This window comes from Mammaliicoccus sp. I-M35, from assembly GCF_022386455.1.
GTDB classification, from domain to species: Bacteria; Bacillota; Bacilli; order Staphylococcales; family Staphylococcaceae; genus Mammaliicoccus; species Mammaliicoccus sciuri_A.
Window position 1 is genome coordinate 1 of record NZ_JAJNIL010000006.1, and the last position, 115,343, is coordinate 115,343.

A 115,343-nucleotide genomic window follows, 5' to 3' on the forward strand; every position below is an offset into this window, starting at 1 on the left:
TTTCCAGGCCGATAAATAAAAATAGCGACCCGAAAACGAGATTATCAGGCCGATAAATAAAAATAGCGACCCGAAAACAGGATTTTCAGTCCGATAAATAAAAATAGCGACCTGAAAACGAGATTATCAGGCCGATAAAATAAAATAGCGACCCGAAAACAGGATCCTTATCTCCATAAACTATATTCCTCCTACTGAGCAATCATTACCTCCTACCAACCTATAAATTCCTTCTCATTCCTAAAGATACGACTTTTGTATGATGTCAATTTACTTTTCTATTTACACATTTATCGGTATAATTAATCTAAATTTAAGAAGGAAGTTGCGTTACATGTTAATACAAGATTTAATGAATTGGTTCAGTGAAGAGAATATTACTGAATTAATTGAAACGTTTAGATCGTTCGGGATATTCATAGCATTTTTATTACCTTTTATTGAGGCATTCTTACCGTTTTTGCCGATTATTCTCTTTGTTATTGCTAATGTAAATGCTTATGGATTATTGCTAGGTTTTATCATTACATGGGCTGGTACTGTTTCGGGAAGTTATATTGTCTTTTTAATCTTTAGATTAATTTCTAAAAAGCCTTTTATGAAAAGGATTATTGAACAGCCTAGAGTTGTAAGATTTATTCAGTGGATTGATGAACATGGGTTTGGACCACTGTTTATTTTGTTATGCTTTCCATTTACACCAGGTGCTTTAGTTAATATGGTTAGTGCGTTTTCAAATATTAGTAAACAAGTCTATTTAATTGCGTTAATTTTATCAAAAGCCATTATGATATTTACGTTAAGTTTCATCGGTGCCGATATAAATTCCTTTTTTGCAAGTCCTAAAAAGAGTATAATAGTAGTCGTGATTATATTTATACTCTGGCTAGTTGGAAAAGGCTTAGAAAAATATTTTGATAAACGCTTAAAAAATAGGAGTCAAAAATGAAAAAAATATTCGAATGGATAATTGCAATTATTATTGCGTTAGTATTATTATTTGCTGTAAGAACATTTTTATTCATCGGTTATGTTGTAGACGGAGACTCAATGAAACCAACTTTTCATGATAATGATAGAGTAATTGTTAATAAACTTGTTAAAAATTTTGGACAAATTAATAACGGTGATGTTATCGTATTTCATGCGAATAAAAATGCTGATTATATTAAAAGAGTTATCGGGTTACCAGGCGACACAGTTGAAATGAAAAACAACAAACTGTATATTAATGGTACTCATGTAAATGAGCGTTATTTAAATGATGATATAAAAACTGATGACTTCAGTACAAGAACAATTCAAGGATCTAAAAGTGATGTTATTCCTAACGGTGAATATCTAGTATTAGGTGATAATCGTAGCAATAGCAGAGACTCAAGAGAAATTGGATTTGTACATGAAGATGATATCGTTGGTACTGTGAATTTAAGATATTATCCATTTAATCAAATAGATGTGAATTTTGATAAATAATAATAATGAGGTGGCATTTTTGAAAAAAGAGATATTTGAATGGGTTGTGGCGATTGCAGTAGCAGTTGTATGTGTGTTATTGATACAAAAATTCTTATTTGTAACATATACAGTTTCTGGTGATTCCATGTACCCAACTTTAAAAAATAGTGAAAAAGTAATCGTCAATAAAATTGGTTATAAAGTAGGGGATATTGATAACGGAGATGTTATTGTATTCCACGCAAACGCAAATGATGATTATGTAAAACGTGTTATCGGTAAACCTGGTGACACAGTAAAATATGAAAACGACCAATTATATGTAAATGGTAAAAAAGTACCTGAAGAATACTTGAAAGCAAACAAAGCGAATAAGTCTCGTGATTTATTAACAGAGAACTTTGAAGTCAAAGATTTAGTGAATTCAAATGGAGTTAATAAAATTCCTAAAGATGAATATTTAGTCTTAGGAGATAACCGTGAAGTGAGTAAAGATGGCCGTTCATTTGGTTTGATTGATAAAGATGTCATTGTTGGTGAAGTTGCATTAAGATTCTGGCCAATTAATCAATTCCATTATAATTTTGACCCATCTACAAATTAATATAAAAGTTCTGTAACACCTTACTTTGAAATTAAGTGAGGTGTTCTTTTTATGTTAAAATAAATGAATAAGAGAACGTAAGGGAGGTAGAAATAAATGCAATTAAATGTATGGATTGGACGAAGTGGGACCGGGAAAACGAATCAAATGCTTAACCAAATGACAGAAGCTATGATTAAAGATCCATTAGGAGACCCAATTATATTTTTGACACCAACTCAAAATACCTTCCAATATGAACAAGCATTTGTTAAAAATCCTAATTTAAAAGGAAGTATACGTACTTCAGTATTCGGATTTGAAAGGTTAAGTTGGAGGGTTTTAAGTGATGAAGGCGGTCTTGTTGAACAACAAATTTCAGATGAAGCGTTAGAAATGCTTACATATCACTTATTACATACACATAAAAAACAATTAAATTTATATCAGTCTACCATTCAACATTATGGGTTTAGTCATAAAATGATGAATGAGATTAAAGACTTCAAGAAATATAATGTAAGTCCTGATGATTTATCACATTATATTGAACATAACGAAGCCATTCCTAAAAGAATGAAAGATAAACTTAGTGATATCGAAACAATATATAAAGCGTTAGAAGAACAATTAAATGGTCGCTATGTACAGGCAGAAGATGTCTTGTATAAATTAATTGAGAAAATACCAAACTCAGACTACATCAAACAAGCAGATATTTATATTGACGGTTTTCATAACTTTTCAACACTCGAATATCGCGTTATTGAAGCTTTAGTTAAATATAGTAAGTCGGTTACGATTGGTTTAACGACAGATGGAGACAAAGATCCATTTAGCTTATTTAGAAAAACATCGGAATCTCTCAATCACGTTGAAGACATTGCGGATGCATTACAAATTAAGATTAATTATACGCACTTTAAGACAACAGAAAGATTCAATAACCAAAAAGTATTAAAGCATTTGGAAAGTCAATTTGATGCATTATTACCGAATACTATTGATAGTGAAGATTTGAAAATTATAGAAACATCCAATATGAGAGATGAAGTTCAATACGTTGCGAGAGAGATATTAAGACGTTCGAGAGAAGAACATCTATCTTACAAAGACATCGCGATACTTTATCGTGATCCAGGTTATGAGCAGTTGATTGAAACGGTATTACCACATTTTAATATTGCATATAATCATGACGCGAAAAAGAAAATGGCATATCATCCGTTCATTGAATGTTTAAGGTCTATGTTAGAAGTCATTCAAACTGGATGGAAATTTGAGCCTGTCATGCGCATGTTGAAGACAGGCATCTTAACAAGCCATATCCCAAATGCGCCATATTTAATTGATATATTAGAAAACTATGCATTTGAAAGAGGGATATCTGGTAAGAGATGGACGAATCCAGAATTTTTCACAGTTGAATCATTTGAAAAACTCGGTAAAAAATCATTAAGAAAAGAAGAAGATACATTTATAGAAGAAGATCGAAAAACAGTGCAAAGTGTCATCGACTTGAAAGATTATGTTGTGAATCGAATTGAAAAGTTGAACGAAGCTTTAGCTGATAGTCAAACAGTAGAAGACTTTACGAGTCGATTATATGGCGTTATCGAACAATTTGATTTACCTACGCACTTAATGACGATGCGCGATGAATTAGAAATAAAGCATCAGTTTGAAGAAGCGGAAGAAATTGACCAAGTATGGGAAGGCACAATTCGCATATTTGATGACATCGTAGAAGTGTTAGGCGATGTAAAGCTTTCTTTAAATGAATACATCGAAATATTGGATAGAGGATTGGATGAATTAGAATTCTCAATGATTCCGCAAACACTTGATGAAGTTACAGTCGGTAATATGGATTTAGCCAAAGTGGACAATAAAGAAATTGTATTCTTGCTTGGTATGAATGACGGTGTATTACCAAAAGTATCTAATCAAATGTTGTTATTAACAGACGATGAGAAAAAGGAATTAGCAGCATCAAGTGGTTTAGAATTAAGCCCGACGAGTGATATTTTACAGATGGATGAAGCGTTTGTATGTTATATTGCAATGACACGCGCTAAGAAAGAAGTTGTATTCACATATAGTTTAATGTCCGATGGCGGAGAAATTAGAGAAAAGAGTCCATTTATCAATACGATTCAATCGCTATTTACAAATCTTGAAGTTCAGTCACTGAAGTCAAATATAGAGGACAATCCTATCCAGCTATTAGAACATGAACATCAAAGTCAAATGCATATATTTGAACATTTAAATGATTGGATGAATGATGAAATTGTTAATGATATATGGTTGGATGCGTATCATGCTTCATTAGATATTCATCATTTAGACCATACTGTTCAATTTTTAACATCGGCTTTAACGTATAAAAATGATACAGTCCAATTGAATACAGACGTATCTGAATCATTATATGGTCAGAAAATAAACGCCAGTGTATCAAGGTTTGAAACGTATAATCAATGTCCATTTAAACATTACGTTTCACACGGTTTGAAATTAAACGAACGTACGAAATATCAAATTCAAAGCGTCGATATCGGTAATATATTCCACCAAACATTGAAATATATTTCAGATGAAGTAAATGGAGACTTTAGTAAGTTATCAGCAAAAGCCATGACTAAACTCATAAACGAAGCTATCGATGAAAGCTTGCCTAAAATTCAATTCGATGTACTACATCGTACTGCACATTATAGATATTTAAAATTACGCATCCAAAACATTTTGAAATCTACATTAGAAGCAATGAAGTATCAAACAAGTCATTCAAAATTCAAAGCTTATCAATTTGAATTAAACTTTGGTGCAACATCTAAACATCAATTAAAAACGACACCTTTAGCAACGAAACGAAAAATTCCAATAAATATAAGAGGTCAAATTGATAGATTGGACGTATATAAAGGTAAAGATAAAGATTATGTGTCCATTATTGACTATAAGTCATCTATGACAAGTTTAGATTTAACTAAAGTAATGTATGGCATGCAAATGCAAATGTTTACGTATTTAGATGTCGTACTGCAAAATAAAGCTTTGTTAAATCTACAAGATAATGTATCACCTGGTGCATTATTGTATTTCCATGTGCATGAACCTGAAATTAAAGCAACAAGTTGGAGAGAAATTCCAGAAGTAGATGATATTTATCAACAAACCATTGAAAAATTCAAAATGGATGGCTATGTAAATAGAGATCCTGAAGTAGTCGATGCACTTGATGATAAATTGATAGATCAATTAAAATCTGACATGATCCCTGTTACGAAAAAGAAAAATGGTGAATTGAATAGTTATAGTAAAGCTTTAGATGAAGAACTATTTTTCAAATTAATGAATAAAAATAGAGAAAACTTTGTTGAAACAGCTACACAAATTATGGATGGGCATACAGAAGTTTCGCCTATGCGCTATCAAAAGCGGTTACCTTGCCAATTTTGTGAATTTAAATCAGTTTGTCACATCGACCCTATAACTGATACAGAGCAATATAGAGAAATCGAACATACATTAACGAAAGATGAAATCATCGATATGTTGAGAGAGGAGGCGGAAGAATGACATTGCCAGAAAAGCCGATAGATGCACAGTGGACGGATGATCAATGGAAAGCGATATATAGCGAAGGGAAAGATATCCTTGTTGCAGCTGCAGCGGGAAGCGGTAAGACAGCTGTACTAGTTGAACGTATAATTCAAAAAATTATGCGTAACAAACAAGACGTCAATAGGCTGCTTGTTGTAACCTTTACTAACGCAAGTGCGAGAGAAATGAAAGCAAGGGTCAATGCTGCGATTCAAAAAGAAAGCATTAAATATCCTGAAGATGAATATTTGAAATCACAAAGAATTAAAATTCATCAAGCTCAAATTTCTACACTTCATAGCTTTTGTTTAACATTAATTAAATCACATTATGACACAATTGATATTGACCCAAACTTTAGAACTGCAAATGAAGTTGAGAGTATCGTCTTATTAGAACAAGCGATAGATGATGTGTTAGAAAGCTATTATGAAAAGAATGAACAGACATTTTTAGAAATCGTTGAGCATTTATCAAATGACCGTTCTGACGATCCTTTAAGAGCATTATTGAACCGTTTGTATCGATTTAGTATTGCACATGCAGATCCTTTCGCGTGGTTAAATGAATTGGATCAACCATATGAACAAATTGATGAAAATCATGCTTATTTTAAAATGTTTGACCAACTTATTTATCGTAAATTAGATAGTGCTAAAAATGCTTTGTATCAGTCAATAGATTGCTACCAGCATTTGAATGAAGTGGATAAACATGTGAAATATTTAGAAGGTGAACGTATTTGGTTAGAGCGCGTATTTGAAGGTAGTAAACCACTTGATCAAATACATTTAGATATGGCAGCAAAAAAATTACCGACAAATAGTGCAAAGATTAAGTCTGAAAATGAAGGGTCAGAGCAATTACTGGTACTTGGTAAAGACTATCATACAGCTTATATTGACCACTTAAAAGAACTGACTGAAGGTTATCTCAGCAGAAGTAGAGAAGATTTAATTCAAGATATGAAAGATATGGGACCAAGAGTGAAAGTGATTGCGGATATCACTAAAGATGTCATTCAATATTTCCAATCACTTAAACAACAAAAAAGAATTATTGATTTCTCTGATTATGAACATTTAGCTTTAGAAATTTTGACAGATGATGATGGCAATCCTTCAGAAATTGCATTGCAATATCGAGATTACTTTGATGAAATTTTAGTAGATGAATATCAAGATACTAATAGAGTGCAAGAGGCTATCATCAGTTGTATTAAACGTGGAGAAGAGCATAATGGTAACTTATTTATGGTTGGTGATGTGAAACAATCCATCTATAAATTTAGACAAGCTGAGCCAGAATTATTTATAGAAAAATATAAACGATTTAATGATCCGGAAATAGCATCAGGTGAAGTGATCGATTTATCTAAGAACTTTAGATCTAGAAAAGAAGTACTCGATAATACGAATTTTATCTTTTCACATATGATGGATGAAGTTGTTGGTGAAATTGAATATAACGATGAAGCTAAATTGTATTACGGTGCAGATTATGATTCACAACATACACCACTAGAAATGGATATTATCGTCCAAGATTCATTTGAAGTAGAAGATAATAATCTTATTGAAGCAAAGGCTATTGTAGATAAAGTGCAATATATATTAGATAACAAACGCGTATTTGATCGAAAAACGCAAAGTTATCGACCAGCAACATTCAAAGATATTGTGATTCTTGAGAGAAGTTATAGTAATGCGATGCACATGCAACAACAATTTAAAGAAGCGAATATTCCGTTTTATGTAGAATCGAAAAAAGGCTACTTCGAACAAAATGAAATTAGATTGATGCTTTCATTTTTACGAGTAATAGATAACCCGCTGCAAGATAAATATTTAGTTGGTGTTATGCGTTCGATAGCTTTTCAATTTAAAGAAGATGAACTTGCTGAAATTAGAAATAAAGCGCCGCAAGAAATTTACTATATAGATTCTATTCATAAATATATGTCAAATCCAGAAGCGGATGCAGCGCTAGTAGAAAAGCTTAATCAATTTTTAACGCAATTGAAAGACTATCAAGCATATAGTAAGTCTGTTCCAGTATGGCAACTGTTGGATAAATTGTATAATGACTATTACTTAATTTCTTACTTTAGTGGCCTCACTGGTGGTGTTCAAAGAAGACAGAACTTATACGGCTTATTAAATAAAGCTATACAATTTGAAGCATCAAGTTTAAGAGGTATTTTCCAATTTATTAGATTTATCGATGAATTAATCGATCGTGGACAAGATTTCGGACAAGAAAGTGTTATAGGGCCAAATGATGATGTTGTACGTATGATGACGATTCATAGTAGTAAAGGTCTGGAATTTCCGTTTGTTATTTATTCAGGTATTACACGCGAATTTAACCGTACTGAATTGAGAGAGCATGTTATCTTAAATAATCGATATGGATTAGCTTTAACATATTTCAATATTGAAAAAGAAGTCTCATTCCCGACATTAGCATCTATTATATTTAAAAATATCAATGAAACAGAAATGATTTCTGAAGAAATGAGATTGATTTATGTCGCATTAACGAGAGCTAAAGAAGGATTATATCTTATTGGTCGTGTTAAAGGTGATAAAGCACTCGAAAAAATTGGTCTCGTAAGTGCAGATCAAGATGAAATAATTGAATCTGAATATAGAGTGAAAGCGAAATCACCATTTGATCTTATCTCTTCAGTTCTAGCTAAATCGAAAGATAATGGTTTATCACACTCAATGCCATTTAAGTCTGAACGAAGTGAATCTTTTAATATCAATATCATACGTGACGAAGAACAAGATGAAGAACAAGATATCTCATACGAGAAACCAACGTTAGATACACTTATGAAATATAAACCTTCTGAGAAGAAGGATGAAATCTATAATCAGATGGTGTACAAATATCCGGATGAACAACTGTTAAATATTGCAGCAAAACAATCTGTTTCTGAAATTAAACGTCAGCGAGAAACTGAAGAAGCGGGTACGGATTATCAAATTGTGAGACAATATCAGCTTGGTACTAAATCATATGACAGACCTAAGTTTATGACTAAACAAAAAAGACAAAGTGCGGAAATTGGTACTTTGATGCATGCAGTTATGCAACACCTTCCTTTAAAGCAAGGAGGTTTATCTGTTGAAGATTTACAAAATCTTGTACACGAGTTGATGGATAAAGAAATACTTCCTGATGACGCTATGCAAGATTTAGATTTATCATTAATAGAAGTATTTACACATTCTGATTTATATAAAAGGTTAGTCAATGCAGACAAAGTCATGAGAGAGGTACCTTTTGTAGTTGGTCAAGATGATATCGATCAAGGTTTATCTTTCGATGTTTCTGAAAAAGATAATAAACCCATTATTCAAGGGATGATAGATTGTATTTTTATTGAAGGAGATAAAGTATCATTTATAGATTATAAAACAGATGCATTTATCGTTCGTAGAGGCAAAACAAAAGAAGAAGTAGCAGAAACGATGAAACAAAAATATGACGTTCAAATGCGTTATTATCAAAATACTTTAGAAACAATATTGAAGAAACCAGTTGAAGGTTATTTATACTTCTTTCAATATGGAACGAAACACATCAAGGAGAATCATTAATGGCAAAACAAAGAATATTTAGTATTGATGCATTAAGAGGGTTTAGTTTACTAGGAATATTACTTATGAATATTTTAACCTTTGCATATCCATATCAAATCATCAATCCGTTTGAGTTTTTTCAACATCAAGATGGTGCATGGTTTAAAATCAGTTCATTATTTATAATCGCTTCATTTTATCCAATATTTGCATTTTTATTTGGTTATGGTTTATCTATCATGTATCAAAATAGTTTGGATAAGGGATTAAACTATTATCCAATGATTACAAGAAGATTATTATTTTTATTATTGCTAGGTATCATTCATGGCGTGTTCATTTTTTATGGTGATATTTTATCAACTTATGCATTGTTAGGTTTAATTGCAATCATATTTGTGCGCTTAAAACCACAATATACATTAGTTGCACTATCAATAGGAATCGGCATATTTGTACTGTTATATTTACTGCCAATGATTTTATTAAAAGATGTCACGCAAATAGAAAGCTTCGTAGGATTACAAGAATTAGAAAGAGTTAATAATATATTATCAAGTGCTGATTATGTATCGATTATTGGCTTTAATTTGAAATATTTTGGTATGAATATTGCGAACGCCATTCTAGTAGGACCATTTTCTATTTTACCGATTATGCTATTCGGTATTTATGCACATCAAATTAATTGGTTTAACAAAATTAAACAATATAAAAATCTATATATGGTGATAGGGGTTGTTGTATTAATTTTAGGTTTAGCAATTAAAATGATTCAAATTGTGTTAGAAGGTTCAGTGACATCACAATTAATGAGTCAGATGATTGGTGGCCCAATTGTTGCATTGAGCTATATTATGTTCTTTGTGATCTTATGTGAAGATCAAACAGCTCGAAAAATTTTAACGCCATTACAATCAATCGGAAAACTAAGCTTAACGACTTATATTATGCAAAGTGTAATATGTATTATCATATTCTATGGTGTTGGGTTTAATTTCTATGGTAAGTTACCTGTCTTAACCATTTATATCATAGGTATTGTTATTTATTGCGTGCAACTTATCTTGAGTTATCTGTATTTAATGAAATTTAAACAAGGACCATTGGAAAAATTATGGAGAAAAGTAACATATTTAAAATAATCGATTGAAAAGCATGCGATTTATCTAAAAATTCGGTATAATCGAAATTAAGAATAAGAAGGAGTTGACAGAGTGAATGAAATTTTTAACTTTTAAACATAAAGATATCACTTCATACGGTGTGAAAGTAAAACGCGAAGAAGCGGTTTGGGATTTACGCAAAGTATTTGCAGACTTTGGAGAAGAAGGTTTTAATCCTAAGACATTATTAGAAGGTTTACAATTAAATATAAATGTTGATTTCCAAGAAGCAGTTCGTAAAGCAGTCGTTAAAGTAGAAGAATCTGCTGAGAAAGACGATTACAAATATAGCTTTGAGGATATCGAGTTTTTACCACCTGTAACACCTACAAATAATGTAATTGCTTTCGGACGTAATTACAAAAAACACGCTGAAGAATTAAATAATAAAGTTAATAGATTATATGTATTCACTAAAGCAGCATCATCTTTAACTGGTGATAACGCAGAAATTCCGAATCATAAAGATGTAACAGACAAGTTAGATTATGAAGGTGAATTAGGCGTTGTAATCGGTAAGCATGGAGAGAAAATCCCACGTGGATTAGCTTTAGATTATGTATATGGTTATACAATCATCAATGACATTACAGATAGAAATGCTCAAAAGGAACATGATCAAGCATTCCTTTCTAAATCATTAACAGGTGGATGCCCAATGGGTCCATATATCGTAACTAAAGATGAGTTACCATTACCTGAAGACGTTAATATTGTCACTAAAGTGAACAATGAAATTCGTCAAGATGGTAATACAAATGAAATGATCTTAAAAATCGACGAATTAATTGCTGAAATTTCTAAATATGTAGCATTGCATCCAGGGGATATCATTGCTACTGGTACACCGGCTGGAGTTGGTGCAGGTATGAACCCACCACAATTTTTACAACCAGGTGATGAAATTAAAGTTACAATTGATGGTATCGGAACATTAACAACATTCATTAGTGAAAAATAATTAAAGTGATAAATAAGAGTACCTTCTAAACCGAGTGTTAGAAACTTGGAATAGGGGGTATTCTTTTTAGTAGGACGAACATTTGAATAAATTGTGAATTATGCGCTAACTTTAATATTTGCTTTTGCAAAAATGGGCTTATTCTAATTGTTCCTATGTTATAATGCTATTGGAAAAGAAATATGAATATTTGGGGGGAACTAAATATGATACATTTCCATATTTTTAGCTGGTTAGTTACGATTATCTTATTCTTCGTTGTCTACATGAAAGTTACAAATAAACCAGTGCATATGGTCTTAAGATTATTCATGGTATTTACTTTAATTTCTGGTTTTGTTATTTTCATGCAAGCTATGGGAATTAACGGTATGCTATATGGTATTAAATTTATTCTTGGACTTGCAGTTCTTGGTTTAATTGAAGTGACAATTGCTAAGAAGAAAAAGAATAAAAACAGCCAAGGATTATTCATTGCAACAATTGTTGTAATGGTATTAACGATTTTATTAGGTAGTTATTTACCAATGGGCGTATTACACTTTGGTTAATAGCTACTTTAAGATCCATTCATGATTTTGTAATTACAAGACATGAATGGATTTTTTTATTGAATTTATTTATGACAATTTCATGTAGTTCTATCAGTTAAGTAAACGTTTTAGTATAATAGAATTAATTGGGTAATAAAGAGGGTTGAATAAATGAATAAATGGACAAAGATAATCATATCGATTATATTAATCGCACCACTTTTTAGTAGCTATGTTTTTGCGAAAGAGAAAGAATACGAGGATGTTAAATACCCTAGAATTTATAGTTTAGTGGTTGATCGTTTTATGAATGGAAATAACGACAACAATAAGATGGTTAAAAATAATAATCAATCGAATGATTTACCACTTGGAGGGGATTTCCAAGGGATTGAATCAAAGCTAGATTATATTCATGATATGGGATTTAATACGATACATATTTCACCAGTCTTTTCACATGATCAGAAAGATTTTTTAGGATATAAAGTGAAAAACTATGATGATATCGACAAAGTGCTTGGTGGAGAGAAAGCATTCAAATCATTAATTGATAAAGTGCATCAAAAAGATATGAAAATCATCGTTGATATGCCAGTTACATATACAGATGAATTTAAGCAATCTACAGATGGTAATTTAAACCAAATTCAAAAATCATACTTTAAAAATAATCAATTCATAGATTTGAAGAATAGTGAGAATCAAGGTATTTACAAAGCGAAAGTTAAAAATTTTGTAGATAAATATCATATCGATGGTGTTTCGATGAATATCGTTCAAGATGGAATAGATGCTGAGGCGTTTCTACCAGAAGGATTGGATACATACGGTATCATTAATAAAGACGGCATAAACGCTAAGAACTTCAAACATTTATCTACAAATGGTACACGTACCGCTATTCAAAATGCATTTAAAACTGAAAATACCGAAATTCCTGATTATAACCAAAAAGGTGAAGTACTCATTGCAGACACTTGGTTTACAGAACGTTTCACAAAGCATGCTGCAGATGAGAACAAATTCCCTGGAACACGTATCAAACAATTAATGACATATTTGTGGGGATATAAAGGTCCAGTTATGATGAACTATGGTACAGAAATAGCTGTAAACGGTTCGAAAATCGAAACAATCAATCAGCTACAGAACTTTAGAACGGATAAAGAAGTAATAAAATATTTAGAAAAAATTGCTGATACCTTTAAACAATATCAAGAATTGTATGAAGGTAAAGTTAAAGTATTGCCGCATGATAAAGGCACAAACTTGTTTTATTTTGACACAAATACAATTGATTATATCTTGAATATTAACGATAGCAGTAAGTCTAAAAAAGTCACATTAGATGATAAGGTTATTGAAAAAAATAAAATGCTATCTGGCCTTATATTAGGAGATAATATTAAAGGTAAAGATAATCGATATGACTTAATTACAGATAGAGAAGAAAGTGAACTATACGCAATTATTAATGAAAGAGGACTGAATAATAGTTATTTAGTTGCAGCAGTACTTGTAATCCTATTATTTGGATTATTTATCTTCTTAGTATCAAGAAGAAGTAAACGACAAAAGAATAATCAATAATATGTAAAGCTGGGACATCCGTGTCCCGGCTTTTTTCATTGTTAGAGGTAGTAGGGGTGTGTTTCTGGACCGATAAATAAAATTATCGACCCGAAAAACATCGTTTTCGGGTCGCTCTATTAAAATTCACATGCTTTTATTTTGATTGTGCTTTATAACCAATCATATTAACAATATCTTTTGGACTAGAGAATGGTGGTGCGTAAGCGATCTCTATATCACGGAGTTCGTCTACAGTTAGGTCTCCTATTATTGCTGTAGCTAAGATATCAATTCGTTTATCAGCACCATCTTTACCGACTGCACATGCACGTAATATTTTGCGTGTTACTTTATCAAAATAAACGCGTAATGTAAGTGGTTCGGCACTTGGATAATAGCCAGCATGTTGTTTTTGAGTTTGTTCAACTACCTCATAATCATAATTTGAGAGTTCACTTTCTGAAACACCAACACTACCTAATGCATAATCAAACATTTTTACTATATTTGTACCAAGTAAACCTTTGAAAGTAGCTTTAGGACTTGATGAATTTGATGTAATATTTTCGGCGATTAATGCTGCTGCTCTATGGGCACCCCAAGCTAAAGTGACACTAGTTGGTTTCTTTGTATGTCTATAGAATGTTTCAATCACATCACCTAATGCATATACATCATCTAAATTCGTTTCGAAATATTCATTTACTGGAATATAGCCTTTTTCATTTAATTTAAGTGAAGATGATTTTAACCAATCACTATTCGGTTCAATTCCGACACCAGTAATGACTATGTCATATGACTCTGTTTTACCGGATTTAAAAGTTACTTCTCGTCCTGAAATATCTGCAATTTCTTCATTTAATCTATAAGGAATATGTCGTTTTTCTAACTCATCAAATATGACTTTATTTAAATCTTTATCCATACTCTTATTAATGTGGTCGCTACGATGTATCAAAGTTGTCTCGATATTTCTATTATATAAGTTCTCCAAAATTTCTAAACTCACATAACCAGCACCGACAATTAATGCAGATTGGACATTTTCTTTTTGAATAAAGTCTTCTATTTTGTCAGTATCTACTAAGTTTCTTAAAGTGAATACACGGTCAGATTGAAAATCTAAATGTCTTGCACGACATCCCGGACTTAAAATGAGTTTGTCATATGCATCTTCAAAAATTTCACCAGTTTCATGATTTTTAATCGTGATTGTTTTTTTAGCATCATTTAATTCGATCGCTTCATGATAAGTTTTAATTGTAATATGCTTTTTGTCTTTAAATTGTTCAGGTGTTGCTGATAACATCATATCTCTATCTTCTACGACTTCTCCTAAATAATAGGGAAGGCCACAGTTTGCAAAGCTCATATCTCTATCTTTTTCATAAACTGTAATGTCGCTATCCGGATCAAGTCGTCGAATTTGCGATGCAACTGTTGCGCCTCCAGCAACTGCACCGATTACGATAATTTTAGCCACTTACCATCACTCCTTATAATAGAATATGGCGACTGTGCCACTACCAGTGTGTGAACATATAACTGGACCAATATTTGAAATGACAACATCTTTAGGTGAAAGATTTGATTGTATCAGTGCTTTAATTTTTTCTGCTTCTTCAATATCATCAGCATGTGTCATATAAATAATGTCATCAGAGTAATCACTATTTTCTTTTTTCATCTTATCTATAATGGCATGCCATAATTTTTTAGAACCTCGATGCTTCTCAATCGGAACAAGTTTACCTTCTTCAACATGAAGGAGTGGCTTAATATTTAATAAATTACCTAAAAATGCTTGTCCTTTAGAAAGTCTGCCACCACTAGCTAAATAGTTTAAATCTTTAACTGTAAATAGATGTCTAATTTTATCAATTCGCTCTTTAATATAAGCATCAAGCTCTTCAAAAGTATAGGACTGTTCAATTTTATCTTGTACATCGAGAATTAATTTACCGCATCCCATTGATGCACTTAATGTGTCATATATTGTTAAATCAAGGTCTGGGTATGTTTCTTTCACTTGTTCTTTAACTAAACAAGCTGTTTGATATGTCCCACTTAAAGCACTACTAAAAGCTAAGTAAATAGCTTGTTCTTTCTTTTCTGCAACTTCAGTAAATACTTTTGTCATTTGTTCCATAGTAGCTTGATTCGTCTTTGGATGTTTATTGTTTTTAATTGCTGCTAATACTTCTTCGTTTGAGATTTCATATTGATCAACTTTATTTTGATCATCAATGACAATTCCGAAAGGTAAGAAGTAAAATCCTTTTTCTTCAATTTGTGATAACGTTAAATCTGAACCACTATCCACGATCATTTTCATGTAAAAATCCCCTTACATATTTAAGTCAAAATGTTTGTTTAAGTATTTTCCGATACCATCATTATTATTAGTGTCTGTAACTTCTGTTGCAATTTCTTTAAGTTCTGGAATAGCATTTCCCATTGCGATACCATAATTGGCAAATTGAATCATTTCAAAATCATTATCTTCATCACCAAAAGCAATAATATTATCAAAATCTATATCTAAATATTCAGCGACATATTTTACCGCTTTACCTTTGTTAATACCCTTTTTAACAATTTCAATAACAGGAAATGGAGCGCCCCAACGACGATGTTCTATAAATTCAGCATAGTGCTTATTTAAATGTCTTTTAATTCGTGGAATCTCACTTTCTTCTGCTTGAATTAATAGACTCGTAGGAGATTCAGGAAGTAATTGATCAAGTTCTCCATATTTTATTTCAGGATTGCCCATGCTGAAACCTTCAAATAATGATTGATCATAGTTGTTGATATACACTTGGTCTTTAACTTCAGCAATAATATTTTTAATATCAAGTTGACTAATATCTTTATAAATTTTGTATGCGATACGCGTATCAAATTGTTCATGTTTCGTTGGGAACCTATTATCTGTTGGATGATGAATATAAGCACCATTGAAATTAATGATAGGGGTATTCATATTCATTGCATTGTAATAATCCACACTTGCTCGATATGGTCTACCAGTTGAAATCATAATTTCATGACCGGATTTTTTTAAATACTGTAATACTTTTTTAGTAAAAGGTGAGATGCGCTTTTCATCGTTTAATAATGTGCCATCTAAATCTAAACAAATTAAATGTTTTTCCATATCGATAACTCCTTACCATTTTTCTTTATGATACATACAATAATATCATATCATTTTCTTTAACCCATGCTTTAAATTTGATATATTATATATAGTAACTTTTAGAATGAGGTGAAAATATGGAAGAAGCAATGAAAGATAGTATTATCGGTGCACTTGAGAATGTAATTGACCCTGAACTAGGAATTGACATAGTTAACTTAGGTCTTGTATATAACGTTGACTTAGACGACGAAGGATTATGCACAGTAGAAATGACTTTAACTTCTATGGGTTGTCCAATGGGGCCACAAATTATAGATCAGGTTAAAACTGCATTAGCAGAATTACCTGAAATTAAAGAAACAGAAGTTAACATTGTCTGGAATCCACCTTGGGGCAAAGACAAAATGTCACGTTACGCTAAAATTGCATTAGGTGTAAGCTAAAAGTAATCAAAAAGCAGTAGAGCATCATGTTTAGAACATGCAGCTCTACTGCTTTTGTTGTTTATAGTTGTCTTATTCTATCCTACATATGGATAAAGGACAATTTTCGCAATTGATGGCTCTCTTTAAATAATCTAAGTCGTGTATGGTGATTTTCTTATGATTGATGGAGACGATTTTCTCTTTCTTTAAATTACTCAACATACGGTTAACACTTTCTCTTGTTACATTACAAAAATTAGCTAATTCATGATTGGTTAAATCTACATTTATCAAAATGTTATTACCATCTTGTATGCCATAAGTATTTGCTAATTTAATCAATATTGAATAGAATGCACCCGTTTTTCCAAGTGTGTAGACATCTCTAATTTGATATTCATTTTTTTCGTTTTCATTTTGTACCCACAGTAACCATTCATATTTAAGTACTTCATCGTTTAAAATGGCTTCTTCGAATTGTACTTTAGGAATACTAAATACGACAGCTGCTTCTTTTACTCTTGCTGAAAGGCTATGTGTCTTTCTTCCACAAAATAATGTTGTCGAACCGAAAATACTATGTCTGCCTAATAGTTTAGTATTAAATTCTTTCCCGTCTTCCATTACGCGATGTGTAATGACTTTTCCCTCTACAATTACATAAATATGATTACATAAGTCTCCAGTATGGTATATATAATGGTGGGCATCAAAATGGTGTCGTTGACCATGTTGAATAATATACTCAATAATTGAAGTTGCTTCTGTATATGTAGTTTGCAAAAGATCACTTCCCCTTATGATTTCAATTATAGTTTACCATAAAATGTCATAAAAAAGGTTTGTAATTTTGGTGCTTTATATTTGTCAAAGAAGGTCAAAAGGTATATAATCAAATTAAGGTCAAAGATAGTCAAACTATTGACCGTTGAAAATTTAAAGAGGTGATACATTTGGATATTAATCAGATGACATATTCCGTACAAAGTGCAATTGAACAAGCACAACAATTATCACAATCATATCAACTACAAAATATTGAAATAGAAGCTGTATTACTTGCAGCATTAAATGAAGATGAAAGTATTTATAAAAGAACGCTAGAAAGAGCAAATATTGATACAGAAATTTTAAAAGATAAATATGAACAAAAGTTAAAACAATATTCTGTAGTTAAAGGTGATAACGTCCAATATGGACAATATATTTCGCCAAAGCTTAATGAATTATTTAATAAAGCAGATAAAATTAAAGAAGAAATGCAAGATGACTATATGTCTATGGAGCATATCTTAAAAGCAGCTATCGAAGTTGACCAAACAACAATCGATATTGTAGGTAACAAAAAAGAAGTCGTTAATGAAATTATTAATAAAATAAGAGGAGGGAATCGTGTGACATCACAAAATCCTGAAGTACAATATGAAGCATTATCTAAATACGGTAGAGATTTAGTCGAAGAAGTTCGAAAAGGGAAAATGGATCCTGTAATCGGTAGAGATGAGGAAATTCGTAATACGATTCGTATATTAAGTAGAAAAACTAAAAATAACCCAGTATTAATAGGTGAGCCTGGTGTTGGTAAAACAGCCATTGTAGAAGGACTTGCTCAACGAATTGTTAAAAGAGATGTTCCTGAATCACTATTAGATAAAACAATTTTTGAATTAGATTTATCAGCATTGGTTGCTGGTGCCAAATTCCGCGGTGAATTTGAAGAAAGATTAAAAGCAGTCTTAAAAGAAGTTAAAGAATCTGAAGGAAGAATTTTATTATTCATTGATGAAATTCATATGCTAGTTGGTGCAGGTAAAACAGACGGTGCAATGGATGCAGGTAACATGCTTAAACCAATGTTAGCACGAGGTGAGTTACACTGTATCGGTGCAACAACTTTAAATGAATATCGTCAATACATTGAAAAAGACTCAGCATTAGAAAGACGTTTCCAAAAAGTAAATGTTAAAGAACCTGACTTAGAAGATACTATATCAATTTTAAGAGGTTTGAAAGAAAGATATGAAGTACACCATGGTGTTCGTATTCAAGATAGAGCGTTAGTAGCAGCAACTGAATTATCAGATAGATATATTACAGATAGATTCTTACCAGATAAAGCGATAGATTTAGTAGACCAAGCTTGTGCAACAATACGTACAGAAATGGGTTCTAATCCAACTGAATTAGATGCTGTAAATAGACGTGTCATGCAGTTAGAAATTGAAGAAAATGCACTTAAATCAGAATCTGACCAAAGCAGTCAAATTCGTCTAGAAGAATTACAAAAAGAATTAGCCGATGAAAAAGAAAAACAACAACAATTACAAAGTAAAGTTGAACAAGAGAAAGAACAAATCAAATCATTACAAGATAAAAGAGCAGAATTAGATGAAAGTAAACAAGCGCTTGAAAATGCAGAAAATCAATATGATTTAGCTAAAGCAGCAGAACTTAAACACGGCAAGATTCCACAAATAGAAGCAGAATTAAAAGAATTAGAAGAAGCATTTGCTGAAGAAACAGGCTCTGATCATGACCGACTTATAAGAGAAGTTGTAACAGATGAAGAAATTGGTTATATCGTCAGTCAATGGACAGGTATTCCAGTATCAAGACTTGTTGAAACTGAAAGAGAAAAATTACTTAAACTTTCAGACATTCTACATGAAAGAGTTGTCGGTCAAGATGAAGCAGTAGATCTAGTGTCAGATGCTGTTGTAAGAGCAAGAGCAGGTATTAAAGACCCAAATAGACCAATTGGTAGTTTCTTATTCTTAGGTCCTACTGGTGTCGGTAAAACTGAATTAGCTAAGACATTAGCAGCAACATTATTTGATTCTGAAAAACATATGATCAGAATTGATATGAGTGAATATATGGAAAAACACTCTGTTGCACGTTTAATTGGTGCGCCTCCAGGTTATGTAGGTTATGAAGAAGGTGGCCAATTAACAGAAGCGGTTAGAAGACAACCATATTCAGTTATTTTATTAGATGAAATTGAAAAAGCACACAATGATGTGTTTAACGTATTACTTCAATTATTAGATGAAGGTAGATTAACAGATGCAAAAGGTCGCAGTGTTGATTTTAAAAATACAATTATCATTATGACAAGTAATATTGGTTCACAATATTTATTAGATGGTGTTACTGAAAATGGTGAAATTGAAGAATCAGCTAAAAAACAAGTAGACGACAGCTTACATGCTTACTTTAAACCAGAAATATTAAACAGAATGGACGATATCGTACTATTCAAACCATTATCTATTAAAGATATGAGTCATATCGTAGATCATATTATTACAAACTTAAACATTCGATTAGTAGATCAACACATCAAAGTGAGTGTAGACCAAGATGTGAAAGAGTGGATAGCTGAAGAAGCATATGAACCACAATTTGGTGCAAGACCATTAAAACGATTTGTACAAAGACAAATTGAAACACCATTAGCAAGATTAATGATCGGTCAAGAATTAAAAGAAGGTACAATAGTAAACGTACACTTAGTAGATGGTGAAGTTAAATTTGAAGTAAATGCATAATAATGAATCCCGTCATGTAATTGGCGGGATTTTTTTGGTTATGTGTAAAAGGTAGTAATTAGCAAGTTAGGTGAGAAGTGCAAATACTGAGGTTGTTATTAGCAGTTTCGGTTAGAAGTGCAAATACTGGGTACGTTATTAGCAGTTTTGGTAAGAAGTGCAAATACTGGTATCGTTATTAGCAGTTTTGATTAGAAGTGCAAATAGTGGGTGCGTTATTAGCAGTTTCGGTTAGAAGTGCAAATACTGGGTGCGTTATTAGCAGTTTCGGTTAGAAGTGCAAATACTGAGGTCGTTATTAGCAGTTTCGGTTAGAAGTGCAAATACTGAGGTCGTTATTAGCAGTTTTGATTAGAAGTGCAAATAACGAGTGTCTTAGTAACACTTCGGCCGAGATTTGTAACTATGGGTATCCTTAGTAACACTTCGGCCGAGTTTTGTAATTATAGCCGCTCTTAGTTACAGTTTAACCGAGTTTTGTAACTAACGCCCCCGTTATGAACAAGTTTGGTAAGAAGTGTTCACAACGCCCTCGTTATAAACAAGTTTGGTAAGAAGTGTTCGCAACGCCCTCGTTATGAACAAGTTTGTCGAGAAGTGTTCGCAACGCCCACATTCACACCATGAATATAACCTAAAAATCATATGGTCTAATATAAACAAAAAATCCCGCCTCATAATTGACGGGATTTTTTTATGAATGTTGTGTACTTTGTTTGTCAGAAGAAGATTTACCAACTAATGCATCTAAAAGAATAATAACAACTGTAAAAATGATTGCATAAATAGTTGGACTAACAAAATTTAGCGCTTCATCTGAACCGCCTAAACTATGTAAAACAAAGTTTATCATTTGTGATAATAAGAATGCCCATATAAAAGTTAAGATGTATTGCATTTTTTATCCTCCGTAACTGTTAATGTCATATCATTCATTATAATTAACTTTTTATAAATTGTATACCTTATATGATGAAAACGATTTAAATATTTTTAAAAGTGAGTCTGTGCTTGTGTATAATGGTATAAGTATGTTAAATTAGTACCTGATAATAACAACAGATTATAAGAAGGTGTCAATATAATGGATATTGGTATAAAAGGTTTTGGTGCATATGCGCCTAAACGCGTGGTAAAAAATGAACATTTTGAAAGTTATTTAGATACATCAGATGAATGGATTACAAAAATGACAGGTATAAAAGAAAGACGTTTTGCTGATGATACTGAAGATACAAGTGATTTGGCATACGAAGCTGCGGTAAGAGCGATTGAAGATTCAGGTCTAGATAAAGAAGAAATCGAAATGATTATCGTAGCAACGTCAACAGGGGATAAACCATTTCCAACTGTAGCTACAACGTTACAGAAAAGATTAGGTTTAAATAAAGTACCTTCTATGGATCAACTTGCTGCATGTACTGGTTTTATTTATGGTATAGTAACTGCACAACAATTTGTACAATCTGGTCTTTATAAAAATGTATTAGTAGTTGGTGCTGATAAACTAACGAAAATTACAGATATGAATGACAGAAGTACAGCTATATTATTTGGAGATGGTGCTGGCGCAGCTATCATTGGCGAAGTATCAGAAGGTAAAGGTATACTAAGTGTTGAGCTTGGTTCAGATGGTAATGGTGGACCACACCTATATCAAGATATGGATGCTAATACAATCCAAATGAATGGACGAGAAGTCTTTAAGTTTGCAGTTAGAATTATGGGTGAAGCTTCTACTAAAGCAGTAGAAAAAGCAGGTCTACAATCAGATGACATCGATATGTTTGTACCACATCAAGCGAATATTAGAATTATGGAATCTGCTCGTGAAAGATTAGGTATTTCTAAAGAGAAGATGAGTGTAACTGTAGATAGATACGGGAATACATCTGCAGCTTCAATACCCTTAAGTATTGCATATGAATTAGAACAAGGTAAAATAAAAGATAACGATACAATAGTCCTAGTTGGATTTGGTGGCGGACTGACTTGGGGTGCCATAACGTTACGCTGGGGTAAATAGGAGGAAATTGGATAATGACAGAGAAAAAACGTGTTGTAATGACTGGTTTAGGTACATTAAATCCTTTAGGAAATGACGTGCCTACAACTTGGGAAAATGCAATTAACGGTAAAAACGGCATAGACGAAGTAACAAGGATTGATGTTTCTGAATTTCCAGCTAAATTAGCGGGTGAATTGAAAGACTTCAATATTGATGATCATATTCCGAAAAAAGATGCTCGTAAAATGGACAGATTCACGCAATATGCAATTGTTGCTGCGCGTGAAGCTTTAAAAGATTCTAAATATGAAATTACAGATGAAAATAGTCATCGTGTAGGTGTTTGGATTGGTTCAGGTATTGGTGGTATGGAAACATTCGAATACTCACACAATATGCTTTTAAAACGTGGTCCAAAACGTGTAAGTCCTTTCTTCGTACCAATGATGATTCCAGATATGGCAACTGGTCAAGTATCTATAGATATAGGCGCTAAAGGACCAAATGGTTGTACAGTTACGGCTTGTGCAACAGGTACAAACTCTATAGGAGATGCATTTAAAATCATCCAACGTGGTGATGCTGATGTTATGTTAGCTGGTGGTACAGAGGCACCTATAACAGAAATGGCTATTGCAGGTTTCAGTGCGAATAAAGCATTATCTACAAATCCTGACAAAAATACAGCTTGTCGTCCTTTCCAAGAAGGAAGAGATGGCTTTATCATGGGTGAAGGTGCTGGTGTAGTTGTATTAGAATCATTAGAATCAGCTGAAGCACGTGGTGCACATATTTATGCTGAGGTTGTAGGATATGGATCAACTGGGGATGCATTCCATATAACAGCTCCATCTCCAAATGGAGAAGGCGGTGCTCGTGCAATGCAAGCAGCCATTAAAGATGCTGGTATTAATCCAGAAGATATCCAATATTTAAATGCACACGGTACAAGTACACCAATTGGTGATTTATATGAAGTATTAGCTATTAAATCTACTTTCGGTGATGCAGCTAAGAACTTAAAAATAAGTTCAACTAAATCAATGATGGGTCATTTACTTGGTGCAACTGGTGCAGTTGAATCAATCTTAACGGCTTTATCAATTGAAAATAGTATTGTCGCTCCGACAATTAATGCAAACACACCAGATCCAGAAATCGATTTAGACTATACGCCTAATGAAGCGGCTAAATTAGATATTGAGTACGCTATGAGTAACAGCTTAGGCTTTGGTGGACATAATGCAGTATTAGTCTTCAAAAAATATCAAAAATAGATCATAAAAATAAAGCAGAAATACCAATGGAAAGTTGGTGTTTCTGCTTTTTATTTTAAAAAATATTAAACGATAAACCCTAGAAAGATTGAGATAATAAAAAATAATGTACTTAATACGACAAAAGGTAATACCCAGTTATGTATTGTTCTTTCTTTTAAATGTAGTTCTTTCATATTTGGATTCATGATTTCATCGTCTTTCAAATAATCTTGTGACGCTTTAGACTTCATATGAAAATTAAACTTCCGAACTGCTTGTCTAGAAACTTCTCCAACGCCATCTTGTTTCATCGCAACAATCCAACTAGCTGCAAAAGCAATTGTCATGATGTAAAAGTATATATTAGCTGCTTGATCTAGGTCTTTTAAAAAGATAAGACAAAGGACAGCGAATAGGCCAATATAACCTATAGTAAAAATACCCCAAAATTTCATTATTACCTACCTCTTATCATTAGATTTAAGTGTATTATAACAGATTAGAAAAAAATATTTATGTTTTGTGGAACTTAATAAAAAAATAAGTGTAATTTTACTTATGTATAATTATTGTATGTGACTACATAGTAAATGACTGAAAATTAGAAAAAATAGGTAATTAGTAAACATTTGTTGTATATTTATGCTAATAAAGTGTATATCGATATCGCGTTGTCGCTTTATCGTAATAAAATAATCTACTATTTTGAACACTTTCATATTCAAAATTCTGAATATTCGTGTTGATTTACATTGTATAAATTCTGTATAATGTATATAAATATTTCTGAATATTAAAAGAAATATGAATTCGATAAGGGGATTGGAGGCAAAACAATGGTTAGATATACTTTGAAACGTATTATTTATATGTTCATATCATTGTTTTTAATTATGACGATAACATTTTTCTTAATGAAATTGTTACCGGGTTCACCGTACAACGATGAGAAATTATCAGAAGAGCAGAAGGTTATTATAAATGAAAAGTATGGTCTGAATGATCCTGTACCAGTACAATACGCGAACTATTTAAAAAATGTCGCGAAAGGTGATTTTGGTATTTCATTCCAATACGATAACAGAGAGGTTTGGAGTTTAATTAAACCTAGACTTGGACCATCTGTAGAAATGGGTACATATGCGATGATTTTAGGAACTATTACTGGTTTATTATTAGGTATAGTTGCTGCAATCAGGCAAAACACAATAGTAGACTATGGGGCTACCTTCCTATCGGTGATATTTATTTCAGTTCCATCATTCGTTCTAGCTGTACTACTACAATATGTATTTGCTGTTGAATGGCAAATCTTCCCTGTAGCAGGTTGGAGTGGATTTATGACTGCTGTATTACCATCAATTGCGTTAGCAGCAGGTGTAACAGCAACAATTGCTCGTTATATTCGTTCTGAAATGATTGAGGTCCTAAGTTCTGATTACATAGAATTAGCAAGAGCTAAGGGGATGTCAAGTGCACGTGTTATCTTTGGACATGCAGTACGTAATGGATTAATTCCAATCATTACGATTATAGTTCCAATGTTAGCAGGTATCTTAACAGGTACTTTGACAATTGAAAATATATTCGGCGTTCCTGGTCTAGGTGACCAATTCGTTCGATCAATTCAAACAAATGACTATCCAGTCATTATGGCTTTAACATTACTATTCAGTTTCTTATTTATTATTTCAATCTTTTTAGTTGATGTACTTTACGGATTAGTAGATCCAAGAATCCGTGTTGAAGGAGGTAAAAAATAATGGCTAATAATGATGATAACAAGTTAAATAATAGCGGTTATGATAACGCCTCTGTTACACACTCAACACAAGGTATGCCAGCAGAAAGCTTCGTATTACATGGTAGAGATAAAGTAGTAGAAGAAAAATTCGAAAGAAAAAGTCGTACATTCTGGCAAGATGCTTGGAAACAACTTGTAGGGAATAGACTAGCGATTGTTGGTTTAATATTCCTTATCTTACTGACAGTTATTTCTTTAGTAGGACCATTAATGAATGATCATAAATTTAGTGATCAAAACGTTTCACATGCGAACTTACCACCGAAAATTCCAGTATTAGATAAAGTTCCGTTCTTACCATTTGATGGTACAGATAGAGATGGTTTTGACTTATATGAAAGTCAAAACGTTCAAGAAAATTACTGGTTCGGTACAGATGAACTTGGACGTGACTTATGGACACGTACTTGGAGAGGTACACAAGTATCCTTATTCATCGGTCTTGTAGCAGCAGCTCTAGATATCTTTATCGGTGTCATTTACGGTGCTGTATCAGGTTACTTCGGAGGAAGAATAGATGATATTTTACAACGTATCGTAGAAATACTTTCTTCTATTCCAAACTTAATCGTCGTAATTTTATTCGTATTACTATTTGATCCATCTATATGGACAATTATTTTAGCCATGTCTGTAACAGGTTGGCTCGGTATGAGTCGTATTGTACGTGGACAATTCTTGAAAATTAAAGAACAAGAATTCGTAATGGCATCTAGAACATTAGGGGTTTCTAACTTTAAATTAATCTTTAAACATATTTTACCGAATACACTTGGCCCAATTATTGTAACGTCTATGTTTACAGTTCCAAGTGCAATTTTCTTCGAAGCATTCTTAAGCTTCATTGGATTAGGTATTCCAGCACCACAAGCATCACTAGGTTCATTAGTTGATACAGGTAGAAAAATGTTGCTGATTTACCCACATGAATTATTCGTACCAGCAACAGTATTAAGTTTATTAATCTTATTCTTCTACTTATTCAGTGATGGTTTAAGAGATGCGTTTGACCCTAAAATGCGTAAATAAGGAGGAAATTAATTATGGCTAAGAGAATATTAGAAGTAAATAACTTACATGTTTCCTTCGACATTGACGCGGGGGAAGTACAAGCAGTAAGAGGTGTAGACTTTTATTTAGATAAAGGGGAAACACTTGCAATAGTTGGTGAATCAGGTTCAGGTAAATCTGTTACGACTAAAGCATTAACACGTTTATTGCCTAGAAAAGTAGGTAGAATTAAAGACGGTTCTATCTTATTTGACGGGAAAGATATTGCAAAATTAAGCGAAAAAGAAATGCAGAAAATTCGTGGTAAAGAGATCGGTATGATATTCCAAGATCCTATGACTTCACTCAATCCAACAATGAAAATTGGTAAGCAAGTCATGGAACCACTTATTAAGCATCAAAAATTATCTAAACAAGATGCGAAAAAGCGCGCATTAGATATTTTAAATTTAGTAGGTTTACCGAAAGCAAAAGAAAGGTTTAATAACTATCCTCACCAATTCTCAGGTGGTCAAAGACAAAGGATTGTTATTGCGACAGCATTAGCTTGTGACCCTAAAATCTTAATTGCGGATGAACCTACAACAGCATTAGACGTAACGATTCAAGCACAAATCTTAGAATTAATGAAAGAATTACAACATAAAATAGATACTTCTATTATCTTTATTACACATGACTTAGGTGTGGTAGCAAACGTGGCAGATAGAGTAGCAGTTATGTATGGTGGACAAATAGTAGAAACAGGTTCTGTTGATGAAATTTTCTATAATCCTAAACATCCATACACATGGGGCTTACTATCATCAATGCCAAGTTTAGAAACATCTCATGAAACAGAGCTTTTGGCTATACCTGGTACACCACCAGATTTAATCAAGCCACCTGTTGGAGATGCTTTTGCTAGACGTAGTGAATATGCCTTAGATATTGACTTTAAGGAAGAGCCACCTTGGTTCCAAATTTCACCTACACACTTTGTGAAGTCATGGTTGTTAGATGAAAGAGCACCTAAAGTAGAATTACCAGAAGCTGTTAAATTAAAACAAAAAGCAACACCAGATCAATTTGACAAGCCAAAACGTGTAGAAAGGGTGACGTTCTAATGGCTGATAAAAAAGAAGTACTGATTGATGTTCAAAATTTAAAGCAATATTTCAACGTAGGTAAGAAAAATGAGGTAAGAGCGGTAGATGACATCTCATTTCAAATCTTTAAAGGTGAAACATTAGGTTTAGTTGGTGAGTCTGGTTGTGGTAAATCCACAACAGGACGCACACTTATTAAACTATATGATGCAACTGACGGGAAAGTCATCTTTGATAACGTTGATATACAAAATATCAAAAAGCGTAAAGACTTATTACGATTTAATCGTCGTATGCAAATGATTTTCCAAGATCCATATGCATCGTTAAATCCACGTCTTAAAGTTATGGATATTATTGCTGAAGGTTTAGATGTTCACAAACTCGTTTCAAGTAAAGAAGAAAGAAAAAAACGTGTTTACGAATTACTTGAAACAGTTGGTTTAAATAAAGAGCATGCGAATAGATATCCACATGAGTTCTCTGGTGGACAAAGACAAAGGTTAGGAATTGCGCGTGCACTAGCTGTTGAACCAGAATTCATTATTGCAGATGAACCTATCTCTGCACTTGACGTTTCGATTCAAGCACAAGTTGTTAACTTAATGCAAAAGCTACAAGATGAAAAAGGTATTACGTTCTTATTCATCGCGCATGATTTATCAATGGTTAAATATATTTCAGATAGAATCGGTGTAATGTACTTTGGTAAATTGGTTGAACTTGGACCATCTGACCAAATTTATAAGCATCCTCAACATGAATATACTAAATCATTGTTATCAGCGATTCCATTACCAGATCCTGATTCTGAACGAACAAGAACAAGATCTTCATATAATCCAGATATACATAAATATGAAGACGACGACAAACTAGAATTAAGAGAAGTAGGTCCGGATCACTTTGTATATTGTTCTGAAAAAGAATTTGCTGAGAAGAAAGCCAACTATAATAAAGACTTTGATTTAACTGAAGCATAAATTATAGTTTTTTAATCTAGGTTAATCGCATTTTAACAATTGTTTGAAAATTGTGTGAATTTTTGTTGTTATTCATGCATTTTTAAAATATAATTATAATAACTCTTCTGATTACTCAGGGGAAAGAAAACAAGGGGGAAAAGCTATATGAGGAAGAAGATTTCGGTTTTATTGTCAATACTCGTTGCAGCTGTTTTAACGTTAGCAGCATGTAGTGGTGGCGGTTCTAAAAGTGACGAAGGTGGTAAAGGCGGCGTTAAGAGCGAAAAATCTGAAAACGTCTTAAACTTATCTTCATCATCAGATATTCCAACTATGGATTCATCTTTAGCAACAGACCAAGTATCATTCTTTACGTTTAACCAAACTTTAGAAGGATTATATGTATTAGATAAAGATGATAATCCTGCACCAGGTGTTGCAAAAGCAGATCCTGAAAAATCTGCAGACGGTAAAACTTGGACTATCAAATTAAGAGACAATGCAAAATGGTCAAATGGTGATCCAGTAACAGCGCATGACTTCGTTTATGCTTGGCAAAGAACTGTTGATCCAGACACAGCTGCAGAATATGCATACATGTTTGAAAACATCGAGAATGCTAAAGACATCACTGCAGGTAAGAAAAAACCTGAAGAATTAGGTGTTAAAGCAATTGATGATCATACTTTAGAAGTTAAATTAATTAAAGACGTTCCGTGGATGCAAAGTCTATTTGCTTTCGGTTCATTCATGCCTCAAAACGAAAAATTCGTTGAGAAGCAAGGTAAGAAATTCGGGACTACTGCTGATGCTACATTATCAAACGGTCCATTCATCATGAAAGAATGGAAAACTGAAGATAACTGGAAGCTTGTACCAAACAAAGAATATTGGGATAAAGACAAAGTTAAACTTAAAGAAGTTAACTATAAAGTTGTAAAAGAAGTACAAACAGCTATTAACATGTACCAAACTGGTAAATTAGATACTGTTGGATTAGATGCTTCAAACGTTACAAAATACAAAGATAGAGAAGACTTCTCTACTCAATTAAACTCTTCTAACTATTTCTTTAGAATTAACAAAACTAAGAATAAAGATTTAGCAAATGAAGATTTAAGAAAAGCATTCGCAAAATCTATTGATAAAGAACAATATGTTAAATCATTATTAAATAATGGTTCTGTTCCTTCAGATAAATTAATGGTTAAAGATTTCGTTAAAGATGAAGACGGTAAAGACTACATCGATGGCGTTAAATCTCCATTAAATTATGACAAAGAGGAAGCTAAGAAATTATTAGAAAAAGCTAAAAAAGCAACTGGTAAAGATAAATTCAACATCGAGTTATTAACTTATGATGCTGATGAATCTAAAAAAGCAGCTGAGTTCGTTAAAGAGCAAGTTGAGAAAAACTTACCAGGTGTAACTTTAAAAATCAAACAACAACCTTTCAAACAAAAATTAGCATTAGAATCTAAAGGCGATTATGACATTTCATTTGCTGGTTGGGGTCCTGACTATCCAGACTCAACTACATTCTTAGATTTATTTAAGAAAAATAGTCCACATAACCAAACAGGATATTCAAATGATGAGTACGATAAAGCATTAGAAGAAGCTAATTCTGATGAAATGTTAAAAGATGAAAATAGTGAAAAACGTACTAAATTATTACAAGATGCTGAAACTAAATTCTTAGACTCAGCTTCAATTGGGCCACTTTACCAACAAGGTGTTGCACGTTTACGTCAACCTTACGTTAAAAACTGGCAACCACATAAATTCGGTGGAGACTACTCACTTAAAGAAGTAGAAATCGCTGGAGCTAAATAAAAGTGAATGAAAGCAATCAATGGAAACATTGATTGCTTTTCTTTATATATTCAAGATGTTTGACACAATAATGAGGAGGCGCATTAAAAATGAAAAAGTATAAAGTCATATTTATGATAGTTGTCTCATTGATGCTTATTATGTCAGCGTGTAGTAATGATAAAGATGAAAAAGGCAGTAATATTAAACAATCCAAATCTAAAAATGAGCTTAATTTATCATCAGGGGATGATATACCAACTATGGATCCATCATTAGCAGCTGACCAAGTTTCATTTACAACTTTTGCTCAAACGCTAGAAGGCTTATATGTATTAGATAAAAATGACAAACCTATACCAGGCGTTGCAAAAGATAAACCTAAAAAGTCTAGCGATGGGAAAACATGGACAATTGAATTAAGAGATAACGCAAAATGGTCTAACGGAGATCCAGTAACTGCACATGACTTCGTATATGCATGGCAAAGATCAGTGGACCCAGATACAGCTGCAGAATTTGCCTATATGTTTGAAAATATAGAGAATGCAAAAGACATTACGCAAGGTGAAAAAAAGCCTGAAGAATTAGGTGTTAAAGCGATTGATGATCATACGCTTCAAATTAAACTCATTAAAGATGTGCCTTGGATGGAAAGTTTATTAGCATTCGGTTCATACATGCCTCAAAATGAAAAGTTTGTTAAAAAGCAAGGTGACAAATTTGGAACAACAGCTAAGACAACATTATCTAATGGACCATATAAATTAACAGAGTGGAAACCAGAAGATAAATGGAAGCTTGAAAAGAACGATGAATATTGGGATAAAGATAAAGTCAAAGTTCAAGACGTGAACGTTAAAGTAGTTAAAAATACGCAAACAGCCATTAATATGTATCAAACAGGTAAGTTAGACATGGTTGGTTTAGATGCGCAAAACATAAAAAAATATAAAGACAGAGAAGATTTTTCTACTGAAGCAACATCAGGAAGTTACTTCTTTAGAATTAATAAAGAGAAAAATGAGAATTTAAAAAATGAAGATTTAAGAAAAGCAATTGCGAAATCAATCGATAAGAAATCATATGTGAATTCGTTGTTGAATAATGGATCTAAACCATTAGATACATTAATGATTAAAGACTTTGTGAAAGATAGCGATGATAAAGATTATACAGAAGGTGTGAAATCGTCACTGAGCTATAATAAAAAAGAAGCAAAAGAACATCTTGAACAAGCGAAAAAAGACTTAGGTAAAGATAAATTTACAATTGAATTGCTAACGTATGATGAAGATGAATCTAAAAAAGCAGGAGAATTTGTCAAAGAACAAGTAGAGAAAAATTTACCTGGTGTTACTTTAAAAATTAAACAACAACCATTTAAACAAAAACTCGCACTTGAGTCTAAAAAAGACTTTGATATTTCATTTGCAGGTTGGTTCCCAGATTATCCAGATCCAACAACATTCTTAGATTTATTTACGTCTGATTCACCGCATAACCAAACAGGATATGCTAACAAAGCATATGATAAAGCATTAGAAGAAGCCAATTCAGATGAAATGTTGAAACCAGAAAATAGCGATAAACGTATTAAAGCATTACAAGATGCAGAATCAGAATTTTTAGATTCAGCATCCATATCTCCATTATTCCAAACAGGGTCTGCAAGATTGAGACAACCATATATTAAAAATTGGCAAAACCATAAATACGGTGGAGATTACACATTAAAAGGTGTCGAAATAGAAGGCGCTAAATAAATTAATTTAAAAGGGATATAAAAACCATTTGTGTATGGATTTTATATCCCTATTTATTTTGTAAATTTTTAACACTTTATTGATACTGAAATAGACTTTATATATAATTAAACTAAATAAAGTCAGAAAATTCACGCTTTTAAAAGCTAATTGGAGGGAACTATGAATCAACTTAATTCTTTTCTTGTATTTAATTTAAAATCGATATTGAAAGATAGGATTACTTTAGTTTGGACGCTAATTTTTCCGATTCTAATGATTATCATTAATTTTTCAGTTTATCAAAATAGTGTCAAGACTATTGAAGATAAGGAAATATTATTAGTTCAATTTTGGTCATTTATGACAATCCTGATATTACTTAATGGCATTGCAGTTGAAATTGCAAATATTAGAGAAGTTGGCGCACTGAAAAGTTATGTTATGTTGGCAGGGTCCAAGTATCCATTTATATTGGCAATATTAGTATCTCAAATCTTAATTTTATCTATAAGCATAAGTGTTATATCCATTCTATTTATGGCTTTATTTAAACTCTTTAGTTTGAAAATTTTATTATATGCCTTTATTTATATACTTTTAATCATTCCTATATCATTTATATTCTTAGTAGTAACGTCATTGCCTTTTAAAGCAAGTTCTATCGCTACTATTTCAACGATACTTTCAATTGCATTATTTTACATTGTCAATATGCAACTCTTTGGATTGGAATGGATTAATCCGTTACATTTCCTTTATAAATTAGGGGAATTGATTGTTCTTGGTTTTAATCATTTTAGCATGATGATTCCTATAATCTACGTACTTTATGTCGTAATTGGTTTATATGCACTTATAAAATTAGATATTAATTCTAAAATTATTAGATAAGGATGAGTTACATGTACTATGTAAAAAATTTAAAATATACATACAAAAATAGTGATAAAGCTGTACTTTCAAATATTTCGTTTGATCTAAAACGAGACAGATTAAATGTATTAATAGGTATGAATGGAGCTGGTAAAACAACTTTATTCGATTGTATAACGAATCATTTAAAAGCAGAATGCGATGAAATCAATATGCCGAAATTGAATGATATTTCATTTCTTACACAATATAATTATTACGCACCAAATAATACTGGAGAAGACCTTATAAAGTTATTTTTAGGCATTATTCCTAAGGATGAAAAAAAGAAGTTCAAAGATCATTTTTATAAAGGTTTATCCAACATCGAAAAAGAGAAATATGATCATTTATTAAAAATGAAAATAGGGAAGATGTCATTTGGAGAAACTAAATGGCTGTTAACAGTGATTTTTTCAAACTTGGATAGAAAGCTGTTCTTATTTGACGAACCAACGAGTGGTGTTGATCCAGTATCTAGGAAAATGATAATGGAAAAATTACAGTCATTAATACATAAAGGTAAAATTTGTCTATTAGCCACTCATCAATTACAAGATTTAGTTCATTTAAATCCACATATCATATTTATAGATCATGGAGAAATCGTATATGAAGGAAACTATGACAAGTGGTTAGAATTAAATCATACTCAAAATCCAGATGTGGCTTTTGAAAATACTATAGGTATAAATAATTACTAGTTTTCCTCTTAATTTTAATTTGTAAAATATTATTGCTATCAACTTGATAACTTATGTTGCGACATAAACAAATTAACATTATAATTGAAGAAAGTTCAGAAATGACTGAATTTTCAAAAATTGAATAAGGGGAAATGTTTATGAAAAACAAACATGCAAGGTGGAGTTTTTTAGTTTTTCTGTCGATAATTTTACTTTTATCGGCATGTAGTGGTGGAAACGGAAAGGATAAAAGTGGCGGTTCTGCAGGGGATGGTAAAAAGTTACGATTAATTTCTATTTCGGATATTCCATCAATGGATTCATCTTTAGCAACTGATGCTGTGTCTTTTGATGCATTAAATAATACGATGGAAGGGTTGTATAAGTTAGATAAAAATGACAAAGCAATTCCGGGTATTGCAAAGGGTGATCCTAAAAAGTCTAAAGACGGTTTGACTTGGACGATTGAATTAAGAGATGCAAAGTGGTCGAATGGAGATGAAGTTACTGCACATGATTTCGTATATGCTTGGCGTAAATTAGTTGATCCAAAGACTGCTTCTGAATATGCATTTATTATGTTTGATATTGAAAATGCTGAAGATATTAATAAAGGTGACAAGAAACCTGAAGAATTAGGTGTTAAAGCGATTGATGATAAGACATTAGAAATTAAACTTAATCGTGAATTACCTTATTACCAAGAATTATTGTCATTTGGTTCATTTTTACCGCAAAATGAAAAATTCGTAAAAGAAAAAGGCGATAAATACGGTACAACTGCTGAAGATACACTATACAATGGACCATTTACGTTATCTGACTGGAAGACAGAAGATAATTATACTTTAACTAAGAACAAAGAATATTGGGATAAAGGTAATGTGAAACTAGATAGTGTGAATTTTAAAGTTGTTAAAGAACCTCAAACAGCTCTAAACATGTATAATGCAGGGGATGTAGATGAGGCACTTATCCCAGCTGAAAATGTTAAGAAATATGAAAAAGATAAAGCTTATAACACAGAACTTGAATCAAGAGTTTACTTTATGAGAATGAATCAAAAAGATGTACCTGAATTCAAAAATAAAGATTTAAGAATGGCAATTGCGCAATCAATTGATAGAGAACAATATGTTAAGAGTAATTTAAACAATGGTTCTAAAGCAGCAAACTCATTAGTACCTACAGAATTCGTAAAGGATACTAAAGGAGAAGACTATACTAAAGGTGTTAAATCAGATAATAAATTCAATAAAGCAGAAGCTAAGAAACATTTAGAAGCTGCTAAGAAAGAACTTGGTAAAGATGAATTTACTTTTGAATTATTAACGTATGACCAAGATAACGCTAAAAAAGATGCTGAATACTTTAAAGAGCAAATTGAGCAAAACTTACCAGGCGTGACAATTAAAGTTAAACAACAGCCTTACAAGCAAAAATTAAAACTAGAAGCGAACATGGATTATCAAATTTCATTCGGTAGATGGGGTCCTGATTACCCAGATGCTATGACATTCTTAGAATTATTTACAAGCGATAATGTGATGAATGAAACTGGTTGGAAAAACAAAGAATATGATAGCAAAATTAATGATGCGGGAGATAAATTGTTAGATAAAGAACAAGAACGTGTTGAAGCTATGCAAGATGCTGAATCATTATTGTTAGATGAAGCGGTTATTGTGCCTATTTATCAACAAGGTAATGCAAGATTAACGCAAAGTTATGTGAAAGATATTGAAAGACATAAGTTTGGTGGAGATACAGATTTAAAACATGCTTATGTTCAAAAGTAACAAATAGGTAGTTTAACTAAATATAAACTTAGGGGATGAGTTACATGTCGAAAATATTTAAAGTTTTAACAATGATGTTGGCAGCTGTACTCGTATTGAGTGCATGTTCATCGGGTGGCGGAAGTAAAGGCAAGAGTGACGAAACATTAGATTTACAAATCAATGGTGATATACCCACGATGGATTCAGCTATGGCAACAGATGGTTTATCATTTGATATGTTCTTCCAAACAATGGAAGGTCTCTACACATTAGATAAAGATGATAAAGCAATACCAGCAGTAGCAAAAGGTGATCCGAAAATTACGAACGATGGTAAGAAGTGGACGATTAAATTAAGAGATGATGCAAAATGGTCAAATGGGGATCCAGTAACGGCACATGATTTTGTCTTTGCTTGGAGAAAAGTTGTAGACCCAGATACTGCATCTGAATATGCATATATCTTATACGATATTAAAAATGCAGAAGAAATTAATTCAGGTGACAAAAAGCCTGAAGAACTTGGTGTTAAAGCCGTAGATGATCATACATTAGAATTTGAACTAACGAAATCATTACCATACTATAAAGAATTATTGTCATTCGGTACATTTATGCCACAAAATGAAAAATTCGTTAAAAAACAAGGTGACAAGTATGGTACAACAGTCAAAACAACTTTATATAATGGACCATTCAAAATGACTGAATGGAAAACAGATGATAAAGTTACGTTAGAAAAAAATGATGATTACTGGGATAAAGATAAAGTTAAATTAAACAAAGTAAACTACAAAGTCGTTAAAGAAGCTTCAACAGCTGTAAACTTATATGAAACGAATAAATTAGATATTGTAGATTTACCAGCAGAACAAGTTAAGAAATATAAAGATGATAAAGCATTTAATACAGAATTAGATACTGTAACGTATTACTTCAAATTAAATGAAGATACAGTACCTGAATTCAAGAATGAAGACTTTAGATTAGCATTTGCTAAAGCAATTGATAAAGAAGCATACGTGAAAAATAACTTGAATAACGGATCTATTCCAACAGATAACTTTGTACCGAAAGACTTTGTTAAAGACAGTAAAGGTAAAGAATATCAAGATGGCGTGAAAAATACGAACCAATATAATGTTAAAGAAGCAAAAGAACATTATGAAAAAGCTAAAAAAGCATTAGGTAAAGACAAATTTACAATTGAGCTGATGACTTATGATAAAGACACAGCTAAACGAGATGCTGAATACTTTAAAGAACAATTAGAGAAAAATTTAGATGGAGTTACAATTAAAATTAAACAACAACCATTTAAACAAAAACTTGATCTTGTTTCAAAAGGTGAATATGAAATGTCACTAGAAAACTGGATTCCAGACTATCCAGATCCAATGACATTCTTAGAACTTTATGTAACAGACGGTTCTCATAATAATACTGGCTGGTCTAATAAAGAGTATGACAGTATTATTAAAGCAGCAGACTCATCATTAGCAAGCGACCCTGACAAACGACTTTCAGAATTACAAAGAGCTGAAGGTATGTTATTAAATGAAGCGGGTATTGTACCACTTTATCAAGTCGGTGTAGCACAACTTCAAAAACCTAACGTTAAAAATGTAGTGAACCACCAATTCGGAGGCGTTTCTACATTAAAAGAAGCTTATATTGAAAAATAGACATTAAAGAAGCAGTAGAAATTCACTTAAATGTGAGTTTCTACTGCTTTTTATAGGTTGGAGATGAAATTGGTAGTTGGGCACGCACGAAGACTGAGAGATATCGTGCGCTAAGGTACAAAATAGGGGTGAAACGCACGAAGACTAAGAGATATCGTGCGCTAAGGTACAAAATAGGGGTGAAACGCACGAAGACTGAGAGATATCGTGCGCTAAGGTACAAAATCAGGGTGAAACGCACGAAGACTAAGAAATATCGTGCGTTATGATAACCAAATATAATCTAGCATAAAAAAGAGATGGTCAATACCATCTCTTTTTATAATTATTTTCTTTTTCTTCCTAATCCTATAGCGTTTTCCATCTTTTTCAATGTTTTGTTGGCTACGAAACTTGCTTTATCTCTACCTTTATCAAGTATTTCATCTAATACTTCTTTGTTTTCATAATAATAATTGAATTTTTCTTGGAATTCTACAAGGAATTTCTTAACTTCTTCAGCTAAGTCTCCTTTGAAATCGCCATATCCTTTATCAGCATATTGTGCTTCTAATTCTTCAATTGATTGTCCTGATAGGCTAGAGTATATAACGAGCAAGTTACTGATACCTGGTTTGTTTTCTTTATCATATTTAACGATGCCATCAGAATCTGTAACAGCACTTTTAATTTTCTTAGCTGCAACGTTTGGCTCGTCTAATAATGAGATGAAGTTCTTTTGATTATCATCACTCTTACTCATTTTCTTAGATGGATCTTGTAAGCTCATAATTCTAGCGCCAAACTTAGGCATGTGAATTTCTGGTTTAATTAAAACATCATTATATTTCGTATTAAAGCGATCAACGACATTACGTGTTAATTCAATATGTTGTTTTTGGTCATCGCCGACAGGTACGATATTTGTATTATATAGTACAATATCTGCTGCCATTAATGGTGGATAAGTTAATAGACCTGCTGGAATACCTTGAGATTGTTTTTGTGCTTTATCTTTATATTGCGTCATTCTTTCAAGTTCACCAATTGAACTGATTGTTGTTAAAATCCAACCTGCTTGAATATGTGCTGGTACTTCTGATTGGATGAAAAGTGTTACTTTTTCTGGATCTAATCCAGATGCTAAGTAAATCGCAGCTAATTTACGTGTGTTCTCTCTTAATTTAAGTCTATCTTGAGGTACTGTAATTGCATGCTGATCTACAATGCAAAAAAAGCAGTCATAGTCGTGTTGAATTTCATTAAATTGTTTTAATGCACCAATGTAGTTACCTAAAGTAGGGATACCACTTGGTTGGATACCTGAAAATAAAGTTTCCATTAACCTTGCCTCTTTTCTACAAAATTTCTTTATATCATTATAACAGTATTTTATTCATTTGTAAGTTGTGTTATTCTTGTAATTAGATAAATATGTCGTCATAAACATATTCATCTATAATTTATGTGCTTTTTAATGAATTATTAGCAGTTTCTCATTTAATTTTAATCTTTGAGTTATATAATATATTTATAGCAATTAGATAAAGATTAAACCAAGTGAGCAATATATGTTTAACCTAGTAAGATATAGGGTATATATAATTAAGTGTATTTTATCTTATAAGTTCACTGACGTTTAACATAAATAATATTCAATTAGGAGAGTGAGATGTATGGTAACATTATTTACTTCACCAAGTTGCACATCTTGCCGTAAAGCGAAAGCATGGTTACAAGAACATGACATTCCGTATACGGAGCGTAATATTTTTTCAGAACACTTAACATTAGATGAAATTAAATCAATCTTAAAGATGACAGAAGATGGAACAGACGAAATTATTTCAACTCGTTCTAAAACATATCAAAAATTAAATGTAGATATCGATGCATTACCTCTACAAGAATTATATACAATTATACAAGACAACCCAGGTTTATTACGTCGACCTATTATTTTAGATGATAAACGTTTACAAGTTGGTTATAACGAAGATGAAATTCGTCGTTTCTTACCAAGAAAAGTGCGTACATTCCAATTAATGGAAGCACAACGTATGGTTGACTAATTTAGTCTAATATTAACATTATAGCTCCTGTTTACAGGGGCTATTTTTGTATATAAAATTAAATGTGAATAGTTCGAACAAATTACTGTTAAAATGTACTTGTTTATAATACAATGAATGTACTATTCCTAGAGTAAGGGAGTGTGACATTATGAGAATAGAACGAATTGATGAAACAACGGTAAAATTATTTATAACTTATCAAGATATCGAAGCAAGAGGTTTCAAACGTGAAGATTTATGGACAAATCGTAAACGTGGCGAAGAATTTTTCTGGTCTATGATGGATGAAATCAATGATGAGGAAGAATTTGTCGTTGAAGGACCATTGTGGATCCAAGTGCATGCATTTGAAAAGGGTGTTGAAGTAACCGTTTCTAAATCTAAAGGTGACGAACTGTTAAATATGACTGACGAAGAATCTAATGAACAATTAGAGTATCAAGTCAATGATTTCTTATCTCAAGCACTCGATTCTGATCAGAATATCGGAGATCTCTTGAATGAAGAGAAAGAAGCTGAAAAACACTTTGTCCCTAAAGACATAGGCTTACTTGTAAGATTCGAAGAGTTAGAAGATATTATTGAATATGCACATTATAATGAACATAAAGATATTGTATTTACAGACTTATTATACATGTTAGATAACAAATATTATTATTATGTACAATTTGATCAAATAGATAGTGAAGACATTATTAATGACTTCTACGGACAATTACTTGAATATGCTAATCCAACTCAAGTGTCTAAATTATATCTAGATGATTATGCGAAAGTTGTCATGAGTTATAATGTTATGGGTCAAGTGAGAAGATATTTTGAACCTAAAAATTAAATAAGTAATTTTAGCACCTCTTTACGTTTTATATAGTAAAGAGGTGTTTTTTATGTTAATGGGACTTAATCAACATAATCAGTTAATATATGCACAACACGCTAAGGCAAATGAAATTTATAGGTGTCCGGATTGTTTATCTGAACTTGTTATCAAGAAAGGGAAACATACTGTTGCGCACTTTGCCCATAAAGTAGATAGCTATTGTTTAAGAAATAGTTATAAGAAAGAATCTCTTGATCACATATCATCTAAACATCATATTTATGCATGCTTAAATGGGAAAGTTAACATAGATATGGAATATTATATTTCAGAGATAGAACAAATTCCTGACATACTGATTAATAACAATATCGTTGTCGAATTTCAATATTCACCTATTAGCTTTGATTTATTAATGGATAGAAGTGAAGGATTTCGAGTAATGAATATGAAAGTAATTTGGATAGGTAAAGAAATTAAATATCAGAATGGAATATTAACCCTCAGTTATTTCGAAGCAGCACTCATTAATCATAGAGAAAGAACACTTATAACTTATAATCCTGAAGAGCGACTGTTAATAAGATATGAATGTTTACAATCAATTGATAAACATAGATTTATCGGTTATAGACGGGAAATTCAATGGGAGCATTTATTAGAAGATTACCCTTTAAAGCAAATACCGAATTTAGCGTTAACGGATAGAGCTTATCAAGAATATTTAACTAAATGTAGGAAACAGAAGAATGTATTAGAACCGACGCTATCGTTATTATATAATGCACGCTTAATACATAAGAAGAGACAACCGATTATTGGCATTATTGTACCTGAACAAATATATTTTTTAACACATAGTATTACATGGCAAACATACTTATTTTTAGAAATGAAAAATAAGACATTTACTTTTGAAAAATTTTATCAGTTCATAGAATTTAGATCATTTTATGATTGTCATTATTCTAAGAAAGAAATCCTTTTAAACGCCTTTTACTCATATATTTCAATTGTAAAACGAAAGGCTATTTCACGTGCAAAATGGACTAATTAATGAGAAAATTATAAATATGAAATATTAAGGAGGCTATTAAGATGGCGAAGTTAATTACAAGGGAAGAACAACAAGAACAATATACATGGGACTTAACAACTATCTTTTCTTCTGACGAAGCATATGAAGAAGCTTTTAAAGAGTTAGAAGGCTATTTAGGTAAAGAAGAACAATTCAAAGGTCACTTGAAAGATAGTGCAGAAACATTGTATAAAGCGTTATTACTTGATAGTGAAATTGATGAGAAACTAGGTAAAGTTTATGTTTATGCTCATTTGAAACATGATCAAGACACAGCAAATGATAAATACGCTGGATATGAAGCGAAGGCAGCAACACTTGCTAATAAATTTGCGAGTGCATGGAGCTTTATTTTACCTGAATTAATGTCAATTGATGAAGCAACATTAAATGAATTTGTTGAATCAAACGATGATTTAAAAAGATATCAATTTGATATTGAGAAACTTAATAAGAAAAGACCTCATATATTAAGCGATAAAGAAGAAAAGATTTTAGCTGAAGCAGGGGAAGCATTGCAAACGCCTAGCAATGTATTTGGTATGTTCAATAATGCTGACTTAACATTTAAACCAGCAGTTGATAAAGATGGTAATGAACATGAACTGACACAAGGTACATATACTAAATTATTAGAATCTGAAGACCGTGTTTTAAGAAAATCTGCTTATGATAATGTATATGAAGCTTATGGAAGTCATAACAATACATTAACTGCAACGTTAAGTGGGAAAGTTAAGACTGCTATATTTAGTTCAAAAGTTCGTAAGTACAACTCAGCACGTGAACAAGCATTATCAAATAACTTTATTCCAGAAGAAGTATACGATAACTTAATTGCGACTGTACATAAGCATTTACCATTGTTACACCGTTATACAGCTTTAAGAAAAGAGTTACTCGGTTTAGATGAAATGCATATGTATGATATGTATACACCACTCGTTAAAAATTCTTCATTTGATATGCCATATGAAGAAGCTAAAGACTGGATGGTTAAAGCGTTACAACCTATGGGTCAAACGTACACAGATGTAGTTGAAGAAGGTTTAAATAATAGATGGGTAGACGTTTATGAGAATAAAGGTAAACGCTCTGGTGGTTATTCTTCAGGCGCACACTTAACAAATCCATTTATTTTACTTAACTGGACAGACTCTATTTCTGATTTATTTACGTTAATTCATGAATTTGGACATTCTGCACATAGTTATTTCAGTAGAAAGCATCAACAATCAAATGAAAGTGATTATTCAATTTTTGTAGCAGAAGTTGCTTCAACAACTAATGAAGCGTTATTAAGTGAATATATGGATAAGAACTTAGAAGATCCTGAAAAGCGTAAATATTTATTAAACCAAGAGTTAGAAAGATTTAGAGCAACATTATTTAGACAAACAATGTTCGCTGAGTTTGAATATCTTATTCATAAAATTGTAGAAGATGGCGAACCATTAACTGCAGATCGTTTAAACTCTGAGTATGCAGAACTTAATAAAAAATATTTCGGAGATGCTGTTGTGACAGATGAGAACATTGCCAAAGAATGGTCACGTATTCCTCATTTCTATTATAATTTCTATGTTTATCAATATGCTACAGGTTATAGTGCGGCACAAGCATTGAGCAAACAAATATTAGAAGAAGGCGAACCAGCAGTTGAGAGATATATTAATGAATTCTTAAAAGCAGGTAGCTCAGATTATCCGATTGAAGTATTGAAAAAAGCTGGTGTAGATATGACATCTAAACAACCAATAGAAGAGGCAATGGAAGTATTTGAACAGAAACTAAATGCCTTTGAAAAGCTTGTAAAAGTGAAATAAATGTATGTAGACGTTTCCAATATGACAACTGTGTGACAAATTAAAAAAACCGATGTTTTTTGTTGAATTTAGTGTACAGACCATGTTATATTACATACATGAAATTAATCACATAACAAACATACCCCTTTGTTTGAAGTGAAAAATTTCTCCCATCCCCTTTGTTTAAGCACCGTGTAATCAGACACGGTGTTTTTTATTTATTTGTTTGTTCATTCATAGTTAACATCCCAAAAGTTATCTATTAAATGGTAAGTATAAGTTACAAGAACATATATTTAACCATAGAGTATGAAACTTAATGTTCATGCTAAAAATTGAGTAGGGCATAAATGTCCAAATTTAAACAGCAGCTATTCATCTTAATGATGAATGACTGCTGTTTTTTTATTTTATGCATTTTATCTAAAACATAAAAAATAACATCTCATTTCTAACTGAATAAACCAGTGAAATGAGATGTTATTTAATTCAAATAAGGATACAGATCCTATACTTATTATTTACTTTTCTTGAATTTCCAAAAATCTCCGTGTACAGAATCTTGTTGTTCTATATAATTTTGGAGTTGTAATTTTTTTAATTCGCGTTTGACGATTTTCTCTGGCCATTCATATATTGTCGCAATTTCTTGTTCAGAAATAATGGATTGCGACTGTATATAGTCGAGTAATTTTGGAGGAAGTTGTTTCTCAACTTCAGTTCCAATAAGTTCTTGAATGATATACGTATAAATATGATATGGGTATAAACCTTCTACTTTAAGTCCTTCAGAATGTACATCTTCATTAAAGAACACAAGTGATGGTGTCATATTGATATCCATTTCACGTGCAATGTGCAAATCTGTTTGTAAACTTTCAGTCAATGACTGTTCTTTTAAGTCTTTAATAAATACAGATAAATCAATTCCAGATTTGTACGCACATTTTCTAATTAACTCAGTTGTAATGATTTTTTCATGAGGTATAATTTCATTCTGAATTAAGTTTAGAAATCTGCTCGCTCTATTATGTCCTTGTAATTCTGCTGCTTTAAATGCTAAAGCTACATTATCAAATTCACATGTGCTTTGAGCCTGACATTTAGTCAAAACTTTTAGAGATGGGTTCAAAATCTGACGAATTTTAACATATTTTTGATATTCAATTTTTAACTTTGCTAATGTAGCTGATAGATTAAAACAATCTTCGCAAAATGGATCGAAAAATGAATAAATTTCGATTTTGCTTACAGGTGTTAAATCTATGTTATTTTGTTCATTAGCATGGATTAGTCTTAATTCTTCGGCCATATTATCCACCTTCAACTATATTAAGCGTTAACCATGTGGTTTGCAGTTAGCTTGAGTCTTTCATATAAATATTCTTGTATATCTTTATTTAATCGAGATTGGGTAAGGGCTTCAAGCATATTCTCTAGCCAAGCATCTCTTTCTTTATTCGTAATTCTAAAAGGTAAATGACGTTGTCGTAACATCGGATGACCATGTTCTTCTGTATATAATGCTGGACCACCCAAAAACTGAGTTAAAAACTGTTTCTGTTTACGACTCGTTTCTGCAAAGTCACCAGGGAAAAGATGATTAATACGATTATCGCGTTCTACGAGATAATAAAAGTGATCAATCATGTCGTACAAATCTTGGGGGTCGATTACTTCATATGGGGTCATAATTTCACCTTTTCTTGCTTATTTCATTATCGATAATATTAATATAACATGTTCTTAAATTTTTAAAAGTATTTCGACTTGTAACGAAAGTAAATTCATGTTCTTTTGCGATCTGCATTGAAAAAGCGTACCACTTTATTATTTGGAATATTTCTTTCTATATTCATGTCATTCAAAATTTTATTAAAAGCTATTTCGCCTTTAGCATAGTCTTTAACTTCGAATTCTAATTCGTAATCTTCAATACCTAAATAAATACTATGATCTAATACTAAAAGTCCAGTGCCTATATCTTTTTCTAATCTATAAGTTGTTAAATCACCAAGTTGTCTTAGGTCATTCAATGGAATATTGAACTTATTTAATATTTCAGTAATGTTTTCTGGAAGATATTGTTTGTCTAATCGTTCACCTTGTTTAGGAACATCCTCAACTATTTCGTTATATTCTAGAAGACCAACTTCTTGTGGGACTTTTAATGTCATTTCATAATTATGATTCTTTTCACGTATTCGTAGTGCCATTTTTTGTGACATAATATCATGATTATTTGTATCTATATAGTAATTTGTTTGTTTAAAAGGCTCACTTTGTTTAAAATAATATTGTTTGATTAATTCATAATCTTCAAGCGTGAGCATATTCTTGAATTCAATTTCGAGTTCTTGTCCCATTTTGATATACACTTCCTTTTACACTATTATTATAGAAGATTTACGGATAAACAAGTAATTATACAAAATTGACTTGATGATATGAATGTTTAAATTAAAATGTGTTAAAATAGATTGGAATAAGGAGGAACAACAATGCGTATTTATGTAAATGAAATTAAAATAAATGATAATCAAATCAAATGTTATACAGACCAACCAACTGAGGGATTAGAACCAGCAGAGCATATGATTGTAGATAGCGATAATCATGCATTTGTATATATGCTTGATAGCGGTGAACAATACCATTATTTATTATTTGTAGAGGAAACATGGTCAATGATTCATGAACACTTCGACAAAGAGGTCATCGTCAACGATCATTTAGTATTAACTTCATTTAAAGAAGAAATGGAATTTTTATTAGATAACATCGCAGATAATCACAACTATGGTAAAGCGTTTGTAGCTTCGGTAGAGGAAGCATTTGAATTAAACAAAGCGGAGTGATGGTTATGAATCAATGGGAAGAATTTTTGGCACCATATAAACAAGCAATTGACGAATTAAAGATTAAATTGAAGGGGTTACGTAAACAATATGAATCTTCAGATAAACCTTCGCCAATTGAGTTTGTTACAGGTCGTGTTAAACCTATCTCAAGTATTATAGATAAAGCAAATCAACGTAATATTCCTTTTGATCGATTAAGAGAGGAAATGTATGATATTGCAGGTTTAAGAATGATGTGTCAGTTTGTTGATGATATAGATATCGTTGTAGAACTATTAAGACAACGACAAGATTTTGAAGTTGTAGAAGAACGAAATTATATCGAATATACAAAAGAAAGTGGATATCGCTCGTATCATGTCATTATTAGTTATCCAATTGAAACGTTACATGGTCAAACAAATATTTTGGCAGAAATTCAAATTAGAACATTAGCGATGAATTTCTGGGCGACGATTGAACACACTTTAAGATATAAGTACGATGGTGATTATCCTCCTGAAATAAGAAATAGATTAGAGAGAGCAGCTGAGGCAGCATTTTTATTAGATGAAGAAATGTCTGAAATACGTGAAGAAATTCAAGAAGCACAGAAATATTATTCCAGACAGAAAAGTAATAAACACAAACACGATTAGGGGTGAATGCTTTGAAATATAATATATTATCAAAAGGTGATTCAAAATCGAATGCTTTAATGTATAAGATGAAAAATCATATGAATGACTTTAATATGGTTGAAGACAAAGAATCACCCGATATCGTAATTTCTGTTGGTGGAGATGGTACTTTATTACAAGCATTTCACCAATATAGTCATATGTTAGGTGATGTCAGTTTCGTAGGTGTACATACTGGGCATTTAGGTTTCTATGCTGATTGGTTGCCACATGAAGTTGAAAAACTCATTATTGAAATTAACAATTCAACTTATCAAGTGATAGAATATCCATTATTAGAAGTGATCATTCGTTACAAAAAAGGCGGATATGAAACGAGATATTTAGCTTTAAATGAAGCGACAATTAAAACAGATAATGGCGCAACACTAGTCGTAGATTTAGTATTAAGAGGCGAGCAGTTTGAAAGATTTAGAGGCGATGGTTTATGCGTATCAACACCATCTGGCTCAACGGCTTATAATAAAGCTTTAGGTGGGGCACTTATACATCCATCACTAGAAGCTATGCAAATAGCTGAAATAGCTTCTATTAATAACCGTGTCTTTAGAACAGTCGGTTCTCCGCTTGTATTGCCTAAACATCACGTTTGTCATATACATCCTGTAAATAACGATACATTACAAGTTACGATTGATCATGTAAATGTTAAACATAAAAATATTGAATCGATTCAATATAGAGTAGCAAATGAAAAAGTCCGCTTTGCGAGATTTAGACCATTTCCTTTCTGGAAAAGAGTACATGATTCATTTATTTCGAATGAGGATTAAATATGAAAGTATTACAATATAGAGCAACTTCTTCAATGACTTTGAAGACATTCTTATATGATAAAGGCATTTCTAAAAAGAGTTTAAGCGCCATTAAGCAGAATGGCGCTTTATTAGTGAACAAAAAACATGCTACCGTTAGAAAAGAAATTCATGAAGGTGATGAAATTGATGTCCATTTACCTAATGAATTGCCTAGTCATAATCTAGAACCATTTACGTTTGATTTAAATATTTTATTTGAAGATGAATGGTTTATTATTGTTTCTAAACCTGCCATGATGAATACTGCGCCTTCTAGAGAACATCCACATTATAGTTTAGTTGAAGCGGTATTAAGCCATATGATAATGAATGGTGAACGAACGATTCCACACATTGTGACACGTTTAGATCGCGGTACAAGTGGTATAGTTATATTTGCAAAGCATCAATTATTACATCATATGGTTTCAAATACGACAATTAGTAAATACTATGTTGCACTTGTCCACGGGGCTGTTGAACCGAAGAAAGGTGTTATTAAAGCACCAATCGCACGTGCTAAACATTCTATTATAGAAAGAGAAGTTTCTGAAGAAGGAAAGTTTGCACATACAGAATATGAATATTTAGATGGTGATTCTGAAAATAGCATGCTTAAATTACAGTTGTTTACTGGTAGAACACATCAAATAAGAGTGCATCTCGCACATATTGGATATCCTATTATAGGGGATAGTTTATATGGATTTGAAGATGGTCAATATGAGCATCAATTACTGCAGTGCAATCATATAGAATTTATACATCCCATTACTTTAAAACAATTGCATATTGTTGATGAAATGCACTATAACCTAAGCGGTGTAGGTATGATATAATAAATTGTATTTTTATGAGGAGGTGGCAAAGTTGGTTAATGAAAATAATGAAAATTACATCGAAGACGAAGCTTTTGATAAAGAAAAGTTAGACGAACTATTAGCAAATGATGAAATAGACCAATTTAGAGAAGAATTTTTAAATATGCATACATATGACCAAGGTGAATACTTTGAAATATGTGATAATGAGCTTAAACAAAAAATATATCAATTCCTTTCTCCGTTAGAAGTAGCTGACTTCTTTGAAACGACTGAGTTAGATGATGAAGAATACGAAGAAATTTTTCAAAATATGAATGCTAATTATGCAAGTCAAATGTTAAGTGACATGTCATACGATAACGCAGTTGATATTTTGAATGTATTATCTAAAAGTAAAATAGCCACTTTACTCACACTCATGAATCGTGAAGATGCTAGAGAGATTAAAGCATTACTTCACTATGAAGAAGACACTGCCGGTGGTATTATGACCACTGAGTTTATTTCAGTATATTCAACAATGTCTGTTAAAGAAGCGATGTTCTACGTTAAAGAACAAGCACCTGAAGCGGAAACAATATACGTTATTTTCGTTGTTGACGAAAATAAAAAGTTAGCAGGTGTTATCTCATTAAGAGACTTAATCGTTGCTGAAAATGATGCATATATTGAAGAAATTATGAGTGAACGTGTTATCAGTTCTAATGTAGCTGATGACCAAGAAGACGTAGCACAAACAATGCGTGATTATGACTTGATTGCGTTACCTGTAATCGACTATCAAGATCATTTACTAGGTATCATTACAATCGATGATATCTTGGACGTTATGGATGAAGAAGCAAGTGAAGACTACTCTAAATTAGCCGGTGTATCTGACATCGACTCTACAAATGATTCAGTCTTCCAAACAGCTATGAAACGTTTACCTTGGTTATTAATATTAACGGTTTTAGGTATGATTACAGCATCCATATTAGGACAATTTGAAGATACACTTTCACAAGTTGCACTTCTTGCAGCATTTATACCTATCATTAGTGGTATGAGTGGTAACTCAGGTACACAATCTCTTGCCGTATCTGTACGTAATATTTCAACAGGTGAAATAAATGAACAAAGCAAATTTAAGCTCGCACTTCGTGAATCTGGTTCAGGATTACTGACTGGTTTTTTCTGTGCAATAAGTTTATTTATTATAATTGTCTTATTATATCGCGAACCTGTATTGGCACTCATCGTTTCAGTTAGTTTAACAATCGCGATGACTGTTGGTACATTAATGGGTGCAATTATACCGATGTTTATGAATAAAATGAATATTGACCCTGCAGTTGCAAGTGGACCATTCATTACGACAATAAACGACATTGTCAGTATGTTGATCTACTTTGGTTTAGCAACAGCATTTATGTCTTATCTAATATAAGGAGAATAATATGGAGCATTCTAGTTTTACATCTCTCGTTATTGTTGTTATTGCTGCATTTTTAACACCTATACTTGTAAATAGGTTGAAAATTTCTTTCTTACCTGTTGTCGTTGCTGAAATCATAATGGGGATAATCATAGGTGACTCTTTATTTGGATTAGTAAAAGAAGATGCATGGTTATCTATCTTGTCGACGTTAGGTTTTATATTTTTAATGTTCTTAAGTGGTTTAGAAATTGATTTTAACGCGTTTAAGACGAAACAAACTTCTGATGAACAAGAAGGAAATAATATTCCAAGTAATTTATATTTAACGGCTGTCGTATTTTCTTTAATTATGGTTTTATCTATTTTATTAGCCTTTATATTCAAATGGACTGGTTTAATAGACGACGTATTATTGATGGTTATCATCATTTCGACAATTAGTTTAGGTGTAGTTGTACCAACAATAAAAGAAATGAATATAATTCATACAAGCATCGGACAATTTATCTTGTTAGTTGCAGTTGTAGCAGATTTAGCAACAATGTTACTGTTAACAGTTTACGGAACAATTAATGCTAAAGGTGATTCACCGTTATGGCTTATAGGTATTCTAATCGTCTTTAGTTTTATCTTTTATATTATGGGTGGTTTATTTAAAAAATCACCATTCTTAAAAAAATTAACTTCAGGTACGACTCAAATAGGTATTCGTGCTGTATTTGCACTTATTATTCTACTTGTTGGTTTAGCTGAAGGTGTGGGTGCTGAAAATATATTAGGTGCCTTCTTAGCAGGTGTTATCGTATCGTTATTAGGACCTGACCAAGATATGGTAGAGAAATTGGACTCATTTGGATATGGTTTCTTTATTCCAATATTCTTCATTATGGTAGGTGTGAATTTAAACATTCCATCACTAGTGCAAGAGCCAGGATTATTAATTATCATACCTTTACTGTTTATTGCCTTTTTAATTTCTAAGTTAATTCCAGTAGCATTTATAGGTAAATGGTATGACCGTAAAACGACAATATCTTCGGCATTCCTATTAACGTCAACATTGTCACTTGTAATCGCAGCAGCAAAAATCGCTGAACAACTCGGAACAATCAGTTCAGAAATATCTGGCATACTTATTCTAAGTGCGGTTATCACGTGTGTCTTTGTACCGATTGTATTTAAGAAGATGTTCCCAATGCCAGAAGAAACTAAGAGAATTGTAAAAGTGAGCTTTATTGGTAAGAACCAATTATCGATTCCAGTTGCTCAAAGTATTCATTCTCACATTTATCAAACTTCAATGTTCTTTAGAAAAGACCTTTCAGATAATAGAAAGTTAGATGAAAGCATTAAAACATATGAGTTAGATGATTATATTGAAGAGGAACTTGTAGAATTAGGTTTATTTGATTCAGATATCATTGTATGTTCTGCAAACGATGATCATATCAATAAACAAGTGGCTTTAATGGCACATGATCATGGCGTTAAAAGAATTATTTGTAAGCAAGAAAATGGTAGTGAAGATGAAGCATTTGAAGGTAAGAACATTGAATTCTTTAGTAGTTTCTTAAGTAATAAAATCTTACTTAAAGGATTAATTGAATCTCCAAACATGCTGAACTTATTAAGTAACGTGGAAACATCTCTATATGAAATAGAGATGAAGAACCATAGCTACCATAATGTTCTGTTAAGATCATTCCCATTTGCTGGGGACGTAATCTTCGTACGTATTATTAGAGGAAAAGATTCAATCGTGCCTCATGGTGATACTGAATTACAATATGGAGATAAGTTGATTGTGACAGGATCTAAAGAATATGTTTCACAATTAAAACAAGATATGGAATTTATTTAATAAACTTTGTAAAAATGAGGTTGTATAATAGACCTCATTTTTACTTTTTATTCAATATAAAATAAAAGTATAATGCTTGTCAGGTGGTCTGACCAGTGTTATTATAACGAGTGAATGTTTAGTATAATATACATATTAAAGGAGTATAGTGAATGTTTAATTTAGAAGGTAAAACATATGTAATCATGGGTATTGCGAACAAAAGAAGTATTGGCTTTGGTGTAGCTAAAGTGTTAGACGAACTAGGTGCTAACTTAGTATTCACATACAGAAAAGAACGTAGTAAAGATCAACTTGTTAAATTATTTGAAGAATTAAAAAATCAAAAAGGACAACACATCTATGAGTGTGATGTTCAAAAAGACGATCATGTTGTAAATGCTTTTGAACAAATTGGAGAAAAATTTGGTCATATTGATGGTGTTTACCATTCAATCGCTTTTGCTAACATGGAAGACTTAAGAGGAAGATTTACGGATACATCTCGTGAAGGATTTTTATTAGCACAAGACATTAGTTCTTATTCATTAACAATCGTTGCAAGAGAAGCTAAAAAATTAATGCCAGAAGGTGGAAGCATCGTTGCAACTACTTATTTAGGCGGAGAATTTGCAGTTCCTAACTATAACGTAATGGGTGTAGCTAAAGCAAGCTTAGAAGCAAACGTTAAATATTTAGCACGTGACTTAGGCGAAGATAACATTCGAGTAAATGCAATCTCTGCAGGTCCAATCCGTACATTAAGTGCAAAAGGTGTAGGTGGATTCAATGCGATTCTTAAAGAAATCGAAGAACGTTCACCATTAAAACGTAATGTAGATATTATAGAAGTAGGTAAAACAGCAGCTTATTTATTAAGTGACTACTCAAGCGGTGTAACAGGTGAGAATATTCACGTAGACTCAGGTTACCACGTTGTAAGATAATATAGAGAACCAACAAAATCTATGATTTTGTTGGTTTTTTTGTATATGTAGTAACAAAAAGATGGGGAAGTGTAAATAAGAGCGGCCATAGTAACAAAACTTGGCCGAAGTGTAACTAAGGCCGCCCAAAATAATATCTTCCACACCAAACAAAAACTGAAACCGCATTGGTTTCAGTTTTTTTGTTTATTTTAAGTTATTATCATGTATTGGGTCGTCTTCAACTGTACGGTTCGCACTTGAACTAATAGATTGTCTATGTGTGTATACATTTCGAACGATTGTCTTAAGTACTGCGTATGTTGGCACGGCTATTAAGATAGCTACGAATCCACCTAAATTACCTGCAGCTAATATTACTGTAATGATTGTAAGTGGGTGAATGTTTAATGATTTACCCATAATGTTTGGTGTAATGACGTTACCTTCAAGTTGCTGACAAATTAAAGTGATAATACTTACCCAAACGAGCATCATAGGATCTTGTATTAGCGCGATTGTTGCTGCTGGTATAAATGCTAACCATGGTCCTAAGAAAGGAATCATATTGGTAATCAATGCTAATAATGCTAAAAGTAATGCATAATCTAATCCTACAAAAGTATAACCAAGGTACAATAAGACACCTAATATAACACTGACTGTAACTTGACCTTGTATATAAGATTGTAAAGTTTGATTAATGTCTTTACTTAAATTCACGACAAACCATTTCGTACGTCCTTTGAAAGGTCTCGCAATAAACGGAATAAATCTTTCGTGATCTTTTAACATATAAATTAAGAAGAAAGGCACTAAGATTAATAAGAACATTGTTGAAACAAATGATGAAATATAACTAAATAAGTTGGTTAACATATCTGTTACGATACCGCTTATACTTTCGATTGAATCATTAATCTTTTGTGATATATTATCTGGTAATCGATCTCTTTGTTGTAATGCATAATCTACAACATGCTGAATTTCACGTTGTATATATGGAATGTTCTTAATTAAATTATTAATTTGATTTGTTAATACAGGAGCAATGATAGAGATAAATAATACAACAATTAGTATTAATGCAACGATGATGATCGAAATACTTCCCCATCTTGGTACTTTCCTTTTTTCTAACATCTTCTGAAAAGGTAAACAAATATAGAATAAGAATCCACCTAATAATAATGGTAGTAATATGGATTTTACGATAATGATAATCGGATAAAATATTTCATTGATTTCCATAAATATTTTAATAATTAGAAACGTAAGGAGAATAGCTATTCCTGTACGAAACCATGCTTTATTTAACAATAGAAGTCCTCCTTATCAAACTTTCTCATACTTTTATATTATAAGCGAAATTACAGAATTAACAATGATAAATAAAATAGTTTCTAGAATTCGTGTATTGTTTGAAAGTTTATATTTTTATATATTATTTTAAGTTGTACGGATTAGAATAATTATTAAGTAATTATGAATATAAGCAACTCTAAGATTTTACACTTATTATTTCAAGAAAGCTTTTTTGACAATATAGTAAGCGCTTACAATTTATGTTATGTTCATTTCAAAAAAATATTGATTGTGTATTTATACATGGTATAATCATAACAAGGTAATTTCGAAATTTTCTGAACACGAGGTTATCTTAAGGCTTACAACAAAGGGGAGATTAATTATGGAATCTATTGTTAGCTTTGCGAATGAGATTGTATGGAGTAAAGCGTTAGTATATGGTCTTTTACTGACAGGTGTTTTATTTTCATTTATGATGAGGTTTTTCCAAGTCAGGCACTTTAAAGAAATGATTCGGTTAATGTTTCAAGGGGAAAAATCACCAACGGGTATTTCTTCTTTCCAAGCAATCGCAGTATCATTAGCAGGTCGTGTTGGTACAGGTAACATTGTTGGTGTTTCAACAGCAATCTTTATCGGTGGTCCCGGTGCAGTATTCTGGATGTGGGCTACAGCATTTCTAGGTGCGAGTTCGGCATTTATAGAATCAACACTTGGTCAAATTTATAAAAGAGAAATTAATGGTCAATATCGTGGTGGACCAGCATACTACATAGAATCAGGTATAAAAGGTAAAGCTGGTAAAATATATGCAATTATATTTGCACTTGTTACAGTACTATCTGTAGGTTTATTACTTCCAGGTGTACAATCAAATGCCATTGCTTCTTCAATGAAAAATGCATTTGGTTTAAATCCTTGGATTATTGCTATAGTATTAGCTGTATTATTAGCGCTTATCATTTTCGGTGGTATTAAAGCAATTGCAAATGTTGCGACAGCCGTTGTACCTTTTATGGCTATTGTTTACATAGGTTTAGCGATTGTTATTATTATATTAAATATTCAAGAAGTTCCAGGTTTAATTGCATTAATTTTCAAATCTGCATTTGGTGTTGAAGCTGCTTTTGGTGGTATATTCGGTGCGATGATTGAAATTGGTGTTAAACGTGGACTTTATTCAAACGAAGCAGGTCAAGGTACTGGACCACATGCTGCTGCTGCTGCAGAAGTATCACATCCAGCTAAACAAGGACTTGTACAAGCATTCTCAGTTTATGTAGATACTTTATTAGTATGTACAGCTACAGCATTAATGATTTTAATGTCAGGTACATTTAATACAACAGATGGTGGAACAAATAAAGATGGTTCACCACACTTAATTCATGATAATGGAATTTATGTACAAGGCCCAGATGGTAGTAAAGACGTATCAGGTACAGCGATGTATGCTCAAGCAGGTATCGATAAAGCGTTCTCTGGAGATAACTACACGTTTGATCCAGCGTACTCAGGTTTCGGTTCTTACTTTATTGCGTTAGCATTGTTCTTCTTCGCATTTACAACGATACTGGCATATTACTATATCGCAGAGACTAACGTAAGTTATATCATACCGTCCGATAAACAAAAGATATGGATTATATTAGTACGGTTAATCCTCATTGGTGCCACAATTTACGGATGTGTTAAAACAGCTGATGTTGCCTGGGCGATGGGTGACTTAGGTGTAGGTATGATGGCATGGTTAAATATCATTGCAATTTGGATACTCCATAAACCAGCCTTAAGAGCATTACGTGACTTTGAAATTCAGAAAAAACAAAAAGGATCAGGTTACTATGCGATATATAGACCAGAACCTGATGAAGTACCAACAGCAAAATTCTGGCATGAAGATTATCCTAAACGTTTAAAAGAATATAACTTGGATGATAAATAATTAAACAATATCAAACGCTTTCAAATATACGCTCTCTACTGTACAATAATATTATATGTACAGTTGGGAGCGTTCTTTATGGATAAAAAAATAGGTCTTGTTGACCAAATTAAACTCGAAAGTAAATTCTTAAAAAGGGAAGTGACAATCTCAATTTACTTACCTAAAGACTATACAGATCTATATAAACATCATGTGATTATTACATTTGACGGTAGGGACTTTTTCCAATTTGGTCAAATTCATCGTGCATACGAGAAATTAAGAACAAATGATGAGATAGAAAGGGCAATCATTGTCGGTGTTCACTATGAAGATGTAGATAAGAGAAGAACAGAATTTCATCCCGATGGAGAATACCGAAAAGAAACGTCACAATTTGTGGTGAAAGAGCTATGTCCTTATATTGATAAAACATTCTCAACTTTGAAAGTAGGTAATGCAAGAATGTTACTAGGCGATAGTCTAGCAGCAAGTATCGCTTTAATGACATGTTTAGAATACCCGCATCATTTTAGTCAAGCAGGTCTGTTCAGTCCACTGATCAACGATACAGTAATAGAAGCATTTAACAATTGCTCATCTAAACATCTATTAACAATCAAACATTATATAGGTAAAGAAGAAGATTCTTTCAAACTTATAAGTGGAGATATGGCAGACTTTTTAACACCGAATCGAGCATTCAGTGAACGCGTTAAGCAGGAAGATTTAACATATGAATACACTGAATTAGATGGTGGACATACATGGAAAACATGGAAGCCTGAATTACCAAATATGTTAAGTTACTTTTTAAGTCATCAAAATCAAAAAAATTTGATATAATAATAATGTAGAAAAACAAAGGAGGAAGTATCATTATGAAATTAGGCATCGTACTTATTCCGTCTAAACCATTCCAAGAACAAGTGAATGCTTATCGTAAAAGATATGACAAACACTATGCGTTAATTGCACCACATATTACAATTAAAGAGAAATTTGAAATTGAAGATAGTAAACTAAATGAAGTGAAATCACAATTAGAGGCAACAGCTAAAGCATTTGAACCATTAAATATCCAAGTGTCTAAAGCATCAAGCTTTGCACCTACTAAAAATGTTATTTATTTTAAAGTGACTAAAACGGATGAATTAGAATCTTTATTTAGTAAATTTAATAATGAAGCATTCTATGGTGAAAGTACACATCCATTCGTACCACACTTTACAATCGCACAAGGCCTTTCAAGCCAAGAATTCGAAGATATTTATGGCCAAGTAAGAATGGCTGGTATAGATCATTCAGAAACAATTGATACAATTAAACTTATGAAGCAAAATGACGACGAAACATGGTCTGAAGAAGCTTCATATACACTAGGATAAATTGAAATTTATTTCATATAAATAAGGAAGCAGAAGGTATGGATTTAATACCTTCTGCTTCCTTTTATTTTATGCTGATTTTCTTTTTCTATAATTAATGATAAAGAATGTGCCATAGAATAATGCTAAGAATAAGAACATAATACTTGAAGCATAAATTGTATAATACACGTCTCTAAATACTTCAGATATTAAGCCGCCTAATACTGGGCCAATCATTGTTCCAAATCCTTGAACACTATTGAAGACACCCCATGTTTCTTCTTGTACTTTGTTATGAATTTGACCAGCCATAAATGTATTCCATGCTGGTAAGAGTAATCCATAAATCGTACCAATGAGTAGAGCGATCAATAGAACGATAAATAATTGTGTTAAGACCGTTAAGCCAAATATGAATGAGCTATATGCTAAAAATCCTACAAAAATGATAAGGTGTGTAAATGCTTTAGAATGTTTATCCATCAATTTAGAAAAGAATAACATCGAAATAGTACATCCAATACCGCCAACAATAAGTAGAAGTGTATATTCTAATGTCGTAACACCCATATGCTTTGTTGCGTATGTTGGCAATATAGGGACCAACATACCTATTGCAGATCCTTGTAAAAAGATACCTGGAAATAGTAATAAATGTCTTCTTGTAACTTGTACGATTTCGCGTAGTTGTTTTTTAACAGATTTACTTTCATAGTTTGTTAATTGTACTTTAACGAAATAGAATAATATCCATGCGATGAGTACACATAGCGCCATCATAAATGTAAATCGAGTAGGATGTAGTTTAAATAGTAAGTTCATAAAGATCATACCTGATAATAAACCAACTAACCAACTGAAATAAACGTATCCCATTTGTTTACCTCTAGAAGCTTCGTCTACACTAGATAACATAATGACCCAAATTGGACTGACCGCGATACCTAATAATATAGCACTTAAAATAAATACGATAGGTGACGGTATAAAAATAATGAGTGCTAAACTTGAAAAAGCTAATATAAATCCACACGTTAAAATAACAGTTGGACCAAATCGTTTTAGAAGAAAACCTATTACGAAATTGGTTAACGCATCACTGATGAAATGTAAAGAAATCGCTAAAGAAGTAATACCAACAGTCACTTTAGCAGTGGTTGTTGGTAGAATTGGTAAATAACTTAAAATGTACATTCCTCTCGCAAATTCCATCATAAATAATATGATGAGCATTAACCGAAAATCTTTTTTGTGAAATGTTTTATCTGATGAAGTATTTGGCATACATAGGAACCTTTCCATAAACTTCATTATAAGAAAGTGAATCACTTAATAATGAAAGTAAGTCTTTGCAAATATTTTCTGTTGATTTTTCAATATAGTTTTCTTCAAGTAATTGTGTCATTTCTTTTAGTCTTGATGGTTGGTTCATAAGTGAAATAACAAGTTTAGTCGCTTCTTCTGGTGTGTGTGCTATTTTACCGTATCCTTTTTGTGAGAAATACTCAGCGTTTTCTAACTCTTGTCCAGGTGCTGGATTTAAGAATATCAATGGTAGATGTCTTGAGAATGCTTCAGAAATAGTGATACCACCTGGTTTAGTAATCATAAGTTGGCTTGATGCCATCCATTCATTCATGTGTTTCGTATAACCGAGTATCAACACATTATCATTATCTTTAAAATGATGTCTAAGTTCATTTTTCAAGCTTTTACTGTTACCACAAATCATGACAACTTGAGCATCTTTAGCGTACATATCTATTTTACTAATCATCGTTGAGAAACCTGTTGATACACCGAAAGCACCAGCAGACATTAAAATGACTTTCTTATCTGGATCTAATTTATGTTTCGTTAACCAATGATATCGATCGATTGGTTGCTCAAATTGTTTCGATATAGGTATGCCTGTTACTTTGATTGCATCGCTTTCTACACCGATAGATTCAATTTCTTTTTTCAAATCTTTCGTAGCAACGTAGTATCTATTTGAGTGTGGTGTTACCCAGTTCTTGTGTAAACGATAGTCCGTCATAACTGTAGCGATAGGTATATTTAAATTGAATTGTTCCGTTAAAACTGATACGACCGGTGTCGGAAAAGTTAACAAAATCAAATCAGGCTTTTCTTTTATAAGTAAATTCAATAATTTGTTTAACCCATAGTATTTATAGAAACATTTATCAATTTGTTCAGGTCTACTATAGTAGAAGAACTTATACATATTTCTGAAATACTTAAAGCTGTTTATATACCATTGTTTCGCAATTGAAGTCATAATAGGGTGTGCTTCCAAAAATAAATCATGCTCAATAACAGTTAAATGATTTAAATTCATTTCACCAAATTGTTTCACAATACTATTCGTAACTTGTAAATGACCATTACCAAAAGAACCTGTAATAATCAATAATTTTTTGTTTTGAGAAACCATTAGCCACACTCCGTATTTGTATTTAATTTCTATGATAGTTTAACGCATTTTCGCTATTTTGTGAAAAGATATTGCATATAATTACAAAATTAATATAAAAACTTTATACTATATCAATGTTTTAGTTGGAGATATTTAACAAATTATACGTCATTATGCATGAGATATAGTTAAACTTTTCTGTATCGATTCATACCAATCATATTTAATACTAACAGTAATAAGAATATACCTAATAGTATGATCCAATTTATATAAATATCTGATAAGTGATAGCCTCTTAACATAACATTTTGAATGGTATCACCTGCATAGTATAGTGGCATGATATGTGCGATATATACGAGTACTTTATGCATGCTTTCCACTGGTATGATGCCTGCAAAAAAGACTTGAGGAATCACAACTAAAGGAATAAATTGAATCATTTGAAATTCTGATGATGCGAATGTCGATAACAATAAACCAAGTGTAAGTGCTATAAATGACACGAGTACATTCGTAATAAATACTAATAATATGTTGCCTTCTGTAACCATTTGTAATACATAAATAGCATATAAAACAATCAAAGTTGTTTGTATGATGGCAAATGTACCATAACCAACTATATAACCTAAAATTATTTCATGTTTTTTAATAGGTGATGATAAAGTTCTTTCTAAAGTTCCAGATGTTCTTTCTTTGAGTAATGAAATACCTGAAATTAAGAATGTAAAGAAGAATACGAAAAATGCGATTAAAATAGGACTTATTGTATCAAAATAATTTGTATCTTTATCACCATGTAAATAATGTTCTTTGGCATCTAGTTTAGTTATATGAGTTGGGTATTTAGCCGAAACTTGAGACTTTTCGGCTGCTGGCAGTTGTTGAGTTATGGACTGAATGATTTTCCCTTGTTGATTAACAACAGATGACAACTGTTTTGTACTTTGCATGATGACTAATTTATTGATGGTTAACTTTAATTGACTCGTTTTGCTTGGGTCAGTATTTTCGTAAGTTACATCTAGTTTGTTATCGTTTAATGATAGAAAACCATCTAAATGATCCTCTTTAAATTTATGTTTTAAATCTTGTTGATTTGAATACTTTTGAATGTTAATATCTTGTTTTTTGAGACTTGAAATGATTTGATCGTTTACTTGATATGTACCCACTTTTAGATCAGTTGACTCATCTGAATAATTAAATAAAAAATAAATCAACGTCATTATTAATAACGGTGCAACGAGTAAGAGCATAAGGGTACGTTTATCTCTAATAACTTGTTTTAAAATACGCGTGGCAATATTAATCATCTGCACCATCTCCTAACGCTAAGAAGACATCTTCAATCGTTTTTACATTATATGATGATTTAATTTCATTTGGCGTACCATAAGAAATAATTTGGCCTTCTCTCATTAGTAATAATCGATCACATTTATCAGCTTCATCTAATACATGTGTTGTGATCAGAATGGTCTTGCCTTCATCTCTAAATTGAAACAAATCATTCCATATCGATTTTCTTAATCTAGGATCGATGCCAACTGTTGGCTCATCTAAAATCAATATGTCTGGATTTTGAATCATACTAATTGCAAGAGATAATCTACGTTTCATACCTCCAGAAAATGCCTTAACTTTTTTATGTTTTTCATGTGATAAGTTGACAATTTCCAGCGTGCGTTCTATTTGTTCGTTGATATCCAATTTATGTGCTTTATGAATATATAATTTCGCAAAGAATCTTAAATTTTCAACAGTGGTTAAATCATCAAATAATGCATCACTTTGAGACATATAACCAATAGATCTTAAAATTTCTCTATTAGGTATACGATTGCCGTTGATCGAAATTGTACCGGAATCCATAGTTGTCATGCCTAAAATACATTTAATCAAAGTCGTCTTTCCTGCACCTGATGGGCCAATTAAACCAGTTATTAAACCAGGTTCAAATTGAGTTGTTACATCTTTTAAAATAACTGCTTTTCCATAAGATTTTGTAATGGATTGAATATTAATCATAAAAGCACCCCTTTATTTAAAAGTAAACGCTCACTCATTTTATAATTGTTTATAGTTATAGTCTAAGCTATAAAATCAACTTAAGAAAGTGTATAATAGACCTATTGAAAATAAAGGAGCAATAACGATGAATGTTAAAACGTTATTAAATAAAATAAAAATTAAACAAACTTACGGTCAAATTGACCAAGAAGTTCATGATATTACGACAGATTCAAGAAATGCTCAAGAAGGCTCTATATTTGTGGCATCAAAAGGTTATACAGTAGATAGTCATAAATTTATACCGAATGTAATAGAGCAAGGATGTAGCGTCATTGTGAGTGACCGTTACGTAGAATTAAATGATGACGTATTATTAATTGTGGTTAAGGATACATTGAAAGTGGCAAGTATCTTTAGTCATGTATTATTTGATTTTCCTAGTCAAAAATTAACGACAATTGGTGTAACTGGCACAAATGGTAAGACAACAATTGCGACAATGATTCATCATTTAACGAGAGGTTTAGGAAAAAATAGTGCTTATTTAGGAACGAACGGTTTTCAAATTAATGAAACAGTTACAAAAGGTGTTAATACGACTCCAGAAACCGTTACTTTAACGAAACATATCGTTGAAGCGGTTGATAAAGAATGTGAGAGTATGACATTTGAAGTTTCAAGTCACGGATTAGTTATCGGTAGACTTCGCGGTTTAGAATTTGATATCGCTATTTTTTCAAATTTAACACAAGATCATTTAGATTTTCATGGTACGATGGAAGCTTACGGACATGCAAAGTCATTATTATTTAGTCAATTAGGTCAAGACTACAGAAAAGATAAATATGTCATATTGAATGCAGATGATCCATATATAAAAGAATTAATACCTGTAACACCATTCGAAATATTTACATATGGTATAGATAACGAAGCAGACTTTATGGCTAAAGATATAGAAGAATCTATCAGCGGTGTTCGTTTTACACTTGAAACACCATTTGGTTCTTACAAAGTACAATCACCTTATTTAGGTAAATTTAATGTCCTTAATTTATTAGCGAGCATTATAAGTTTGTGGGCACAAGGTTATGACTTAAACGACATAACTGAAGCTGTTGAAAATATGCCTGCAGTTGAAGGACGTTTAGAAGTATTAGATAGAAACTTACCAATAGATTTAATTATTGATTATGCACATACGCCAGACGGAATGGATAAATTAATAGATGCTGTAAAACCATTTGTAAAACAAAAATTAATATTCTTAGTTGGTATGGCCGGAGAAAGAGACTTAACAAAAACACCAGAAATGGGTAAAATAAGTTGTCGAGCAGATTATGTGATATTCACACCAGATAATCCTGCAAATGATGATCCGAAAATGTTAACAGCAGAATTAGCTAAAGGAGCGACACATAATAATTATTTAGAATTTGAAGATAGAGCAGAGGGCATTAAACATGCAATAGAAATTTCTGAGCCAGGGGATACAGTTGTACTCGCATCTAAAGGTAGAGAACCATATCAAATCATGCCTGGACATATCAAAGTGCCTCATAGAGATGATTTAATCGGTTTAGAGGCAGCATATGAAAAGTATGGAGGAAAGTCAAGTGAAGATTAGAGAAAGTCATTCGCAAAACTTAAATTGTAAAGTTTATATATATGAAAATAAAAAAGAAGAATATTTTGTGATTTCAATTCCGGATTTATTTTGGTCTATTGAAGTAGATTACGATTTATACGGAGAATCTTTAATTGAGCATTTGTACTTGCATTTGTTTAATGTGCTTGATGAAGATGAAGCAAATGAATTAGCAAATAGAATTAGCCAATGGACATCCGAATTATAAGGAGAAATGAATTGTGACGATTAAACAAGAAGTAGAAAGTAGAAAGACATTTGCGATTATATCCCACCCAGATGCTGGTAAAACAACATTAACGGAAAAATTATTACTTTTTGGTGGTGCGATTAGACAAGCAGGTACCGTTAAAGGTAAAAAGACAGGGAAGTTTGCGACAAGTGACTGGATGAAAGTGGAACAAGAACGTGGTATATCTGTTACAAGTTCAGTTATGCAATTTGATTATGATCATTACAATATTAATATATTAGATACACCAGGACACGAAGACTTTTCAGAAGATACGTATAGAACATTAATGGCTGTAGACAGTGCCGTAATGGTAATTGACTGTGCGAAAGGTATCGAACCACAAACATTGAAATTGTTTAAAGTATGTAAAATGAGAGGTATTCCTATTTTTACATTTATCAACAAATTAGACAGAATGGGTAAAGAACCTTTTGAACTTTTAGAAGAAATTGAGAAAACATTAGAAATAGAAACTTATCCTATGAACTGGCCAATTGGAATGGGACAAAATTTCTTCGGAATTATTGATAGATCCGATAAAACAATTGAACCATTCAGAGATGAAGAGAATATTTTACATTTAAATGATGACTATGAATTAGAAGAAGATCATCCAATCAAAAATGATTCACAATTTGCTCAAGCAATTGATGAGTTAATGCTTGTTGATGAAGTCGGTGAGCAATTTGATGAAGAATTATTGTTAGCTGGAGAGTTAACACCAGTATTCTTCGGTTCAGCATTAGCGAATTTCGGTGTACAAAACTTCCTAAATGCGTATGTTGATTATGCACCAATGCCAAGTGGACGCAAGACTGAAGAAGGTGATGTTGTAGATCCGTTCGATCCAGACTTCTCAGGATTTATCTTTAAAATACAAGCAAATATGGATCCAAGACATAGAGATAGAATCGCATTTATGAGAGTTGTGAGTGGTGCATTCGAAAGAGGTATGGATGTTACACTTCAACGTAATAAGAAAAAACAAAAAATTACGCGTTCAACTTCATTTATGGCTGATGATACACAAACTGTAAACCATGCAGTTAGTGGTGATATTATTGGGTTATATGACACTGGAAATTATCAAATAGGTGACACACTTGTAGGTGGAAATCAGAAATTCCATTTTGAATCATTACCACAATTTACGCCTGAAATATTTATGAAAGTTAGCGCTAAAAATGTTATGAAACAAAAGCATTTCCATAAAGGGATTGAACAATTAGTTCAAGAAGGTGCGATTCAACTTTATAAAACGTTGCACACGAATCAAATCATATTAGGTGCAGTTGGACAATTACAATTTGAAGTATTCGAGCATCGTATGAAAAATGAATATAATGTTGATGTTGTTATGGAACAAGTCGGTAAGAAAATAGCAAGATGGATTGAAAATGAAAAAGATATTACAGACAATATGAATTCAAGTCGATCTATTTTAGTAAAAGACCGCTTTGATCAATATGTATTCTTATTTGAAAATGAATTTGCAACAAGATGGTTTGAAGATAAATTCCCAGAAATTAAATTATTTAGTTTGTTATAATGAACAAAACATTGTATAATGACTAAGTAAAACTAAATAGACCTACGACTTTGTCGAAGGGGAGTAACTTTAGAACTTAAAAATTCTAGCATATTATCGTCATTACGAAGCGCAAGTTTCCGGTAATATGGACATCATATAAATGTTAAGTGAGACCTTTGCCTTTTATTAGGCATGGTCTCTTTTGTTTTTTATAAAAAAGAATGGAGTGTGAATAGATGGATCCGAGTTTGTTAATTAGTTACGGCTGGGTATTGATTGTTTTAATTTTTCTTGAAGGATTATTAGCAGCTGATAATGCAGTTGTTATGGCCGTAATGGTCAAACATTTACCAGAAGATTTAAGGAAAAAAGCATTATTCTATGGATTATTAGGTGCATTTGTATTTCGTTTCTTATCATTATTCTTAATTAGTTTCTTAGCTAACTTCTGGCCAATTCAAGCAGCAGGGGCATTGTACTTAATTTATATGTCCATTAAGAATTTGATAGACTTTAGAAAACATAAAGGTGAAGAGCTCAAGACACCAGATGACGTAGAAGCTCAAGATGATTTCCCTGAATCAGAATTTCCTTCAGATGGACATGGTCATCATAAATTGAAAAAGAATTTCTGGTTGACTGTACTCAAAGTAGAATTTGCAGATATCGCATTTGCGATTGATTCAATGTTAGCAGCATTTGCTATCGCAGTGACATTACCAGCAATGGGTATACACTTTGGTGGAATGGACGCTGGTCAATTCGGTGTTATGTTTGTCGGTGGTATGATTGGTGTTATTATTATGCGATTTGCAGCAACATACTTTGTAGAATTATTAAATAAATATCCAAACTTAGAAGCAGCAGCATTTGGTATTGTAGGTTGGGTAGGTATTAAACTGTTTGTTATCGTATTGGCACATGATGAAATTGGTGTATTACCACATGATTTCCCTCATGGCATACTATGGCAATCTATATTCTGGTCAGTATTATTATTACTCGTTATTATTGGCTGGATCACTTCAGTACGTAATAATAAAAAGACAACAAATTAATATTTATTAAGCAAAACACTCACAAAGTTTATTGTTGACTTTGTGGGTGTTTTTTTATCTTTTTTTAATTGAATAATCCATATTGAATGAATTCGTAAATATATGTAAAAATAGGTGTATAATATTGAGAATTACAATGGTTTTATGTTAATAAATTTAGTATTATATGGCATAATAGATACATTAAGTGTTTAGATTGAGGAGGGCAATAAATGTCACGAAAAAAGCATGTCATTCCTAGAAATGAATATAAGAGACAGCGACGTGAATTTTTTCATAACGAAGAACGTGAAAAAAGAATCGAACAAGAGAAAAAAGAATATGAAATAAAAAAAGCTAATGAACGAGAACTTCAAAAGAAAAACGAATTACGTGTTAAGGAAAATATGCAAAAAGCACGTATTGAAAAATTAACGAAAGAAGAAATTAAAAAACAGGAAGAAGAATCCAAATCACATCCAACAATTGATTTAGATGATGACCGACTTGCTGAAACACATCAAGAACATAGTGAACAAGATGATGTATTACATAACGATGAAATTCAAACAAACAAAAAAGATAGCATAATAAACTCAGAGGAAAAACCTGAAGAGATTAAATATGAAAAAGTAAGTGAACAAAAACAGGCAGAAACAGATAAAGACTTTTCTAAAGACAATGACTTTGAAACAAATAAACAGCTCGGTGCAAGACATGATGAAAAAGTAGAACAAAAATCTCAAAATAAAAATAGTTTTCTCAATACATTTTTAACTAAAATAGAAAAGCATTGGCCAATCATTGCAATTATTTTAGCAATCATATTAATATTTATTTTAGTGTGGAGTATATTCCAAAATGTAAATCCTCCTAACGAAAGTAGAAAATCGATTGAAGAAAAACAATCTCAAAAAGGATTCCAAAAGCCTATTACGAATGTTATGGAAGCTGTAGAGAAATCTAAAAACTCAGTAGTAGGTGTATCTCATGAAGATTCAGATGTATCTAGTAAGAAAGAATCTTCAGCGAAGGAAAAAGAAGAAAATAGCGGCGTCGGTTCAGGCGTCGTTTACAAAGTTGAAAATAAAAAAGCATACATAGTAACAAATGCACATGTTGTATCAAGTGATAAGAAACCAATTATTACAGCAGCAAATGGTAAAAAGTATGATGGTAAAGTATTAGGATCAGATCAATGGTCTGATATTGCAGTCTTAACGATTCCAATCGAAAAAACTGAAGATTTTAAACCTATTAAATTTGAGGACTCAGACAATTTAATTTTAGGTGAAACAGCTATCGTCATAGGTAGTCCGTTAGGCGCTGAATTCCAAAATAGTATTTCTACAGGTGTTGTTTCTGGGCTAGACAGAAAAGTTCCTGTTGATTTTAATGGCGATGACGAGTATGATTGGGAAATTAAAGCTATTCAAACAGATGCTGCAGTCAACCCTGGTAACTCAGGTGGTCCTGTATTAGACTCACAAGGTAATTTAATCGGTATTGTATCATTGAAAATCGATATGCCTAATGTAGAAGGTATGGCGTTTGCAATTCCATCAAATGACGCTACTGATTACATTAATAAATTAGAGAAAAATGGTAAAATTGAACGTCCAGAATTAGGTATTATGGCTCAAAACTATTCTAAAATGAGTGATAGCGAAAAGTCACAAATATCTTTACCTGATAAATATAAATCAGGAATGGCAATTACAGGTGTTACAAAAGACGGTAACGCAGATAAAGCTGGCGTTAAATTTAATGATGTAATCGTTGGTATTAACGATACAAAAATTGAAAATAATCTTGAATTTAGAAAAGAGTTATATAATAATCATAAAAAAGGCGACAGTGTTAACTTGAAGCTTATCCGAGATGGAAAAGAAATTACGAAAAAATTAACATTGAAATAAAATAGAGGTGACAATTTGTGTCCATTATAAAATACTTTTTTCAAAAAATGACTCCACAACAAGGTATTGTATTATATTATTTGGGCGCAATTATTGTCGCCTTTTTATTATTAAATTTACCTTATGTTGTTAAACCTGGTGTTAAAATTGCACCAGTCGATACATTATTTGTTGCTGTATCTGGTGTCAGTGTAACGGGGTTAACACCTGTTACAATTGAAGATACGTTCACCATATTTGGACAAGCTATTATCCTGATTATACTTAATATTGGTGGTATAGGTGTAATGGCTATTGGTACATTACTATGGGTCATTTTAGGTAAACATATCGGTTTACGTGAACGCCAATTAATCATGTTAGATAGTAATTCAAACGCAATGAATGGTGTTGTGAAGTTAATATTAGATATTGTGAGAACAATATTAATGATTGAAGTTATTGGTGCGATATTGTTATCATTTTACTTCTATAAAGATATTGGATCGGTGAAAGAAGCAATCCATCACGGTATCTTTGCATCTATTTCAGCAACTACAAACGGTGGGCTTGATATTACAGGCGAATCATTAGCGCCTTATGCGAATGATTATTTCGTTCAAACAATCATTATGTTACTTATTATGTTAGGTGCAATCGGCTTCCCTGTATTAATTGAAGTCAAAACATACATGAAAAATACAATTCCAAACTTTAGATTCTCGCTATTCACTAAAATTGCGAGTGCGACATATTTATTTTTATTTTTATTAGGAACAATCGTGATTTATTTATTTGAGTTTTCAAATGCATTTAAAGATGTTTCGTGGCATAAAGCTTTATTCTATGCAATGTTCCAATCATCATCTACAAGAAGTGCTGGACTTTCAACTATAGATTTAAGTCATTTTACTGAAGCGACCAACTTCTTCTTAGGTGGATTAATGTTTATAGGATCTTCACCTAGTTCAGTAGGTGGTGGTATAAGAACAACAACATTTACAATACTTGTCTTATACTTAGTGAACTTTAGTAATGGTCGAACAACTATTAAAGCTTTCAATAGAGAAATACATCCAATTGATATACAAAGATCATTTGCAGTTATTTCACTTGCATTAGCGATTACGTTTGTAGGTGTGTTATCTGTTGTTCGATTTGAAGATGGTAAACATGATTTGTTATCTATATTCTTTGAAACGATGTCAGCGTTCGGGACATGTGGATTATCAATGGGGATTACAGATGGCTTACAATTAGGATCTAAAATCGTCATCATGATGTTGATGTTTATAGGTCGGGTAGGTCTATTATGTTTCGTCGTCATGTTAGGTGGAAAATCAACACCTGATAAATTCCATTATCCTAAAGAACGTATACAAATAGGCTAAATATAAAAAGCAAGCGGCTGGGCCGCTTGCTTTTTCTTATGGCTTAATAGTTGGTATGGTGATTATAAACGTAGTACCTTTAGTCATATTTGTAAATACGCTAATTTCGCCTTCCCAATCTTCAATGAGTTTCTTACTTAAATATAAACCGAGTCCACTACCAGATTCTTTCGTTGTAAAGAAAGGATCGAATATCTTTTGTTGTGTCTCTTTAGACATACCGACACCGTTATCTTTAAATATAATCGTTACTTGGTTTGCATGTGTATGTTGTAATTGAATTTCAATTTCTGGTTGTTCAACATCTATTAAAGCATCTTTAGCATTTTGAATAAGATTGATGAGAATTTGTTTTAATTGATCTTCTGAAATAAATGCAAAGATAGGGGTATCTGGCAATGTTAAAGCAATTTTAATGTTATGTTGTTCAAGTTCATATTTCAAAAACTGAGAAACTTCTTTGATAGATTGATTAATGTCGACATTTGAATAGGCAAGATTAGTTGGCTTTCCTAAAAATAAAAATTGAGTAACGATATTGTTAATTCTATCTAGTTCTTCTGAAATGATATTAAAGTGATGATCTTGTTTATCTTTATCATATTTCATTCTCGTTAGTTCAATAAATCCATTAATGCTTGTAAGTGGATTTTTAATTTCGTGTGCTGTATTAGCAGCGAGTGTACCAATTAATCTAAGCTTTTCATTATTAGCTTGTTCGATTACTTTTTCATGTTCTAATCGTTCGGATCTATTTTTAAATATAAGTGTCACAATAGATAATAATAAAAATACCACTAAAAATATTAAAAGAATCGGTAAAATAATACGCGTTATAAAATTATACTGTCCGCTAATTGTTAATGAAATAGGTAATTGATCATACATATAATTTATAGATTTAGAATGTTTATATTCTTTTCCAACTTGATAGATTTCAGTTCCATCGATACCATTGACTTGAATATGATATCGTTGAGAAATTAAATTAACTTCATTTTTAAAAGAAGACATATTTATTTCTGATGCGACAATGTAGTCTTTGTTTTGAACTTTTAAATGATTCGTTAATAACAATGTATTGGCATTTTTTAATGAAATATTTTCACTACTTAAACTTGAATTAGCTGTAAAAGGAAAATGAAATTTATATTTGTTAAAATCTTTAAGAGAGGTATAATCAGCCCCTTTTGAGTCATAGACGATTTCTTTCTTGTCATTCAAAATATAAATATGATCAATCCATGTATATCTAATGTGATTATCTTCTAAAAATTGATTAATAAATTTTTCATTGCGGCTGTTAGATAAAATAGTCGTTAAAGATTCAGAGATGCTATTTGATTCGTTTATAAATGTATTAATTTTTAAGTTTACAATTTCTTTTGTCGTTTCTAATCTTTGATTCACTCTATTTGTATAATTTTTATTTATAATAAAACCGATAGTTAATGAAATGACTAAAGCGATAGCAAAATTAATGATGATTAATTTATTAAATGATTTCATTATTGCCTCCAAGTTTATTGTTTACTAATAGAGTATATTATGATTAACAATTATTGCCAATACATATTAAATAAATTTTCTATCCAAATGGTCGTAAACTGCCCTAACAGTATTTAAAAATGGTAAAATAAATAAAAAAGGTGGGGATAGCATTGAATACGAATGAAACCATAACAATTGATTTATTAGCTACTTCTGACTTACATGGACAAATAGGAAAAAGTGGTATTAGTGGTAACATTCTAAAGATGGCCACTTACGTTAAACATAAACGCAAAACCAATCACCATGTCTTATTGTTAGATAATGGTGGCATGTTGTCAGGTTCAATGTTTGCTTTTTATTATGCTCAAATTGCCCCATACAAGAGAAATCCAATGATTAAAGTGATGAATGAAATGCAATTTGATGCAAGTGGTGTGAGCCCTGATGAATTCAACTTTGGCTTAGACTTCTTAAATAAATCTATCGCATTAAGCAGATTTCCTTGGTTAGCAGCAAATATTGAACATAGTAAGACTCGTGAACCATATTTTACAACACCTTATACAATTAAATATGTAGAAGGTATAAAAATAGGCATCATAGGATTTACATCAAGTGGCCTTATGGAAAATAAAAACGTTGAGTTTGAAGACGAAGTGCTTGTTGGTGAGTCTATGACCACAGCTAAAAAATGGGTGAGATATTTACATGAAAAAGAAAGTCCTGACTTCTTAATTATGTTATACCATGGTGGCTTAAACACATATACAGATAAAAATAATTATAGATCATATTACAGTAATAACGCTGAAAGTATGACGAAAAGTACGGAAGGCGTTAATGTCATTATTACTGGTCATCAAGAACATATCGTCGATCTTAAAGTCGAAGAAACACAGTTTATACAACCAGGTAAAGATGCTACGAATATTGTAGATATGTCTATTCAATTTAAGAAAAGAGCAAACTCAGTAGAAATTATCGATACGTCTATTAAGCACGTAGAAATTTCAAGTTATCCTGAAGATAGAGATTTATTGGAACTAACGTATTTCGACCAAAAAGCTGTCCAACATTGGTCTGAACAGAGCGTTGTTGACGTACCTGTTGTATTAGATTATAAACATTTAACAGACTTATTTATTAAACCGCATAAGTTCATGGAATGTATTCAACAAAGTATGACGAGAGCATTTAAAGCGTCTGATTTTGTTTGTGCACAAATTGGAAATCCGACAGGAAACGGTTTACGTGGCGAGTTACAAGTTAAAGATGTTTATCAATCATATGTACATACTGATAAACCTGTCAAAATTAATTTATCTGGTGCTGAAATAAAGCGCATTATAGAAAGAACTGCTACAGCACTGTATAAAGAAGGGGACACGGTTCAATATAATGACCATATTTTAGAACCGACACTTATGACTGTATGGAAAGGTTTTGAATATACGATTGATTTGAGTAAACCTGTAGGTAGTAGAGTTAACTTAAATAATATTGATTTAGAAGCTTCTTATTCAGTTATTATGACGGACTATTTATTTAGACACGTTAATAAGATTATTTCTGAATCAACGTATGAGAGAGCGAAGAAGACCGTCATCGAATATATGATTGAAGAACTGGCAGAATCAAAAGGTAAATATAATTTAGAACATCATTTTGAAGTATTATAATATAAAAATACCCCTAAAAAGTTAGCATAATTGCTAAACTTTTTGGGGGTTGTTTTTATTAAATGTATTAGCTGAAAATGATAACGAGTATGATGATTGCTGCAATTTGAGCTACATAAGATGTTACGATTCTTTTCGTATAGAAATACAATGTAGATAATATGAGTTGTGCTAAAAATATAAACATAAATATAGCTAAATTATCTAAATATAAAAATAGTGAACTAGATGCAAGGGCACTCACAACGATTGCAATAATAGGTTGTGAAAATTTCAGTTGTAACTGATTTTGTAAAATTGTTCTAATATATAACTCATGACAAGGTATAGCAATAACAATTGTTACAAGCATTTGCCACTTATAAAATACGCCAGCATGCATTAATTCTTTTAATAAGGATGCATATGACAAGCCATTATAAATTTGTGATAATAATAGCTGAAGTAGAACTAATATAATGGCACCAATGAGACCATATCCAATTGATTGAAGTAATCGCTTAGATTTGATGTCACGTTGATAAAAGACATAGCTAATGCCCGCAATCAGCATAATACCAGTATATAAGTACCAGAATACTTCTTTTTCACCTTGCATAATGAATAAAATAATGTGAAAAATAATGAAACTAGATATGAACCATATTAACTGAGGATTAATTTGTCTCTTCACTATTATCCCTCTTCAGAAATTATTGTATAACGCTTATGATTCACTACAGTTTTTTCAGGTAACTCTAAACTTTCAAAGTTATCCATAATTGTGATATCTACGATAACTGAGTTTTCATTAATTTTTTCAACTCTACCTCTTAATCCATCTTGAAACTCTATGATATTTCCAACTTCTGCGATTGTCATCTTATTCCTCCTAAATAATACTAAGAAACATTATACTAAATAATACCCAGTTTATAAAGTATTAACAAATATACTCTATTTTAACATAAACATATCATACATATGATTAATCAAACATATGGTACTATATACTTGAGGCTATTTGGGGAGAAAAGAAGGAGGAAATATAATGAAATTTGTAAGTAATAATGGTATTAACGATCCGATGATTAATTTAGCTATGGAGGAATATGTCTTAACTTCTCTTCCTAAAGATGATAGTTATTTCCTTTTCTATATTAATCAACCATCCATTATTGTAGGGAAAAATCAAAATACAATCGAAGAAGTTAACCAAGAGTATGTTGAGAAAAACAACATCAAAGTTGTAAGAAGAATTTCTGGTGGTGGAGCTGTATATCACGATTTAGGTAATTTAAACTTTAGTTTTGTTACAAAAGATGACGAAGACAGTTTCCATAACTTTGCGAAATTTACACAACCAATTGTTGATGCTTTAAATGAAATGGGCGTTAAAGCAGAATTATCTGGTAGAAATGATATACAAGTCGGGGAAAGAAAAATATCAGGTAATGCAATGGTTAAACAAAAAGATCGCATGTTCTCACATGGAACATTGATGTTAAATAGTGAAATCGAAGAGGTTGTAAATGCACTTCGCGTTAACGAAGCAAAAATAAAATCTAAAGGTATTAAATCTATAAGATCACGTGTCGCAAACATACAAGAGTTCTTAGAAGAGCCAATGGATATTGAAACATTTAAACAACGTATACTTACCTCTATCTTCAAACAACAAGGTAGTGAAGAAGTTGAAGAGTACCATTTAACAGATGAAGATTGGGATAACATTAATGAACTAAGTAAAAATAAATACCAAAAATGGGAATGGAATTACGGTAAGAATCCTAAATACAACTTTGAAAGAAGTCATAAATTTGATAGAGGACTTGTCCAAATTAAATTAGATGTTAAAAAAGGTAAAATAGAACACGCAGCAATATTCGGTGATTTCTTTGGTGTCGGCGATGTAAAAGATATTGAAGAAGCATTAATAGGTGTTCAACATCAAAAATCATCCATTCAAGAAGCATTAAAAGATATTGATGTTTATCACTATTTTGGAGATATCGCTAAAGAAGAAATTATTAATTTAATGCTATAAACAAATAAAAGAGACTATTTTTGAATGTTTTCAAAAGTAGTCTCTTATTATGTGTTAAATTTTAAATGACAACTCACGATTGTAAATCCTCCAACTGAATTAATTCTTCACTGTATTGTTCAAATAAAGTATTATTACGATTCGCAAGTGCTTCATCAATTAAAACCATTAATTCTCTTTTACGATTTTCACGTAAAGCAGAGTCAATTACAAGCTCAACTGATAAATCATTTAAGTTATTAACAAAAGTTTCTAAACTCTGGTGCTTAACTTGAGAATATTGTTTCATTTTAAACAACCCCTTGACTTTATTTGTTAAAATTATAGCGTATTTATTTTCTAAATGCAATGAATATTCAGAAATTTTAAAAAGTAAATTTATAATTCGAAATCAGTGATAAACTTACTCTATAAATTCATTATATGTTACTATAATCTAATTTCAAATTATTTTGCTCACAATTCAGAATACGGTTGTGAAAGTTTTGAGCAGTCGAACCATATATAACAAAAATACTTAAGGAGAATCATTATGTATCAATTAAAAAATTGGGATCATGTTCAATTATCAGCACCTAAAGGATCAGAGGATAAAGCACGATATTTCTATTGTAATCAATTAGGGTTTAAAGAAGTAGAAAAGCCTGAGTCATTGAGAGGTAATGGAGGCGTTTGGTTTAATATTAATCAAATTGATTTGCATATTGGTATTGAAGAAGAGTTCGAACCATTAAAAAAGGCGCATCCAGCTATTAATGTTGAAAATCTAGATGATTTAAAAGAACATTTAACGAATGAAAAAATAGAGTTTAAAGCAGATAATCGTTTTCCAGATGCAAATAGAATCCATTTATTAGATCCTTTTGGAAATCGATTAGAATTTATAGAAAAACAATAGAATTTCTTTCAAAAAGTATTGACTTCTATTTAAATATAGATTATATTTTATGTAATTACAATAAATGTAAATCCATTCGTTGTAATTACATAAAATTTGAAAGGAGAATATTATGACTAAATACGTAATTAAACAAAATACGATGTACATTAGAGGAGTTAAAGTAGACGATCACACCATTCATACTGAGGTGTCTGAAGCGGGTAGAGAACCATTCATCGTTAAACAGAAGCCTCAAGAAATTATGAATCAGTCATGTCGCTTTTATGGCGAACACTTCAATGAAAGAAAGCTTTTTACAAAAAGGCTTACCAGAATTACAAGCAAACCCCCGATTTTAGTATCCGCAGTTACATCCACTTATTTTTTCTGCACAGGTTCCGAAAGGTCAATAGACAACACATGGATAAATATACTCTATGTTAAAGATTTCAAAGAATATAATGGTAATAAGACCAAGATGTTTTTAGAGCAAGATCAAAGCCTCGTTTTTCCAATTTCCTACCACGTAATTAATCACCAATACTTAAACTGTTTATGTTTGTACTATAGAAATCACCGTAATAATATCTTTATTAAGCAGCTAAATACACCAAATATAGATTTAACTCAAGATGGATATAGTGTACTTGATGTTATTAAGATGTATTTGAAAAATCAACATTAGCATATTAAAATAAATATTAACGGAACAAGTGCAACTAAAGTGTAAATGTTCCGTTAATTTTTTTAGGTTTTCTCTTGAAAATATTACGATGCTTGATATAATAGTATTTGTGCTTGATAAAAATTTAATTATTCCACAGTAGCTCAGTGGTAGAGCTATCGGCTGTTAACCGATCGGTCGTAGGTTCGAGTCCTACCTGTGGAGCCATGGAGATGTACTCAAGTTGGCTGAAGAGGCGCCCCTGCTAAGGGTGTAGGTCGTTCTGCGGCGCGAGGGTTCGAATCCCTCCATCTCCGCTCAGATTAATTAGTCACGTATAGTGAAAAGAAAAAACCTTGATAACTCAAGGTTTTTTCTTTTTTTATTTAGGCGAATTTAATATTTTTGGTCACAACGTGACTATATATGAATATCCAAAAGCTCACCTAAATGAAATAGGTGGGCTTTTTTTAGTTTGAGATCGTGGTTGATATTTACTACAATCTTAAATGCGATATTTGATATTTTTCTACATTATTGTATGTAAATCATTTGTGGGAGTTTAACAAGTCAAAAACCTGATGGTGCCATTTGTATTTAATAATTAATTAAGAAATAGTTAATGGTATTATATTACTCATTCTGTAAAATATACATATACTTTATAGATAGGAGAATACATATGCAATTATCCAAAAAATTACTATTAGCATTTACATCATTAGGATTGGCACTAACAGTTTCGATAGGAGAGGCTGATGCTAAACAAGCTGAACAAACTCAGGTAAAATACAATGCCTATGATTACAAGAAATCATTAGATGAAAAGGTTATGGCAGCTAAACAAGCTGTAAATAAGCTGAAACGCGATAAAACGATTAAAAGCCATAGAGTTGCTCAAAGAGCAGTAAATAGAATCCATGAAACGGCTGGTAAATCGTATGCAGCAGAAAAGAAAAAGTTGCAAAAAGAAATAGACATTGTACTCAAAAATAATTACTTAAGATAATATGAAATTTCTTTCACACTTTCATCTTACTAGTTTATTTATTTATTATGTTTTTATATATCTATGTGTGAGAGTTAAATATACATTAAGTTGATTGGCGAGATAATTGTCTCATTCAAGATAAAGACCCACTTTAATTAGTGGGTCTTTTTTTATAGGCTAATTTAATACTCTTAATCATAACGTAAGTTTATATGAATATCCAAAAGCTCACCTAAATGAAATAGGTGGGCTTTTTTTAGTTTGAGATTATTGTTGATGTCGATCTCAATGTTTAACGTAATATTAGATAGCTTTTTGCTTTATTGTAAGAATTTTGAATAAATTGTATAATATAGTAAAAAGTGAATAAGTGAGATGATAAGATTGAAGAAATACGAAATGATTCTAGACACTTATATGCCACTTAAAGATGCTGCTGAAGTATTTCAAAAAATAGCTGAAAGAAAAAGAACAACTAAAACAACGACACACAAAAAGAGAAAAAGAATTAAAACACTAGAAGAGTTAATTAGAAAAAGGAGGTAGTAAGCAATGTTAGATTTGAAGTTAGTCAGCAAAGATGAAAAAAATGTGACTTATGATTATTATCCTAACGACCAAAAAGTGTCAGGGAGAATTACTATAAGAATTGATGATTGTGAAATACTCTATGCAAAAAAATCGGAATATGATCAAGATACAAGTAACTATTTAGGGCATGCGATTTATAGAATTGAGAAATATATCAAAAATAATGAGTTTCCTGAAACTGATCTTGTAGCATGGGGGTAAATTATGAAACTATGGACTTATGAGGGAAAAAAGGTATTAATTGAAGCAGATGATGGTCAACAATTCACAGGTAAAGTTATAACTTATGATGATGAAATGGATAATGAAAGTGGAGAATATTCTATATATTTAGATACAGGAATACAAATATACGACTTTGATGAAAGTGAAATAAAGTCGATTGAAATTTTAGATTAAGCACCTAACAAAAAATTAATGGTTATGGTACTATTTTTTGACAAATTTTTAGCTATCACAGTGTTGTGATAGCTTGTTTTTATGTAAAAATTTTTTTGATGATATTATAAGAATGTATGGAAAATAAAGTTCAAAGATTTGAAAAAGAATATTTATTTTTAAAATTTTGCTATTTTATCTTACCATTTTTATTTTGTTTGCTAGGATCGAATACAGTTGAAACGAAAAGTGTGATTAATATAGTAAAAATCAACATGCTAATGACAGCTAGTACTCTAGCGATAGGGTTATCTTTATAAATAACAGCGTAGAATCCTTCAATGAAAAAATAAAGATATATAGGTATTAATGCAACTAAGACTTTTTTCTTGTTAGTCATTCTTTAGTACACCTCATTTATTATTAGTTCTCTGTTTTTCTTTTGCTTTAAAATATATTAAATTGAGTATCGTAAATATAATGATAAATATGCCATAAACTCTTGAATAACTTTCTTTAATTTGGATGACATTAAATAATACTAATAAATTGAAAGTAAAGAATAAAAGTATAACGATAAATAATAGATTAAGAGCATAATTTTTCATGATACCAATCCTTATTTTCTAATATATATTTTACCTTTAAAACATAATTATTTAAGATAATATGAAATGAGTCAATTTATTATACGCTTCTTTGATATTTTAAAAATTTTTCACGCTTACTTAAGTTGCTTTTTGATTTGCGAAATGAAACTTGAAATTGAGATAACAATTCCTGTTGTTAAAATGAATAAAATAACTACGACAAATGATTTTAAAATCATTGAGTTGCTATATAATAATGCATGGATAAATTGAGCGTAGATTATAATACAAATTGGTAAAATACCCGCAAAAATACCTACAGATAAATTATTATCTTTTTGTTCTATCACTTTTAATCACCCCTTGCGTAATAATGAAGCAATTTATGTCGAAAGTTAAATATCTTTGATATAAAACTAACACATTCTTTATAGGTTTATACTTTTATATATTTTTAAAATAAAATTTAATGCAATCTAAAACTGGGTAAAAAAATATAACCTTAACTTATATTGCATAGTAAGATAGGGTCTTTATTTTTATGAATTATTAATTAGTTATAAAACTAAAAAATATCATTATCTATCTTTGGCATGTTAAATGGCTATTTTTATAGTAATTAATAAAGTCACAGTCTTTAAGATGGCTCATAGGACAACGTGTTATATAACGTTGTAATTCAATTATATAATATCATAATTTAGAATATTTTGTCTATTATGGTCGTAAATGTATATAACAAATACTGGTAATTTGGTATAATATAACAGAGCAAGTTGGATAGATGGTGGCCAATCTTAGTATAAAGTGAGGTGATGCTTATGAAAGTATCAACTAAATCTTTAGAAAGGAGAAGCTTCTAATGGTTCCGATTAGCGAAGCGCTAAACTTAATGTTTAGTTTCGGTAGTTTTATCGTACTATTATTGGGTTTAGTGATCGCGATTGTTAAATTGAACCAAAAAAAATAAACCATCTCTTACAACTTTTGACTAGTTTGAGATGATTTATTCTATCATTTATAAATACGGTCACCGTCTTTAAAACGGGCTCATGGGGCAACGTGTTGGAGCACGTTGTCCTTTTTTCAATTGGATTATAACATAATTTGGTAGAATTTGTCTATTTTGTAGTCGGATTATTACGTGTGAATTTCACGATATCAGTTGAATATTTTATCTAGATTTTCATTGTAAAATTTCAAAGCATTTTTATATTCGTGAATCTCAGTATTATCATCATTTGTTAGCAATGTATCAATTAATAGTGAAACAGACTCCTGATTCTTATTCATATTATAATGTGTAATAGCAAGGAATATTTTTAATACAGGGCTGTCTTCAAATTTTGTTAATCCTTCATTTAAAATCTGCTCAGCTTCTTTGTATTTGCCAATACTTCTATAAGTGCTTCCTAAACCTATATAAGCATCTTTTAGATATATTAGGTCTAAATTGTTATTAATAGCTTTATGATAATAATTAATAGCCTCGTGTTCGATTCCTAAATTATCTAGACACCATGCCATTTGATAATTGTAATATGCATTGTTAGGATCCTTACTTAATATATCTTCCATTTTTTCTTTTGCTTTTATATATTCTTTCTTTGATCTTAATTCGATAACTTCGTCTATCGTATGCGTCATCATAACCCCTCCAATAAGATAATATTACACTATCTATTTAATCTTATCCATACACTTTATTATATCCAATTTATGTAAAATATATTTACAAATTACAACCAATAATTATAATAAATAAAAAGAGCTAATTTTCGTTTTATAGAAAGGAGAAGGAAAGTTGAAAAGGAAAATAAATAAAACGGGAATTGTAGTATGTCTTATTTATTGTTTTGTTATGTATTTTATATTAAGTATGTATGATCAACACATTGGCAACCATGACAATAATACACACTATGTATTATTACCAATAGGTGTAGTAATAATAAAAATTATTTTTGAATATATCATTAAGAAAGATATTTTTGATAAAGAACAAAAGTAAAAAAATAAACCATCTCTTACAACTTTAGACCTGTTAGAGATGATTTATTTAATCTTTAATTTATGGTCACCGTCTTTATAACGGGCTCATTGGACAACGTGCTACTACACGTTGTCCTTTTTCAAAGAAATTATAACACAATTTGGTAATATTTGTCTATTGTAAAAAAATAATTAAGGGGTGTGTTTGATATGAAACTAAGTATAAGTATTCGTAAAACGACGAAGAAAGAGAAGATTGAATCGCTTGTTGCTGTGAGTATTTTAATTTTGGGGATTTGGTTTATTAAGTGGTTAAACAAATAATTGTATTTTTGTTTCTAATTTATAGAAGTGTATAATGAACCTAAATATAGAGAGTGGAGGGGATTATATGACTGTTGAATTAAGATTAATGGAAATGCAGGACTTTGATGATTTTTATGAGGTTTCTTTGAAAGAATTTGCTGATGAACAAGTGAAAAGTGGTTCTTGGTCTGTTGAAGAAGCGGATGAGAGAGGTAGAGCATATTTTAAGAAACTTCTACCTGATGGTTTACATACGGAAGGTCATAAAATTTTTAATATCTTTAATGAAGGAGATAAGGTAGGTATTTTATGGCTACATGTTTTCGAGAAAGATCATGTATTAAAGAGTTTTATTTATGATATTAAAATTGACGAATCTGAAAGAGGTAAAGGTTTAGGTAAAATGACGATGCAAGCTTTAGATGAGTATTGCAAGGAACATGACATTAAAAGTATTCGACTCCATGTTTTCGGTCATAATCAAATTGCGTATGAGTTATATAAAAAAATGGGATTTGAAACGACAAACTATTATATGGAAAAAGCGTTATAATAGTGATATCGAAATTGAAATCGGAGTGATTTGATTGTTGAAATTGAAAGAATCTCAAAATGTATTTTTAGAAGGTGGAGATGAAGCGGTTATATTATTGCATTCTTTTACAGGTACAGTAAGAGATGTAAAAGCTTTAGCAGAGTTTCTAAACGAAGCGGGATATACTTGCTATATTCCAGCTTATAAAGGACATGGATTAAGTTTAGAAGGTTTATTAGCCTATACGACAAATGATTGGTGGGAGCAGGTACAAGAGAGTTATCATTATTTAAAGGATAATGGATATGAAACCATTCATGTGCTTGGAGTTTCATTAGGTGCGCTTATGTCTTTAAAACTTGTCGAAACATTTGATGTGAAGAAATGTATAGCAATGTCCACACCTCATAATAGAACTAATAAAGATATTAAAAGAAGGCTTTATCATTATGGAGAAAGAATTAATCAGATCCAAGGTTTAGATGAAGATGAAAGGAAACGTCAACTTGCACTCATTGATGATTATGATGAAGGTACACGTCTTTTTACATCATTTATAGAGGATATTATGAATCATTTAGACGCAGTAAATATACCTATCTCTATAAAGTATGGAGAATTAGATCAAACATTCTATCAAGATAGTGCTGAGAAAATATATCATGATATAGCATCAGAACATAAAGAATTAACAGCCTATAAAAATGCAACACATTTAATGACAAGAAGTGACGATAAAGAACAAATTGAAAACGATATTCTTGAGTTCTTAAAAAAATAAGACCACGCCAACATTTAGTTGGCGTGGTCTTATTTTTATGTGAATGCAATTTTGTACTATATCAATTTTGACATTATTGAGAAAATACAAAGATATTGGAGGGATTCGATGAGTACATTATCATTTTTATTTTACTGTTTTATGATTACTTTCACACCTGGACCTACAAATATCGTAATATTAACGACAACTCAAAATTACGGTACTAAAAAAGCTTTACAGTATACGTACGGTTCAACGGTAGCATTCTTTTTAATTTTGTTATTATCTGCAATATTTAATACAATACTCGTAAACATTATGCCAAATATCATATTTACGATGAAAATTATTGGAACAATATATATGTTATATTTGGCATATCAGATTTTAAACGCGTCAAAATCACATAATGATACAAATTACGGTAACTTTACATCAGGGTTTGTTATGCAATTTCTAAATCCTAAAGTTGTATTATTCTGTTTAACGGTTTTACCGAGCTTTGTTTTAAAAGCAGACTCTACTTTTAACGATGTGTTTCTTAATGTAACTATCATAACGATTATTGGATTTTTAGCATTTGCGTCTTGGCTATTATTCGGTACGGTTCTGAAAAGATTTATAGATCAACATTTGAAAGTTTTTAATGTTGTTATGTCAATGGCACTAGTTATGGCGACATTATTAATTTGGTTATAGATAAGGAGGGGTTATATGGATAATTTTTTGTATAAAAAGCGTATAGGTGTTACAGCATTATTAGCTCAAATGAGCGAGTTTAAATATAAAAAACATGCGCATAAAGAATATGCACTTGGTGTAACATTAGATGGTATTCAACACTATACTTTAGATGGTGCTGAATATTTATCCTATCCTAATAATGTTATGTTCTTTAATCCGGAACAAATTCATGATGGTAGTTCTTTTGACAAGAAAGACCTTAAATACACAATGATTTATTTAGAGCGAGAACATATTCTTGGAAATGATAACATACCGCAAAATGTAATTTTCAATAAACCTATATCAAATGACCAAAATTTAAAAAACAAAATTATCCATCTCTCTAATGCTATTTTAACGAATCAAGAAGATGCTTATGTATTAGAACAATTACTGCAAGTTAATGATGCTTTGTTGAATAATGATATCAATGTAGCGCCTAAAGATAACAGACTTATAAATATGGCGAAGAATATTATAGAAAGCCATTTGTTTGATACATTAAATGTAGAAATGATCAGTCTAGAATTAAATATGACTCAATATCAATTTATTCGCTATTTCAAAAAATATACTGGCTTTACACCTTATCAATATTATTTGAATAGAAAGGTAGAGCAAGCTAAATTAAATTTAGAAATGACTAAAGATATTTACGCTGCTGTTACAAACTGTGGGTTTGTAGACTTATCTCATTTAAACAAAAATTTCAAGAAAATATATGGTATTACAGCTTTTGAATATTTAAACCAACTTATATAAATCAAAAAGAGGCTGGACATCGTCCAAGCCTCTTTTTTGGTGGTGTTTTATAATCCACCTAATAAACCACTTATATATACACCAAGTGCTAATAACAATCCGAAGATCGTGTTTGCTTTACCTGTTGCTGCCATTGCAGGCATCATTGTTTGTGGTGTGTCATTTTTGTTAAATCGACGTACGGCTTTGATTGGGAATGGTGCAGATATTAAGACGAGCAACCATAATAGAGAGCCGTATGGTTTAAATAATGCTAAGTAAATAATAAAGACATATGCGAAAATATATAGAATTGCCATAGTCATGATGGAAAGTCTTTTACCGACTAAGATTGCGTAAGTCTTTCTACCACTTTGTTTGTCTTTTTCGCGGTCTCTAATGTTATTTGCTAAGTTGATAAGTCCAATTGTAATAGAAACTGGAATACTTAATAATGCTGGATAAAAGCTTAAAGTACCTGTTTGTATATAGAATGAAATCATAACAATGACAAATCCCATGAAGAATCCAGCGAATATTTCACCGAATGGCGTCCATGAAATAGGGATTGGTCCACCTGTATAGAAATAACCGATTGCCATACAAACTAATCCTATTGGTATTAATAGCCATGTACTTTGCATGCATATGTAAATACCTAATATGACAGCTATAACATAGAATGCTATCGCTAAATTATAAACGGATTTAGGAGACATACCATTTCTTACGATTGCCCCTCCGATACCAACAGAAGTATGGTCATCTAATCCACGCTTATAATCAAAGTATTCATTAAACATATTAGTTGCTGCTTGTATTAAAATACTTGCGAGTAACATTGCTAATACGACTGAAATTTTAATGGATGCTTCAGCACCTGTTAAAAAAATCTTTGATGAAGCGGTACCTAATAGTACAGGAACAAATGATGCTGTAAGGGTATGTGGTCTCATCAAATGATAATATTTTTTCAAGCCTGAATGCTGTGATAAATTTTGTGACATGTATTTACCTCTTAAATTTATATTTTTGACAGTATTAGTATATGCTTTCGCTATCAATTGGTCAATCACTGTAATTGTGTAAAATTTTAATTTATATTCTGTATTTAAAGTACAATATTAACGCATGTTCACTTAAAAAATGATAAAATAAGTAGATAGATATTTTTCGGAAAGAAGTGGAAGTGAAATGGCCTTGAGGACGGATTTGAAGCAACAGATAATTTCTGAAATCGATGGAAATAAAAATTATATTTCAGTTGAAATTGAGCTTCAATATCAACCAGATTTAATCCATTTATTAAGGGAAGAAATCAATTATACAGGACAACATTTTTATTACAAATCTAAAGATTCTAAATTAGAAATGTGTGGAATTGGATATTTATTAGAAGCTAGGTATTCGCATCTAGAACATGATGATATATATGAATACTGGCAAAATATTAAAGAACAATTAAATACGATTAAGTTACATGATGAAAAGCACCATCTAAAATTCTTTGGTGGCTTTCAATTTTCTGAGCATTCATTAACAAATGAATGGAAAGATTACGGGATGAGTCATTTTGTATTGCCTAAATATTTGGTAACAAAAGAAAATGGTCATTATTATCTTACTTATACGGATCATAGTAACAAATTCGATATCGACAACATTCAAGAAGTTATAAATATTTTAGAAACAGAAAATAAAAAAATCGAATCGAGTGAACCTGTAGTAGTGGAAAATAAAGATATTCAAAGTGAAGAATGGAAAGCGTTAGTTACTAAAGTTGTTTCACAAATGAATCAATCTGTAGCACTACAAAAAGTCGTACTATCCAGAAGAAGACAAATCGAATTTGAAGATCGTGTTAATGTCGAAGATGCATTACAAAGATCATTAGATTCAAATGAATCAAGCTACTTATTGCTATTTGAATCAGGTAAATCCAAATTTATTTCACAAACGCCTGAACAACTATGCCAAATAGAAGATGGTAAACTATATACAAATGCAATTGCTGGTACGATTTTAAGAACAGAAGATGAAACAAAGAATGATGAATTAAAAGATGAACTTCTAAATGATTCTAAAAATCAATTTGAACATCGTTATGTAGTGGATAGTATTATTCATGATATTCAATCATTTACGAAACACATTGAATACGACAAAAAGCCTACCATACTTACTAACAAGCATTTATATCATTTATATACTAAAATACAAGCAGATTTACTATCTGAAAATGTATTAGAAATTGTTAATCAATTGCATCCAACGCCAGCATTAGGAGGATTTCCTAAAGTTGAAGCGATAAAATTTATAGAACATGAAGAGTTTGGAACAAGAGGATTTTACGGTGCACCATTAGGTTATATCGATCTAGAAAACAATGGTGAATTTGTTGTATCTATTCGTTCTATGTTAGTGAACAATCATACTGCAACATTGTATTCAGGTTGTGGTATTGTAAAAGATTCTGAAGCAATATCTGAGTTTGAAGAAACAGACTTAAAATTTAAACCAATGTTGAAAGCACTAGGAGTGATGTAGAATTGAGTACACATACTGAAAGTCTCACTAAACAAGTATTTACATTTGTTTCTAAATTATATGAATATGGTGTCGATGATGTTGTTATTAGTCCTGGATCACGATCTACACCATTAGCGATAGCTTGTGAAAGACATCCACATTTAAAAACATGGGTTCATCCAGATGAAAGAAGCGCAGCATTTTTTGCACTTGGCATAATTAAAGCAAGTCAAAAGCCTGTCGCAATCATTTGTACGTCAGGAACAGCTGCATCAAATTATATGCCAGCAGTATCTGAAGCATTTATTAGTCGTTTACCACTTGTTGTTGTAACGAGTGATAGACCACATGAATTACGTAATGTTGGTGCACCTCAAGCAATCAATCAAGTAAATATGTTCCAAAACTTTACGAAGTTTCAATTTGATATGCCTATAGCTGATGACTCAGAGGGTACATTAAATGCAATTAATATGAATATGATTAAAGCTGAAAAACATTTTGTTGGTCCACAAAGAGGGCCTGTACATTTTAATTTTCCATTTAGAGAACCATTAATTCCTAATGTGAAATTAAGAAGATATTTGTCTTCTAAACGAAAATTAGAAACAAAATATCAAAAATCGATTGATTTTACGAGTATACAAACATATATCGAAAAACCAAGAGGTGTCGTTATTGTAGGAGATACACAAGGTCAAGATTTATCTCAAATATTAACTTATTCAGCGATTCATAATATTCCTATATTAGCTGATCCATTAAGTAATTTAAGAAAATTAAATCATCCAAATGTGATTTCTACTTATGATGCATTATTCAAAGGTGGTTTAAGTATTGAACCACAATTTATTATTAGAGTGGGGCAACCAGTCGTTTCGAAACATTTAAACAATTGGTTAAAAGAAGTTAAATGTCCGCAAATTCTTGTGCAAAATAATGATACACCTGATGCTTATCCTAAAGTACCAACGATTTCAGTGGAACTAAGTCCAAATGATTTCTTCAGACAAGCTCAAGATGTATCACCAACTCAAAACAAGAATTGGTTAGAAAAATGGTTAACTATGGACAAAGAAGCAAGTGCATTGATTGAAAAATATATCGAAGAAGAAACAGATGAAGGTGCTGCAGTCGGTAGTTTATTGAAAAAAATGACCTCTAAAGATACTGTATTTGTTGGTAATAGTATGCCAATAAGAGATGTCGATACATTTAATTTAAACTCAAAAGCTGAAATAGCTGCTAATAGAGGTGCAAATGGTATAGATGGTGTCGTGTCGACTGCACTTGGTATGTCTGTATATAAAAAAGTTACACTTATCATTGGTGATGTTTCATTCTTCCATGATATGAATGGCTTGATAATGAGTAAACTACATGATTTAGATATTACAATTGTGTGCTTAAACAATAATGGTGGGGGCATCTTCAATTACTTAGCACCAAAAGAAGAAGCACCTGAACATTTTGAGAAATTATTCGGTACGCCACTAGATTTAGATTTCCAACATGTTGCACATCTATATGAGTTAGGTTATGAAAAATTTGAAAGCGTTTCTGATTATAAGAAACAAACATTACCTCAATTCGGTTCTTATTTATACGAAATTCTAACGAATAGAGAAGAAAATACCGCAACACATAGACAACTTTTTGAACAAATGAAAGGTATCCAATATGTTAAATCACCACGTTAAGTCGTATGATGAACTTAAACAGTCTATTATTTTATTACACGGCTTCATCAGTGATCATACATCATTTCATTTAGTTGAGCGTACGTTAAGTAACCAAGGCTTAAATGTCATAACCATTGATTTACCTGGACATGGACATGATGAATCAAGTTATGATGAAATATGGTCAATGGATTTTATTGTCTCTAAGATTAAAGAAGTCATTGATTATTTAGAGCTTAAAAAGGTCTATTTGCATGGATATTCAATGGGTGGGCGTGTTGCGTTAAGCTTTGCTGTGCAATACCCAGAGTTATTAAACGGCTTGATTTTAGAAAGTGCTAGTCCAGGACTTAAAGATCCATCAGATAAACAGAATAGAATTGAAGTCGATCATAATAGAGCAGCGCGCATTCATGAAATTGGATTACCTAAGTTTGTCGAGGAATGGTCTAAACTTCCATTATTTAATAGTCAGTCTATACTTTCTACTGAAGAAAGAGAACGTATTAAACAAATGAGACTTTCTCAAAATCCTAATGGCTTAAGTAAAGCACTAAAAGATTATGGTACAGGTTCACAACCATCCAATTGGCATCATTTGAATACAATGACTGTGCCAACTTGTATTATCGTCGGTCAAAAAGATGAAAAGTTTATTCAAATAGGTAAACAAATGAACGAAAGTATAAAAAATAGTGAATTTTATATTGTTAATGATGCTGGGCACACAATTCATGTGGAACAACCCTCAAAATTTGATACAATAATAATAGAATTTATTTTAGGAGGCAAATTATGTCAAGACAATGGGAAACTATAAAAGAATATAAAGAAATTAAATATGAATTTTTCGAAGGTATTGCTAAAATTACAATCAACCGTCCAGAAGTACGTAATGCATTCACACCTTTAACAGTTCAAGAAATGATCGATGCTTTCTCTAGAGCTAGAGATGATGAAAGAGTAGGTTCTATCATCTTAACTGGTGAAGGCGACTTAGCATTCTGTTCAGGTGGAGACCAATCTGTTCGTGGACATGGTGGTTACGTTGGCGATGACCAAATTCCAAGATTAAATGTATTAGATTTACAACGTCTTATCCGTGTAATTCCTAAGCCAGTAGTAGCTATGGTTAGAGGATATGCTATTGGTGGTGGACACGTACTACATATCGTATGTGACTTAACAATTGCCGCTGAAAATGCAAGATTTGGTCAAACTGGACCTAAAGTAGGTTCATTCGATGCTGGTTATGGTTCAGGCTATTTAGCAAGAATTGTTGGACATAAAAAAGCACGTGAAATTTGGTTCTTATGTCGTCAATACGATGCACAAGAAGCGATTGATATGGGTCTTGTAAATACAGTTGTACCATTAGATAAAATAGAAGATGAAACAGTTCAATGGTGTAAAGAAATGATGCAACATTCACCAACTGCATTACGTTTCTTAAAAGCTGCTATGAACGCTGACACTGATGGATTAGCTGGTTTACAACAATTTGCTGGTGATGCAACATTATTATATTACACTTCAGACGAAGCAAAAGAAGGAAGAGACGCTTTCAAAGAAAAACGTCAACCAGACTTCGATCAATTTCCTAAGTTTCCTTAATATTGATACAAAAAATAAGAGGTTGAGACATTTTATAATGTCTCAGCCTTTTTTATGGAAAAAATATCTGTATATGAAGTGTTTTATGTTGCTTGTTTGGGTAGTCTTGCAATATAGGAGTCACCTATTTATCTTGTTTGGTCAGTCTTGATAAATACAGGGCGCCTATTTATCTTGTTTGGGTAGTCTTGATAAATACAGAGCTTCTATTTATCTTGTTTGGCCAGTCTTGATAAATACAGAGCGCCTATTTATCTTGTTTGGCCAGTCTTGATAAATACAGAGCGCCTATTTATCTTGTTTGGCTAGTCTTGATAAATACAAGGTCCTCCAACATTGCTAGTCACCCTCCACTTGCAATATTTAGACCTCCAACATTGCTAGTCACCCTCCACTAGCAATATTCAGCCCTCCAACATTGCTAGTCACGCCCCACTTGCAATGTTCAGACCTATATTTCTGAAAATATGAAAAAGAGTCTAGAACATTTCTGTCCCAAACTCTTATTTTTATAATAAATGTTTTCTTATAACTTGCTCAATAATAGTAGGTATTTCTTCAAACGCACTTTTCATATTGATGCGTTCTGTTACTTGATGAGCATCTTTACCGATAGGTCCAATATTTATGACAGGTGCACTTATTTCTTGTATATCTTTAAATGGTATAAAGTATGATTGATTAAACACAGGTGTTTGCTCAATATAGCTTTCAAATCCTAAATCGTCTTGTCTATATTTGGCATAACTCAGATCACTAATACCATTAAAGAAATATTGTCTTTTTGACACTCTATCAAACTGTTTTAAAGATGTTTCACTAACAGTTTGGACGATTTCATCAATAAATGGATCTTCAGAAGAGTGTGCAGCAGGATAATAAGGTGGTGCAAAAAATGTCACAACACTTGGTCCTAAACCTTTCAGCATATGCATAAATCGATCCGTAATTTCTATTGATTGTGCTCTTTCATCAGGAATTTCATGAACAATTTGTTCAATGATTTGATTAATTTTACTTTCACCATACTCTTTTATTGCAAGTGCTTTTAATTCTTTGAAAGTTAAGATATTAATGGATAACTTTTTATCAAAGCCCTCGGATTTTAATGTTTCTTGATATGCTTTTTCACAATTGTGAATGGCATCTTTAACAACATCATTAAAAATTTTAAAAGCTTGTTCTGCATTTCTGTTAAATAAGAATACATTATATAATGAAACAGTTCTAAATGGTGTTTGAACGTCATAATGATCTTTAATATCTCTACTCATGAGAGAGACAGGAAGTGGTGTAGTTTCATCTTTATATGTTTCTTTAAACAAAGTACAGTATTCCATTTTGCTATTAATAAAGCTTTGTATATAGTTCGAACTAATACCATTCAATGGTTGTCCAACATGTGTTTCTTTACCATAGCATAATACTGAAGGCATGATTTTGCCTATTGTACCTGAATAAACATAATGATTTGGGTCATTTTCTGCTTGTGAAAAAGTAGGTTCACTGTTTAAATGTAAAGCTATATCTAAATGGTCTTCTTTACGAATTTGATTGAGCTTTTGAACGGCAGCATGCATACCTTTAGACTCAACTTCTTCATCAGGTACTGAAACTACGATTATGTTAATATCCCATGATTCTTGGATTGCTTTTTCTATCAGAGACATATGTATCATAAGACCTGGTTTCATATCCATTGAACCACGTCCGAATAAATAATTTTGTGTTTGGATATCTTTTTTAGCATCAGGCGTTAAGTATTTCATATCTTGTCGAAATTTCTCTGTAATTTTATCCATATCAAAAGCATCATCTTTATATTCGCTATAATCATCGATACCGACCGTGTCAAAATGACTTATACAAACGAGTGTTTTTTTTGATTGTGGTGCTTTGTAATATGCAAGAACTGCATGACGACCATCCCCAGTCGGTTGCAGCATAACTTGATCAGCATTACGCTTAAAATAATCTAACTTTAAGTATTGATCCCTTAAAAAGTAAGGAAAAGTCTTTTCTCCTTCTGAATGTGTTATAGATTGATGTCTGACCAAGCTTTTAAGTAAATCGCTTCTATCTTCAAACGTTTGCCATAATAAATCCATTGTGTTTCAGCCCCTTTAAAATAGTTCTTGAATCATTCTTTCTAATCTATTCAGTCCTTCTTCAAGTGCTTCTAAATTGTAAGCATATGAAATTCTAATATAGCCTTTGCCAATATGAGTGAAAGCTGAACCAGGTACAATCGCGACGTGGTAATCTTCAAGAGCTTTCATACAGAATTCATAATCATCCATTCCGAAATGTGAAATTTGCGGAAAAATATAAAATGCACCTTGAGGTTTTTCATTTAATTTAAAGCCGATATCAATCAGTCGCTTATAGACATAATCTCTACGTTCTATGTACGCTTTATTCATTTCTTTAGGTGAATCAATTGCATTTGTTAATGCTTCAATTGCAGCATATTGGCTCGGTACATTTGCACAGATACAATTATAGGCATGTACAAATGTTAATTGTTTCATAACATATTGTGGTCCTAATAAAAAGCCAATTCTAAGTCCTGTCATTGAATGAGACTTACTTAAGCCACCTAGTAAAATACATTGATCTTTGATTGCGTCATATGAAGCGAAAGATGTATGGGTTTGATTAAATGTATTCTCAGCATAAATCTCATCGCTGACTATATAAATAGGGTAGTCTTTAAATACATCAACAAGTGCTTCTACTTCTTGTTGATTCAGCGTAATACCAGTAGGGTTATTAGGATAATTCAGCAAGATAGCTTTCGTCTTATCAGTAATATGAGATTTAACTAATTCAGGTGTTATTTTAAGGCCAGTTTGGGTAGTATCTATGTATATAGGTTTAGCGCCTAACAATTCGATAAGGGGGACATACCCAGCATATACTGGTGAAGGAATTAATACTTCATCGCCATGTTCAAGAATCCCTCTTAATGTCGTGTCTAACGCTTCGCTTGCACCATTAGTGATGAGGATTTCATCTGTTTTAAATGAAGCATTGAAGCGATTTTTATAATATTGTGCAACGATTTTTCTCAATTCTGGTAAACCAGCATTATGGGAATAAGATGTAAAGTTATGATCAATTGCATCTTTCATTGCTTCTTTAACACTTGTTGGTACAGGAAAGTCGGGTTGACCAACTGTTAAGTTAATCACATCATCAATTTCAGGTATACGGTTAGATATCGCTCTAATACCAGACACTTGAAGTTGAGATGCAAATTTATTTAATGGTAATTGCATTTTTTTCACCTCTTCAAAACGATAGTTTAATTATAACTTTAAAAAGCATACAAATAAATGAATATAGCAAAAATTTAGAAAACGTATTACAATAAGGGAAACATTACAATAATAGGGGATGTTTATATGGTGAATTTAGCTAATATGAATCAACGATTAAAGTTACTACTATCTTTAAATATTTTTGATTGGTTACCACATCCAACGTTTGTATTGATACAAAATAATGATGAACAATGGATGGTTTCATTTGAAGAAGATTCAATACATATTTGTAGAGCAGAAGCTCAATTACCACATTTTCATCGATATTATTTCGGGCAAGATAATCGACTTATTAAGAATGCGCAATTTCATATCAAATTTAAAGTGAAAGAAGAACTATCATTAGACGAAAGAAAATTTGTTTCTGATTTTATGCAACCAACGTCTAAAAAAGAGAATCCAATATTATTTATTCAGTCAGATACACCGTATACGCAAGAGTGGGTAGATTATTTAACATACTTATTAAGTGCGAGCTATGAAGTATTAGAGAATCTTTATAATAACAATCATGAGTTAGCGCCCATTACACATAAACATGTTCAAATACCAGCATATTTATTGAATAGTGAAGATAAATTTATAGGCACGATATCTTATGCAACATTAATTAGATAAACAAAAAAGCCAATCCTTAAGTTAAGTACTCAATGGATTGGCTTTTCTATATTTATTTTTTCTTTTTTGGTGGCTTTTTAATGTTAACAACGGGATTAGCGTAATGTCTTACAAGATCGCTACTGAAGAAGTAAACAATAGCAATTGTTATAAGAATGATTGCAACCCAAACATAAGGTTGGTCTAATAACATTCTATCCCATTCTTTTGAACGGAATAGACCTACGAAAAGTCCGTGTAGTAAATAAATAAACATTGTTCTTGAACCAATATAAGTTAATGGTAATTTACGTTCTGGTATTAAGTTTAAGAAACTAAATGTTGAAACGAAAATGACGACATATATAAATAATCTTTTTAATGCACTATAAACGTCTACATCGCCTTCAAGTGCAGAGTATGGTTTGCTACCAAATAACCATTCAAAGTTATAATCAGTAAGTAAATAAGCGATGAAAATAACAATTAAACTAATGGAAGATAACCAAATATGCTTTTTATTTCTTAAAATTAATGACTGTTCTTTATTGATGTAATAGCCTAATAGGAAAATTGGGAAGAATACAAATGTTCTTGATAGACTAAGTTTTGCATTAATAAAGTCAAAGTAACCAACAACTAAACCTAATAATATTGCTACTGTAAATGTGATATATGGATTGAAGTTTCTCACAAAGTGCAAAATAATATGCCATGAGAATAAACTTACTAAGAACCACATTGCCCATTGTGGATCGAAGGGACTAATATTTAATGTATCGTCTCTATCAATATAGTAGTAATATAAACCATAAAATAATTGGAATATTAAATAAGGTAGTAAGAGTTTGATTGTAATTTTTTTTATGTAACCTGGTTTTCCTACACCTTTAGCAAAGAATCCTGATATCAGTACGAATGCTGGCATATGGAAACTATAAATAAACATATATAGTGCTTTGAAAATATGACTTTCATTAACATAAGATCTTGTTAAATGACCGAATACAACTAACACAATTAAGAAAAATCGTGCGTTATCAAAATAATGGTCTCTTTCTTTTTCGTTTGCCATGAAAAGTGCTCCCCTAAAACGATAATCTACAAATTACTTGAAATGTAGATTATAAATTAAATTTTTCAAAAGTACAAATAATTTTATTTCGTTAACACTATAAAATCAAACCAATGCCTTATTAAAGGCATTGGTTTTTACTTTAATATTATGCTTTATATTGGTCGACATCGTAATATTGACCGTCTGTTTGAATCTGTTGATAGAAGTCGCTAATTCGTTTTGCATTAGACTTAGCGAAGTCTATACCTGTTGCATATTGATGAACCCCAGGATTTTGTGGATTAAATCTCATTTTATAAAGTGTGTTTTGTCCTGATTTAATGTAATTATTAGCTATAAATTGAGCACCACCTAGGATTGCTTTTTCAGGTGTGTTCCATCCTGCTTGTTGAGCATATTTAATACCGCCGTATAATGCATTTTTATCAATAGCGCCAACACCAAACATATTATAATATTTTGTTTGTGCATTTAAATCAACATTACCATTTTGGTCAATTGCTCCACCGTTAGCTAAATCACTTGTACCGTTACCAGTTTCTAATAATGCATGTGAAATTAAATAAATTTCATTAATACCTACTGCTTTTGCAGCTTGGCTAAAGGCACTACCTTGATTTTCAAGAATTCCTTTTCCACGTAACAAGTCATTTAGTTTAGTTACTGAAATATTTTGAGATTTGTTTAAGTCTAAAAATTGATATTTTTGAACTGGATCGTTTACATACTTACTTGTATCCATTGCATCTTTAACTTCAGCTCTAGTAGCATTTCTAATACCACTTGCTAATACTTTTTTAGGTTCAGAACCATTTCTTAATGCCATTTGAATATCAACAGCTTGATCTAACGTGTATGGGCTAGTTGAAATATTTGTTGATTCTGTAGCGAGTTGTAAATACTTAGCGTTAATCCATACAGTTTTACCATTTAATAAACCTTTATACCATAATTCATTACCAACTTTTTGAGATGTAATCACTTTAAAGTATGAATATTGATAGTTTTGTAATGAACCGAGTAATGTCTTTTTAGATACTGAAGGTTCACTATAGAAATATCCACTGTTATCAAAAATTAAGTAGTTTTGATAATTCTCTTTTAAGACAATAGGTTGATTGTTAACAGCACTTGATTTTATAGCATTAGTCTTTTTAGGTTGAGCAACAGTTGGTTTATTAACAACTTTTGGTTGTGTTGTTACTTTTTGCAATTGAATGTCTTTAGCATTTACCCATCCTAATGGAATAGCATTATTATCTTGAAGTAGATAATATGTTTGATTGTTATAAGTTGATTGTTTACCAATCTTGAATGTTTTTCCTGCTTTGTTGATGGCAGGTACAGTTTTTTGATCATATACAGAAGTATATACACCAGAAATATTTTTATTAACTTTACCTAAATAGTTAACACGAACTGTTTTAGCAACTGCGTTTGCCTTTGTTGTCTTATAAGCAACAGGTTTCGGAGTTGCTTTAGGTTTTGCAGTGTTAGAAGCAACAGGTTTAGAAGTTGCCTTAGGTTTCGCAGTGTTAGAAGCAACAGGTTTAGGAGTTGCCTTAGGTTTTACAGTATTAGAAGCAACAGGTTTAGAAGTTGCCTTAGGTTTCGCAGTGTTAGAAGCAACAGGCTTAGGAGTTGCTTTAGGTTTCGCAGTGTTAGAAGCAACAGGTTTCGGAGTTGCTTTAGGTTTTACATTCTTAGAAGCAACAGGTTTAGGAGTTGCTTTAGTATTATTTTGCAGTTGAATATCACTAGATTTCACCCAACCTAAAGGTGTACCGTTATTATCTTGTAATAAATAATATACTTGGTTGTTATAGTTAGATTGTTTACCGATATTAAATGTTTTACCTACTTTGTTAGCAGCTGATTTTGTTTTAGTATCATAAACTGAACTATAGACACCTGATGCATTTGTATTAACTTTACCTTTATAGTTAACAACTACTGTTTTAGCAGGACTCGCTACAGGAGTAGTCGTTTTAGGTTTAGAAACTACAGGTGTAGAAGTCTTAGGTTTAGACGTTACAGGCGTAGTCGTTTTAGGCTTAGAAACTACAGGCGTAGAAGTCTTAGGTTTAGACGTTACAGGTGTAGTAGGTTGAGTTGCGCTACCTGTTTTATATAAATATTTTTCTCTCACTAAATCTACAAGCTCATTGAAAGTATAATTATTTTCTGCAAACCAACCATATGGATCACTATGATCTGTGCCGCCTAAATATCTTGAAACGGCATCATGAGACCATAAAGTACCAGTACCATCATTTTCAGCACTATCAAATGGTAAGCCATAATATGATAAGTTTGTTGCGATATAATCTGCATAATTGTTAATAGAGCGAGCAAAACGATCTCCGCCATAAACACGAACTAATTCAACATGTATAAATCGTTCATTTGCGACACCACCAGCACCCCAAGCTAAGTAATCAGTTGGCGCAACTTCAATAATATTATTATCATCTACAAAAGCATGTACAAAAGCACTTTCGTAGTTGTTTTTCATATATGCAATTTCACCTTGAATTGTTGAATTAGGATTTGCAGTTTCATGTGCAATAATTCCTTCAGGTTTACCAACACCATTACGATATGGAATTTTAGGAATATGACTTGAAAAATCTTCAACATATGTCGGCACTGTATAATTATTATTTCTAATTTGACTATTAATTGATGAACTTACTGTAGGACTATAAGAACTAGTAGTAGCTACTGCTTTTTTAACAACAGGCGCACTACTTACAGATCTAAATGCAAAAGTGCTAACTCGTGGTTGAACACTAGCAGTTTCTAATTGAACTTTGTCGTTTTGAGTACTAGTAGCCGCTTCAGTATTTTGAGCATCATTAGTAGAAGTAGGCTGAGTTGAATCTTCAGAAACTTCTTCGTTGTTCGCAACTTCAGTATTACCTTCAGTAGACGTTACATCTGTGTTTTGCTCTTCCTCGTTAGAAGTAGGCTGAACTGAGTCATCAGAAACTTCTTCGTTGTTTGAAACTTCAGCATTATCTTCAGTAGTAGCTACATCAGAATTTTGCTCTTCTTCGTTAGAAGTAGGTTGAGTTGAATTTTCAGAAACCTCTTCGTTGTTTGAAACTTCAGAGTTATCTTCAGTAGAAGCTACTTCAGAGTCTTGTTTTTCTTCGTTAGAAGTAGGTTGAACTGAGTCATCAGAAACTTCTTCATTATTAGTAGCTTCAGAGTTATCTTCAGTAGACGTTACATTAGTGTTTTGGTCTTCTTCGTTAGAAGCAGTTTGTGCTGTATCTTCAGAAACCTCTTCAATGTTTGTAACTTCAGTATTATCTTCAGAAGAAGCTACTTCAGAGTTTTGCTCTTCTTCGTTAGAAGTAGGTTGAGTTGAATCTTCAGAAACTTCTTCGTTGTTTGAAACTTCAGCATTATCTTCAGTAGACGTTACATTAGTGTTTTGCTCTTCTTCGTTAGAAGTAGGTTGAACTGAGTCATCAAAAACGTCTTCGTTGTTTGAAACTTCAGCATTATCTTCAGTAGAAGCTACATCAGAATTTTGCTCTTCTTCATTAGAAGTAGGTTGTACTGATTCAACAGCTGTATTTTCCACTTCTTGTTTTGGTTCATCAATGATAGAAGGATCTTTATATTCTTTCGTACCTGAAACGTTTAAAGATTGGCTTTTTAATTCTTTTTGTTCATCTTGAATTTGACTAGCATTATCGTGTTGTTCAATGATGTTTTTATTTTCTTTGTTTGTTGTTTGTTCTTCTGCATTAACTTGATGTGTTACAAGCGTAGTACCTGCTAATGTCATTGCTACAAGTGCGGGGGTTTTGTAATAGAATTTTTTATCCATAAACAATCTCCTTTTGTATAGGTATTTATTTATAAACAGTATAAGGCTTTTTAATATTAAAAGATGAACTTTTTATGAAATGTAATGTAACTTTAATATTTGAGATATTAATAATTTATCTAAAATGTTAGTTTCATAAAATAGTGAGGAATGTTTTCTTCTAAGAATTCTTCGCCTTCAGTTTTATAACCTAATTTTTCATAGAAACCTTTAGCGTGAGATTGTCCATTAAGTACAGTACCCTTGTATCCATCTTCACTAGCTTTTTCGTTAATAAAATTCATTACATCTTTGCCGTAACCAAATTTTCTATAAGGTTTTAAAACAGCAACTCTTTCTACTTTCGCATATCCATCTTTATAATTTCTAAAACGACCTACCGCAGCTGGTTTATCATCGTGATATAGAACAACATGCTTTGAAACATTTTCAAATTCATCTATCTCTGCATCTATAGAAACACCTTGTTCCTCAACGAAGACAGTTTTTCTAATATTTAATCCATCTTGTATATCTTTTTCGCTTTCTGCTATTTTAATCATCATGATACCTCCATAGTTTTTATTCAATTTATTATACATTATGATTATTCTAATTGATGTAGTAAATAAAAAACTCAATAAATAACAAATATTTTGTAAAAAGAACTTGTATTTATCAAGATTGACTAAACAAGATAAATAGAGCCGTTGTATTTATCAAGACTGCCCAAACAAGATAAATATGGACGCTGTATTTATCAAGATTGACTAAACAAGATAAATAGAGGCATTGTATTTATCAAGACTGAGCAAACAAGATAAATAGGGACGTTGTATTTATCAAGATTGCCCAAACAAGCAACATAGAAGCCCCGTATATTGCAAGACTACTCAAACTAGCAACATAGATCACTCGTATATTGCAAGACAATCCAATCTAGCAACATTCACACTATATTTTCACAATAAGTCCATCTTATTTCTGTCCACACAAAAAAGCTGAACCACTTTATACGGTTCAGCTTTTAATTTATATAGTTTGTACTGCTTGTCTTCTAACGATTGCGGTATATTGCCAGAATAATCTTAATTGGTGAATGCTCCAATTTGTCATACCCATTGTATATCCGCTTGGTGTAAATATTTGAATTTGGCTTGTTTCTAGTGCTGCTGCTACTAGATATTGTAAATGAACACTTAATGATTTCATTTCTTCTGTTAAGCCTGTTTCTGTATATACCCATGAAAAAGGTAGGGGGTTATCAAAGATATTGATAACGTTAAATATTTCTGGGATGGCAATGATGTAACAAGCGCCATCTACAATTGGATCGTTATTTGCTTGATTATAGTATAGTAATAACGCTTCATAATTCTCATGATGTTCGTGATTAACATAGTATAAATTTTGTCTGAAGTGAGACAAATCTCCAGAATGAATGATTTGATTTTCAAGAGCATCAAACATTGTATTGATTTGTTCATATTTTTCATATGTTTTACGTTGAATCATAATTTGCCTCCTTTCCTAGTAAACTTCTGGACCAGGTTGTTGAGCGCTTAGATCTGGTGCTTGACCACTTTGATCTGGTGTTGGTTGTTGTGGTGTTTCTTGTGATGGTACTTCTTCTGTAGGTGTTTGTTGTACAGGTTGTTCTACAGGCTGTTCGGATGGTTGCTCAGACGGTTGTTCAGTCTGCTGCTCGGTTGTTTCTTCAGTATCAGGTTCTATAGCTGGTTCAACTGTTTCAGCTGAATCGTTGTCACCTGATGTGCTTCCACTCTTTAGACTTTTCTTAGATACTTCGATATAAGGTGTTAAATCACCATACGCTTGAATCATAAGATAATTCATCAATTCTGTTTTCTTAGTCTTAGGTAAGTTTAAGTCTTTTCTAAGTTTATTAGAAAGTTCTAATAAATTATCTAAGTCAGGATTGAAGAAGTAAACACCATTGAAATTAGCATCAGTTCCTGTAATTTGTTCTGTTTTAATTTTTACTTTACTTGATGAATAAGTCGTTGCTAAGTTTTGAATATCTTCAAATGAGAAATTGTGTTTCGCATTTTTACCAACGATTTTAACTAAGTCATCTAATTTATTAATAGAATTTGTTTCTTGAGCTTTTTTGATAATGGCTTTAATCATTTCCATTTGACGTTTACCACGCTCTAAATCTGAATCTTGTTTTCTTGAACGAACAACTGCAAGTGCTTCGTCACCAGATAAATTACGTTTACCTTTTTTAACTTTAATACGTCCTTTATCTTCTGTGTTTGGCTCGTTTAAATCAAATGGTACATTATACTCAATACCACCAAGCTCATCTACAACTTCAACAAAAGCTTCCATATTAATTCTTGCATAGTAATCTACTGGAACGTTTAAAGTACTTTCAACACTTTCCATTGAACCTTCTGGCCCATCTATTGCATGAGCGTGCGTGATTTTATCATAATATTTTACGGCTGGTATATAACTTAATGTATCACGTGGAATACTAACCATACGTATTTGCTTTTTATCTCTATTAAATGTTGTATAAATCATAGCATCCGTACGAGATTGGTTAGCTTTTTGACCACCTTCACGTCTTGATGTACTATCATCTACACCTAAAAATAATACCGACACATGATCTAAACTAGGATCTACTGGCTTATCTCTTAAAGATGATTTGCTTTTTTTAGAATCAAGAAATGAATCATTAATCGCACCTTTAGTTTCAAGATAAAGCATGAGTCCAAATACTACGGGTAGAATCATGAGTACTATTGACATCAAAAGTAAACCTATTTTTGCAAATCTTTTCATATTATATATTTACCCTTCTATTCGTATTGTGTTTTGAAATATCTATTTTTGCATATTATACATCATATATGATTATACAAGTAAAATTCAACAATTTAAATGAATTATGTGTACTACTTATCAAATATAGAATGTAAATTTGTTGTAAAATTTATGGAAATGGTGTAAATTATAGTGAAGAATGAGAGGTGAGACAAATGGCAAAAGTACTAGAAAAAGATTTAAATAGTATAAGTGAACAAATAGAGTTAAACAGAGAGAATTCGTATGACGTGATTAAGCCTCCAACCGTTAATGTTCTAGGTTTGCCATTTGCAAACCTGACGGCGAATGAAATGGTAGAACGTATTAAGTATTTTGTAAATCAGGAAACGAAAGACAATTTATTTATTGTAACAGCTAATCCTGAAATTGCACATTATGCTTATAGCAATAATCACTATCAACGACGTATTAAACATGCAGATTACATTGTACCAGATGGTATTGGTATTGTTAAAGCAGCTAAATATTTAAATACGCCATTAAAAGAACGTGTTCCGGGAATAGAGTTAATGGAAGAAATGTTGAATATTGCTAACGCAAGTAGTAAGAGAGTATTCTTATTAGGTTCTTCTAAAGAAGGCGTTAAAGCAACTCGCAAAATTTTAGAAGAACAATATCCAAATATTACGTTTGATCATAAACATGGCTATAAACATGTATTAGATTATAAAGTAACTAAGAAAATCAAGAAATTTAATCCAGACTTTATTTTTGCGGCAATGGGTTTTCCTAAACAAGAAGATTGGATTTATTATAACCGTCATCACTTTGAGCATACAGTAATGATGGGGGTAGGCGGCTCATTTGATGTCATAAGCGGAAATGTTAAACGTGCACCAAAAATGTTTATTAAACTTAATTTAGAGTGGTTATATAGAATTATAACTGATTTAAAACGTGTGAATAGAGCACTTAAAATTCCACTGTTTTTAAAAGAAGTTCAATTCCAAAAATCGTGTACACCTAAAAAGAATAAATATGATTATATGAAGAATAGATAATTTAGAAACATCTTAATGTTGAAATTTAACATTAAGGTGTTTTTTTATGAAGAATTTTATCTATTCAATTGTTAACTAAATGATATGATAAAGGTAACAATAAAAGTAGGTGGTATGATCATGCAAGTACTGGAACTTATAAATCAACAATTAAATACAAAAGCAGATAAAATTGCCATGTATATTGATGAGATGCATTTATCTTATAACGATTTATTGATAGAATCTGAAAAAATTGCCACAACGTTAAAACAATATCCAAAACATATCATGATTGGTATTTCAATGAAAAATCCACTTCAGTTTATAAAATGGTATATTGCAGCTTTAAAGTGTGAACTTATACCGTGCGTCCTAGATCCTTATATAGCTGAAGAGAAAAAGTATGAATTAATAAGGTTATATCATATTCCGTTATTAGTAGATGACAGCAATAAGGTAACATATCGACAAATAGAAAATAATACGGTATTACCTCAAGATATCTTACATATTGGATTTACTTCTGGGACGACAGGTATTCCTAAAGCATATATGAGGAATCATCAATCTTGGATTCAATCATTTAAATATAATGAAGACTTACTCAATGGTCATACAGACATTATTATAGCACCGGGACCACATGCACATTCTTTAACACTATACGCTATGATTTATGCATTATGTACAGGTAGAACATTTATTGGCCAAAAGAAATTTAATACGCAAATACTAGATAAATTAATCAATATATTTAGTAAAAATCAAACGATGTTTATTGTGCCTACAATGCTATATAGTTTATTGAATCATAACGTTCATTTAATGAATGTTTCGAGCATTTTTTCATCAGGTGCAAAATTATCTACACAAATATTTGAAAAATTTAAATATAAGTATCCTGATATTGATTTAATTGAATTCTTTGGAAGCTCTGAAGCGAGCTTTATTAGTTACAATATTAATGGACAAGCAGATTCAGAATCTGTAGGTAAACTATTTCCTTCTGTACAAGTTCAAATTAAAGACAAAGATGAAAATAATATAGGCAGGTTATATGTCAAAAGTGACATGATATTTAGTGGTTATTTGAATGAAGAAGTCCACGATGAGTGGATTAAAATAGGCGATTGGGCATCAATTTCTGCAGACCAAGAACTACGCTTATATGGACGAGAAAGTGACCGTTTAATTATTGGTGGTAAAAACGTATATCCAGAGATTATTGAGCAAAAATTATTAAATCTAGATATTGTTGATGAGGCAATTATTATAAGTAAGCAACATAATAAATTTGGAGAAATAGCAATTTTATTATATAAAGGTAAAGATCATTTGCAATATATAAGCATGAAAGAGTATTTATTAGCATGTGGGTTAAGTCGTTATGAAATACCATCTCGAATGGTACGAGTTAATAAGATGAAATATACAGCTAGTGGAAAGATAGCAAGATATAAGATGAAATCTATTTATGAATTAGGAGGAGAAGCATGGAACCAGTTATTGTAGCTGCAAAACGAACGCCATTTGGTAAATATGGCGGCATTTTTAAACAGTTAGAACCCGAATTACTCTTGAAACCTTTATATGAATATTTGTTAGCTGATCATGCTGAAGCACTTGAACATTTAAGTGAAGTTGTTCTAGGGAACGTAGTAGGCAATGGAGGAAATATCGCTAGAAAGTCTTTGCTAGAAGCAGGTTTACCAGTTGATATTCCTGGTGCCACAATAGATAGGCAATGTGGTGCAGGATTAGAAGCGGTCACTTATGCTTGTAGAATGATCCAAGCAGGTGCTGGTGAAGTTTATATTGCTGGTGGTGTTGAAAGTACAAGTCGAGCACCTTGGAAAATCAAAAGACCACAATCAGTTTATGACGCACCAGAATTTTTTGAGCGTGCTTCATTTGCACCAGATGGAGAAGACCCTTCAATGATTGAAGCGGCTGAAAATGTTGCGCAAGTATATCAAATCTCTAGAGAAAGCCAGGACGAATTTGCATATAACAGTCATCAAAAGACAATAAAAGCTATGGAAAGAGGTTATTTATCAAATGAAATTTATCCGATTAAAGTAAGGAATGAATGGATCCAACATGATGAAGGTGTTAAACCTAAATTAACTTTAAGAACGTTATCACGTTTAAAACCACTTATTAAAGATGGGACTGTAACAGTAGGTAATAGTTGCATGAAAAATGACGGTGGGGTATTACTTTTAATTATGAGTACAGAAAAGGCGACTGCTTTAGGTTATCGCGAAGGACTGGAATTTATCGATAGTTCAGTAAAAGGTGTAGATCCTAGATTACTAGGTATAGGTCCAGTACCTGCTGTTGAAAGTTTATTAAAGAAATCACATTTAACAATGAACGATATTGACGGTGTTGAATTTAATGAAGCATTTAGTTCTCAAGTTCTTGCTTCAAAAGATATGTTAAATATTCCAGACGATAAATTTAATTTGTATGGTGGCGCATTAGCTATTGGACATCCATATGGAGCTAGTGGTGCTAGCCTCGTTACGCGTTTATATCATATGAAAGAAATTGAGACATCGATAGCAACAATGGGAATAGGAGGCGGCATGGGACATGCAACATTATTTAGAAGATGGAATCGAAATAATTGACGTCATTTTCAACAAAGAAGATGTTGAAGCATATAAAAAAATACTTCCTATAAAAAAGAATAACTGCGCTGTGCCAGTATTGTATTTAGCAAGTTTATGGCCGGAATTTTCAATGTTTGAGCGTTTTTTAGAAAAAGAGATTTACTTAAAAGAAACATCAGTTGATAAGCTTAAAGCAATAGATGTTGATACAATTTATAAAGCAAAATTAAAAAATGAGAAAATAAAAAAAGTAAAGTCGTTTACGATTTACGAATTTAGTTTGACGATTACAAGTGGAGATAACATATACACTCGACTCAAGCAAACATTCGTTGGAAAGTGAGGTATAGTATGAAATTTGATATTAGTCTTGTTAACAAATATTTAACTATTATTCATGATTCAAATCCAATCCATCAAGAAATTGTACCTGGCCAACTTGTATGTGAATGGTTGTTAGAAGATGTTGAGTGGCAACATTATACTGTGAAATACAAAAATCCAGTTTATATAGATGAAATATTAGAAAAAGTACTTCAAGATAATAGGATTAAATGTATTAATCCACAAGGGATAGTAAAGATTATTGTTGAAAAGCAATAAATTAAATGTAAGATTTATCCAACAAAAGTTTAGTTATAAAAAGAATATATAATTATTTTACAATTAATTTAAAATCATGTAATCTTCATAAGTGACAAAAAATTAAGAGTTGGAGTACTTATGAATAGAAAACATGAAATTACATATGCAAGGGCAATATTTTGCTTAATTATAGTAGCAGTGCATATATTATCAAATTATTTGAGAGACGTAGAATTACAAGATCATAATCGCATGATTGTATTAACATTCCAAATATTAATTTTGTTTGCAACGCCGTGCTTTATTATTTTGTCAGAATCACTGATTTCAATGGTTTATAAAGATAAATTACCGAAAAACTTTCTAGTCAAGCGCTTTAAATATATTATGATTCCTTACTTTTCAATTGGAACATTTTATGTGTATACAAAGTATAAAGTAGATGCAAATGAAGAAACATTCTGGCAGTTGTTTAAAGAAAATTTATTAATTGGGAATTGGTATGGTTGGTTTGTCATTGTCATATTCCAATTTTATATTCTACATTTAATGTTCCATAAAGCATTAAGTAAAGCTAATCCGGTTGTTATGCTGGTTATCAGCTTTGCAATCAGTCTCGCACATTCTTATTTAATGTATGATAATGATACGTATACGAATTGGTGGAATGAATTTTACCCGTTATTCCATAGAACGAATATTCTTTATTGGTTATTCTATTTTGTATTTGGGTTTTACTTAGGTAGATACTACAATGAAGTTCTATCGTTTATGGAGAAGAAGTTTACGTGGTTAGTAGGAAGTTTAAGTGCGGTGACTCTTTTAGTTATTTATTCAATTCATCAAAATGATGTAACAGTCGTTCAATCTAACCGTTATGATATTTTAATATATTCAGCATTAGCGTTTATATTTATCTTGGTTATTTCTAAAAAGCTGTCTAACTTTAATATAAGCTTTCTATATTTTATTGGTGAAATATCATTCTTTATTTACTTAACACATAAAATTATGGTCTATTACATGGCAAAATATACATTTCATTTTATAGATCAATTCTTTATGTATAATATTGCAACGTATATCTTTGCTTTATCTTTAAGTGTAGGCTTAGCAGTTGTTCTGTCATTTATACCACTTTCTAGATTTATAATTGGTAGAAATTCTATTAACGCAATGATAAAAGGGAATTATAGAGTAGAGTAAAAAAGCACGTCACCTTCATTGATAAAGGTGACGTGCTTTCTGTTATTTGAAATAAAAACGTGTAGCATCTAATTCGTCTTTAAAAGCTTTTTTATCTTTTGCTGACTTTTTATTGAACTCTTTTAAGAATGCTTGGTATTTTGGAAGTACATCTTCAGTAGAGCCAAATTCTTTTAATTTGCCGCCTTCAATCCAAGCTATTTTTGTACAAAAATCTTTAACTTGACCTATATTATGACTAACAAAGAAAATAGTCTTGCCAGCTTCTTTAAATTGATTCATTTTGTCTAAACTTTTTTTAGTAAATGTTTGGTCACCTACAGATAATGCTTCATCAATTACAAGAATATCTGGATCGACAGTTACATTGATTGCGAAACCTAATTTAGATTTCATACCGCTTGAATATTTCTTGACAGGTTGATATATAAATTCACCTAATTCAGAGAATTCGATAATTTGAGGTGTAAGTTCTTTAATTTGTTTTTTAGAGAAACCAAGTAATAACATCTTGTATTCGATATTATCTATACCGTTTAGTTGCGTGTTTAAACCAGAGTTAATTGCAATAACGTTAACATCACCGTGGCGTTCAATTATACCGTCTGTTGGTTGTAGTGAGCCGCCGATAATATTACTTAATGTTGATTTTCCTGATCCGTTAATACCCACTAAACCGATAATATCGCCTTCGTAAGCAGTAAATGATATATCATTAAGCGCTAAAAATCTTTGTGATTGATGCTTTGGTAAAAAAACATCTTTTAATCTCTCTTTGTTATTACGGAAAATTTTATATTCTTTTGTTAAATTATTAATGATAACTGATTCTTTCATATGTACTTCATTCCTTATAATTATTAACATTTCTATTATGCATTATTTTATGAGTTTAGTAAATTTATTGTAAATTCTGTTAGAATCATGTAAATTATATATGTTCTATAATTATGAGATTAACCTAAAGTTTAATATATCATCTATGCTCATTTGATGCTATATTAAAGATTAAGTTATAAATGTCTTAGCGAGAGAGTGATATTCATGCATGCTGTTTTTACAGTAATAAAAGAGCACGTCAAAAACTTTTATTTGATTCAAAGATTAGCACAATTCCAATTAAAAATTTCGAATCATGATAATTATTTAGGATTAGCGTGGGAACTTATTAATCCTATACTACAAATATTTGTATATTGGTTTGCATTTGGTTTTGGTATAAGGCAGAATGACCCAGTACATGGTGTACCGTTTATCTTATATTTATTAGTTGGTATTAGTATGTGGTTCTTTGTAAACCAAGGTATACTTGAAGGGACTAAATCAATAGGTACTAAGTTTAATCAAGTAGCAAAAATGAATTTCCCTTTATCTGCAATACCCGCATATATTTTAACAAGTAGATTTTATGGTCATATTATTTTAGTTTTAATTATTATTTTATTATGTATGCCTGCCGGTATTATACCTTCGATTTATATTTTGCAATTATTCATATACTTACCTTTAGTGTATTTATTTGCATTTTCTGTTTCGTTATTAACATCGACTTTAGGTGTCATTATTCGAGATACACAAATGGCAATGCAAGCTATTTTGAGAATGCTATTTTACATGTCACCAATTCTTTGGGTACCTGATAAAGGTTCAGTGATTGAAATGATTATGAAATTAAATCCAGTATTCTTCTTTGCAGAAGGGTACAGAGCAGCAATATTATATAATAATTGGTACTTCATAGAACATTGGCAATTATTACTTTATAATTTATGTGTAACAGTGTTATTCTTTGTTGTAGGTGCAATATTACATGTTAGATTTAGACAAAGATTTGCTGACTTTATTTAAAATGATTAATAAATGATAAGGCTGAGACATTAATGATTGTCTCAGCCTTTATCTCAATATATAGCTGCTTTTGGTCAATTTTTACTTTAGTAAATTTTATATAAGGAAGTGTCATTGTGGTAAGAAGCATAATTAAACAAGTCTACCTTTCTATTATTTTTATATTTAATAAATTATTTAAAAGTAATGTGAAACGTAAAAATGTCGTGGTGTTTATGACATTTAAAGAAGATGTGTTACCTGTTATTGAAGCATTAAAGAAAGAAGAATATTATATTACGGTAATTGCGCATCCGAAGTGGATTGATTTTTTGAATGATATAGATGTAGATAAAGTGATAAACTTAAGTAATAAATATGTCTTACAACAGATTAAAGCAATTAAAAGCAGTAAAATAATAATTATCGATACATATTATTTATTATTAGGCAGTATCAGCAAAACGCCAGAACAAAAAGTTATACAAACTTGGCATGCTGCTGGTGCTTTGAAGAAATTTGGTTTAGAAGATAAAAGTATTAATCTTGAGGATAAACAACAGATAAAAAATTACTTATCTGTTTATCATTTTACAGATTATTATCTAGTCAGTTCAGATATTATGAAAGATGTCTTTATTAAAAGTTTAGATGCCGAGCCCGATCAAATATTACCATTTGGCTTACCAAGGTTAGACCAATATAAAGATAAACATGAGTATCCTATTAAATCCAAAAAAATAGCTTTATATGTTCCTACTTATAGAGATTATACAAATGAAATTCATATGATAGATAAACAGAAATTTGAAAAAATGTGCCCTGAATACGAACTCGTGACTAAATTACATCCAAGCATTACTTCACATGATTCAGATTCGAGAGATATACAAGATCTAGTTGAAATGGCAGAAATCATCATTACAGATTACAGTTCATTAAGTATTGAAGCCGCACTTTTAAATAAAACGATTATTTTCTATAGTTATGATGAATCAAAGTATGATGAAATGAGAGGACTTAATCAATACTATTATGAAATGACGAAAGAGAACAAAGCTTATGATTTAGAAACACTTTATAAACTTGTGAATCTAAATAGAATTAATAATGAAATTAAACCTATGTGGCATCAATATACAAACTTCGATGCAACTGGGAAGTTAGTTGATTTTATAAACAAAGGAGCTTAACGATATGGAAGTAAGTGTCATCATCCCTATTTATAATGCAGAAAAAACAATAGAGCAAACCATTAAATCAATTAAAAGTCATTATGAGCATGAAATTATTTGTATTAATGATGGATCTAAAGATAATAGTGCAGATGTAATTAGCAAAATTAATAATCCTAATATTGTACTTGTGAATCGAGAAAATAAAGGTGCTGCGGCAACGAGGAATGAAGGCATTAGTATCGCAAAAGGTAAATATATTATGTTTTGTGATGCAGATGATAAATTAGGTGAAGGTATTATCGACAAGATGGTTGAAGCGATAAAAAGGAATGATACAGATATCGTGGTTGGTAAGGTTTCTCATTTAATTGGTGATCAGATTAGGCCGATTCAAACATACAATGATTTAAAAGCTGTAGATCATACAATATTAAACTTAACACCAGAAGTTACCCAATCAATAGGACCGTATGGTAAACTGTACAAACATGACGTATTAGAAAATATTAGATTCGATGAAGATATTACTTTTTGTGAAGAGCATACCTTTAATTTGAAAGCTTGGTCAAAGAGTCGTATTACAATATTAGATGATTCAGCGTACTTGTATAATATAGGTATTGAAGACTCAATAGTAGCGACAAGTTACAAAAATATTGAAAAATATTTAAATGATGCCATTGAAGTTAGAAAAAGAACTTTGGACATTTTAAGTGATTTAAAAGAAAAAGTGAGTAACTATTATAGTTATAGAATGGATTATCTTATTATTTACTTTTTAATTCGAAATAATTTTATGAAAGTAGATAACTTAAATCATGTTATAGATCCAGCAATTAACTATTTAAAAGTCGTTCAACCACTTCAAACGAATAGTGTGAAAGATTTAAAAGAACTCGTATTGACAATTGCTGCGACTTACAATTTTCAAAGATTTAAAGAAGTGGCAAGTAATTTAGATATGCAAATTGATAAAAAAACTTATCGTTCTTATAAACTCAAACTATTTAAACTTAAGACAAAAATGAATTTAAGAAATATAAGAAATAAAAGCAAGAAAATATCTCATTAAATTATAAAAAATAAAAAATACTAACTGCCTTAAATGGTTGTTAGTATTTTTTATTTATTTTCATATATTAATTTCTAGTATCGAATCAATATTTCTGTTTATTAATTAAATATACATAAACTTTACAATAGTTAATTGTTTGATATAATTTACAATTGCATATCAAATTAAATTAAAATGGAGTTAAAATATGGATAAAAATATAATTGATATTGAAAGAAAGTTTAGGCCAGAAATTGAAGGCCTAAGGATTGTTGCAGCTTTATTAGTCGCTATATACCATATTTGGTTTGGTAAAGTATCTGGTGGGGTAGATGTTTTCTTTGTTGTATCAGGATTTCTGATTACAACATCAATCATATCTACAATCAATAAAACAGGGGAATTTAAGTTTTGGCCATACATATCTAAATTAATGAAGCGTTTATTTCCGCTTGCATTTATTATTATATTAGTGATTCTCATATTAAGTATATTTTTCTTACCATCAACCATTTTTGATAAAACAATGAAAGAAGTCATTTCATCAATGTTCTATTATCAAAATTGGCAGTTGGCAATTAGTAATACAGATTATTTAGATGCACACCAAATGAAAAGTCCACTTGAACATTATTGGGCAATGTCCATTCAAGGACAATTCTATATCATTTGGTTCTTATTATTTACATTTATATTATTCATAATAAAAAAATATAAATTAGTAAATGGTAAGAGAATAGTAAATTACTTACTCGGTTTTATATTTATTGTATCCTTTGCATACTCAGTATATTTAACAGCAGTTAATCAACCTTTAGCATACTTTATTACATTTACGAGAGTCTGGGAATTTGCGTTAGGTGGTTTACTTTGTATTAACTTAAGCAAAATTAAAATCAATAATTTAACAGCAGAAATTATTGGATGGATTGGTCTTATTGGTTTAATTTTAACGGGGTCTTTATTTGATGTATCAACAATGTTTCCAGGTTATATTGCTTTATGGCCTATGACTTGTGCATTACTGATTATTTTATCAGGTAATAAAGACACTAAATACGGTGTTAAGAACTTCTTATCTATGCCGATTATGATTAAACTAGGCGGAGTATCATTCGGGATATACTTATGGCACTGGGTATTGCTATCATTCTACAAATACAATATTTCAGAAACACCTGGTATTATTTCAGGGATACTTATCATTGTATTATCAATTGCTCTGTCATTTATTACGACTAAATATATTGAAACACCTATAAGAAGTGCAAATTTAAATAAAGTCGCATTTAAGAGAATAGGTATTATTGCATTAGCTAATATCATATTAATCGCTGGTTTAGTCTCTCATAATGCATATGTGAAAATATCTGACGATAAAACACTAGCATCGAAAGATTATCCAGGAGCACTAGCCGCAACATCAAAACAAAAAATTAAAGAAAATGATCCTAAGCCTGAATTTGCCAATGTATTTGATGATTTACCACAATCACACTTAGATGATTCAAATCAAGGATTAAAAAAATCAGATTTAAAGATTGGTATTTATGGTAAGAAAAAAGACTACAAAGCAACAATTGCTTTAGTAGGTAGTTCACATTCTGAACATTGGTTAGGAGCAGTTATTGAAGCGGCAAAAGAGCATGATTACAGAGTGATTAATATCACAAGATCTGGAACAAGATTCTCTACAGGTTATGATGATAATTCATTAAAAGGCCAATGGGTTAAAAATGTCGAAAACTATTTAAAGAAATCTGATGATATTGATCTAGTGTTATCACATGTTACAGCAGCTGACTCAAATAGCGATAAGATTCAACAACAAATGGTAGATGAATTATTAAAAGTTAAAAATGATTATAATATTGATGTAATGGCGATAAGAGATATTCCTAGATATGATTTTAATGTTTCAGAAGAACTAGAAAAATCTGGTGAAAAAGAGACAATTAAACTTATGAATAAAGGAAATAACCAACAAGATACTTCATATTGGAAAAAACTATCAGAAACAAGCAAAGATTTACCAAAATTCGATCCATCAGAATACTTTAAAGTGAATGGCAATTATAGACCGATTATAGGTAATATTGTTGTGTATCGTGATATGGACCATATGACAAACACTTATTCAAAATCTTTCGGACCTATTTTAGGTAAAGAAATTAAATCTATCGTAAAAAAATAGAGATTAAAGATGGTATTTTTTAGCGCTGACTCCTGCGGTAACAGCATGATTCGAAGACTACAGGCTGAGAACATGCCCGCGGAAAGCATGCGCATAAAAAAATGCCGGCAAAGTCTAAGACTTTGTCGACACTCTGAGAGAGCGGACAATGTCCACTCTCTATTTTTATAATTTTTGTTTGAGTATATCTTTAAAGATGTGCTTTAAAATTTTTTCAGTGTCACCATGATAATGGTCATTCAATTTATTGCTAGCAATAGAAACAATAAATTCGTTGTTAGAATATGTTACAAAATCATTTTGATAAAATATGCCTCTGTATCTTTGGTGATTAGGGTAACTATAAAATCCATATCTATAAGGGCTAGGATATAAATTTGTAGAGGCTTGTGATAGTAAATTATCAGTTGATGATTTAGAAAGTAATTTATTTGATTTAAATTGACTTACTAGTTTAGCCATATCATCTGTTGAAATATAGATATTACCAGCACCATCGTATTTATCCAAAGTGGATGGATAGAAATATATGGATTGATTATTTTTAAATTTATAGCCTTTTACCATAAACTCTTGTTGAGTAATTGCGTCATAACGAGCAGTATATTTTAAATGAGCTTTATTAATGATAAGTTCATTTAAGTTTTGTGCGTATGATTTTTTTGTGGCATTTTCTATGACTTTAGCAATTGTGATGTAGTTTGCATCATTATAAAAATAATTATGATAATTTTGGGGTACAACACCATTTAATTTAATACTTTCTATTGCACCATTTAAGCCCATTGCACTAGTTGGGAATTTTGCTTTAGCTAAGCCACTTCTATGCAACATTAAATCTTTAATGGTAATAGGATATACATTTTGAAAGTTTGGTATGTATTTATTAACATTGTCATTAATATTGATTTTCCCTTGATCTTCTAACGATTTCAACATTAAACCTGTTATAAATTTGTTAGCTGACCCTAGTAGGTACATTGATTTGCGATCATTATTTATATTGTTTTCAATATCCCTGAAACCATATGCTTTACTCATTAATGGTTGATTATGTTTATAAATGGTTATATTACCATTAAAAGATTTTGATTTTAAATACTTATCAATTTTTCTTTCCTCTGAAAAATTCATTTTAGATGTTTGCTTATTTTCTTTATGTTTTTTATAAATATGGGTTTGTGATTGCTCTTTTTTATATTGGCGAGCTTGGTAGACATCTTTTAATAAGATGATAAGGCATATAGCGATGATGCATAATATAAGTTTATTTAATTTCTTCATGTTCTTCTCCTGATGTTTTTACATTATATTACCATGAATGCTATTTTTTTACATTTGATATTGTAAAAAAGAACACATTGATGTGTTCTAGTCATTACCGTATAATTCTTTTTTGATTTGAGTTGTTGAAATACCTTCTGTTCTCTTAAGATAAATCACTTCACAATGGTCTTTTAAGAAGTCGAATTCGCCTTCCCAATCATGTCCCATTAAGAATGTATCAACATTAAATTTTTCTACATCTTCTGTTTTTTGTTCCCAATTATTCTCTGGAATAACTAAGTCAACATATCTAATAGACTCTAGCATCATTTTTCTTTGTTCATAATTGTAATATGATTTTTTATTTTTCAACTTATTGAATTCGTCTGTTGATAAAGCAACAATTAGATAATCTCCATGCTGTTTAGCTCTTCTTAAAAGTTCAATATGACCGTAATGTAGTAAATCATATGTTCCATAAGTAATTACTCTACGCATTATTTCACCCCATTATTTGATATCTTTAATATTAATATATATATGTATTATTGTAAATAGTTTGCAAAGTTTGTAAATTTATTTTGAAGGTATTTTAATAGGAGAAGTATATATTGAAATAAATAAATTTATTATACAAGTCGCTAAATAGTCATCAGTTTAAATTTATAAATATGTAGTGTATTATAATAGAATATGTTAATTTAATGTAAATTATGAATTAGAGGAGTATCTATGGAAGAAAAACTATTTTTAATGACTGAAAATTCATTTAAAAGTACGATAGAATATTTTAATAATAAAGAAGATGTCAATTCTACAGATAAAGAGAAATTACTTTATTATTTCAACAAAGTTTTCAATCCTCTATTTCCTTATAAATTTGACTTTATACTAAAAAATAGAAATGGTTTGTCAATTTTGTTAAGAAAGATTAACTACAGCACTCCTAAAAAAAGTGTTTTTAAATATTTAGAAGGTAAAGCTATGAAACGAGGAGATTATAAATATAGTTATATGCTATCACAGTTTCGTAAATCTTTATCCATTTTACGCTCTAAAAACTATGTCTTAGATTTTAATCCAAGTAAGGTAGACAAGACTATTGTTTATGAATCATTTAATGGTAGGGCATTTTCGGACTCTCCAAAGATGCTTTATTTTTACTTAAAAGACGCACTACCTAATTATAAACATATTGTAGTAACGGATAATAATGATTTAGATGAAAATCTTAGATTATTAAATATAGAAACAGTTAAAAAAAATACTAAACAATATTTCAAAGTATATCATAAAGCCAA

General features: G+C 31.3%; 108 protein-coding genes and 2 tRNA genes (1 of these 110 running past the window's edge). 76 read left to right on the top strand and 34 right to left on the bottom strand.

All coding sequences use genetic code 11. The features are described 5' to 3' along the window. The first annotated feature begins 334 nt into the window (after positions 1-334). The 9 genes from LQ679_RS07815 (at position 335) to LQ679_RS07855 (ending at position 13,499) form a co-directional block, all read left to right on the top strand. Positions 335-949 carry a TVP38/TMEM64 family protein gene (locus tag LQ679_RS07815; RefSeq protein WP_126477203.1) on the top strand — a complete coding sequence of 205 codons (615 nt, stop codon included), beginning with the start codon at positions 335-337 and terminating at the stop codon, positions 947-949. Continuing rightward, positions 946-1,476 carry a signal peptidase I gene (gene lepB / locus LQ679_RS07820; protein ID WP_103361877.1) on the top strand — a complete coding sequence of 177 codons (531 nt, stop codon included), beginning with the start codon at positions 946-948 and terminating at the stop codon, positions 1,474-1,476. Before LQ679_RS07815 ends, lepB (LQ679_RS07820) begins: the two co-directional genes overlap by 4 nt. Before the next feature lie 19 nt (positions 1,477-1,495). Further along, positions 1,496-2,062 carry a signal peptidase I gene (gene lepB, locus LQ679_RS07825; protein ID WP_119651065.1) on the top strand — a complete coding sequence of 189 codons (567 nt, stop codon included), beginning with the start codon at positions 1,496-1,498 and terminating at the stop codon, positions 2,060-2,062. 96 nt (positions 2,063-2,158) lie between these two features. After that, positions 2,159-5,629, top strand: a complete 3,471-nt coding sequence (gene addB / locus LQ679_RS07830) for a helicase-exonuclease AddAB subunit AddB (protein WP_239762371.1) — start codon at positions 2,159-2,161, stop codon at positions 5,627-5,629. After that, positions 5,626-9,264 (top strand): helicase-exonuclease AddAB subunit AddA, encoded by a 3,639-nt coding sequence (addA, locus tag LQ679_RS07835; RefSeq protein ID WP_239762372.1) that lies wholly within the window; start codon positions 5,626-5,628, stop codon positions 9,262-9,264. The genes addB and addA overlap by 4 nt, the downstream gene beginning before the upstream one ends. Then, positions 9,264-10,391: a DUF418 domain-containing protein gene (locus LQ679_RS07840; protein ID WP_126477199.1), complete on the top strand. Its 1,128-nt coding sequence runs from the start codon at positions 9,264-9,266 to the stop codon at positions 10,389-10,391. The genes addA and LQ679_RS07840 overlap by 1 nt, the downstream gene beginning before the upstream one ends. A gap of 76 nt (positions 10,392-10,467) precedes the next feature. Next, positions 10,468-11,373 (top strand): fumarylacetoacetate hydrolase family protein, encoded by a 906-nt coding sequence (locus LQ679_RS07845; RefSeq protein WP_037588862.1) that lies wholly within the window; start codon positions 10,468-10,470, stop codon positions 11,371-11,373. Between the two features lie 206 nt (positions 11,374-11,579). After that, a complete protein-coding gene (locus LQ679_RS07850; protein WP_037588863.1) occupies positions 11,580-11,924 on the top strand; it encodes a YisL family protein in 345 nt (114 codons plus the stop codon). 153 nt (positions 11,925-12,077) lie between these two features. Further along, the gene (locus LQ679_RS07855; protein WP_239762373.1) at positions 12,078-13,499 is read left to right on the top strand and encodes an alpha-amylase family glycosyl hydrolase; all 1,422 of its coding nucleotides are present in this window, start codon (positions 12,078-12,080) and stop codon (positions 13,497-13,499) included. Positions 13,500-13,635: 136 nt separating this feature from the next. Here LQ679_RS07855 and LQ679_RS07860 read toward each other — a convergent pair whose 3' ends face one another. The 3 genes from LQ679_RS07860 to LQ679_RS07870 are packed head-to-tail and all read right to left on the bottom strand — an operon-like array spanning position 13,636 to position 16,644. Next, the gene (locus LQ679_RS07860; protein WP_159315240.1) at positions 13,636-14,967 is read right to left on the bottom strand and encodes a CoA-disulfide reductase; all 1,332 of its coding nucleotides are present in this window, start codon (positions 14,965-14,967) and stop codon (positions 13,636-13,638) included. 6 nt (positions 14,968-14,973) lie between these two features. Then, positions 14,974-15,819 carry a DegV family protein gene (locus tag LQ679_RS07865; RefSeq protein ID WP_025905694.1) on the bottom strand — a complete coding sequence of 282 codons (846 nt, stop codon included), beginning with the start codon at positions 15,817-15,819 and terminating at the stop codon, positions 14,974-14,976. 12 nt (positions 15,820-15,831) lie between these two features. Beyond that, entirely contained in the window at positions 15,832-16,644 is an 813-nt protein-coding gene (locus LQ679_RS07870) for a Cof-type HAD-IIB family hydrolase (RefSeq protein WP_037588866.1), read from the bottom strand. 119 nt (positions 16,645-16,763) lie between these two features. Here LQ679_RS07870 and LQ679_RS07875 point away from each other — a divergent pair, with 119 nt between their 5' ends. Beyond that, the gene (locus tag LQ679_RS07875; protein WP_037588867.1) at positions 16,764-17,072 is read left to right on the top strand and encodes a metal-sulfur cluster assembly factor; all 309 of its coding nucleotides are present in this window, start codon (positions 16,764-16,766) and stop codon (positions 17,070-17,072) included. Positions 17,073-17,144: 72 nt separating this feature from the next. Here the strand turns inward: LQ679_RS07875 and LQ679_RS07880 are convergent, their stop codons facing one another. Beyond that, positions 17,145-17,837 (bottom strand): Crp/Fnr family transcriptional regulator, encoded by a 693-nt coding sequence (locus LQ679_RS07880; protein ID WP_159315239.1) that lies wholly within the window; start codon positions 17,835-17,837, stop codon positions 17,145-17,147. Positions 17,838-18,007: 170 nt separating this feature from the next. Here LQ679_RS07880 and clpB point away from each other — a divergent pair, with 170 nt between their 5' ends. Then, entirely contained in the window at positions 18,008-20,605 is a 2,598-nt protein-coding gene (clpB, locus tag LQ679_RS07885) for an ATP-dependent chaperone ClpB (protein ID WP_025905689.1), read from the top strand. A 694-nt stretch (positions 20,606-21,299) separates the two neighbouring features. On the opposite strand, the gene LQ679_RS07890 is transcribed toward clpB, so the two are convergent. After that, positions 21,300-21,503: a YjzD family protein gene (locus LQ679_RS07890; protein ID WP_025905688.1), complete on the bottom strand. Its 204-nt coding sequence runs from the start codon at positions 21,501-21,503 to the stop codon at positions 21,300-21,302. 186 nt (positions 21,504-21,689) lie between these two features. On the opposite strand from LQ679_RS07890, the gene LQ679_RS07895 reads away from it, so the two are divergent. Continuing rightward, entirely contained in the window at positions 21,690-22,631 is a 942-nt protein-coding gene (locus LQ679_RS07895) for a beta-ketoacyl-ACP synthase III (protein ID WP_037588870.1), read from the top strand. 14 nt (positions 22,632-22,645) lie between these two features. Continuing rightward, positions 22,646-23,890 carry a beta-ketoacyl-ACP synthase II gene (fabF, locus tag LQ679_RS07900; protein WP_239762374.1) on the top strand — a complete coding sequence of 415 codons (1,245 nt, stop codon included), beginning with the start codon at positions 22,646-22,648 and terminating at the stop codon, positions 23,888-23,890. Between the two features lie 65 nt (positions 23,891-23,955). On the opposite strand, the gene LQ679_RS07905 is transcribed toward fabF, so the two are convergent. Continuing rightward, positions 23,956-24,327, bottom strand: coding sequence for a DUF3899 domain-containing protein (locus tag LQ679_RS07905; RefSeq protein WP_025905685.1), 372 nt, complete (start codon positions 24,325-24,327; stop codon positions 23,956-23,958). A 381-nt stretch (positions 24,328-24,708) separates the two neighbouring features. Here LQ679_RS07905 and opp3b point away from each other — a divergent pair, with 381 nt between their 5' ends. From opp3b to LQ679_RS07955, 10 genes are all read left to right on the top strand, one after another. After that, on the top strand, positions 24,709-25,635 hold the full coding sequence (opp3b, locus tag LQ679_RS07910) for an oligopeptide ABC transporter permease (protein WP_025905684.1): 927 nt from the start codon (positions 24,709-24,711) through the stop codon (positions 25,633-25,635). Further along, the gene (opp3C, locus tag LQ679_RS07915) at positions 25,635-26,705 is read left to right on the top strand and encodes an oligopeptide ABC transporter permease (RefSeq protein ID WP_037588872.1); all 1,071 of its coding nucleotides are present in this window, start codon (positions 25,635-25,637) and stop codon (positions 26,703-26,705) included. The genes opp3b and opp3C overlap by 1 nt, the downstream gene beginning before the upstream one ends. Positions 26,706-26,719: 14 nt before the next feature. After that, positions 26,720-27,793: an ABC transporter ATP-binding protein gene (locus LQ679_RS07920; RefSeq protein WP_037588873.1), complete on the top strand. Its 1,074-nt coding sequence runs from the start codon at positions 26,720-26,722 to the stop codon at positions 27,791-27,793. After that, positions 27,793-28,758, top strand: a complete 966-nt coding sequence (locus LQ679_RS07925; protein WP_025905681.1) for an ABC transporter ATP-binding protein — start codon at positions 27,793-27,795, stop codon at positions 28,756-28,758. Before LQ679_RS07920 ends, LQ679_RS07925 begins: the two co-directional genes overlap by 1 nt. A 147-nt stretch (positions 28,759-28,905) precedes the next feature. Beyond that, positions 28,906-30,576: a peptide ABC transporter substrate-binding protein gene (locus LQ679_RS07930; RefSeq protein ID WP_037588875.1), complete on the top strand. Its 1,671-nt coding sequence runs from the start codon at positions 28,906-28,908 to the stop codon at positions 30,574-30,576. A gap of 89 nt (positions 30,577-30,665) precedes the next feature. Next, entirely contained in the window at positions 30,666-32,321 is a 1,656-nt protein-coding gene (locus LQ679_RS07935) for a peptide ABC transporter substrate-binding protein (RefSeq protein ID WP_159315236.1), read from the top strand. A 162-nt stretch (positions 32,322-32,483) separates the two neighbouring features. Beyond that, entirely contained in the window at positions 32,484-33,194 is a 711-nt protein-coding gene (locus LQ679_RS07940) for a hypothetical protein (RefSeq protein ID WP_204258326.1), read from the top strand. Between the two features lie 11 nt (positions 33,195-33,205). Next, positions 33,206-33,919: an ATP-binding cassette domain-containing protein gene (locus LQ679_RS07945; RefSeq protein ID WP_159315234.1), complete on the top strand. Its 714-nt coding sequence runs from the start codon at positions 33,206-33,208 to the stop codon at positions 33,917-33,919. Positions 33,920-34,059: 140 nt separating this feature from the next. Next, positions 34,060-35,700: a peptide ABC transporter substrate-binding protein gene (locus tag LQ679_RS07950; protein ID WP_159315233.1), complete on the top strand. Its 1,641-nt coding sequence runs from the start codon at positions 34,060-34,062 to the stop codon at positions 35,698-35,700. 44 nt (positions 35,701-35,744) lie between these two features. Next, entirely contained in the window at positions 35,745-37,367 is a 1,623-nt protein-coding gene (locus LQ679_RS07955) for a peptide ABC transporter substrate-binding protein (RefSeq protein WP_025905675.1), read from the top strand. 325 nt (positions 37,368-37,692) lie between these two features. On the opposite strand, the gene trpS is transcribed toward LQ679_RS07955, so the two are convergent. After that, on the bottom strand, positions 37,693-38,688 hold the full coding sequence (gene trpS, locus LQ679_RS07960; protein WP_037588881.1) for a tryptophan--tRNA ligase: 996 nt from the start codon (positions 38,686-38,688) through the stop codon (positions 37,693-37,695). A gap of 334 nt (positions 38,689-39,022) precedes the next feature. On the opposite strand from trpS, the gene spxA reads away from it, so the two are divergent. The 4 genes from spxA to pepF all read left to right on the top strand — a co-directional run bounded on the left by spxA (position 39,023) and on the right by pepF (position 43,148). After that, positions 39,023-39,418, top strand: coding sequence for a transcriptional regulator SpxA (gene spxA, locus LQ679_RS07965; protein ID WP_025905673.1), 396 nt, complete (start codon positions 39,023-39,025; stop codon positions 39,416-39,418). A gap of 151 nt (positions 39,419-39,569) precedes the next feature. Further along, the gene (gene mecA / locus LQ679_RS07970) at positions 39,570-40,259 is read left to right on the top strand and encodes an adaptor protein MecA (protein WP_025905672.1); all 690 of its coding nucleotides are present in this window, start codon (positions 39,570-39,572) and stop codon (positions 40,257-40,259) included. Between the two features lie 52 nt (positions 40,260-40,311). Beyond that, positions 40,312-41,301: a competence protein CoiA gene (locus tag LQ679_RS07975; protein WP_239762375.1), complete on the top strand. Its 990-nt coding sequence runs from the start codon at positions 40,312-40,314 to the stop codon at positions 41,299-41,301. Positions 41,302-41,342: 41 nt separating this feature from the next. Further along, on the top strand, positions 41,343-43,148 hold the full coding sequence (gene pepF / locus LQ679_RS07980) for an oligoendopeptidase F (protein ID WP_239762376.1): 1,806 nt from the start codon (positions 41,343-41,345) through the stop codon (positions 43,146-43,148). A gap of 499 nt (positions 43,149-43,647) precedes the next feature. Here the strand turns inward: pepF and LQ679_RS07985 are convergent, their stop codons facing one another. From LQ679_RS07985 to LQ679_RS07995, 3 genes are all read right to left on the bottom strand, one after another. Next, a complete protein-coding gene (locus tag LQ679_RS07985) occupies positions 43,648-44,442 on the bottom strand; it encodes a DsbA family protein (protein ID WP_025905669.1) in 795 nt (264 codons plus the stop codon). A gap of 20 nt (positions 44,443-44,462) precedes the next feature. Next, complete coding sequence (locus LQ679_RS07990) at positions 44,463-44,822, bottom strand: globin domain-containing protein (protein ID WP_049319860.1); 360 nt, start codon at positions 44,820-44,822, stop codon at positions 44,463-44,465. A gap of 95 nt (positions 44,823-44,917) precedes the next feature. After that, positions 44,918-45,496 (bottom strand): CYTH domain-containing protein, encoded by a 579-nt coding sequence (locus LQ679_RS07995; protein ID WP_126477187.1) that lies wholly within the window; start codon positions 45,494-45,496, stop codon positions 44,918-44,920. A gap of 135 nt (positions 45,497-45,631) precedes the next feature. Between LQ679_RS07995 and LQ679_RS08000 the strand changes: the two genes are divergently transcribed. The 7 genes from LQ679_RS08000 to fabI all read left to right on the top strand — a co-directional run bounded on the left by LQ679_RS08000 (position 45,632) and on the right by fabI (position 52,499). Next, positions 45,632-45,988, top strand: a complete 357-nt coding sequence (locus tag LQ679_RS08000; protein ID WP_025905666.1) for a UPF0738 family protein — start codon at positions 45,632-45,634, stop codon at positions 45,986-45,988. 5 nt (positions 45,989-45,993) lie between these two features. Further along, the gene (gene yjbM, locus LQ679_RS08005; RefSeq protein WP_037588886.1) at positions 45,994-46,629 is read left to right on the top strand and encodes a GTP diphosphokinase; all 636 of its coding nucleotides are present in this window, start codon (positions 45,994-45,996) and stop codon (positions 46,627-46,629) included. Between the two features lie 11 nt (positions 46,630-46,640). After that, complete coding sequence (locus tag LQ679_RS08010; protein WP_025905664.1) at positions 46,641-47,444, top strand: NAD kinase; 804 nt, start codon at positions 46,641-46,643, stop codon at positions 47,442-47,444. A gap of 2 nt (positions 47,445-47,446) precedes the next feature. Further along, a complete protein-coding gene (locus LQ679_RS08015) occupies positions 47,447-48,307 on the top strand; it encodes an RluA family pseudouridine synthase (RefSeq protein WP_239762377.1) in 861 nt (286 codons plus the stop codon). A gap of 31 nt (positions 48,308-48,338) precedes the next feature. Further along, the gene (mgtE, locus tag LQ679_RS08020; protein ID WP_025905662.1) at positions 48,339-49,721 is read left to right on the top strand and encodes a magnesium transporter; all 1,383 of its coding nucleotides are present in this window, start codon (positions 48,339-48,341) and stop codon (positions 49,719-49,721) included. Between the two features lie 10 nt (positions 49,722-49,731). Beyond that, the gene (locus tag LQ679_RS08025) at positions 49,732-51,573 is read left to right on the top strand and encodes a cation:proton antiporter family protein (protein WP_239762378.1); all 1,842 of its coding nucleotides are present in this window, start codon (positions 49,732-49,734) and stop codon (positions 51,571-51,573) included. A 152-nt stretch (positions 51,574-51,725) separates the two neighbouring features. After that, a complete protein-coding gene (gene fabI / locus LQ679_RS08030) occupies positions 51,726-52,499 on the top strand; it encodes an enoyl-ACP reductase FabI (protein ID WP_037588888.1) in 774 nt (257 codons plus the stop codon). Between the two features lie 186 nt (positions 52,500-52,685). On the opposite strand, the gene LQ679_RS08035 is transcribed toward fabI, so the two are convergent. Then, a complete protein-coding gene (locus LQ679_RS08035) occupies positions 52,686-53,798 on the bottom strand; it encodes an AI-2E family transporter (protein ID WP_037588889.1) in 1,113 nt (370 codons plus the stop codon). Positions 53,799-54,168: 370 nt separating this feature from the next. Here LQ679_RS08035 and LQ679_RS08040 point away from each other — a divergent pair, with 370 nt between their 5' ends. The 3 genes from LQ679_RS08040 to LQ679_RS08050 all read left to right on the top strand — a co-directional run bounded on the left by LQ679_RS08040 (position 54,169) and on the right by LQ679_RS08050 (position 57,101). After that, the gene (locus LQ679_RS08040) at positions 54,169-55,731 is read left to right on the top strand and encodes an alanine/glycine:cation symporter family protein (protein WP_269669427.1); all 1,563 of its coding nucleotides are present in this window, start codon (positions 54,169-54,171) and stop codon (positions 55,729-55,731) included. Between the two features lie 78 nt (positions 55,732-55,809). Then, the gene (locus tag LQ679_RS08045; RefSeq protein WP_025905657.1) at positions 55,810-56,559 is read left to right on the top strand and encodes an esterase family protein; all 750 of its coding nucleotides are present in this window, start codon (positions 55,810-55,812) and stop codon (positions 56,557-56,559) included. 35 nt (positions 56,560-56,594) lie between these two features. Beyond that, on the top strand, positions 56,595-57,101 hold the full coding sequence (locus LQ679_RS08050) for a YjcG family protein (protein WP_037588891.1): 507 nt from the start codon (positions 56,595-56,597) through the stop codon (positions 57,099-57,101). Positions 57,102-57,170: 69 nt separating this feature from the next. Here LQ679_RS08050 and ltaA read toward each other — a convergent pair whose 3' ends face one another. From ltaA to LQ679_RS08070, 4 genes are all read right to left on the bottom strand, one after another. Further along, a complete protein-coding gene (ltaA, locus tag LQ679_RS08055; RefSeq protein WP_025905655.1) occupies positions 57,171-58,367 on the bottom strand; it encodes a lipoteichoic acid biosynthesis MFS flippase LtaA in 1,197 nt (398 codons plus the stop codon). Beyond that, a complete protein-coding gene (locus LQ679_RS08060; RefSeq protein WP_037588893.1) occupies positions 58,345-59,520 on the bottom strand; it encodes a diglucosyl diacylglycerol synthase in 1,176 nt (391 codons plus the stop codon). The genes ltaA and LQ679_RS08060 overlap by 23 nt, the downstream gene beginning before the upstream one ends. A gap of 170 nt (positions 59,521-59,690) precedes the next feature. Beyond that, complete coding sequence (locus tag LQ679_RS08065; protein ID WP_239762379.1) at positions 59,691-60,824, bottom strand: ABC transporter permease; 1,134 nt, start codon at positions 60,822-60,824, stop codon at positions 59,691-59,693. Beyond that, on the bottom strand, positions 60,817-61,539 hold the full coding sequence (locus tag LQ679_RS08070) for an ABC transporter ATP-binding protein (RefSeq protein WP_239762380.1): 723 nt from the start codon (positions 61,537-61,539) through the stop codon (positions 60,817-60,819). The genes LQ679_RS08065 and LQ679_RS08070 overlap by 8 nt, the downstream gene beginning before the upstream one ends. A gap of 127 nt (positions 61,540-61,666) precedes the next feature. On the opposite strand from LQ679_RS08070, the gene LQ679_RS08075 reads away from it, so the two are divergent. From LQ679_RS08075 to LQ679_RS08100, 6 genes are all read left to right on the top strand, one after another. Beyond that, positions 61,667-63,151, top strand: coding sequence for a UDP-N-acetylmuramoyl-L-alanyl-D-glutamate--L-lysine ligase (locus LQ679_RS08075; RefSeq protein WP_239762394.1), 1,485 nt, complete (start codon positions 61,667-61,669; stop codon positions 63,149-63,151). Further along, a complete protein-coding gene (locus LQ679_RS08080) occupies positions 63,141-63,380 on the top strand; it encodes a YueH family protein (RefSeq protein WP_025905650.1) in 240 nt (79 codons plus the stop codon). Before LQ679_RS08075 ends, LQ679_RS08080 begins: the two co-directional genes overlap by 11 nt. 13 nt (positions 63,381-63,393) lie before the next feature. Continuing rightward, positions 63,394-64,956: a peptide chain release factor 3 gene (locus tag LQ679_RS08085; protein ID WP_037588898.1), complete on the top strand. Its 1,563-nt coding sequence runs from the start codon at positions 63,394-63,396 to the stop codon at positions 64,954-64,956. 218 nt (positions 64,957-65,174) lie between these two features. Continuing rightward, positions 65,175-65,996, top strand: coding sequence for a TerC family protein (locus tag LQ679_RS08090; RefSeq protein WP_037588899.1), 822 nt, complete (start codon positions 65,175-65,177; stop codon positions 65,994-65,996). Positions 65,997-66,208: 212 nt separating this feature from the next. Beyond that, a complete protein-coding gene (locus LQ679_RS08095; protein WP_037588900.1) occupies positions 66,209-67,894 on the top strand; it encodes a S1C family serine protease in 1,686 nt (561 codons plus the stop codon). Between the two features lie 17 nt (positions 67,895-67,911). Continuing rightward, positions 67,912-69,264 carry a TrkH family potassium uptake protein gene (locus tag LQ679_RS08100; RefSeq protein ID WP_037588901.1) on the top strand — a complete coding sequence of 451 codons (1,353 nt, stop codon included), beginning with the start codon at positions 67,912-67,914 and terminating at the stop codon, positions 69,262-69,264. A 36-nt stretch (positions 69,265-69,300) separates the two neighbouring features. On the opposite strand, the gene LQ679_RS08105 is transcribed toward LQ679_RS08100, so the two are convergent. Continuing rightward, positions 69,301-70,773, bottom strand: a complete 1,473-nt coding sequence (locus LQ679_RS08105) for an ATP-binding protein (RefSeq protein WP_204167915.1) — start codon at positions 70,771-70,773, stop codon at positions 69,301-69,303. A gap of 152 nt (positions 70,774-70,925) precedes the next feature. Between LQ679_RS08105 and LQ679_RS08110 the strand changes: the two genes are divergently transcribed. Continuing rightward, positions 70,926-72,437 (top strand): bifunctional metallophosphatase/5'-nucleotidase, encoded by a 1,512-nt coding sequence (locus LQ679_RS08110; RefSeq protein ID WP_037588904.1) that lies wholly within the window; start codon positions 70,926-70,928, stop codon positions 72,435-72,437. A 67-nt stretch (positions 72,438-72,504) separates the two neighbouring features. On the opposite strand, the gene LQ679_RS08115 is transcribed toward LQ679_RS08110, so the two are convergent. Further along, complete coding sequence (locus LQ679_RS08115) at positions 72,505-73,110, bottom strand: CPBP family glutamic-type intramembrane protease (RefSeq protein WP_025905643.1); 606 nt, start codon at positions 73,108-73,110, stop codon at positions 72,505-72,507. 2 nt (positions 73,111-73,112) lie between these two features. Continuing rightward, complete coding sequence (locus tag LQ679_RS08120) at positions 73,113-73,298, bottom strand: YkvS family protein (protein ID WP_025905642.1); 186 nt, start codon at positions 73,296-73,298, stop codon at positions 73,113-73,115. Between the two features lie 169 nt (positions 73,299-73,467). Here LQ679_RS08120 and lplA point away from each other — a divergent pair, with 169 nt between their 5' ends. Then, positions 73,468-74,463, top strand: a complete 996-nt coding sequence (lplA, locus tag LQ679_RS08125) for a lipoate--protein ligase (RefSeq protein WP_204252813.1) — start codon at positions 73,468-73,470, stop codon at positions 74,461-74,463. Positions 74,464-74,536: 73 nt separating this feature from the next. On the opposite strand, the gene LQ679_RS08130 is transcribed toward lplA, so the two are convergent. Beyond that, positions 74,537-74,752, bottom strand: coding sequence for an IDEAL domain-containing protein (locus LQ679_RS08130; RefSeq protein ID WP_016911637.1), 216 nt, complete (start codon positions 74,750-74,752; stop codon positions 74,537-74,539). Between the two features lie 243 nt (positions 74,753-74,995). Here LQ679_RS08130 and LQ679_RS08135 point away from each other — a divergent pair, with 243 nt between their 5' ends. From LQ679_RS08135 to LQ679_RS08170, 8 genes are all read left to right on the top strand, one after another. Beyond that, a complete protein-coding gene (locus LQ679_RS08135; protein WP_126477177.1) occupies positions 74,996-75,361 on the top strand; it encodes a VOC family protein in 366 nt (121 codons plus the stop codon). Positions 75,362-75,473: 112 nt separating this feature from the next. Continuing rightward, complete coding sequence (locus LQ679_RS08140; RefSeq protein WP_037588907.1) at positions 75,474-76,028, top strand: competence protein ComK; 555 nt, start codon at positions 75,474-75,476, stop codon at positions 76,026-76,028. Positions 76,029-76,160: 132 nt separating this feature from the next. Further along, positions 76,161-76,235 (top strand) — tRNA-Asn (locus LQ679_RS08145). 1 nt (position 76,236) lies between these two features. Next, a tRNA-Ser gene (locus LQ679_RS08150) sits at positions 76,237-76,324 on the top strand. 365 nt (positions 76,325-76,689) lie between these two features. Continuing rightward, complete coding sequence (locus LQ679_RS08155) at positions 76,690-77,016, top strand: fibrinogen-binding protein (RefSeq protein ID WP_159315219.1); 327 nt, start codon at positions 76,690-76,692, stop codon at positions 77,014-77,016. 357 nt (positions 77,017-77,373) lie between these two features. Then, on the top strand, positions 77,374-77,544 hold the full coding sequence (locus LQ679_RS08160; RefSeq protein WP_239762396.1) for a hypothetical protein: 171 nt from the start codon (positions 77,374-77,376) through the stop codon (positions 77,542-77,544). Positions 77,545-77,550: 6 nt separating this feature from the next. After that, on the top strand, positions 77,551-77,790 hold the full coding sequence (locus tag LQ679_RS08165) for a hypothetical protein (RefSeq protein WP_239762397.1): 240 nt from the start codon (positions 77,551-77,553) through the stop codon (positions 77,788-77,790). Positions 77,791-77,793: 3 nt separating this feature from the next. Further along, on the top strand, positions 77,794-77,988 hold the full coding sequence (locus LQ679_RS08170; protein WP_239762398.1) for an LSM domain protein: 195 nt from the start codon (positions 77,794-77,796) through the stop codon (positions 77,986-77,988). A 169-nt stretch (positions 77,989-78,157) separates the two neighbouring features. Here LQ679_RS08170 and LQ679_RS08175 read toward each other — a convergent pair whose 3' ends face one another. From LQ679_RS08175 to LQ679_RS08185, 3 genes are all read right to left on the bottom strand, one after another. Further along, positions 78,158-78,367 (bottom strand): hypothetical protein, encoded by a 210-nt coding sequence (locus LQ679_RS08175; RefSeq protein ID WP_239762399.1) that lies wholly within the window; start codon positions 78,365-78,367, stop codon positions 78,158-78,160. A gap of 13 nt (positions 78,368-78,380) precedes the next feature. After that, a complete protein-coding gene (locus tag LQ679_RS08180) occupies positions 78,381-78,575 on the bottom strand; it encodes a hypothetical protein (protein WP_239762400.1) in 195 nt (64 codons plus the stop codon). A gap of 116 nt (positions 78,576-78,691) precedes the next feature. Beyond that, on the bottom strand, positions 78,692-78,907 hold the full coding sequence (locus LQ679_RS08185) for a hypothetical protein (RefSeq protein ID WP_037588914.1): 216 nt from the start codon (positions 78,905-78,907) through the stop codon (positions 78,692-78,694). Positions 78,908-79,419: 512 nt separating this feature from the next. Here LQ679_RS08185 and LQ679_RS08190 point away from each other — a divergent pair. Then, on the top strand, positions 79,420-79,527 hold the full coding sequence (locus tag LQ679_RS08190) for a putative holin-like toxin (protein ID WP_103362159.1): 108 nt from the start codon (positions 79,420-79,422) through the stop codon (positions 79,525-79,527). Between the two features lie 191 nt (positions 79,528-79,718). On the opposite strand, the gene LQ679_RS08195 is transcribed toward LQ679_RS08190, so the two are convergent. Beyond that, positions 79,719-80,204, bottom strand: a complete 486-nt coding sequence (locus LQ679_RS08195) for a tetratricopeptide repeat protein (protein ID WP_239762401.1) — start codon at positions 80,202-80,204, stop codon at positions 79,719-79,721. A gap of 214 nt (positions 80,205-80,418) precedes the next feature. Here LQ679_RS08195 and LQ679_RS08200 point away from each other — a divergent pair, with 214 nt between their 5' ends. The 6 genes from LQ679_RS08200 to LQ679_RS08220 all read left to right on the top strand — a co-directional run bounded on the left by LQ679_RS08200 (position 80,419) and on the right by LQ679_RS08220 (position 83,641). Then, positions 80,419-80,568, top strand: a complete 150-nt coding sequence (locus tag LQ679_RS08200) for a hypothetical protein (RefSeq protein ID WP_207606897.1) — start codon at positions 80,419-80,421, stop codon at positions 80,566-80,568. 191 nt (positions 80,569-80,759) lie between these two features. Beyond that, a complete protein-coding gene (locus LQ679_RS14940) occupies positions 80,760-80,873 on the top strand; it encodes a hypothetical protein (protein WP_411814782.1) in 114 nt (37 codons plus the stop codon). Positions 80,874-80,940: 67 nt separating this feature from the next. Then, the gene (locus LQ679_RS08205) at positions 80,941-81,408 is read left to right on the top strand and encodes a GNAT family N-acetyltransferase (protein WP_239762402.1); all 468 of its coding nucleotides are present in this window, start codon (positions 80,941-80,943) and stop codon (positions 81,406-81,408) included. A 34-nt stretch (positions 81,409-81,442) separates the two neighbouring features. Then, on the top strand, positions 81,443-82,171 hold the full coding sequence (locus tag LQ679_RS08210) for an alpha/beta hydrolase (protein ID WP_239762404.1): 729 nt from the start codon (positions 81,443-81,445) through the stop codon (positions 82,169-82,171). Positions 82,172-82,279: 108 nt separating this feature from the next. Further along, positions 82,280-82,852, top strand: coding sequence for a LysE family translocator (locus LQ679_RS08215; protein ID WP_239762407.1), 573 nt, complete (start codon positions 82,280-82,282; stop codon positions 82,850-82,852). 15 nt (positions 82,853-82,867) lie between these two features. Continuing rightward, positions 82,868-83,641 carry an AraC family transcriptional regulator gene (locus LQ679_RS08220; protein ID WP_204188728.1) on the top strand — a complete coding sequence of 258 codons (774 nt, stop codon included), beginning with the start codon at positions 82,868-82,870 and terminating at the stop codon, positions 83,639-83,641. Between the two features lie 47 nt (positions 83,642-83,688). On the opposite strand, the gene LQ679_RS08225 is transcribed toward LQ679_RS08220, so the two are convergent. Then, complete coding sequence (locus LQ679_RS08225) at positions 83,689-84,627, bottom strand: 1,4-dihydroxy-2-naphthoate polyprenyltransferase (RefSeq protein WP_239762409.1); 939 nt, start codon at positions 84,625-84,627, stop codon at positions 83,689-83,691. A gap of 205 nt (positions 84,628-84,832) precedes the next feature. Between LQ679_RS08225 and LQ679_RS08230 the strand changes: the two genes are divergently transcribed. The 4 genes from LQ679_RS08230 to menB are packed head-to-tail and all read left to right on the top strand — an operon-like array spanning position 84,833 to position 89,445. Further along, entirely contained in the window at positions 84,833-86,167 is a 1,335-nt protein-coding gene (locus tag LQ679_RS08230) for an isochorismate synthase (RefSeq protein WP_239762412.1), read from the top strand. 2 nt (positions 86,168-86,169) lie between these two features. Beyond that, positions 86,170-87,849, top strand: coding sequence for a 2-succinyl-5-enolpyruvyl-6-hydroxy-3-cyclohexene-1-carboxylic-acid synthase (menD, locus tag LQ679_RS08235; protein WP_206167216.1), 1,680 nt, complete (start codon positions 86,170-86,172; stop codon positions 87,847-87,849). Beyond that, positions 87,830-88,651, top strand: a complete 822-nt coding sequence (gene menH, locus LQ679_RS08240; protein WP_239762414.1) for a 2-succinyl-6-hydroxy-2,4-cyclohexadiene-1-carboxylate synthase — start codon at positions 87,830-87,832, stop codon at positions 88,649-88,651. The genes menD and menH overlap by 20 nt, the downstream gene beginning before the upstream one ends. After that, on the top strand, positions 88,624-89,445 hold the full coding sequence (gene menB / locus LQ679_RS08245) for a 1,4-dihydroxy-2-naphthoyl-CoA synthase (protein ID WP_025905467.1): 822 nt from the start codon (positions 88,624-88,626) through the stop codon (positions 89,443-89,445). Before menH ends, menB begins: the two co-directional genes overlap by 28 nt. 509 nt (positions 89,446-89,954) lie before the next feature. Here the strand turns inward: menB and LQ679_RS08250 are convergent. Next, positions 89,955-91,553 (bottom strand): M20/M25/M40 family metallo-hydrolase, encoded by a 1,599-nt coding sequence (locus LQ679_RS08250; protein WP_239762416.1) that lies wholly within the window; start codon positions 91,551-91,553, stop codon positions 89,955-89,957. A 15-nt stretch (positions 91,554-91,568) separates the two neighbouring features. Further along, the gene (locus LQ679_RS08255; RefSeq protein ID WP_239762428.1) at positions 91,569-92,726 is read right to left on the bottom strand and encodes an aminotransferase class I/II-fold pyridoxal phosphate-dependent enzyme; all 1,158 of its coding nucleotides are present in this window, start codon (positions 92,724-92,726) and stop codon (positions 91,569-91,571) included. A 126-nt stretch (positions 92,727-92,852) separates the two neighbouring features. Here LQ679_RS08255 and LQ679_RS08260 point away from each other — a divergent pair, with 126 nt between their 5' ends. Further along, positions 92,853-93,389, top strand: a complete 537-nt coding sequence (locus tag LQ679_RS08260) for a hypothetical protein (protein WP_025905464.1) — start codon at positions 92,853-92,855, stop codon at positions 93,387-93,389. A gap of 52 nt (positions 93,390-93,441) precedes the next feature. On the opposite strand, the gene LQ679_RS08265 is transcribed toward LQ679_RS08260, so the two are convergent. The 5 genes from LQ679_RS08265 to LQ679_RS08285 form a co-directional block, all read right to left on the bottom strand. Beyond that, on the bottom strand, positions 93,442-94,443 hold the full coding sequence (locus LQ679_RS08265) for an acyltransferase family protein (protein ID WP_239762430.1): 1,002 nt from the start codon (positions 94,441-94,443) through the stop codon (positions 93,442-93,444). 148 nt (positions 94,444-94,591) lie between these two features. Next, entirely contained in the window at positions 94,592-98,290 is a 3,699-nt protein-coding gene (locus LQ679_RS14810) for an N-acetylmuramoyl-L-alanine amidase (protein ID WP_275589915.1), read from the bottom strand. A gap of 119 nt (positions 98,291-98,409) precedes the next feature. After that, the gene (locus LQ679_RS08275) at positions 98,410-98,832 is read right to left on the bottom strand and encodes a GNAT family N-acetyltransferase (RefSeq protein WP_037588927.1); all 423 of its coding nucleotides are present in this window, start codon (positions 98,830-98,832) and stop codon (positions 98,410-98,412) included. Positions 98,833-99,301: 469 nt separating this feature from the next. Then, complete coding sequence (locus LQ679_RS08280) at positions 99,302-99,781, bottom strand: DUF2538 family protein (RefSeq protein WP_025905460.1); 480 nt, start codon at positions 99,779-99,781, stop codon at positions 99,302-99,304. 18 nt (positions 99,782-99,799) lie between these two features. Next, positions 99,800-101,086 carry an LCP family protein gene (locus LQ679_RS08285; RefSeq protein ID WP_239762440.1) on the bottom strand — a complete coding sequence of 429 codons (1,287 nt, stop codon included), beginning with the start codon at positions 101,084-101,086 and terminating at the stop codon, positions 99,800-99,802. A gap of 197 nt (positions 101,087-101,283) precedes the next feature. On the opposite strand from LQ679_RS08285, the gene LQ679_RS08290 reads away from it, so the two are divergent. The 6 genes from LQ679_RS08290 to LQ679_RS08315 all read left to right on the top strand — a co-directional run bounded on the left by LQ679_RS08290 (position 101,284) and on the right by LQ679_RS08315 (position 106,523). After that, positions 101,284-102,132, top strand: a complete 849-nt coding sequence (locus LQ679_RS08290) for a WecB/TagA/CpsF family glycosyltransferase (RefSeq protein WP_025905458.1) — start codon at positions 101,284-101,286, stop codon at positions 102,130-102,132. An 84-nt stretch (positions 102,133-102,216) separates the two neighbouring features. Further along, the gene (locus tag LQ679_RS08295; protein ID WP_239762442.1) at positions 102,217-103,626 is read left to right on the top strand and encodes an AMP-binding protein; all 1,410 of its coding nucleotides are present in this window, start codon (positions 102,217-102,219) and stop codon (positions 103,624-103,626) included. Beyond that, positions 103,608-104,750, top strand: coding sequence for a thiolase family protein (locus LQ679_RS08300; RefSeq protein WP_239762444.1), 1,143 nt, complete (start codon positions 103,608-103,610; stop codon positions 104,748-104,750). The genes LQ679_RS08295 and LQ679_RS08300 overlap by 19 nt, the downstream gene beginning before the upstream one ends. Further along, on the top strand, positions 104,713-105,075 hold the full coding sequence (locus tag LQ679_RS08305) for a hypothetical protein (protein ID WP_239762446.1): 363 nt from the start codon (positions 104,713-104,715) through the stop codon (positions 105,073-105,075). The genes LQ679_RS08300 and LQ679_RS08305 overlap by 38 nt, the downstream gene beginning before the upstream one ends. Before the next feature lie 8 nt (positions 105,076-105,083). Beyond that, the gene (locus LQ679_RS08310) at positions 105,084-105,335 is read left to right on the top strand and encodes a hypothetical protein (protein ID WP_239762448.1); all 252 of its coding nucleotides are present in this window, start codon (positions 105,084-105,086) and stop codon (positions 105,333-105,335) included. Between the two features lie 120 nt (positions 105,336-105,455). Next, positions 105,456-106,523 carry an acyltransferase family protein gene (locus tag LQ679_RS08315; RefSeq protein ID WP_239762450.1) on the top strand — a complete coding sequence of 356 codons (1,068 nt, stop codon included), beginning with the start codon at positions 105,456-105,458 and terminating at the stop codon, positions 106,521-106,523. A gap of 42 nt (positions 106,524-106,565) precedes the next feature. Here the strand turns inward: LQ679_RS08315 and tagH are convergent, their stop codons facing one another. Next, complete coding sequence (gene tagH / locus LQ679_RS08320) at positions 106,566-107,360, bottom strand: teichoic acids export ABC transporter ATP-binding subunit TagH (RefSeq protein ID WP_037588932.1); 795 nt, start codon at positions 107,358-107,360, stop codon at positions 106,566-106,568. A 207-nt stretch (positions 107,361-107,567) separates the two neighbouring features. On the opposite strand from tagH, the gene LQ679_RS08325 reads away from it, so the two are divergent. The 4 genes from LQ679_RS08325 (at position 107,568) to LQ679_RS08340 (ending at position 112,776) form a co-directional block, all read left to right on the top strand. Then, positions 107,568-108,371, top strand: coding sequence for an ABC transporter permease (locus tag LQ679_RS08325; protein ID WP_037588933.1), 804 nt, complete (start codon positions 107,568-107,570; stop codon positions 108,369-108,371). A 116-nt stretch (positions 108,372-108,487) separates the two neighbouring features. After that, positions 108,488-109,543, top strand: coding sequence for a CDP-glycerol glycerophosphotransferase family protein (locus LQ679_RS08330; RefSeq protein WP_204168437.1), 1,056 nt, complete (start codon positions 108,488-108,490; stop codon positions 109,541-109,543). A 4-nt stretch (positions 109,544-109,547) separates the two neighbouring features. Further along, the gene (locus LQ679_RS08335; RefSeq protein WP_239762452.1) at positions 109,548-110,600 is read left to right on the top strand and encodes a glycosyltransferase family 2 protein; all 1,053 of its coding nucleotides are present in this window, start codon (positions 109,548-109,550) and stop codon (positions 110,598-110,600) included. Positions 110,601-110,790: 190 nt separating this feature from the next. Further along, entirely contained in the window at positions 110,791-112,776 is a 1,986-nt protein-coding gene (locus LQ679_RS08340) for an acyltransferase family protein (protein ID WP_239762454.1), read from the top strand. 165 nt (positions 112,777-112,941) lie between these two features. On the opposite strand, the gene LQ679_RS08345 is transcribed toward LQ679_RS08340, so the two are convergent. Beyond that, the gene (locus tag LQ679_RS08345) at positions 112,942-114,060 is read right to left on the bottom strand and encodes a serine hydrolase domain-containing protein (RefSeq protein ID WP_204167936.1); all 1,119 of its coding nucleotides are present in this window, start codon (positions 114,058-114,060) and stop codon (positions 112,942-112,944) included. 87 nt (positions 114,061-114,147) lie between these two features. Further along, positions 114,148-114,540 carry a glycerol-3-phosphate cytidylyltransferase gene (tagD, locus tag LQ679_RS08350; RefSeq protein WP_037588940.1) on the bottom strand — a complete coding sequence of 131 codons (393 nt, stop codon included), beginning with the start codon at positions 114,538-114,540 and terminating at the stop codon, positions 114,148-114,150. A 234-nt stretch (positions 114,541-114,774) separates the two neighbouring features. On the opposite strand from tagD, the gene LQ679_RS08355 reads away from it, so the two are divergent. Further along, positions 114,775-115,343 carry the beginning of a CDP-glycerol glycerophosphotransferase family protein gene (locus LQ679_RS08355; RefSeq protein WP_051575416.1) on the top strand. Its footprint extends 916 nt past the window's final position, so 569 of the gene's 1,485 nt are visible here — the first part of the coding sequence; its start codon is at positions 114,775-114,777; its stop codon lies beyond the right edge, outside the window.

What these genes read in the sequence shown, in the direction of transcription:
- LQ679_RS07815 (WP_126477203.1), top strand. Translation starts at nt 335, where the DNA reads ATGTTAATACAAGATTTAATGAATTGGTTCAGTGAAGAGAATATTACT.
- lepB (WP_103361877.1), top strand. Translation starts at nt 946, where the DNA reads ATGAAAAAAATATTCGAATGGATAATTGCAATTATTATTGCGTTAGTA.
- addB (WP_239762371.1), top strand. Translation starts at nt 2,159, where the DNA reads ATGCAATTAAATGTATGGATTGGACGAAGTGGGACCGGGAAAACGAAT.
- addA (WP_239762372.1), top strand. Translation starts at nt 5,626, where the DNA reads ATGACATTGCCAGAAAAGCCGATAGATGCACAGTGGACGGATGATCAA.
- LQ679_RS07840 (WP_126477199.1), top strand. Translation starts at nt 9,264, where the DNA reads ATGGCAAAACAAAGAATATTTAGTATTGATGCATTAAGAGGGTTTAGT.
- LQ679_RS07845 (WP_037588862.1), top strand. Translation starts at nt 10,468, where the DNA reads ATGAAATTTTTAACTTTTAAACATAAAGATATCACTTCATACGGTGTG.
- LQ679_RS07850 (WP_037588863.1), top strand. Translation starts at nt 11,580, where the DNA reads ATGATACATTTCCATATTTTTAGCTGGTTAGTTACGATTATCTTATTC.
- LQ679_RS07855 (WP_239762373.1), top strand. Translation starts at nt 12,078, where the DNA reads ATGAATAAATGGACAAAGATAATCATATCGATTATATTAATCGCACCA.
- LQ679_RS07865 (WP_025905694.1), bottom strand. Translation starts at nt 15,819, where the DNA reads ATGAAAATGATCGTGGATAGTGGTTCAGATTTAACGTTATCACAAATT.
- LQ679_RS07870 (WP_037588866.1), bottom strand. Translation starts at nt 16,644, where the DNA reads ATGGAAAAACATTTAATTTGTTTAGATTTAGATGGCACATTATTAAAC.
- LQ679_RS07875 (WP_037588867.1), top strand. Translation starts at nt 16,764, where the DNA reads ATGGAAGAAGCAATGAAAGATAGTATTATCGGTGCACTTGAGAATGTA.
- LQ679_RS07890 (WP_025905688.1), bottom strand. Translation starts at nt 21,503, where the DNA reads ATGCAATACATCTTAACTTTTATATGGGCATTCTTATTATCACAAATG.
- LQ679_RS07895 (WP_037588870.1), top strand. Translation starts at nt 21,690, where the DNA reads ATGGATATTGGTATAAAAGGTTTTGGTGCATATGCGCCTAAACGCGTG.
- fabF (WP_239762374.1), top strand. Translation starts at nt 22,646, where the DNA reads ATGACAGAGAAAAAACGTGTTGTAATGACTGGTTTAGGTACATTAAAT.
- LQ679_RS07905 (WP_025905685.1), bottom strand. Translation starts at nt 24,327, where the DNA reads ATGAAATTTTGGGGTATTTTTACTATAGGTTATATTGGCCTATTCGCT.
- opp3b (WP_025905684.1), top strand. Translation starts at nt 24,709, where the DNA reads ATGGTTAGATATACTTTGAAACGTATTATTTATATGTTCATATCATTG.
- opp3C (WP_037588872.1), top strand. Translation starts at nt 25,635, where the DNA reads ATGGCTAATAATGATGATAACAAGTTAAATAATAGCGGTTATGATAAC.
- LQ679_RS07920 (WP_037588873.1), top strand. Translation starts at nt 26,720, where the DNA reads ATGGCTAAGAGAATATTAGAAGTAAATAACTTACATGTTTCCTTCGAC.
- LQ679_RS07925 (WP_025905681.1), top strand. Translation starts at nt 27,793, where the DNA reads ATGGCTGATAAAAAAGAAGTACTGATTGATGTTCAAAATTTAAAGCAA.
- LQ679_RS07930 (WP_037588875.1), top strand. Translation starts at nt 28,906, where the DNA reads ATGAGGAAGAAGATTTCGGTTTTATTGTCAATACTCGTTGCAGCTGTT.
- LQ679_RS07935 (WP_159315236.1), top strand. Translation starts at nt 30,666, where the DNA reads ATGAAAAAGTATAAAGTCATATTTATGATAGTTGTCTCATTGATGCTT.
- LQ679_RS07940 (WP_204258326.1), top strand. Translation starts at nt 32,484, where the DNA reads ATGAATCAACTTAATTCTTTTCTTGTATTTAATTTAAAATCGATATTG.
- LQ679_RS07945 (WP_159315234.1), top strand. Translation starts at nt 33,206, where the DNA reads ATGTACTATGTAAAAAATTTAAAATATACATACAAAAATAGTGATAAA.
- LQ679_RS07950 (WP_159315233.1), top strand. Translation starts at nt 34,060, where the DNA reads ATGAAAAACAAACATGCAAGGTGGAGTTTTTTAGTTTTTCTGTCGATA.
- LQ679_RS07955 (WP_025905675.1), top strand. Translation starts at nt 35,745, where the DNA reads ATGTCGAAAATATTTAAAGTTTTAACAATGATGTTGGCAGCTGTACTC.
- trpS (WP_037588881.1), bottom strand. Translation starts at nt 38,688, where the DNA reads ATGGAAACTTTATTTTCAGGTATCCAACCAAGTGGTATCCCTACTTTA.
- spxA (WP_025905673.1), top strand. Translation starts at nt 39,023, where the DNA reads ATGGTAACATTATTTACTTCACCAAGTTGCACATCTTGCCGTAAAGCG.
- mecA (WP_025905672.1), top strand. Translation starts at nt 39,570, where the DNA reads ATGAGAATAGAACGAATTGATGAAACAACGGTAAAATTATTTATAACT.
- LQ679_RS07975 (WP_239762375.1), top strand. Translation starts at nt 40,312, where the DNA reads ATGTTAATGGGACTTAATCAACATAATCAGTTAATATATGCACAACAC.
- pepF (WP_239762376.1), top strand. Translation starts at nt 41,343, where the DNA reads ATGGCGAAGTTAATTACAAGGGAAGAACAACAAGAACAATATACATGG.
- LQ679_RS07985 (WP_025905669.1), bottom strand. Translation starts at nt 44,442, where the DNA reads ATGGCCGAAGAATTAAGACTAATCCATGCTAATGAACAAAATAACATA.
- LQ679_RS07990 (WP_049319860.1), bottom strand. Translation starts at nt 44,822, where the DNA reads ATGACCCCATATGAAGTAATCGACCCCCAAGATTTGTACGACATGATT.
- LQ679_RS07995 (WP_126477187.1), bottom strand. Translation starts at nt 45,496, where the DNA reads ATGGGACAAGAACTCGAAATTGAATTCAAGAATATGCTCACGCTTGAA.
- LQ679_RS08000 (WP_025905666.1), top strand. Translation starts at nt 45,632, where the DNA reads ATGCGTATTTATGTAAATGAAATTAAAATAAATGATAATCAAATCAAA.
- yjbM (WP_037588886.1), top strand. Translation starts at nt 45,994, where the DNA reads ATGAATCAATGGGAAGAATTTTTGGCACCATATAAACAAGCAATTGAC.
- LQ679_RS08015 (WP_239762377.1), top strand. Translation starts at nt 47,447, where the DNA reads ATGAAAGTATTACAATATAGAGCAACTTCTTCAATGACTTTGAAGACA.
- LQ679_RS08025 (WP_239762378.1), top strand. Translation starts at nt 49,732, where the DNA reads ATGGAGCATTCTAGTTTTACATCTCTCGTTATTGTTGTTATTGCTGCA.
- fabI (WP_037588888.1), top strand. Translation starts at nt 51,726, where the DNA reads ATGTTTAATTTAGAAGGTAAAACATATGTAATCATGGGTATTGCGAAC.
- LQ679_RS08040 (WP_269669427.1), top strand. Translation starts at nt 54,169, where the DNA reads ATGGAATCTATTGTTAGCTTTGCGAATGAGATTGTATGGAGTAAAGCG.
- LQ679_RS08045 (WP_025905657.1), top strand. Translation starts at nt 55,810, where the DNA reads ATGGATAAAAAAATAGGTCTTGTTGACCAAATTAAACTCGAAAGTAAA.
- LQ679_RS08050 (WP_037588891.1), top strand. Translation starts at nt 56,595, where the DNA reads ATGAAATTAGGCATCGTACTTATTCCGTCTAAACCATTCCAAGAACAA.
- ltaA (WP_025905655.1), bottom strand. Translation starts at nt 58,367, where the DNA reads ATGCCAAATACTTCATCAGATAAAACATTTCACAAAAAAGATTTTCGG.
- LQ679_RS08060 (WP_037588893.1), bottom strand. Translation starts at nt 59,520, where the DNA reads ATGGTTTCTCAAAACAAAAAATTATTGATTATTACAGGTTCTTTTGGT.
- LQ679_RS08065 (WP_239762379.1), bottom strand. Translation starts at nt 60,824, where the DNA reads ATGATTAATATTGCCACGCGTATTTTAAAACAAGTTATTAGAGATAAA.
- LQ679_RS08070 (WP_239762380.1), bottom strand. Translation starts at nt 61,539, where the DNA reads ATGATTAATATTCAATCCATTACAAAATCTTATGGAAAAGCAGTTATT.
- LQ679_RS08075 (WP_239762394.1), top strand. Translation starts at nt 61,667, where the DNA reads ATGAATGTTAAAACGTTATTAAATAAAATAAAAATTAAACAAACTTAC.
- LQ679_RS08090 (WP_037588899.1), top strand. Translation starts at nt 65,175, where the DNA reads ATGGATCCGAGTTTGTTAATTAGTTACGGCTGGGTATTGATTGTTTTA.
- LQ679_RS08095 (WP_037588900.1), top strand. Translation starts at nt 66,209, where the DNA reads ATGTCACGAAAAAAGCATGTCATTCCTAGAAATGAATATAAGAGACAG.
- LQ679_RS08105 (WP_204167915.1), bottom strand. Translation starts at nt 70,773, where the DNA reads ATGAAATCATTTAATAAATTAATCATCATTAATTTTGCTATCGCTTTA.
- LQ679_RS08120 (WP_025905642.1), bottom strand. Translation starts at nt 73,298, where the DNA reads ATGACAATCGCAGAAGTTGGAAATATCATAGAGTTTCAAGATGGATTA.
- lplA (WP_204252813.1), top strand. Translation starts at nt 73,468, where the DNA reads ATGAAATTTGTAAGTAATAATGGTATTAACGATCCGATGATTAATTTA.
- LQ679_RS08130 (WP_016911637.1), bottom strand. Translation starts at nt 74,752, where the DNA reads ATGAAACAATATTCTCAAGTTAAGCACCAGAGTTTAGAAACTTTTGTT.
- LQ679_RS08135 (WP_126477177.1), top strand. Translation starts at nt 74,996, where the DNA reads ATGTATCAATTAAAAAATTGGGATCATGTTCAATTATCAGCACCTAAA.
- LQ679_RS08140 (WP_037588907.1), top strand. Translation starts at nt 75,474, where the DNA reads ATGACTAAATACGTAATTAAACAAAATACGATGTACATTAGAGGAGTT.
- LQ679_RS08155 (WP_159315219.1), top strand. Translation starts at nt 76,690, where the DNA reads ATGCAATTATCCAAAAAATTACTATTAGCATTTACATCATTAGGATTG.
- LQ679_RS08160 (WP_239762396.1), top strand. Translation starts at nt 77,374, where the DNA reads ATGATAAGATTGAAGAAATACGAAATGATTCTAGACACTTATATGCCA.
- LQ679_RS08165 (WP_239762397.1), top strand. Translation starts at nt 77,551, where the DNA reads ATGTTAGATTTGAAGTTAGTCAGCAAAGATGAAAAAAATGTGACTTAT.
- LQ679_RS08170 (WP_239762398.1), top strand. Translation starts at nt 77,794, where the DNA reads ATGAAACTATGGACTTATGAGGGAAAAAAGGTATTAATTGAAGCAGAT.
- LQ679_RS08175 (WP_239762399.1), bottom strand. Translation starts at nt 78,367, where the DNA reads ATGACTAACAAGAAAAAAGTCTTAGTTGCATTAATACCTATATATCTT.
- LQ679_RS08180 (WP_239762400.1), bottom strand. Translation starts at nt 78,575, where the DNA reads ATGAAAAATTATGCTCTTAATCTATTATTTATCGTTATACTTTTATTC.
- LQ679_RS08190 (WP_103362159.1), top strand. Translation starts at nt 79,420, where the DNA reads ATGGTTCCGATTAGCGAAGCGCTAAACTTAATGTTTAGTTTCGGTAGT.
- LQ679_RS08195 (WP_239762401.1), bottom strand. Translation starts at nt 80,204, where the DNA reads ATGACGCATACGATAGACGAAGTTATCGAATTAAGATCAAAGAAAGAA.
- LQ679_RS08200 (WP_207606897.1), top strand. Translation starts at nt 80,419, where the DNA reads ATGTATTTTATATTAAGTATGTATGATCAACACATTGGCAACCATGAC.
- LQ679_RS14940 (WP_411814782.1), top strand. Translation starts at nt 80,760, where the DNA reads ATGAAACTAAGTATAAGTATTCGTAAAACGACGAAGAAAGAGAAGATT.
- LQ679_RS08205 (WP_239762402.1), top strand. Translation starts at nt 80,941, where the DNA reads ATGACTGTTGAATTAAGATTAATGGAAATGCAGGACTTTGATGATTTT.
- LQ679_RS08215 (WP_239762407.1), top strand. Translation starts at nt 82,280, where the DNA reads ATGAGTACATTATCATTTTTATTTTACTGTTTTATGATTACTTTCACA.
- LQ679_RS08220 (WP_204188728.1), top strand. Translation starts at nt 82,868, where the DNA reads ATGGATAATTTTTTGTATAAAAAGCGTATAGGTGTTACAGCATTATTA.
- LQ679_RS08225 (WP_239762409.1), bottom strand. Translation starts at nt 84,627, where the DNA reads ATGTCACAAAATTTATCACAGCATTCAGGCTTGAAAAAATATTATCAT.
- menH (WP_239762414.1), top strand. Translation starts at nt 87,830, where the DNA reads ATGTTAAATCACCACGTTAAGTCGTATGATGAACTTAAACAGTCTATT.
- LQ679_RS08250 (WP_239762416.1), bottom strand. Translation starts at nt 91,553, where the DNA reads ATGGATTTATTATGGCAAACGTTTGAAGATAGAAGCGATTTACTTAAA.
- LQ679_RS08255 (WP_239762428.1), bottom strand. Translation starts at nt 92,726, where the DNA reads ATGCAATTACCATTAAATAAATTTGCATCTCAACTTCAAGTGTCTGGT.
- LQ679_RS08260 (WP_025905464.1), top strand. Translation starts at nt 92,853, where the DNA reads ATGGTGAATTTAGCTAATATGAATCAACGATTAAAGTTACTACTATCT.
- LQ679_RS08265 (WP_239762430.1), bottom strand. Translation starts at nt 94,443, where the DNA reads ATGGCAAACGAAAAAGAAAGAGACCATTATTTTGATAACGCACGATTT.
- LQ679_RS14810 (WP_275589915.1), bottom strand. Translation starts at nt 98,290, where the DNA reads ATGGATAAAAAATTCTATTACAAAACCCCCGCACTTGTAGCAATGACA.
- LQ679_RS08275 (WP_037588927.1), bottom strand. Translation starts at nt 98,832, where the DNA reads ATGATTAAAATAGCAGAAAGCGAAAAAGATATACAAGATGGATTAAAT.
- LQ679_RS08285 (WP_239762440.1), bottom strand. Translation starts at nt 101,086, where the DNA reads ATGAAAAGATTTGCAAAAATAGGTTTACTTTTGATGTCAATAGTACTC.
- LQ679_RS08290 (WP_025905458.1), top strand. Translation starts at nt 101,284, where the DNA reads ATGGCAAAAGTACTAGAAAAAGATTTAAATAGTATAAGTGAACAAATA.
- LQ679_RS08295 (WP_239762442.1), top strand. Translation starts at nt 102,217, where the DNA reads ATGATAAAGGTAACAATAAAAGTAGGTGGTATGATCATGCAAGTACTG.
- LQ679_RS08300 (WP_239762444.1), top strand. Translation starts at nt 103,608, where the DNA reads ATGGAACCAGTTATTGTAGCTGCAAAACGAACGCCATTTGGTAAATAT.
- LQ679_RS08305 (WP_239762446.1), top strand. Translation starts at nt 104,713, where the DNA reads ATGCAACATTATTTAGAAGATGGAATCGAAATAATTGACGTCATTTTC.
- LQ679_RS08310 (WP_239762448.1), top strand. Translation starts at nt 105,084, where the DNA reads ATGAAATTTGATATTAGTCTTGTTAACAAATATTTAACTATTATTCAT.
- LQ679_RS08315 (WP_239762450.1), top strand. Translation starts at nt 105,456, where the DNA reads ATGAATAGAAAACATGAAATTACATATGCAAGGGCAATATTTTGCTTA.
- tagH (WP_037588932.1), bottom strand. Translation starts at nt 107,360, where the DNA reads ATGAAAGAATCAGTTATCATTAATAATTTAACAAAAGAATATAAAATT.
- LQ679_RS08325 (WP_037588933.1), top strand. Translation starts at nt 107,568, where the DNA reads ATGCATGCTGTTTTTACAGTAATAAAAGAGCACGTCAAAAACTTTTAT.
- LQ679_RS08335 (WP_239762452.1), top strand. Translation starts at nt 109,548, where the DNA reads ATGGAAGTAAGTGTCATCATCCCTATTTATAATGCAGAAAAAACAATA.
- LQ679_RS08340 (WP_239762454.1), top strand. Translation starts at nt 110,791, where the DNA reads ATGGATAAAAATATAATTGATATTGAAAGAAAGTTTAGGCCAGAAATT.
- LQ679_RS08345 (WP_204167936.1), bottom strand. Translation starts at nt 114,060, where the DNA reads ATGAAGAAATTAAATAAACTTATATTATGCATCATCGCTATATGCCTT.
- tagD (WP_037588940.1), bottom strand. Translation starts at nt 114,540, where the DNA reads ATGCGTAGAGTAATTACTTATGGAACATATGATTTACTACATTACGGT.